Annotated in this window: 103 protein-coding genes, 1 tRNA gene and 1 pseudogene; 46 read left to right on the plus strand and 59 right to left on the minus strand. The window is 71.8% G+C overall.

Features of this window, described 5'->3' with window-relative positions; genetic code table 11:
* Positions 1-1,120 precede the first annotated feature (1,120 nt).
* The 10 genes from ACYVLT_RS06830 (at position 1,121) to ACYVLT_RS06875 (ending at position 9,600) form a co-directional block, all read left to right on the plus strand.
* Positions 1,121-2,512, plus strand: coding sequence for a tetratricopeptide repeat protein (locus ACYVLT_RS06830; RefSeq protein WP_461119259.1), 1,392 nt, complete (start codon positions 1,121-1,123; stop codon positions 2,510-2,512).
* 203 nt (positions 2,513-2,715) lie between these two features.
* On the plus strand, positions 2,716-3,294 hold the full coding sequence (locus ACYVLT_RS06835) for a helix-turn-helix domain-containing protein (RefSeq protein WP_461119260.1): 579 nt from the start codon (positions 2,716-2,718) through the stop codon (positions 3,292-3,294).
* Positions 3,295-3,376: 82 nt separating this feature from the next.
* Positions 3,377-3,649: a hypothetical protein gene (locus ACYVLT_RS06840; protein WP_461119261.1), complete on the plus strand. Its 273-nt coding sequence runs from the start codon at positions 3,377-3,379 to the stop codon at positions 3,647-3,649.
* Positions 3,646-3,990 carry a hypothetical protein gene (locus ACYVLT_RS06845; RefSeq protein WP_461119262.1) on the plus strand — a complete coding sequence of 115 codons (345 nt, stop codon included), beginning with the start codon at positions 3,646-3,648 and terminating at the stop codon, positions 3,988-3,990. The genes ACYVLT_RS06840 and ACYVLT_RS06845 overlap by 4 nt, the downstream gene beginning before the upstream one ends.
* Positions 3,991-4,183: 193 nt before the next feature.
* Positions 4,184-4,330 (plus strand): hypothetical protein, encoded by a 147-nt coding sequence (locus ACYVLT_RS06850; protein WP_461119263.1) that lies wholly within the window; start codon positions 4,184-4,186, stop codon positions 4,328-4,330.
* 248 nt (positions 4,331-4,578) lie between these two features.
* Complete coding sequence (locus ACYVLT_RS06855) at positions 4,579-5,418, plus strand: helix-turn-helix domain-containing protein (RefSeq protein ID WP_461119561.1); 840 nt, start codon at positions 4,579-4,581, stop codon at positions 5,416-5,418.
* An 89-nt stretch (positions 5,419-5,507) separates the two neighbouring features.
* Positions 5,508-6,500 carry a DUF5753 domain-containing protein gene (locus ACYVLT_RS06860; protein WP_461119264.1) on the plus strand — a complete coding sequence of 331 codons (993 nt, stop codon included), beginning with the start codon at positions 5,508-5,510 and terminating at the stop codon, positions 6,498-6,500.
* Entirely contained in the window at positions 6,497-7,306 is an 810-nt protein-coding gene (locus ACYVLT_RS06865) for a tetratricopeptide repeat protein (protein ID WP_461119265.1), read from the plus strand. The genes ACYVLT_RS06860 and ACYVLT_RS06865 overlap by 4 nt, the downstream gene beginning before the upstream one ends.
* A gap of 802 nt (positions 7,307-8,108) precedes the next feature.
* A complete protein-coding gene (locus ACYVLT_RS06870; protein ID WP_461119562.1) occupies positions 8,109-8,597 on the plus strand; it encodes a helix-turn-helix domain-containing protein in 489 nt (162 codons plus the stop codon).
* Between the two features lie 235 nt (positions 8,598-8,832).
* Entirely contained in the window at positions 8,833-9,600 is a 768-nt protein-coding gene (locus ACYVLT_RS06875) for a DUF5677 domain-containing protein (RefSeq protein ID WP_461119266.1), read from the plus strand.
* 115 nt (positions 9,601-9,715) lie between these two features.
* Here the strand turns inward: ACYVLT_RS06875 and ACYVLT_RS06880 are convergent, their stop codons facing one another.
* The 7 genes from ACYVLT_RS06880 to ACYVLT_RS06910 form a co-directional block, all read right to left on the minus strand.
* Positions 9,716-10,789 (minus strand): tyrosine-type recombinase/integrase, encoded by a 1,074-nt coding sequence (locus tag ACYVLT_RS06880; RefSeq protein WP_461119267.1) that lies wholly within the window; start codon positions 10,787-10,789, stop codon positions 9,716-9,718.
* Positions 10,786-11,427 (minus strand): hypothetical protein, encoded by a 642-nt coding sequence (locus tag ACYVLT_RS06885; RefSeq protein WP_461119268.1) that lies wholly within the window; start codon positions 11,425-11,427, stop codon positions 10,786-10,788. The genes ACYVLT_RS06880 and ACYVLT_RS06885 overlap by 4 nt, the downstream gene beginning before the upstream one ends.
* Positions 11,428-11,543: 116 nt before the next feature.
* Positions 11,544-11,626 (minus strand) — tRNA-Leu (locus tag ACYVLT_RS06890).
* Between the two features lie 559 nt (positions 11,627-12,185).
* Positions 12,186-12,941, minus strand: coding sequence for an NPP1 family protein (locus tag ACYVLT_RS06895; protein WP_461119269.1), 756 nt, complete (start codon positions 12,939-12,941; stop codon positions 12,186-12,188).
* 54 nt (positions 12,942-12,995) lie between these two features.
* Positions 12,996-14,225 carry a PQQ-binding-like beta-propeller repeat protein gene (locus ACYVLT_RS06900; protein WP_461119270.1) on the minus strand — a complete coding sequence of 410 codons (1,230 nt, stop codon included), beginning with the start codon at positions 14,223-14,225 and terminating at the stop codon, positions 12,996-12,998.
* A gap of 31 nt (positions 14,226-14,256) precedes the next feature.
* Entirely contained in the window at positions 14,257-14,805 is a 549-nt protein-coding gene (locus ACYVLT_RS06905; RefSeq protein ID WP_461119271.1) for a hypothetical protein, read from the minus strand.
* Positions 14,806-14,866: 61 nt separating this feature from the next.
* On the minus strand, positions 14,867-17,344 hold the full coding sequence (locus ACYVLT_RS06910; RefSeq protein WP_461119272.1) for a hypothetical protein: 2,478 nt from the start codon (positions 17,342-17,344) through the stop codon (positions 14,867-14,869).
* A gap of 164 nt (positions 17,345-17,508) precedes the next feature.
* Here ACYVLT_RS06910 and ACYVLT_RS06915 point away from each other — a divergent pair, with 164 nt between their 5' ends.
* The 7 genes from ACYVLT_RS06915 (at position 17,509) to ACYVLT_RS06945 (ending at position 27,003) form a co-directional block, all read left to right on the plus strand.
* Positions 17,509-18,183 carry a hypothetical protein gene (locus ACYVLT_RS06915; RefSeq protein ID WP_461119273.1) on the plus strand — a complete coding sequence of 225 codons (675 nt, stop codon included), beginning with the start codon at positions 17,509-17,511 and terminating at the stop codon, positions 18,181-18,183.
* Between the two features lie 62 nt (positions 18,184-18,245).
* On the plus strand, positions 18,246-19,880 hold the full coding sequence (locus ACYVLT_RS06920; protein ID WP_461119274.1) for an FHA domain-containing protein: 1,635 nt from the start codon (positions 18,246-18,248) through the stop codon (positions 19,878-19,880).
* Between the two features lie 15 nt (positions 19,881-19,895).
* A complete protein-coding gene (locus tag ACYVLT_RS06925) occupies positions 19,896-22,229 on the plus strand; it encodes a serine/threonine-protein kinase (protein ID WP_461119275.1) in 2,334 nt (777 codons plus the stop codon).
* A gap of 23 nt (positions 22,230-22,252) precedes the next feature.
* A complete protein-coding gene (locus ACYVLT_RS06930; protein ID WP_461119276.1) occupies positions 22,253-23,236 on the plus strand; it encodes an AAA family ATPase in 984 nt (327 codons plus the stop codon).
* The gene (locus ACYVLT_RS06935) at positions 23,233-24,393 is read left to right on the plus strand and encodes a DUF58 domain-containing protein (protein ID WP_461119277.1); all 1,161 of its coding nucleotides are present in this window, start codon (positions 23,233-23,235) and stop codon (positions 24,391-24,393) included. Before ACYVLT_RS06930 ends, ACYVLT_RS06935 begins: the two co-directional genes overlap by 4 nt.
* On the plus strand, positions 24,393-26,474 hold the full coding sequence (locus tag ACYVLT_RS06940; RefSeq protein WP_461119278.1) for a transglutaminase-like domain-containing protein: 2,082 nt from the start codon (positions 24,393-24,395) through the stop codon (positions 26,472-26,474). The genes ACYVLT_RS06935 and ACYVLT_RS06940 overlap by 1 nt, the downstream gene beginning before the upstream one ends.
* A 100-nt stretch (positions 26,475-26,574) precedes the next feature.
* Complete coding sequence (locus tag ACYVLT_RS06945) at positions 26,575-27,003, plus strand: nitroreductase family deazaflavin-dependent oxidoreductase (protein WP_461119279.1); 429 nt, start codon at positions 26,575-26,577, stop codon at positions 27,001-27,003.
* Positions 27,004-27,069: 66 nt separating this feature from the next.
* On the opposite strand, the gene ACYVLT_RS06950 is transcribed toward ACYVLT_RS06945, so the two are convergent.
* The gene (locus tag ACYVLT_RS06950; RefSeq protein ID WP_461119280.1) at positions 27,070-27,783 is read right to left on the minus strand and encodes an SGNH/GDSL hydrolase family protein; all 714 of its coding nucleotides are present in this window, start codon (positions 27,781-27,783) and stop codon (positions 27,070-27,072) included.
* A gap of 257 nt (positions 27,784-28,040) precedes the next feature.
* Here ACYVLT_RS06950 and ACYVLT_RS06955 point away from each other — a divergent pair, with 257 nt between their 5' ends.
* Genes ACYVLT_RS06955 through ACYVLT_RS06965 form a run of 3 tightly spaced genes read left to right on the plus strand, consistent with a single transcriptional unit; the run spans position 28,041 to position 30,029 of the window.
* Positions 28,041-28,475 carry a helix-turn-helix domain-containing protein gene (locus ACYVLT_RS06955; protein WP_461119281.1) on the plus strand — a complete coding sequence of 145 codons (435 nt, stop codon included), beginning with the start codon at positions 28,041-28,043 and terminating at the stop codon, positions 28,473-28,475.
* Positions 28,472-28,957, plus strand: a complete 486-nt coding sequence (locus ACYVLT_RS06960; RefSeq protein WP_461119282.1) for a hypothetical protein — start codon at positions 28,472-28,474, stop codon at positions 28,955-28,957. The genes ACYVLT_RS06955 and ACYVLT_RS06960 overlap by 4 nt, the downstream gene beginning before the upstream one ends.
* Positions 28,950-30,029, plus strand: coding sequence for an MAB_1171c family putative transporter (locus ACYVLT_RS06965; RefSeq protein WP_461119283.1), 1,080 nt, complete (start codon positions 28,950-28,952; stop codon positions 30,027-30,029). The genes ACYVLT_RS06960 and ACYVLT_RS06965 overlap by 8 nt, the downstream gene beginning before the upstream one ends.
* Positions 30,030-30,110: 81 nt before the next feature.
* On the opposite strand, the gene ACYVLT_RS06970 is transcribed toward ACYVLT_RS06965, so the two are convergent.
* Positions 30,111-31,214, minus strand: coding sequence for a pectate lyase family protein (locus tag ACYVLT_RS06970; protein WP_461119284.1), 1,104 nt, complete (start codon positions 31,212-31,214; stop codon positions 30,111-30,113).
* A gap of 418 nt (positions 31,215-31,632) precedes the next feature.
* Here ACYVLT_RS06970 and ACYVLT_RS06975 point away from each other — a divergent pair, with 418 nt between their 5' ends.
* From ACYVLT_RS06975 to ACYVLT_RS06985, 3 genes are read left to right on the plus strand one after another with little or no spacing between them, the layout of a single operon-like run.
* On the plus strand, positions 31,633-32,175 hold the full coding sequence (locus ACYVLT_RS06975) for an EF-hand domain-containing protein (RefSeq protein WP_461119285.1): 543 nt from the start codon (positions 31,633-31,635) through the stop codon (positions 32,173-32,175).
* Complete coding sequence (locus ACYVLT_RS06980) at positions 32,172-32,762, plus strand: DUF6875 domain-containing protein (RefSeq protein ID WP_461119286.1); 591 nt, start codon at positions 32,172-32,174, stop codon at positions 32,760-32,762. The genes ACYVLT_RS06975 and ACYVLT_RS06980 overlap by 4 nt, the downstream gene beginning before the upstream one ends.
* Positions 32,749-34,227 carry a pyridoxal phosphate-dependent decarboxylase family protein gene (locus tag ACYVLT_RS06985; RefSeq protein WP_461119287.1) on the plus strand — a complete coding sequence of 493 codons (1,479 nt, stop codon included), beginning with the start codon at positions 32,749-32,751 and terminating at the stop codon, positions 34,225-34,227. Before ACYVLT_RS06980 ends, ACYVLT_RS06985 begins: the two co-directional genes overlap by 14 nt.
* 30 nt (positions 34,228-34,257) lie before the next feature.
* Here the strand turns inward: ACYVLT_RS06985 and ACYVLT_RS06990 are convergent, their stop codons facing one another.
* From ACYVLT_RS06990 to ACYVLT_RS07005, 4 genes are all read right to left on the minus strand, one after another.
* Entirely contained in the window at positions 34,258-35,283 is a 1,026-nt protein-coding gene (locus ACYVLT_RS06990; RefSeq protein ID WP_461119288.1) for a MerR family transcriptional regulator, read from the minus strand.
* Entirely contained in the window at positions 35,277-36,023 is a 747-nt protein-coding gene (locus tag ACYVLT_RS06995) for a HEAT repeat domain-containing protein (RefSeq protein ID WP_461119563.1), read from the minus strand. The genes ACYVLT_RS06990 and ACYVLT_RS06995 overlap by 7 nt, the downstream gene beginning before the upstream one ends.
* Positions 36,024-36,097: 74 nt before the next feature.
* Complete coding sequence (locus ACYVLT_RS07000) at positions 36,098-37,465, minus strand: permease prefix domain 1-containing protein (RefSeq protein WP_461119289.1); 1,368 nt, start codon at positions 37,463-37,465, stop codon at positions 36,098-36,100.
* The gene (locus tag ACYVLT_RS07005) at positions 37,462-37,836 is read right to left on the minus strand and encodes a PadR family transcriptional regulator (protein WP_461119290.1); all 375 of its coding nucleotides are present in this window, start codon (positions 37,834-37,836) and stop codon (positions 37,462-37,464) included. Before ACYVLT_RS07005 ends, ACYVLT_RS07000 begins: the two co-directional genes overlap by 4 nt.
* Positions 37,837-38,028: 192 nt before the next feature.
* On the opposite strand from ACYVLT_RS07005, the gene ACYVLT_RS07010 reads away from it, so the two are divergent.
* From ACYVLT_RS07010 to narI, 5 genes are read left to right on the plus strand one after another with little or no spacing between them, the layout of a single operon-like run.
* A complete protein-coding gene (locus tag ACYVLT_RS07010; protein ID WP_461119291.1) occupies positions 38,029-39,228 on the plus strand; it encodes an MFS transporter in 1,200 nt (399 codons plus the stop codon).
* Between the two features lie 22 nt (positions 39,229-39,250).
* On the plus strand, positions 39,251-42,913 hold the full coding sequence (locus ACYVLT_RS07015; protein WP_461119292.1) for a nitrate reductase subunit alpha: 3,663 nt from the start codon (positions 39,251-39,253) through the stop codon (positions 42,911-42,913).
* The gene (narH, locus tag ACYVLT_RS07020) at positions 42,913-44,568 is read left to right on the plus strand and encodes a nitrate reductase subunit beta (RefSeq protein ID WP_461119293.1); all 1,656 of its coding nucleotides are present in this window, start codon (positions 42,913-42,915) and stop codon (positions 44,566-44,568) included. Before ACYVLT_RS07015 ends, narH begins: the two co-directional genes overlap by 1 nt.
* On the plus strand, positions 44,568-45,182 hold the full coding sequence (gene narJ / locus ACYVLT_RS07025) for a nitrate reductase molybdenum cofactor assembly chaperone (RefSeq protein ID WP_461119294.1): 615 nt from the start codon (positions 44,568-44,570) through the stop codon (positions 45,180-45,182). Before narH ends, narJ begins: the two co-directional genes overlap by 1 nt.
* The gene (gene narI / locus ACYVLT_RS07030; protein ID WP_461119295.1) at positions 45,179-45,856 is read left to right on the plus strand and encodes a respiratory nitrate reductase subunit gamma; all 678 of its coding nucleotides are present in this window, start codon (positions 45,179-45,181) and stop codon (positions 45,854-45,856) included. Before narJ ends, narI begins: the two co-directional genes overlap by 4 nt.
* A gap of 21 nt (positions 45,857-45,877) precedes the next feature.
* On the opposite strand, the gene ACYVLT_RS07035 is transcribed toward narI, so the two are convergent.
* From ACYVLT_RS07035 to nhaC, 3 genes are read right to left on the minus strand one after another with little or no spacing between them, the layout of a single operon-like run.
* A complete protein-coding gene (locus ACYVLT_RS07035; protein ID WP_461119296.1) occupies positions 45,878-47,128 on the minus strand; it encodes an arginine deiminase in 1,251 nt (416 codons plus the stop codon).
* A 16-nt stretch (positions 47,129-47,144) separates the two neighbouring features.
* Positions 47,145-48,584 carry a basic amino acid/polyamine antiporter gene (locus tag ACYVLT_RS07040; protein ID WP_461119297.1) on the minus strand — a complete coding sequence of 480 codons (1,440 nt, stop codon included), beginning with the start codon at positions 48,582-48,584 and terminating at the stop codon, positions 47,145-47,147.
* Positions 48,585-48,597: 13 nt separating this feature from the next.
* Positions 48,598-50,082 (minus strand): Na+/H+ antiporter NhaC, encoded by a 1,485-nt coding sequence (gene nhaC, locus ACYVLT_RS07045; protein ID WP_461119298.1) that lies wholly within the window; start codon positions 50,080-50,082, stop codon positions 48,598-48,600.
* Between the two features lie 515 nt (positions 50,083-50,597).
* Between nhaC and ACYVLT_RS07050 the strand changes: the two genes are divergently transcribed.
* Positions 50,598-52,313, plus strand: coding sequence for an RICIN domain-containing protein (locus ACYVLT_RS07050; RefSeq protein ID WP_461119299.1), 1,716 nt, complete (start codon positions 50,598-50,600; stop codon positions 52,311-52,313).
* Positions 52,314-52,374: 61 nt separating this feature from the next.
* Here ACYVLT_RS07050 and ACYVLT_RS07055 read toward each other — a convergent pair whose 3' ends face one another.
* From ACYVLT_RS07055 to ACYVLT_RS07065, 3 genes are all read right to left on the minus strand, one after another.
* A complete protein-coding gene (locus ACYVLT_RS07055) occupies positions 52,375-53,562 on the minus strand; it encodes a hypothetical protein (protein ID WP_461119300.1) in 1,188 nt (395 codons plus the stop codon).
* A 78-nt stretch (positions 53,563-53,640) separates the two neighbouring features.
* On the minus strand, positions 53,641-55,086 hold the full coding sequence (locus tag ACYVLT_RS07060) for a class I adenylate-forming enzyme family protein (protein WP_461119301.1): 1,446 nt from the start codon (positions 55,084-55,086) through the stop codon (positions 53,641-53,643).
* Positions 55,087-55,129: 43 nt separating this feature from the next.
* On the minus strand, positions 55,130-56,842 hold the full coding sequence (locus ACYVLT_RS07065; protein WP_461119302.1) for a glycosyltransferase: 1,713 nt from the start codon (positions 56,840-56,842) through the stop codon (positions 55,130-55,132).
* Positions 56,843-57,126: 284 nt separating this feature from the next.
* Here ACYVLT_RS07065 and ACYVLT_RS07070 point away from each other — a divergent pair, with 284 nt between their 5' ends.
* The 4 genes and pseudogenes from ACYVLT_RS07070 to ACYVLT_RS07085 all read left to right on the plus strand — a co-directional run bounded on the left by ACYVLT_RS07070 (position 57,127) and on the right by ACYVLT_RS07085 (position 61,226).
* Positions 57,127-57,981, plus strand: coding sequence for an alpha/beta fold hydrolase (locus ACYVLT_RS07070; RefSeq protein WP_461119303.1), 855 nt, complete (start codon positions 57,127-57,129; stop codon positions 57,979-57,981).
* Positions 57,982-58,872: 891 nt separating this feature from the next.
* Positions 58,873-60,033, plus strand: a pseudogene (locus ACYVLT_RS07075) (AfsR/SARP family transcriptional regulator); the annotation flags it as partial.
* Positions 60,034-60,239: 206 nt separating this feature from the next.
* Positions 60,240-60,563: a tetratricopeptide repeat protein gene (locus tag ACYVLT_RS07080; RefSeq protein ID WP_461119564.1), complete on the plus strand. Its 324-nt coding sequence runs from the start codon at positions 60,240-60,242 to the stop codon at positions 60,561-60,563.
* Between the two features lie 111 nt (positions 60,564-60,674).
* On the plus strand, positions 60,675-61,226 hold the full coding sequence (locus ACYVLT_RS07085) for a sensor histidine kinase (RefSeq protein WP_461119304.1): 552 nt from the start codon (positions 60,675-60,677) through the stop codon (positions 61,224-61,226).
* Here the strand turns inward: ACYVLT_RS07085 and ACYVLT_RS07090 are convergent.
* The 11 genes from ACYVLT_RS07090 to ACYVLT_RS07140 all read right to left on the minus strand — a co-directional run bounded on the left by ACYVLT_RS07090 (position 61,190) and on the right by ACYVLT_RS07140 (position 70,444).
* Positions 61,190-61,669, minus strand: coding sequence for a SitI3 family protein (locus tag ACYVLT_RS07090; RefSeq protein ID WP_461119305.1), 480 nt, complete (start codon positions 61,667-61,669; stop codon positions 61,190-61,192). The two genes, ACYVLT_RS07085 and ACYVLT_RS07090, sit on opposite strands and share 37 nt — an antisense overlap.
* A 21-nt stretch (positions 61,670-61,690) precedes the next feature.
* Entirely contained in the window at positions 61,691-62,938 is a 1,248-nt protein-coding gene (locus tag ACYVLT_RS07095; protein ID WP_461119306.1) for a CdiA C-terminal domain-containing protein, read from the minus strand.
* On the minus strand, positions 62,935-63,246 hold the full coding sequence (locus tag ACYVLT_RS07100; RefSeq protein WP_461119307.1) for a type VII secretion target: 312 nt from the start codon (positions 63,244-63,246) through the stop codon (positions 62,935-62,937). The genes ACYVLT_RS07095 and ACYVLT_RS07100 overlap by 4 nt, the downstream gene beginning before the upstream one ends.
* Before the next feature lie 12 nt (positions 63,247-63,258).
* The gene (locus ACYVLT_RS07105) at positions 63,259-63,759 is read right to left on the minus strand and encodes a YbaB/EbfC family nucleoid-associated protein (RefSeq protein WP_461119308.1); all 501 of its coding nucleotides are present in this window, start codon (positions 63,757-63,759) and stop codon (positions 63,259-63,261) included.
* A gap of 114 nt (positions 63,760-63,873) precedes the next feature.
* Positions 63,874-64,554: a glycoside hydrolase family 11 protein gene (locus ACYVLT_RS07110; RefSeq protein ID WP_461119309.1), complete on the minus strand. Its 681-nt coding sequence runs from the start codon at positions 64,552-64,554 to the stop codon at positions 63,874-63,876.
* Between the two features lie 310 nt (positions 64,555-64,864).
* On the minus strand, positions 64,865-66,739 hold the full coding sequence (locus ACYVLT_RS07115) for a PPC domain-containing protein (protein WP_461119310.1): 1,875 nt from the start codon (positions 66,737-66,739) through the stop codon (positions 64,865-64,867).
* Positions 66,740-66,920: 181 nt separating this feature from the next.
* Positions 66,921-67,304 carry an anti-sigma factor antagonist gene (locus ACYVLT_RS07120; protein WP_461119311.1) on the minus strand — a complete coding sequence of 128 codons (384 nt, stop codon included), beginning with the start codon at positions 67,302-67,304 and terminating at the stop codon, positions 66,921-66,923.
* Positions 67,305-67,391: 87 nt separating this feature from the next.
* A complete protein-coding gene (locus tag ACYVLT_RS07125) occupies positions 67,392-67,796 on the minus strand; it encodes a response regulator (RefSeq protein WP_461119312.1) in 405 nt (134 codons plus the stop codon).
* Complete coding sequence (locus ACYVLT_RS07130) at positions 67,793-69,274, minus strand: PAS domain-containing sensor histidine kinase (protein WP_461119313.1); 1,482 nt, start codon at positions 69,272-69,274, stop codon at positions 67,793-67,795. Before ACYVLT_RS07130 ends, ACYVLT_RS07125 begins: the two co-directional genes overlap by 4 nt.
* Positions 69,275-69,327: 53 nt before the next feature.
* Entirely contained in the window at positions 69,328-69,726 is a 399-nt protein-coding gene (locus ACYVLT_RS07135) for an ATP-binding protein (protein ID WP_461119314.1), read from the minus strand.
* Between the two features lie 70 nt (positions 69,727-69,796).
* Positions 69,797-70,444: a response regulator transcription factor gene (locus ACYVLT_RS07140; RefSeq protein ID WP_461119315.1), complete on the minus strand. Its 648-nt coding sequence runs from the start codon at positions 70,442-70,444 to the stop codon at positions 69,797-69,799.
* 568 nt (positions 70,445-71,012) lie between these two features.
* Here ACYVLT_RS07140 and ACYVLT_RS07145 point away from each other — a divergent pair.
* A complete protein-coding gene (locus tag ACYVLT_RS07145) occupies positions 71,013-71,219 on the plus strand; it encodes a hypothetical protein (RefSeq protein WP_461119316.1) in 207 nt (68 codons plus the stop codon).
* A gap of 75 nt (positions 71,220-71,294) precedes the next feature.
* A complete protein-coding gene (locus ACYVLT_RS07150) occupies positions 71,295-72,374 on the plus strand; it encodes a hypothetical protein (RefSeq protein WP_461119317.1) in 1,080 nt (359 codons plus the stop codon).
* On the opposite strand, the gene ACYVLT_RS07155 is transcribed toward ACYVLT_RS07150, so the two are convergent.
* Entirely contained in the window at positions 72,371-73,279 is a 909-nt protein-coding gene (locus tag ACYVLT_RS07155) for a GDSL-type esterase/lipase family protein (protein ID WP_461119318.1), read from the minus strand. The two genes, ACYVLT_RS07150 and ACYVLT_RS07155, sit on opposite strands and share 4 nt — an antisense overlap.
* Before the next feature lie 116 nt (positions 73,280-73,395).
* On the minus strand, positions 73,396-74,469 hold the full coding sequence (locus ACYVLT_RS07160; protein ID WP_461119319.1) for a toll/interleukin-1 receptor domain-containing protein: 1,074 nt from the start codon (positions 74,467-74,469) through the stop codon (positions 73,396-73,398).
* A 145-nt stretch (positions 74,470-74,614) separates the two neighbouring features.
* Here ACYVLT_RS07160 and ACYVLT_RS07165 point away from each other — a divergent pair, with 145 nt between their 5' ends.
* Positions 74,615-77,839 carry a GH92 family glycosyl hydrolase gene (locus ACYVLT_RS07165; RefSeq protein ID WP_461119320.1) on the plus strand — a complete coding sequence of 1,075 codons (3,225 nt, stop codon included), beginning with the start codon at positions 74,615-74,617 and terminating at the stop codon, positions 77,837-77,839.
* Between the two features lie 346 nt (positions 77,840-78,185).
* Here the strand turns inward: ACYVLT_RS07165 and ACYVLT_RS07170 are convergent, their stop codons facing one another.
* Positions 78,186-79,154, minus strand: coding sequence for a hypothetical protein (locus ACYVLT_RS07170; RefSeq protein WP_461119321.1), 969 nt, complete (start codon positions 79,152-79,154; stop codon positions 78,186-78,188).
* The gene (locus ACYVLT_RS07175; protein ID WP_461119322.1) at positions 79,151-79,678 is read right to left on the minus strand and encodes a SigE family RNA polymerase sigma factor; all 528 of its coding nucleotides are present in this window, start codon (positions 79,676-79,678) and stop codon (positions 79,151-79,153) included. Before ACYVLT_RS07175 ends, ACYVLT_RS07170 begins: the two co-directional genes overlap by 4 nt.
* 272 nt (positions 79,679-79,950) lie before the next feature.
* Here ACYVLT_RS07175 and ACYVLT_RS07180 point away from each other — a divergent pair, with 272 nt between their 5' ends.
* The 3 genes from ACYVLT_RS07180 (at position 79,951) to ACYVLT_RS07190 (ending at position 82,730) form a co-directional block, all read left to right on the plus strand.
* Positions 79,951-80,322, plus strand: coding sequence for an STAS domain-containing protein (locus tag ACYVLT_RS07180; RefSeq protein ID WP_461119323.1), 372 nt, complete (start codon positions 79,951-79,953; stop codon positions 80,320-80,322).
* A gap of 187 nt (positions 80,323-80,509) precedes the next feature.
* Positions 80,510-81,055 (plus strand): hypothetical protein, encoded by a 546-nt coding sequence (locus ACYVLT_RS07185; RefSeq protein WP_461119324.1) that lies wholly within the window; start codon positions 80,510-80,512, stop codon positions 81,053-81,055.
* Between the two features lie 127 nt (positions 81,056-81,182).
* Entirely contained in the window at positions 81,183-82,730 is a 1,548-nt protein-coding gene (locus ACYVLT_RS07190) for a S8 family peptidase (RefSeq protein WP_461119325.1), read from the plus strand.
* 184 nt (positions 82,731-82,914) lie between these two features.
* Here ACYVLT_RS07190 and ACYVLT_RS07195 read toward each other — a convergent pair whose 3' ends face one another.
* Complete coding sequence (locus ACYVLT_RS07195; RefSeq protein ID WP_461119326.1) at positions 82,915-83,895, minus strand: alpha/beta fold hydrolase; 981 nt, start codon at positions 83,893-83,895, stop codon at positions 82,915-82,917.
* Between the two features lie 127 nt (positions 83,896-84,022).
* Between ACYVLT_RS07195 and ACYVLT_RS07200 the strand changes: the two genes are divergently transcribed.
* Positions 84,023-84,973 carry a helix-turn-helix transcriptional regulator gene (locus ACYVLT_RS07200; RefSeq protein ID WP_461119327.1) on the plus strand — a complete coding sequence of 317 codons (951 nt, stop codon included), beginning with the start codon at positions 84,023-84,025 and terminating at the stop codon, positions 84,971-84,973.
* An 86-nt stretch (positions 84,974-85,059) separates the two neighbouring features.
* Here ACYVLT_RS07200 and ACYVLT_RS07205 read toward each other — a convergent pair whose 3' ends face one another.
* Both ACYVLT_RS07205 and ACYVLT_RS07210 read right to left on the minus strand, forming a co-directional pair.
* The gene (locus ACYVLT_RS07205) at positions 85,060-86,919 is read right to left on the minus strand and encodes an ABC transporter ATP-binding protein (RefSeq protein WP_461119328.1); all 1,860 of its coding nucleotides are present in this window, start codon (positions 86,917-86,919) and stop codon (positions 85,060-85,062) included.
* Complete coding sequence (locus ACYVLT_RS07210; RefSeq protein WP_461119329.1) at positions 86,916-88,649, minus strand: ABC transporter ATP-binding protein; 1,734 nt, start codon at positions 88,647-88,649, stop codon at positions 86,916-86,918. The genes ACYVLT_RS07205 and ACYVLT_RS07210 overlap by 4 nt, the downstream gene beginning before the upstream one ends.
* 97 nt (positions 88,650-88,746) lie before the next feature.
* Between ACYVLT_RS07210 and ACYVLT_RS07215 the strand changes: the two genes are divergently transcribed.
* On the plus strand, positions 88,747-89,367 hold the full coding sequence (locus ACYVLT_RS07215) for a TetR/AcrR family transcriptional regulator (protein WP_461119330.1): 621 nt from the start codon (positions 88,747-88,749) through the stop codon (positions 89,365-89,367).
* Between the two features lie 15 nt (positions 89,368-89,382).
* Here ACYVLT_RS07215 and ACYVLT_RS07220 read toward each other — a convergent pair whose 3' ends face one another.
* The 6 genes from ACYVLT_RS07220 to ACYVLT_RS07245 all read right to left on the minus strand — a co-directional run bounded on the left by ACYVLT_RS07220 (position 89,383) and on the right by ACYVLT_RS07245 (position 96,551).
* Positions 89,383-90,267 (minus strand): Vgb family protein, encoded by an 885-nt coding sequence (locus ACYVLT_RS07220; RefSeq protein WP_461119331.1) that lies wholly within the window; start codon positions 90,265-90,267, stop codon positions 89,383-89,385.
* A 219-nt stretch (positions 90,268-90,486) separates the two neighbouring features.
* A complete protein-coding gene (locus ACYVLT_RS07225) occupies positions 90,487-91,890 on the minus strand; it encodes a protein kinase domain-containing protein (protein WP_461119332.1) in 1,404 nt (467 codons plus the stop codon).
* Positions 91,891-92,029: 139 nt separating this feature from the next.
* On the minus strand, positions 92,030-92,866 hold the full coding sequence (locus tag ACYVLT_RS07230; protein ID WP_461119333.1) for a hypothetical protein: 837 nt from the start codon (positions 92,864-92,866) through the stop codon (positions 92,030-92,032).
* 448 nt (positions 92,867-93,314) lie between these two features.
* Complete coding sequence (locus tag ACYVLT_RS07235; RefSeq protein ID WP_461119334.1) at positions 93,315-94,331, minus strand: hypothetical protein; 1,017 nt, start codon at positions 94,329-94,331, stop codon at positions 93,315-93,317.
* A 99-nt stretch (positions 94,332-94,430) separates the two neighbouring features.
* A complete protein-coding gene (locus tag ACYVLT_RS07240) occupies positions 94,431-95,435 on the minus strand; it encodes a hypothetical protein (protein ID WP_461119335.1) in 1,005 nt (334 codons plus the stop codon).
* A gap of 105 nt (positions 95,436-95,540) precedes the next feature.
* Entirely contained in the window at positions 95,541-96,551 is a 1,011-nt protein-coding gene (locus ACYVLT_RS07245) for a hypothetical protein (RefSeq protein WP_461119336.1), read from the minus strand.
* A gap of 94 nt (positions 96,552-96,645) precedes the next feature.
* Between ACYVLT_RS07245 and ACYVLT_RS07250 the strand changes: the two genes are divergently transcribed.
* Positions 96,646-97,809 carry an epoxide hydrolase family protein gene (locus tag ACYVLT_RS07250; RefSeq protein WP_461119337.1) on the plus strand — a complete coding sequence of 388 codons (1,164 nt, stop codon included), beginning with the start codon at positions 96,646-96,648 and terminating at the stop codon, positions 97,807-97,809.
* A gap of 32 nt (positions 97,810-97,841) precedes the next feature.
* Here the strand turns inward: ACYVLT_RS07250 and ACYVLT_RS07255 are convergent, their stop codons facing one another.
* The 5 genes from ACYVLT_RS07255 to ACYVLT_RS07275 form a co-directional block, all read right to left on the minus strand.
* On the minus strand, positions 97,842-98,054 hold the full coding sequence (locus ACYVLT_RS07255) for a hypothetical protein (RefSeq protein WP_461119338.1): 213 nt from the start codon (positions 98,052-98,054) through the stop codon (positions 97,842-97,844).
* A gap of 405 nt (positions 98,055-98,459) precedes the next feature.
* Positions 98,460-99,347 carry a DUF6801 domain-containing protein gene (locus tag ACYVLT_RS07260; protein ID WP_461119339.1) on the minus strand — a complete coding sequence of 296 codons (888 nt, stop codon included), beginning with the start codon at positions 99,345-99,347 and terminating at the stop codon, positions 98,460-98,462.
* A 162-nt stretch (positions 99,348-99,509) separates the two neighbouring features.
* Positions 99,510-99,803 carry a hypothetical protein gene (locus tag ACYVLT_RS07265; RefSeq protein ID WP_461119340.1) on the minus strand — a complete coding sequence of 98 codons (294 nt, stop codon included), beginning with the start codon at positions 99,801-99,803 and terminating at the stop codon, positions 99,510-99,512.
* 31 nt (positions 99,804-99,834) lie between these two features.
* The gene (locus ACYVLT_RS07270; RefSeq protein ID WP_461119341.1) at positions 99,835-100,932 is read right to left on the minus strand and encodes a calcium:cation antiporter; all 1,098 of its coding nucleotides are present in this window, start codon (positions 100,930-100,932) and stop codon (positions 99,835-99,837) included.
* 244 nt (positions 100,933-101,176) lie between these two features.
* A complete protein-coding gene (locus ACYVLT_RS07275) occupies positions 101,177-101,734 on the minus strand; it encodes a TetR/AcrR family transcriptional regulator (RefSeq protein WP_461119342.1) in 558 nt (185 codons plus the stop codon).
* A gap of 49 nt (positions 101,735-101,783) precedes the next feature.
* Here ACYVLT_RS07275 and ACYVLT_RS07280 point away from each other — a divergent pair, with 49 nt between their 5' ends.
* The gene (locus ACYVLT_RS07280) at positions 101,784-102,389 is read left to right on the plus strand and encodes a DUF2231 domain-containing protein (RefSeq protein ID WP_461119343.1); all 606 of its coding nucleotides are present in this window, start codon (positions 101,784-101,786) and stop codon (positions 102,387-102,389) included.
* 86 nt (positions 102,390-102,475) lie between these two features.
* Here ACYVLT_RS07280 and ACYVLT_RS07285 read toward each other — a convergent pair whose 3' ends face one another.
* The 10 genes from ACYVLT_RS07285 to ACYVLT_RS07330 all read right to left on the minus strand — a co-directional run bounded on the left by ACYVLT_RS07285 (position 102,476) and on the right by ACYVLT_RS07330 (position 111,963).
* Entirely contained in the window at positions 102,476-103,000 is a 525-nt protein-coding gene (locus tag ACYVLT_RS07285) for an MOSC domain-containing protein (RefSeq protein WP_461119344.1), read from the minus strand.
* The gene (gene msrA, locus ACYVLT_RS07290; RefSeq protein WP_461119345.1) at positions 102,979-103,482 is read right to left on the minus strand and encodes a peptide-methionine (S)-S-oxide reductase MsrA; all 504 of its coding nucleotides are present in this window, start codon (positions 103,480-103,482) and stop codon (positions 102,979-102,981) included. Before msrA ends, ACYVLT_RS07285 begins: the two co-directional genes overlap by 22 nt.
* 157 nt (positions 103,483-103,639) lie before the next feature.
* A complete protein-coding gene (locus tag ACYVLT_RS07295) occupies positions 103,640-105,316 on the minus strand; it encodes a glucuronyl esterase domain-containing protein (protein WP_461119346.1) in 1,677 nt (558 codons plus the stop codon).
* 158 nt (positions 105,317-105,474) lie between these two features.
* Entirely contained in the window at positions 105,475-107,619 is a 2,145-nt protein-coding gene (locus ACYVLT_RS07300; protein ID WP_461119347.1) for a hypothetical protein, read from the minus strand.
* Positions 107,582-108,370, minus strand: coding sequence for a protein phosphatase 2C domain-containing protein (locus ACYVLT_RS07305; RefSeq protein WP_461119348.1), 789 nt, complete (start codon positions 108,368-108,370; stop codon positions 107,582-107,584). The genes ACYVLT_RS07300 and ACYVLT_RS07305 overlap by 38 nt, the downstream gene beginning before the upstream one ends.
* An 8-nt stretch (positions 108,371-108,378) precedes the next feature.
* Positions 108,379-109,212: a vWA domain-containing protein gene (locus ACYVLT_RS07310; protein ID WP_461119349.1), complete on the minus strand. Its 834-nt coding sequence runs from the start codon at positions 109,210-109,212 to the stop codon at positions 108,379-108,381.
* Positions 109,213-109,277: 65 nt separating this feature from the next.
* Positions 109,278-109,745 carry a PPOX class F420-dependent oxidoreductase gene (locus ACYVLT_RS07315; protein WP_461119350.1) on the minus strand — a complete coding sequence of 156 codons (468 nt, stop codon included), beginning with the start codon at positions 109,743-109,745 and terminating at the stop codon, positions 109,278-109,280.
* A 33-nt stretch (positions 109,746-109,778) separates the two neighbouring features.
* Entirely contained in the window at positions 109,779-110,606 is an 828-nt protein-coding gene (locus ACYVLT_RS07320; protein WP_461119351.1) for a glucose 1-dehydrogenase, read from the minus strand.
* A gap of 25 nt (positions 110,607-110,631) precedes the next feature.
* Complete coding sequence (locus ACYVLT_RS07325) at positions 110,632-111,480, minus strand: helix-turn-helix transcriptional regulator (RefSeq protein ID WP_461119352.1); 849 nt, start codon at positions 111,478-111,480, stop codon at positions 110,632-110,634.
* A 21-nt stretch (positions 111,481-111,501) separates the two neighbouring features.
* Complete coding sequence (locus ACYVLT_RS07330) at positions 111,502-111,963, minus strand: SRPBCC family protein (protein ID WP_461119353.1); 462 nt, start codon at positions 111,961-111,963, stop codon at positions 111,502-111,504.
* A 441-nt stretch (positions 111,964-112,404) separates the two neighbouring features.
* Between ACYVLT_RS07330 and ACYVLT_RS07335 the strand changes: the two genes are divergently transcribed.
* The gene (locus tag ACYVLT_RS07335; RefSeq protein ID WP_461119354.1) at positions 112,405-112,560 is read left to right on the plus strand and encodes a hypothetical protein; all 156 of its coding nucleotides are present in this window, start codon (positions 112,405-112,407) and stop codon (positions 112,558-112,560) included.
* A gap of 160 nt (positions 112,561-112,720) precedes the next feature.
* Here the strand turns inward: ACYVLT_RS07335 and ACYVLT_RS07340 are convergent, their stop codons facing one another.
* A complete protein-coding gene (locus ACYVLT_RS07340; RefSeq protein ID WP_461119355.1) occupies positions 112,721-113,206 on the minus strand; it encodes an NUDIX domain-containing protein in 486 nt (161 codons plus the stop codon).
* Between the two features lie 153 nt (positions 113,207-113,359).
* Here ACYVLT_RS07340 and ACYVLT_RS07345 point away from each other — a divergent pair, with 153 nt between their 5' ends.
* Both ACYVLT_RS07345 and ACYVLT_RS07350 read left to right on the plus strand, forming a co-directional pair.
* On the plus strand, positions 113,360-114,127 hold the full coding sequence (locus ACYVLT_RS07345; protein WP_461119356.1) for an SDR family oxidoreductase: 768 nt from the start codon (positions 113,360-113,362) through the stop codon (positions 114,125-114,127).
* 38 nt (positions 114,128-114,165) lie between these two features.
* Positions 114,166-115,089: an RNA polymerase sigma-70 factor gene (locus ACYVLT_RS07350; RefSeq protein ID WP_461119357.1), complete on the plus strand. Its 924-nt coding sequence runs from the start codon at positions 114,166-114,168 to the stop codon at positions 115,087-115,089.
* Positions 115,090-115,343: the final 254 nt, after the last annotated feature.

The raw sequence follows: 115,343 nt of genomic DNA on the forward strand, positions 1-115,343 counted from the left end.
TGGCCCTCGTGTCGTACCAGTTCGAGACCGACTCGGGACTGGGCCCGATCCGGATGCGACATCTGCTGCCGGAAGGCGCCGTGACGCGTCGACTGTCGAAGTTCGAGGAGGAACCGTTCTGACCCGAGGCCCACCGCGGCGGCCGGGGCAGACCGGTGACGAGCGGGAGCCAGTCGGCCGGTACGTGTCCGACCCGGTCGACCTGTGCCACGACGGCTTGACGTCGGGACGGTCGGCGTGCTCTTGCCGTGGTCCGAGGCCGTAGGTCGCGTGTCGCAGTGGTCCCTCGGATGTGGAGGTAGTTCGGGTGTGGAGGTAGTTTCTGAAGATCGTTCACGACAGCCAACCCCGGTCTGGGCTGCCGTGGTCGCCAGCCGTACGGCCCAGGCCTGACCTGGCCGACCTTTCCTCCGCTCGCGCCCCGCTCGATTCACGGTGACGATGACACCACCGGGCGATTGACAATGGACCGGGGTTACCGATGAGCAAATGGGGCGTACCTGCGGAGGTGATGTCGTAGCGTGCCCTCTGCGGCATGATCGGATGTTCGGCTTGTCTCGAATCGGTGTCCGCATTTGTGCATTGTGGCGGGCGGTGGGTGGGCTGTGGTGGCGGCAGTGGGCCGGGGAACGGGCCTGCCGTTGAGGTTCGGGGGTGGGGGTTGGTCGGTTCTGACGCTGATGGTGTGCCAGGTTCGGTGACGCAGGCCGGGACGGTCTCGGGTGGGTCGAGCCTGTATCAGGCGGGGCGGGATATGACGGTGCAGGGCCCGCGGGTGGAGTCGTTGTCGTCGGTACCGGGTGTGGGTCGTGTTCCGGTGGGTTCGGGTGTGTTCGTGGATCGTTCGGGTGAGTTGGCGAGGTTGGAGGGCCGCGCTGGCGGGGTCGAGTGGCCGGGCGGTGGTGATGGCGGCGGTGCACGGCCTGGGTGGGGGTGGGTAAGTCCACGTTGGCCGCCAGATTCGCGGAGTTGCACGCCGATCGGTTCTCGCCCGTGTGGCGGAGAACTCGGCTGAAGTGGCGTCGAGGAGGTCAGCATGGTCGTCCGAACTCTGCAACGTCGCAAGTGTCGCGTGCGATCAAGCTTGTGGTGAAGTAGCGGAGGACGGAGAATACGGACCGTGGCGCTGAGCGATGACCTGGCGAGTGCGAGTGAAGACCGGAACGTCATTTTCGTGGCGATGCCGGGCGTGATCCGTGGCGAGAACGCCAAGTGGCGGGACGTAGCGCAGATCAAAAGACACCTGTATGAGCGAATCGCTCGTGACGTCAGCAGCGCGATGGGTGTCGACTACAGGGTGCGGGTGGAGGTGGATGAATACCGCCCAGGCAACATTCACCAGTCGATGTTCGGCGCGGCGCTGCACGCGCCCGTGTATATCGCCGACCTGACCGGCCTCAACGCCAACGTCTACCTGGAACTCGGCGTCAGGTGGGCGGTCCGCGACAACGTCACGGTGGTCACCTGCCAGAGTCTGAAGGACGACTTGGCATTCAACGTGCAGCCGAGCAAAGCGGTGGAATACGGTGGGGACCCCGATCTGCTGGAGGCGGCCAGCCAGCGAATCGTGAAGATGGTCGTCGACGGGCTACGCAACCCCGCGTACGTCGACAGCCTGGTTCGCCAGAGTCTGGACCTCGTCACCGAGCATGCTGGCACGGTCGCTCGGCTCCGCGCGGAGAACACCAGACTTATCGAGCAGCGCGGCGATGATCTGGTGGCCGCCGCCCGGCTTGCCGATCACGACAGGCGCGTCGCCCTGCTGCTGCAGGTACTGGAGTTCAACCCGGCGAATGTCGACGCCCATCTCGAGCTGGGCGAGACGGCGCTCGCGTCCGGGGACTATCCCACGGCCATCACTCACCTGGTCGAAGCGACGGCCTTGACCCCCTCGTCCGGCCGAGCTTGGCGTGGGCTTGGCACGGCCTACAGCAGGAACGAACAGCTCGACGCGGCTGCCGTGGCCGTTGAGCGCGCCATTGCGCTCGACCCACAGGACACCGAGGCGCTTTCGGTGCTGGGCGGCATCTTCCGTCGCCAGGCTCGGACGCTACGCGCTACCACCGGGCAATACGACCAGGCGAAGTTGCAACAGGCGCGGGACGCCTACGCGAAGGCAGGCGCGATCGACGACGACGACACCTACCCGCTGATGAACGTCGTTCGGCTGGACCTCGTGCTCGCAGGTGACGACGATGTAAAGGTCCGAGCTGCCGTGGACAACGCCGAAACACTGGAACCCCTAGCCAGATACAAGGCAAGGACGAAGGGCGACGATGATCCGTGGAAGTGGTTCGACCTCGCGGATGCACGCGCCTTCACCGGTGACGTGGACGGAGCCGTCGAAGCCGCAAACCACGGCCTACAACGGCTGAAGGCGCCGTACCGCGGTGAGTCGGGCGCCAAAGCAGCAGAACCGCTCCATGACATCCTCGACCGGACGGCTCTACCGCCGGTAGCCGAGACAGCGGTGAAGGCACTAGTCGAGGTCTACAACTCGAAGACGGTCTGACGCTCCCGGCTGATCCGTAGTTGTCGACTCCGGCCTCACAACTGTCATCCCCTGCGGCCACCACGCGGCGATCGGCACCCTCAGGCCCTTACCGCCCGCTCGTTGGCATGACCGTGTGGTGGGTTCAGCTTGCTAAGGCCATGTAGCGGCGAGGATGTAGCTGGGGTGGCGGTCGAGGTTTTTTGCGGGCGCGGTTGTCGCCCATGTCGACGACAGTCACATCGGCCGCCGCCCTGCGGGAGGTCCGTTCGTGGCGGCGTCTCTCGCTGACCGCTGTCGCCGGGCTGGCCGGGATCACCCCGGCCTATCTCAGCATGATCGAGCGGGGTTTGCGGCCGGTGACGAAACGGTCGGTGCTGGAAGCGCTCGCGAACGCCCTCCAGGTCGCCCCGACCGAGTTGACCGGTTCGCCGTTCGCGCCGACCGATGCGCGCGGGGCGGAGGCGCACGCCGCGATCCGCGAGGTGGAGACCGTGCTGTCGGCCGTCGATCTCGGCGTGGATCCGGGCGTGCGGCCCGCATCGTGGCCGGAGCTGCGCGATCGGGTGATCCACCTGAACACGGTGCTGCGGCCGGGAGCGCGCCACCGTCGACAAGGGCGTCCAGGCGTTGGTCACGGCGGAGTCCATCGCGCCGCAGCGGGTGCGCAACGACGTGTTCGTGCGCGAGGCCGTCGCCGACCTGCTGCGGCGTGCCTAGCGCGACGCGGCCGGCCGGGAGCTGTGCGGCCTCGCGTGGCGCATGGGTGTGGCCCCGACCGGGTGAACCCCGCGCTCGGTTAACAAGCGGTTAATCCCCGCCTGTTGATCACTCCTACCGTTCCGGACCACCAGTACTGGTCGGAGGAACGGTAGGGAGTCGGTCATGGTGTGGGTGCTCGTCGTGGTGGGATCCGTAGCGTTCGGGGTCGTGTGGTGGCTCGCCCTCCACGTCTATCGCGAGGTGCTGCGCCGCCGCCGGGTCGCCCGCGTGCGCGTCGTCCTCGAACCCCGCGCGACGGTCACCGGGCTGTGGAAGCGCTGCGGCGCGGACGAGCTGCCGTGCCCTCCGTCCTCGACTCCGGTCGAGGCGGCCGTTGACCGCGCCCTGACCGTCACTGTCGGCCCACATGCCGGCGTTACGGGGGCGGCGCGGTGAAGCTGATAGTCCCCGGTGCCGCCGAGGCGGCGATCGTCGTGCTGTACCCGCCCCTTCGGTATCTGTTCGATCTGGTGGACGGCGGGTGGCGGTTCCTGCCGGTCGAGTCGGGCCGGGAGCAGATCGACGGGTTTCGCCTGTGGCCGGGTGGGTGGCGCGACGGCGTCCGGTTCCGTGACGTGGGCGACGCGTTGGGGTTGCGCATGGACCGCGACGCCCGTATCACGTGGGAGTGCACGGGTTCGCTCGCCGAGGTTGTGCAGGAGCTGTTGTTGCTTCCGCATCCTGGGTCTCGGCTCGCGCCGAGACTGGCCAAAGGCCACGGTCCGGGACAGCGGTGACGGCCGAGGTGGTGGCGGGGCCGTCCGTCCGTGCGGTGGGGGTGTCCCGCCGTCTCGTGCACCTGGTCGGCGCCAACGCCCGGACCGCAAGACGCCTCCCGGTGGTTGCCGAGGTTGCGGTCCCGGAGCAGCGCGCGTGGACCTTCCCCGCATCGACCTCCCGTGGCCCGCGTGATCGCGCCTCGTCGAGGCCATGGCTCTGTACGAGTCGGTCGGCTCGCCGCACGCCGACCGGATCCGCGAACACCTGGCCGTCACCGCCACCGCCACCGCCACCAACGGCACAGCGGTGCCCGCAGGCCGCCCGGTAGCAGGGGAGCAGGACGCGGAGCGGCGATGAGCATCACGATCAACTGCACGAGCGGACAGGCGACCGGTGGCGTGGTGCGGGCCGGGTCACGCGACGGTCCACCTACCTGCACTCCCTTCACCGCCGCGAGCCGCGGCCCCGCACGGCGGGTGCGCGGCAGGTTTACCGGGTCGTCGACCGCGGCCTGGACGTGAGGTTCGAGTATCGGGAAGGTTTGCACGTTGGAGTCGCACGTCGCCCTGGGCCACCGTTCGGCCGGAACCACCAAGGGCAGGGAGTTGGGGGAGGAGTTGCGTCGCCTCCGTCTGCGGCACGGGGTGACACTCGTGGACGCGGTGGGGCACGTCGGGTGGACGGTGGGAAGACTGTCCAAATTGGAGGGCGGTACGCGCGGTACGGGTGGGTGGGAGTTGGCCGCCTACGCCGGTGCCCTGGGTGCCGACGACGCCACCCTCGACCGTGTTCAACGGTTGCTCGAGGAGCCCGCGACCGGCGGCTACGTCCGTGCGCATCCGGGGTGGGTGCCCGACGACCTGGCCATGCTGGCCAGGCACGAGCACATCGCCGCGACCGTCACCTGCTACGACCCGCTGGTGGTGCCCGCGTTGTTGCAGACCGAGGACTACGCCCGTATCGCCCTGGCCCACACCCGCGACGTCGACCTCGCGGTGCGGACGCGTGTCCTGCGGCAACGCCGCTTCCACGAACGCGGGCCGTGGTGCGGCGGCACGTTCTTCGTCCACGAGTGTGCGCTGCCCGCGCCCGCGGACGAGGTCGGGCACGAGCAGTTGATGGCCTTGGCGATCACGGCAACGACCGGCGAACCCGGGAGTGTGGTCCGGCTCGTTCCCCACGGCGTGGACGACGCCGTGCGGCGCCCGGCGATGCGGCTGCCCTTCACCGTCATGACCTTCACCGACCCGATCCGGCCCCTGGCCTACACCGAGGCCGTCGAGGCCACCGTGTTCACCGAGATCGACCACGGCACCCACCACGCCATGCTGGCGGACCTGGACCGTGTCGCCCTCACCCCGCACGAGAGCGCCGCCGAGCTGTTCCGGCGAGCCGACCCGGTCACCGGCCGACCCCGACAGGGTGACTGGGACCGGACCGGGTGAACACCGGCCACCACACACCGCGACACACGCAGCCGTACCCGCCGGTGGCACGACGGCCCTCCGGCACACGTCGAGCAACGCGGGCCGACATGCGGCCCTCCCCGGACCACAGCCCCCGACATCCACCACGTCCGACAGCCGGGCACGCCCGCACCTGCGGATCGCACAGAGAGGCCACCACGGTGGAACCAGAGACCACCCCGAACCCACGCTCGGCGGGAACCGCCCAGACCCGGGAACTGGGGGAGGAGCTGCGCCGGCTACGCCACCGGCGCCGACTCAGCCTCGACCAGGCGACCCTGCCACTGCAGTGGTCACCGGCCATGCTGGCCAAAATCGAGAACGGCGCACGCACCACCAGCCCATGGAACGTCGCCACCCTGCTCGGTGCCCTCGGCGTCGACCTCGACACCCGCAACCGGATCGAACGGTTGGTGCGGGAACCCGCCACCGGCAGCCACGCCCGACCGCACCCCGGGCGCGCGCCCGACGACCTGCCCATGCTGACCGTGCACGAGACGATGGCGGTCACGGTCACCTCCTACGACCCGCTGGTGGTGCCCGCCTTGCTGCAGACCGAGGACTACGCCCGCGCCGCCCTGGCCCACACCCACGACGTCGACGCCGCCGTACGCACACGTGTAGCGCGGCAACACCGACTCGGCGACCACCACCGAGCACCGTGCCGAGGAACCTTCTACGTCCACGAACGCGCGCTGGCCGGTGCCGCGGGCGACCGGGTCCTGCGTGAACAGTGCCTGCGGCTGGCCACGGTCAACACCACCACCGCGCCCGGCCTCCGCGTCCGGCTCGTCCCCGACAGGGTCGGCGACGCCCTGCGCCACCCGGCGCTAGGCCAACCCTTCACCCTGCTCACCTTCCCCGACCCGATCCGGCCCCTGGCCTACACCGAAATCGTCGACGCCACCGCCTTCACCGACGACGCCCCCGCCCTCTACCAGGCCATGCTCGCCGACCTGGACCGCATCGCACTCACCGTGCACCACACCACCGCCGCCCTCCGACGACGGGCAACCCCCGCCCGCCGCGACGAAACCCGGTCGGTGCGGAGCGCCCGGTGAGCCAAGACCTGCGGCATACGGTCACGCGGTTACGTCAGGACCTCGCGGACGCCGGCCGCGTTCCCGGCCGGGTGTGGTTCGACGCCCACCGCGACGACATCCTGACGACGTTGCGCGGCGCGTCGGACGAGCCGGAGACGGCGGCCGCGCTGTTCGCCGACGTGTGGCCGGTGATCCCCGCCGACGTCGACGAGGCGTGGTCACAGGAGCTGCTCGACCTCGGGGCCGACCTCGCCGTCGCGCTGCCGACCTCCCTGCTGCTGGCCACCGCCTTCCGCCGCGCCGCGACGTCCCTGCGTGAGCAGGGGGCACTGCGGGCGGCGGCGGTCGCGGGCATGCGCGAGCTGGCGATCCACCGGCTGCGCGACGACGACCCGGACACCACCACCGCCGCGCTGCACGACCTGGCCTCGACCTACCGCGCCCAGGGCCGGCTGCACAAAGTGGTCGGCTGCGCCGACGAAGTACTCGAAGTGCACCTACAGGGCAACGATCCGCAACGCGTGGCCCGGGCGCTGGTACACCTCGGCTCGCTGATGATCGAGGCCGGCCGGTTCGACTCCGCCGCCAACTACCTCACCCGCGCCGACACACTGCTCGAGAAACTGCCCCACACCACCAAACCGGCCAAGGCCGAGCGGGCGGGGTGCCTGACCCTGCTGGGCCGGGCACTGTGGCTGTCCGGCCAACGAGCCGCGGCACACCGGCGGTTCAACCGCGCACTTGCGCTGCTCATCGGCACCGACGACCACGCCGCCCAACAGGTACGCGACCTCCGCACCCAACTGGAGACCACGCAGGCCTGAAGTGATGGTGCATGAACTTTCGCGTAGCCCGAATGCGACTCGCTCGAACATCGATCCATGACGTCAGCGGATCTCATCTATCGATGATGCCTGGTCGTGACCGTAGGCGGCTCCCATCGGCTCTCGGTCCGATGGGCCGCTGCCGCGCGAGCATGGTCGCCGATCGAGGCAGCGCTCCGAACGCCGGGATGGCCATCCGCGTGTGGTGCCCGGCCGCGCGGGGATGTCGAGCCGCGCCCGGCTACCCCAGACGCGGTGGTGTACGGCACCACTCCGCGGGTGGTCGTCATCGGTCCAAGGTGCCAGCCCGGCCTACGGGATAGGACGGGATAGGACGTAACGGGCGGCACAGCTGTGTCGGGGGTGCGGTGTCACGGCTGTGCCGCCCCACCCCCGACACAGCCGCGCCACCGGTGACAACCTGCCGGGGGTGGCAACCTGCCGGGGCTGTGGATAACCGATGAGCAAGACCGGGCGTCGCGATCCGTCCCGATGCTGCGGCACCTCGGTCATGGTTCCTCCTATTGAAATAGCAATACGTTTGTCGGGTCGTCACGAATTCCGTTCCTTGAAACCTTTGACTTCCCGCTGCGGTCGATGTGACGATGCACGAGCGAAGCGAACCAGGGGCAGCGGATCGGATGATCAATCAAGGCGACTGCATTCCGCGGCGAAGACGACAGCATGGCCTCCCATGCGCACGAGAATGGAGTCGATGACGATGACGGAGTGCGCGCTGCAGAACGATGGTGGATCCGCTGGCGGCACGCCGTCCCGGTGAGGTCGGATGAGCATCCGCGTGATGACCTGGGTGTGGGAGCACGCCGAGGTCGCGGGCACGGACCTACTGCTGTTGTTGGCCATCGCCGATGCCGCCGACGATCAGGGACGCAACGCCTGGCCATCGGTGGCGGATCTGGCCCGCAAAACCAGGCTGGACGAGCGCACGGTGCAACGTCGACTCAAACGATTGCACGGCCGGGGCGACATCGCTATCGAGCCCGGCGGCGGACGGCGCCGCAATAGATACGCCATCCTCCGGTTTCCGAACACCGGGCAGCAGCGATCAGCACCCCGCAGCACGCCTCCACCACCGGCTACCCGCAGGACAACGACACCCCGACCACTTCAAACGGGGCGACGACACTCTCGGCAACCCTCAGAAGTCGACTGGCCCCAATGGTGCGGCCGCTGTGACGGTCCAGCCCCACACGAGCGCTACGTCGACGACGGCGCCGGTGTGCTCATGCCCTGCCCTCGCTGCCGCCCCATACTCGGCCCGAACACCTAGCAGTGATCATCTATCGGGCCAATGCCTTGACGGTGGCTAACACAAATCTCCACCGGCACTGCCTGTCCAGATTGGCCACGAACACCCCTGGCGTTGTCGCCCGCATCCACCCAGCCCTCTCGTCTCGTCGAGCCGGCCCGAGGCGTCTTCGAGTGAAGGGAGGGTACGGCGGGACGCGCCGACACTCTGTGCATTCCGCCGGCGACTCTGGCCCGCTGCCGCCTACGGTGCTGCGATGAAGGAGTTCACGGCCATGACGCACGAGGAGACACACGACCTCCTGGCCGCCCGGATCAGCGCCTGGCAGGACAGGTCGGACCAGGCTCGCAAGGCCCCCGGAGTCAGCATGGCGCAGTTCGTTACGGTGTTGGCCCTCGCGGCGCACACACACCGGGTCGCCCGCGGCGTCCTCGTCCTGTACGGCGAAGACCTCCGCCTCGAAGCCGTGCCGCTGGTGAGGTCGGCCTACGAACACTCGCTCACGGCGATGTGGCTCGCCCAGTACGACGAGGCGGTGATCGGGTTCGTCAACCGGTATGACCAGCAGCGCAGGCTGGCCGTGGACACCATCGCGAAAGCGGGCTGGTCCGGCGCGAAGGAACTCGCCGACAGGCTGGAGCAGGAGGAGCGGCGGTCATCACGGGCGGACGGTCCGGCCGGCAACTTCGGGCAGTTGTGCAACGAGCTGGAGCCGGGCGGCGACGAAGCCTATGCGATCTACCGCATCCTCTCGTCGTTGTCCCACGCAGGCGCGCTGCTCGCCGACCACTACATGGCGGCCGATCCGCTGGAAGTCAGCCTTGAGCCGCGGCGCGTGGGCGAGGCCACCCACTGGCTCTACCTCACCGCCGTCAGCGTCGTGAAAGCCGCTTGGGCGGTCGACATGCTCGAATTCGACCACCCCCGCCGCGGCGCCCTCCAGGCCGCCGGGGACCGCTTGGGTGTCCAGCCCGAATCCCGCCTCAGCCAGAAGCACCACGCCCGCGTCCAACGCGGCAAGTAGCCCCTTGGCGGAGACGTACGAGACCGCCCGGCGATGTGCCGGGGCGGGTGTGACGACGAACAGTCGGACAGCATGGTCTGGGGCGGCGAAACCGCCGCCCCAGACCACACGAGGGCTATCGGTTGTCGTTGTCGACCAAGCCGGTCGGTCTGTTGAGGGCCAGTGGATGTGGCTCGCCGGTCAGCGCGGCCAGCGCGGTGGCGATCTCCTCCAGGTCGGCTTTCGTGTAGACCGCGATCGCGCCGGGCTTGGCGTCGCCGCCGGGCCGGTGACCGGCATAGGCGCGGGCCATCGCCTCGCCGAAGTTGCGTTCCACCCACTTCAGCGTGGTGTGCCGCAACCAGTGTGTGGAGATGTTCTCGGTCCGTACCGGCTCGACGTGGTCGCGCAGCCGGTCCCACAGTCCGTCGTAGCGCCGGTAGGTCAACGGTCTGCCGTTGTGGTAGCGCAGCACCTTGCTGGTCGGCTCGCGCGCCCCGCGATGGTGGGCGTGGTCCACCAGGTGCGTCATCAGCGTCGGCGACACCGGCTGCCAGCGGCTCTCCTCTCCCTTCTCGTGCAACAGCACCAGACACTGCCCCTGGTCCAGGCCGTCGAGCTCCAGCGCCAGCGCACCGCCGCGGCGGGCGGCGGTCTCGATGTGGAACCGGATCAACAGCGCGTCCAGCGCCGGGTCGTCACCCGTCGTGGAGGCCGCCTCGGTGACCGCCTCCAGCACCGTGTTGTTCAGCCCCCGCCGGGTCGGTATCGCCCGCTTGGGCTTCTTCACCTTCCGCGTCGGATCCTGCCTGGCCGAGATCAACTCGTCGTCGACGGCGAACCTGTACAGGCACCGGGTGGCGCTGAACATGTGCTCGGCCGCGCTGTGCCCACCCCGCCAGTTACGCCGCCGCACCGCGGTCTGCCGGATGTGGCCGAACAACCACGTCAGGTCCGAGGCGGGCAGCTCGTGGAGTCTGCGCTCGGGCCACAGCGCCACCAACCTGTTCCAGTAGGTGCTGTACAGCTTGCGCGTGCCCTCGCCGACCAACCCCGACACCACCGGCACCCACTCGGCGATCGTGGGCACCTCCCGCGGCGGCGCGGCCGGCCGCGAGGCCACCAACGCCTCCGGCGACACCCCCATCAGCGCCAGCACCTGACGCGCCTTCTCCAGTTCCTCCGTATCCGGCTCGGCCCGGGTCGTCACGAAACACCGTCCGTCGCACCGTCGCCGGACTCCCCGTCGTGCTCCTGTGCCGGACCGGGGTCGGACGCGGCGCCCCCGGCGTCGAACGGCCGCGACGCCACCACCACCTGACGCGGATCGGGAAGGGCCTTGTCCAGCACCACCAGACTGTGGATCACCATCGCCGAGCGCTCCGGGACCGCGACCAGCAGGACCGGATCACCGGTCTCGAAGGACCACCACCGCCGCACGGTCGGAGGAATCTGGATCAATCCGCGCCTGCTCAGCGCGAACACACCCCGGGGATTGCGCTGGAGCACCAGCGAGGCCCTGTAGATACGGATGTCCAGGCGCTGCCGCGGTGCCCACCGCAGCAGCGCCAGCAACGGCTGGTTGGCCAACCGGCCGCGGTCGTCGAACCGCGCCAGGGCATAACGCGGACGATCCCGCACACTCAACGGCCCCAGCTCCCGAACCGAAGGCGCGGGCGTGCGCCGCCGGTCCAGAACCCGGCGCCGTGAAACCGGCGGGGAGGATTGCCCGCCCTCGGCCGATTCGGGCGTGCCGTTCGGCACGCCCGATACACCGCCTGGATTCCCGGAACGGTGTCGACGGGAAGGGGTGCCCGGTAGAAGACCGGTGATGATCTTGTCGGTCACGGCCGCCACCGCCTGAAGCGGTGAGAGGCCGTGCGGACCACTTGAACACCCGACCGACAGTTGCGATCGGGTACCTGAACTGGTGTTATTGGACGGGGATCCAACACACGATCTTGTGTCCGAGGGGGGACTTGAACCCCCACCCCCTTTCGGGGACTAGCACCTCAAGCTAGCGCGTCTGCCATTCCGCCACCCGGACTCCTCGGCTTGCGCCGTGGTGTGAGCATAGATTACATGATCGTCTTTCGTGGTCCAAATCGGGGTGGGTGGTTGGGTGGGCGTTGGCGTTTGCGCAGGTCAGAGGTGGGTGGTTATGGGGTGGGGTGGGCTGGTGGTGGGAGGGGTGTGGTGGGTGCGGGGGTAGCGGGTGTCGAGAGCTGCGGGTGAGGCGCTGGATGGGATCATGGAGCAGGTGGGGTCGGTGCGCGGGTTGATCGAGGTGCTGGCTCTTGCGTGTGGTCTTTGGCCTGGGTGCGGGCGGATTGAGGGCCGGGCGGCTAGGGCATTCTGCCGAATGTGTTTGGGAATTGTTGTGTGAAGTGCGCGAATGGTGATGCCTCAGTACATCACCATTGGTGCTCAGCTGAACCTTGGCAGTTGATGGCGCGCGCCCGCCGCACGATCTGGTCCCTGTGGGCACGGTCGTGCGGCGGGCGCGGCGGTGGGTTGATGGGAGCGCACGATGTCCTTGTCACCGCGAGGGCGGGACAACGGCTCGATATGAGTGAGGATCGGCTGCGGTCGGTTTGAGGACGGACTCAGGCGTGGGGGTTGAACGGCACGCCGGCGGGCTTGGCCTTGGTCAGTTCGCCGGCGAAGGTGGTGTCCTTGATCCCGAGGGAGGCGGGGCTGAAGTCGGCGGTGACAAGCTTGCGGCGGATCCCGGGAGGGAAGCCGTTCCAGCCCACCAGGGTGGGGTACTGCCAGGCGCCGTAGTGGTTCTCGGGGCGTTCGCCCGGCTTGGCGAATCGGAAGCTGTGGGTGGCGCCCTTGTGGTAGACGACTCGGGCGTGCGTTCCGGACCACTCGACGGCGGTGGCGGCGCGGGTTGTGTAGTCGCCGTGCGCGGAGACCGAGACGTAGCGGGCCTGGTCGTGCCAGACCCACACGACGACGTGCTCGAAGTCGTGCTTGTGCCCGCCGCCCAGGGGGCTCAGCTGGTCCTTCTCGAAGTACAGGGCGTACACGTAGGCGCACCACCCGTGGTCGCACTTCGAGCGGACGTAGGAGTTGGTGTTGTCGAGGTCGGAGCGGTCGCGGCAGTTGCCGTTGACCGCGCCGGAGGGGTTCAGGCCCGGGGCGACCGTGCCGTCCCGACCCACGGCCGGGGTCGGGTAGCAGCCGTCGCCGTCGTAGTCGAAGGCGGGCTGCCACTTCCTCGCTGCACTGCCCGCGTCGGCGGGGAGCGCACCCGGCGGTGCGGCTTGGGCAACTGCGGACAGGGTCGTCATGAGTGCCGCGGCGCCCAGGATGGAGGCAGCCGCGCGCCGTGTGCGGCCGGGGTGTCGGTTCATCAGTGTTCCTTTCGGGTCGATGAGAAAACCGGGAATCGCGGTGTGCGGAGGTCTTCAGGCGGTGGTGCGGCGTGCCAGCAGGCCGTCGGCCTGGTTCCGCTCGACGCCGTAACCGGGCACGACGGCGTCCGGTGTCCAGTCGAGGTCGGTGACGACGTCCCGGCCGGTGCGGGCGTCGAGGACGACCCCGCTGTTGGCCCGGGCGTAGACCAGGCCGTTGTGGACGGCCGTGACGTCGGGTGCGACGCGGCCCGCGACCTCGTCGGGCAGTGACCACAGTGGTTTGCCGGTGGTGTCCAGGGCGTGGACCCGTTGGTGGCTGAAGCACACCACCACGTCCGGCGTGGCGGCCGCGCACTCGTTGCGGTCGGGCAGGGTCGACCTGACCGCCCCGTCGGAGGTGCCGATCAACAGGGTTCGGGCGTCGAAGAAGGAAGTCGACCCGAACCGGACCACGTCGTCGGTGACCACGGCCGCCCCGACGTCGTCCACGCGCTCGTCACCGGTCCAGCGGACCTGTCCTGATCCCGCGTCGATCCCTTGCGCGACCGTCCCGCTGGACACCGTCTCGCGGATACCGACGACGGTTCCGCCCGCGAGTCCGATCGGCGTGAAGCCCGGTGGCGTGTCGACGACCTTGTTCGCCCGTGCGTCCACCACGGCACCGGTGACAATCCCGCCGGGATACGCGATCGAAAGCACCGCGTGGGCCTCGTTGGCGCCGACGACTCGGACGCTCGCGTCCTCGGGCGCGCCGCTTCCGGTGAACGGTTGCCGCGTCGACCACACCTGCCGACCGGTCGTCGCGTCGACCGCACCGGCGACCAGCTCGAACCGGTCCTGCTGCGTGCCGCTGCCCTCGGTGCGGTGGATGCCCGCCCACACCAGGCGGGCCGGGCCGCTGTCGGCGAGTCGGAAGAAGCCGTTGTCCACCCGCAGGCGCGTCCCGCTCGCGATGGGGGTCGACGCCTGCCAACGCTCCTGGCCGTCGCCGAGCGAGATGGCGTGGATGGTCAACGTCGGGTCACCGCGTCCGATCGAATCCTGCCCCTCGGCCATCGAGGTGTAGGCCAGGCCGTGACCGACGAGCGCGCTCTCGTCCGGTGTGACGCTGACCGGCTCGGCGGAGAACGCTTTCGGCGGGTCGAAGGTGGGTGCGGCGCTGGATGCCGGTGTGCTCGTGGCTGTGGCCGACGCGCGTGACGTGGTGGTGCCGGGCCGGTCGTCGCCACAGGCGGCCAAGAGCGCGAGCAACGACAGGAAGGCAGCGGTGCGGGCTGACATGAGGACTCCGTGTGCCGGTGGGGGAGACGGGTCAGGACGACGGCGGGACCGGAGTCGTCCGAGAGCGTCGGACCAGGCCGATGGCGTTGTACGCGGTCACGGTCACCGCGAGCAGGACGGTGGCCCAGAAGCCGAACCGCGTCTCGACCATCTCCGCCGCGGTGCCGCCCTCGAACTCGTTGCTCTCCGTCGCCGCCGAGACCAACGCGTCCTGTAAGGACACTTGGCCGACGATGAGGAAGAACGCCACGGCGGCACCGACACCGACGGCGAGCCAATGTCCAGCCTTGGACCGCGACAGCAGCACCAGACCGGTGACGGCGACGAGCACCGCGACGATCATCAGCGGTTGCGCGGGGATGGCGCTGCGTTCGGCGATCCGGGGCGCGTCCTTGTCCTGGTCGACGCCCGTGACCGTCGGTTCACCGCCGAAGGTCGCGTCCCACCCGGTGTAGGTGATGTCCACACTCGCCATGGGCGTCTCGCAGGACACCGCCGTGAACGGGAAAGCCAGGCAGAGCAGGATCAGCGCGAGCAGTGACAGGTTGACCGGTCGGCGTTTCGGCGAGCTGTTCGACATGCTTCGAGTGTCGTCAGCTCACGACAACCGCGGTATGGGAAGGGTTTCCCAACCGCGGTCGTCAACCGACGCGCCACACGCAGCCCAAGGGCTCCGGGTAGACGGTGTGCGGGGGTGCTTCCCCGACGTGGTCGACCGTGTACCACTCGCGTGACCCCTCCCGCACCAGGTAGCGGTAGATCATCACCTGTCCGGAGCCGCACTGGCCGCTCACCGGCTTGAGCGTCAAGCCCACCTCCCGCAGCAGGGACCAGTTCGGTTTGTCGGTGATGGTGTTCAGCGTGAAGTAGTGGTTCGGAGCCGCTCCACCACAGGCGGCATCGCTCGCGGTGCACATGAAGTCCCGCACCGTATAGGCCGTAGGGCCGTCCGGTATCGCGCCGACGCGGTACGCGTGCCCGAGGTACTCGCCCTGCGTGTAGCCCGCCTCGACCGTGCCGGCGAAGCGGATCAGGTAGACCTTCCGGCTCCTGTCGTTGCTGTGGAACCGGTGCAGGGGCTCGGATGCGTACTGCGAGTAGTGCACGACCACCACCGAGCCGACGGGGTGCAGCGTGCCCGCCGGCGGTTCCTGCGCGGCGACCACGGCCTGGTGGTGCACCCCGTCCGGTCGCGCGTCGCAGACCCAGCCCTTGGCCCGCACGGCGTCGCACGCGTCTTGCCAGGTCCGGCCGATCAGGGGGTCGACGGTCGGCGGTGGTGCGGCTTGGCGGAACACCGTCAGCACCACGGGCTGCCCGATCCGGACCGGCTGGCCCGGATCGGGCGTCGAGAACTCGACCGTTCCCTTGGGACCGCCGCCCTCGCTGCCCTGCACCACCTGGCACGGCACCTGGTTGGCGGTCTCGGCGATGATGGCGTTGCAGGCGGCGTCACCGGCGTGCGTCCCGCCGCGCAGGTCGGGCATCGGCACGAAGTCCCAGTACCGGACCGAAACCTCGGTGCCGAGGGCGACGTACCCGCCCGCCGCCGGCGACTGCTCCGCGACCAAGCCGAGGGACTGCCAGTTCGGGCCTGCCGCCGTCAACGGCTGCTCGGCGCACGCGTCGGTCCCGGGACGGGCCACGATGGTGTTGACCGAGTCGCACGCCGCGGCCAACCGCCTGCCGACGACATCGGGCACGCGGGCGTTCTCGCCGTAGACGTGGACGACGACGGTGGAGCCTTCGGGCACTCGCGCGCCGCCACGCGGATCGGTGTCGCGCACGGTCCCGGTCGCGCCGCCGGGGCCGACCTCCACCGGCCGGCACACGAGCCCGACCGCGTCCACCGCGTCGCACGCCTGCTGCCGCGCGGTACCGGGTGGGATCGGGGGAACCGTCACCTGAGGCGCCGCCGGGGGAGCCGTGGTCGTCGTCCGGGATGTCGTGGGCGGTGCGGGCGGCGGGGTCGTGATCGGGGTGCTCGGTGTGGTCGACGTGGTCGGCGGTTGCGAGGACGAGGTCGGGTTCGGGTTCTCGGTGTCGGTGTCGACCCCTGACGCCTGGCCCTTGTCGATCACCGACCGCCGCCCGTCCGGGTCCACCGCCACCGTGCGGCGGTCAGCGCGGTCGTTGGCCACCACCCGCCGGTCCTGCACCTCCACGGTGAACTCCGGCGACGTGCCCGGCACCTCGACCGCCGCGGCGGTCGTGCCGGCGCCCAGGTCGAACGAGCGCAGCTCGTGCTGGGCGTAGTCGGGGACGTAGGCCCGACCGTCCAGCACGACGGGCGCGCCCAGGTTGTGGTCGGCGCCCTTGGGCACGTCGAACTCGTGCCGCCGGCCGGTGCGGGGGTCGACCGACACCAGCGTGCCGCGGCGGTCGAGGACGAGCAGGTACCGCCCGGCGCCCTTGGGCGAGGGCACGACGACGGTGCTGCCGTGCGGCACGGGCTCGTGGCTCACGGACTTCAGCGGCGACGCGGCGACGTCCAGCGCCTCGCCCGCCTCGGTGATGCCGATCGGGCGGCCGTCGGCCACGGTCAGGTGCCTGATCGGCGCGGGAGCCCGCACGACGTCCTCGACCGCGCCGCGGACCACGTGCGCCACGGTGCCGTCGTCGGTCAGCACCCACAGCCCGGCCTCGCCGTCGCCGACCGCGGTGGGCGTGGCGCCGGGCACCGCGACGGGTGTCTGCGGTGTGCCGTCCGGGTCGATCAGCTCGACCACGTCGTCACCGGGCCGCACCAGGTAGGCGGCCGAGGCCGCGGCGACGACGACCGGCACCTCGTCGGGGCCCCGGTCCGGGGCGGCGGCCGTGCCGACCGAGGTGTGCTCGGTGCTCATGTCCTCGTTGAGCACGGTGACCTGCTTGGTGGTGCGGTTGACCGAGGCCACGCGGCCGTCGGCGAGGCGCACCAGCTCCAACTCCTGCTTGCCCGTCGCCAGCGCGCGCGCCTCGGCTTCGACCCGTTCGTTCTCGGTGTTGACCACGACCACGCCGTCACCGTGCTGGACGATTGCCTGAGCATTGCTCAGTTCCGTCTCCGTCATGCTGTAACCGGCGCCGACGGAGGCGGCGAACACGACGGCGGGCACGGCGCCGATCAGCACCAGCATTCGCGACCTGCTTTTGCGGCGTGAAGTCGGTTCGTCCACTTGAGTTCTCCAGTACGACGATCGGCGCAACGCGGTCACGGGAATGGTGTCGTGTGCTCGGGCAGCGTACAAAAGTGCTCGCGAGAGGGGAGTGGGGAGTGCTTCCCAATGGGATTGGGGTGCGGGTGAGCGGACAGTTGTCGGTGCGCGTCGGCGATCGGACCTACACCGTGGTCGCGGGTGAGGCGTTCACGTTCGGCCGGTCGCGCGAGTGCACGGTCTGCCTGGGCGGCGACGACGCCGCGGTCTCACGTCGGGCCGGGGTCATCACCTCGGACAACGGCATCTGGTTCGTGGTCAACACCAGCACCCGCAACGGGTTCGACCTGGTCGACGACCAAGGGCTGCGCAACGTGGTGGGACCGGGCAAGCGGCACGTGCTGCAGGGATCGGTGCGCGTCCATGTGCCGGGCAGCGGTGCTCGGCCGCACGTGGTGGAGATCGACGCCGACGAATTCGACCCCGCCGAATTGCGGTCGTCGCCGGTGGGTGAACCGACCGTCAACGGTGACGATGTCGTGCTCACCCACGAGGAGAGGCTGGCGTTGATCGCGTTGTTCGCGGGCTACCTGCGCAAAGGGGAGTTCCACGACCCCTATCCCCGCACTTACGACGCCGCGGCCAAGAGGTTGGACTGGCCCCGCACGACGCTGTTGCGCAAGGTCGAGTACCTGCGCACCAGGTTGACCAAAGCGGGGGTGCCGAACCTGAACGGTCCTCACGCATTGCTCAAACTCGCCGAGTTCGTGCTGTGGAACAAGCTCATCACCGAGAAGGACCTGCGCCTCATCGGGTTGTAGCGGTTGGGAAGTGCTCCCGATTCCGAAGGCCGGACGACGTCCCTAACGTCCCGGCCGAGCGGGTGTCGAGGCGGGAGTCGCGGGCGGTGGAACTGGAGCTGGTGTGCGTCGGGCGTGACGGGGCCCGACGCGCGGTGGTGGTCGACGTCGAACCGGACGAGCCGGTCGCGCACCTGGCGCGGTCGCTCGGCTGCCGCGAGGCCCTCTACCTGGGGGCGGTGGCGCTGCCGGGGTGGTTGCCGGTGCACCGGACCGACGTCGTGCGGGGTTGCGTGCTCGGGATCGACGCGCCGCCGCCCGTGCCCGTCGGATCGGCGGTCGGTGGCGGCTCCCGCGAGGTGGCGGCCGTCGGCGGCCTGGTCGGCGGCTCGCGCACGACGCTCTACCCGGTCGGCGTCATGACCGTCGGGCGCGCCGCCGACGCCGACCTCGTGCTGGCCGACGCCGAGGTGAGCAGGCGGCACGCCCGCCTGGTGGTCTCCGCGGTGGACGACGGCGTGCGGGTGGAGGACGTCGGCTCCCACAACGGCGTCCGGTGGCGGGGACAGGTGGTCGCGGAACCGGTCGACCTCGCGTCGGGTGACGTGGTGGAGCTGGGGGAGACGGTGCTCGGCGTGCGCGGGGTGGTCGCCGCGGACGCGGAGCTGACCAGGGAATTCGGCACGCGCGTGTTCCACCGCCCGCCCGGACGGGCGGCGCCGGCCGCGGACTCCCCGGAGCGTTCGGCGCGCTCGCGCGATCCGGACCCGACCCGGCTGATCGGCGTCGCGTGCGCGCCGTCGTCGCGCCTGTGGGAACGGCGTGTCACCGATCCGGACTTCCTGCGCCTGCGGCTCGGGCTGCACGACCGGCCCACCGAGCCGCGGATGCCGTTCGACGAACCGGCCCCGGTGCTGCGCGCGGTGCCGGTCGTGGTCGACCTGGCCGACATCGGCGTCCTCGGCCTGGCCGGTCCGCGCGGCGCGCTGTTGGCGTTGGCGCGGGCGACCGTCGCGCGGGCCGCCGTGCTGTGCCCACCGGACGAACTGGCGATCGTGCTCGTCACCAGGCCGGAGCACGCCGAGGCGTGGGACTGGGTGAGCTGGTTGCCGCACACCCGCCCGCGGTCCGCGGTGTTCGACTGCGCGCGACTGGTCGCCACGGACGACACCCAGGCGCGGGCCCGGCTGGGTGAACTGCGGGAACTGACGGCGACCCGGCGCGGCCGACCGCCGTCGTGGGTGCTGGTCGTCCTGGACGGGGTGCGTCGCCTGTCCGGGCTGCCCGGCGTGACCGAGGTGTTGACCGGTGGACCGGCCGGCGGGGTCGTGACGCTCTGCCTGGAGGAGGACCCGCACGCGCTGCCGCCCGCGTGCGGCGCGGTGCTGGCCGCGTCGAGTGACACCGGCAGCCGCGCCGTCCTGCGGCGTCGCGACCAGCCGCCGGTGACGGACGTGCTGGTGGACGGCGTGCCGGCCGAGCACGCGACCCGCCTGGCCCTCGCGCTCGCGTCGATCTCCCTGCCGGGCGACGCACCCGTGCACCGGACCACATCTGGACAGCGGGTCGCACCACGCCTGATCACCGAGCTGGGCCGCTCGACCGGCACGACGCGGGTGGAGGTCGACTCGACCGTCCCGGTGGTGACCACCGCCGTGGCGGCGTTCGGCACACCTCAGGGCGGACGTGACGGGCGTTCACCTGTCGAGGCCGGCTGAGGGAGGCGACGACCGATGACTATGTTGGCCCGCGATCCCGTGGCGGCTTGCGCGAAGCCGGACCCGGTCGGCGGCGGAGGTGCGAGCGTGGTCCCCATCGGGCGATTACCCGGCTACCGGGTGACGGGCACACCGGTGCGCTCCGGTCCGTGCGCCGTCGCACCGGCGGTGCGGGAGTCCGACGGCGCGGACGTGGCGGTGCGCGTGGTCGTGGAGCCGCTCGACCGCGCCACGCTGCGCCGCTTCCGCACCGAGGTCTCCGCCACCGCCACCGTGCTGGAAGAGCTGCGCAACCCGTGGATCGTGCCGCTGGTCGACCACGGCCAGACCGCCGACGCGCGCCCGTTCCTGGTCACCGAGGGCATCGGCACGTCGTTCGCCGACGAGCTGGCCCAGCGCGGACCGCTGCCCGTCGACGAGGTGCTGCGGGTGGTCCTGACCACGGCGCCGGCGCTGGTGTCGCTGCACGAGGCCGGCGTGCCGCACCGGGGCCTCGGTCCCGCGGCGCTGATCCGCCAACCCGGCGGGCGCGTGCTGCTGGACGTCCCGGTCGTGCCGGTGCTCGCCGAGATCGCCGCCACCTCCGCCTCCGGCACCGGGCACGAACCGCTCGAAGTGCTCAACGGAGGTGACTGGACGCCCGAGGCGGAGGTGTACGCGTTCGCCTCGACCGTGTGGACGCTGCTGACCGGCAGGCCACCGGTCACCGGGTCGTGGGCCGAACGCCTGCTGCACCTGCTCGACGACACCGCCCCACCGCCCGTCGCGCCACCACAACTGTCCCCGCACCTGGCCGACGTGCTGCGGGAGGCGCTGGAGCGAAGACCCGAGGACCGGCCGCGCTCGCCGGCGTCCCTGGCCGTGCGGCTGCGCGACGGGATGTCCGAATCCCCGGGCGACCCGGCCGCGCACCCGACGACAGCACCGCACCCGACGACAGCACCGCACCCGACGACAGCACCGCAGCGGACCACGGGCACGCGGCGGACCATGGGCACCGACTACGAGCTGTTGTCGCAGCTGGGTTCGGGCAGCACGGGCACGGTCTGGCGCGCGCTGCGCCGCAGTGACGGCCGCGAGGTGGCGGTCAAGGAGCTCACCGCGGAGGCCGACACCGACGGCACGGCCCTCACCCGACTCGTCCGCGAGCACGCCACGTTGCGCGGGCTGGACCACCCGCACCTCGTCAAGGTCGTCGACCTCGTGGTCGACCGCGGCCGGGCGGCGCTGGTCATGGAGTTCGTCCGCGGCGCCGACCTGCGCGAACTGCTCCGGGCCGGGCAGGTCGACCGCAGCGAGGGCGTCCGGTTCCTGGCCGAGGTCGCCTCCGGACTGGCGCACCTGCACGAGCGCCGCATCATCCACCGCGACGTCAAGCCCGCCAACATCCTCGTCCGGACCGCCGGCGACCGCCGCAGGGCGCTGCTCACCGACTTCGGCCTGGCCAAGCCGCTGGGCGCGCCGGACCTCACCAGGGTGGGCCTGCTGCTGGGCACCCCGTCCTACCTGGCGCCCGAACTGATCACCTCGGGGGTGCCGACACCCGAGGCGGACGTGTACGCGCTGGGCGTGACGGCGTACGAGGTGCTGGCCGGGCGACGGCCGTTCCCCGGCGCGACCACCGACGAGGTGCTCCACCAGCACCAGACCCGGCGGCCCGACCGGCCCGCCGGGCTGCCGGACCCGGCGTGGCACTTCCTGCTGGCGTGCCTGGACAAGGATCCCCGCGCACGTCCCGGCGCGGCCGAGGCGGCGGATGTCCTGCACGACCTGGTCCGCGACGTCACCCTCACCCCGGCCCAGCCCGCCGACGCGCCCGCCGGCGCCGAGGAGCCGACGCGCACGAGCCACCGCCACGTCGGGAGCGACGAGGTGCCGGACGCGGACCTCACCCGGACCAGCGCTCGCCGACCGGAACCGGCCCCGCCCGCGGCGGAGACCCGGCCGCGTCGCCGGTACCCGCGAGTGGTCGCGACGGTCGCCGCGGCCGCGGTGGCGGTCGTGGCGTCGGGATACGGCGTCGGGATCCTGGTCGCGAACATCGTCGCCACCGACGAGACCACCCCGTCGAGCCCGCCGACGAGCACCGTCCACCGGGTGCGGGTCGACGCGGTAGTCGACGCGGACGGCGCGGTGACCCTGTCGTGGCCCGCCGAGGCCACGACCCTGCCCGGCCTCGACCGCTTCGTCGTCATGCAGGGCACCAGCCTGCGCGCCGAAGTGGACCCCGCCACCACCACCTACCGCGACCCCGAACCCCGCGAATCCGGCTGCTACTACGTGATCGCGCTGGGTACCACGGCTCCGCCGCCCGACCCGGCTCCCCAACCCGCCTGCCCGACACGCTGACACCACCACGAGGGACCACGACCTTGACCACTCACACCACCGCCGATCCCCGTGACCGGGCGCTGCGGTTCCAGGCGACGCACGACACCCTCCTCGCCGAGGTCGAGCGGGCGATCAAGGGGAAGCCGACGGCGATCCGGCTCGCGCTGGCGTGCGTGTTCGGCGGCGGCCACCTGCTGATCGAGGACGTGCCGGGCACCGGCAAGACATCGCTGGCCAAGGCGTTGGCCACCGGGATCTCCGGTAGCTGGCACCGCATCCAGTTCACCCCGGACCTGCTGCCCGGCGACATCACCGGTGTGTCCATCTGGGACGAACGGGACCGCGACTTCCGCTTCCGCGGCGGGCCCGTGTTCGCCAACGTCGTCCTGGCGGACGAGATCAACCGCGCCGGGCCCAAGACCCAGTCGGCGCTGCTGGAGGTCATGGAGGAGGCGCAGGTGACCGTGGAAGGCGTGGCACACCCGGTGCCCGACCCCTTCCTCGTGGTCGCGACGCAGAACCCGATCGACCTCGACGGCACCTACAAGCTCCCCGAAGCGCAGCTGGACCGCTTCCTCATGCGCATCTCGCTCGGCCACCCGGACCTGGAGGACGAGACCGCGATCCTGATCAACCGCGCCTCCGCCGCGCCACCGGAATCGCGTCCGGTGACCACGTTGGAGGAGGTGGCGTGGATGCGCCGGACCGTCACCGGCATCCACACCGCGCCCGAGCTCGCCCGCTACGTCGCGCTGCTGGCCAGGGCGACCCGAGAGCACCCGCACCTGCGGCTGGGGTTGAGCACGCGGGGCAGCCTCGCCCTGCTGCGGGCCGCCCAGGCGCACGCGCTCGGTCACGGCCGCCACTTCGTCGTGCCCGACGACGTGCGGGCCGTCGCGGGACCGGTCGTGGCGCACCGGCTGGTGCTCACCGCGCAGGCCCAGGTCCGCGGCGCGACAGCCGCCGCCGTCCTGGCTGAGGTGCTGGGCTCGGTGCCCGCCCCCACGCAGGCGGTGCCGGCGTGAGCAGCCGGGGTCCGCTCACCGCGGCGGGCTGGGCGGTGGTGTCGGGCGTGGTCGTGCTGGCGGCGGCCGGGACCCTGCTCGGCTACCCGGTGCTGGTGTCCCTGGCCGGCACGGCGTGCGTGCTGGTGGCCACCGGTGGGGCGATGGTCGTGGTGCGACCGCGGGTGCGGATGACCCGGGAGATCTCGTCGGAACGGGTGTCGGTCGGTCGTCCCGCGATGGCCCGGCTGATCGTGCGCAACCCGGGCCGGCTGCCCGCACCCGAGCTGCTGGTCGTCGACCGGGTGGGCGCCCAGGCGGTGGAGGTGGCGGTGCCCGCCACGGCACCCGGCGGCCTGCGTCCGGTGCCGTACTCGCTGCCCACCGGGCGTCGGGGTCGATTGCCGGTCGGCCCGTTGCTGGTCGGACGTCGTGATCCGCTCGGCCTGTTCCGGCGCGTGCAGCCGCAGGGCGGTGTCGACGTGCTGTGGGTGCACCCGAGGGTGCACCGCGCGCAGCAGATCCCCGTCGGCACCGTGCCGGACTACGAGGGACGTGCGGAGGCGTCGAGAGCCGGCACGGCGAGCTTCTCCTCCCTGCGCGACTACGTGCCGGGCGACGACCCGCGACGCATCCACTGGCGCTCCACCGCGCGCGTCGGCAAGCTCGTGGTGCGCGAGTCCGTGGACACCACGGAACCCACCGCCGCGGTCGTCCTGGACACCCGCGAAGCGGTGCTCGACGCCTCCGCGTTCGAGCACGCGGTCGAGATCACGGCCTCGATCGCGCAGTCCTCCGTGGACGACGGGCGGCCCGTCACCCTGCACGTCGTCGGAGAAGGCGGCGGTTCGCCCGACGCGGTGACGGTGCTGGACCGGTTGGCCGCGGCCGAGCGGGTCGCGGACGCCGACCCGGTGCGGCTGCTGGACGAGGTGGACCGGGCACGGGCCGGGGGAGCGCTGATCGTCGTGACCGGAGCGGGGGAGGACACCGTGGTCACCCTGCTGGCGGACCGACGCAGGAGGTTCGCGCCGATCGTGGTGATCCAGGTGGTGGGGGAGCACCAACCGGACGTCTCGCCGCACCACCGGCAGGGGATGACGGTGTTCAGCGCGCGCACCGCGATCGAGGGTGTCGCCGCGTGGAACCACCTCGCGCTGGGCGGGGTGGTCGGCTGATGCGCGCCGTGCGCGTGCTGTCGGCCGCCGCTCTCGGCGCGCTGGCCGCGTGGTCGTTCCGACCGGCGTTCGACTCCGGTGCGACGCTCGCCGTCACCTGGGCCGTCGTGGTGCCCGCCGCGGTCGTCGTGGTGTGGGAGCTGCTCACCGCGTCACTGCTCAAGCGACTGGCCGAGGGCGTGGGCACGGCCCTGGCACTGCTGTGGGTGGTCGTCGCCGCCGGCGCGGTCACCCGGCCCGGGTCCGCCGCCCTGGAAGGGCCGTTCCGGCTGTTGACCTCGGCGTTGCCCACCGACGCGGCCCCACCCCAGTTGGCCTCTGTGTCGGTGCTGTCGGGCCTGACGGCGTTGGCCGCGGTCCAGGCGGTCGGCAGGAACCCCCTGCTGCCGCTGCTGCCGGCGCTGCCGAGCCTCGGACTGGGACTGTCGCTCAGCGCCGCGGTCGGCCCGCTGCCTGCCTGGTACGTGCCCGTGTTCGTGCTGGTCGGGATCGTGCCCGTGCTGGTCCACGGCGGTCCCGGCACCCGTGTTCGTCTCGTGATGGGTGTGGTGGCGGTCGTGCCCGCGGTCGTCGCGGCCCTGGTCCTCGGGCTGGTCGACCCCGCGGTGTCGCAGCCGCCGGCGAGCGCACAGGCGCTCGTGGACGCGCCGGTGCAACCCAAGCCGCACACCAACCCGATGGCCCAGTACCTGGCGCTGCGGGACGAGAAGCTCGTGCTGCGGATCGACGGCACGGCCTCCGCGCGCGTCGAACGGTTGGGCATGGTCACGTTGACCGAGTTCGACGGCCGGGTGTGGGCACCGGGATCGACCTACCGCCGTGCGGCCCACCAGTTGCCCGCCCCGCCGCAGGGCACGGCGCCGCGCCGTCAGGTCACCCTCGACCTGGGGGTGCTCACCCCCGACAGCATCGGCTGGCTGCCCAAGTCGGGATGGCCGCGGCAGATCAGCGTCACCGACCTCGGCTTCGCACCCGACACCGGGGACCTGGTGGTGCCCGCGGACAAGGACACACCCGCGCGGTACCGGATCGAGTCGGACGAGCCGGTCGTGCCACCCGACCTGCTGCGCACCGACCAACCCGCGCCGCGTGGCGACCGCCCCGACTCCGTGCTGCCACCGGACGTGCTGGCCTTCGTCGACACCGCCACCGCCGGGCGTCACACCGAGCTGGACCGGTTCCTCGGCCTCTACCACAACCTGCGCGCCGAGCCGTTCCACCACGACTCCTCCGACGAGGCTCCGAGCGGGAACGGCGTCTACCAGATCTCCGCGTTGCTCAAGAACCACCGGGGAACCAGCGAGCAGTACGCCTCCGCGTTCGCCGTGCTGTGCCGGGAACTCGGGTGGGACGCCCGTGTCGTGCTGGGCTTCCGGCCCCGCTGGGACGACGACACCCTGGTCGTGGAGGGCCGGGACGTCCACGCCTGGACCGAGGTCCGGTTCGACCGGTTGGGCTGGCTGCCGATCGATCCCAGCCCGACCCGGAACGCGCCCCGTGCGGGGGAGGACCCGGCCGGGCAACCGGACCGACCCGACACCGGCACGGTCCAGCTCCCTCCGGCCCACGACCCCGCACCCCCGGCGGAACCGGACGTGGCCGCGTTTCCCGTCGCCGCACCCCCGCCGCCGTCCACGTCGGTCGTCACGCCGATCGTGGTCGGTGCGGGACTCCTGCTGGTGCTCTTGGTGCCGTTGCTCAACACCGTGCGCGTGCGTCGACGCAGGCGGGGTTCGACCCGGCGGCGGGTTCTGCAGGCGTGGGGGGAGGCCGTGGTCGCTCTGCGCGCCGCCGGGGCCGTCGTGAACGAACACCAGACGACCGGACAGGTCGTCGAGGCGGCGCCGGCCGGTTGCGGACCGGTGCTCCACCCGTTCGCGGACTTGGTGGACCGTGCCGCGTACGGGCCGGACGAGGTGACCGAGGAGATGGCAGTGACCGCCGCAGGGCTGCGTGACGAACTCCGGGAACAGCTGCGTGCCGCGTCACCGTGGGGACGGCGGGCAGTCCGCCTGTTCGACCCCCGGCCGCTGGCGCCGCGCCGTCGTCCGGCCGACTACGGCAGCGCCGGACGTGCATGAGGGGGCGCCACCGGCCCGGTCGCCGGTGGCGCGCCCGGCCACCTTGCCGCGAAGATCGTTATCATCGATCGTCCACGAAATCGGAAAGGCGGGACAACCCGTGATCGACTGGAACGCGAAGATCATCGAGGAGTTCCGGGCGACCGGAGGGCGCCCCGGTGGCCCCGTCGCCGGAGCCCCCGTGGTGCTCGTCCACCACCGCGGCCGCAGGTCCGGGCTCGAACGCCTCACGCCCATGATGTACCTGGCGCACGAGACCGACGAGGACACCATCTACGTCTTCGCCTCCAAGGGAGGCGCACCGGAGAACCCCGACTGGTACTACAACCTCGCCGCGGCGGGCCATGCCACCGTCGAGCGCGGCTCCGAGACCTACCCCGTCCACGTCCGCGAACTCACCGGGGCCGAACGCGACCGGCGATACGGCGAGCAGGCCCGCCGCTTCCCGAGCTTCGCCGACTACGAACGGGTGACCGCCGGGATCCGGACGATCCCCGTCCTGGAGCTCACCCGTGCCGCCACCCGCTGATCGCGTGTACCAGCGACCGCAGGTGGGACGGGTGCGCGTCGCCGGGCAGGACGGTGGTCGCCTGCCTCATCCGGCCTCGACCGCCTGGACGATCAGCTCGTTGCGCGCGTCCTGGCCCAGTGGTTCGGTGGTGTGGACGCCGTCGCTCAGGTAGGCCGTCAGCCGGGTCGGCTTGGCGGCCAGGAACTCGGCCCACCGGACGATGCGCAGGTTCGGGTGCCGGCGTTGCGCGTCCGCCAACTGGAGGTTGACCCAGGCGCTGTTGCGCTGGTCGGCCAGCTGGATGGCTTCGCTGTAGCGCCTGCGCGACACCTGGGTGTTCACCCAGTACACGGTCCTGGTGGGGCCGGCGACGGCTAGTGCCCGGTCGACCTGGGCGGCGAACACCGGCGGCGTGAAGATGTCGTTGGAGCCGGTGGCCATCAGCAGCCGACGCGGCAGGCCGTAGGTCCGCGCCCACTCGGCCAGCGCGTCGACCGCGGGCGCGGTCGGGCGGCCGGACCAGTTGTGCACGGCCAGCAGGTCCCCGGTGCGGTCCCGCAGGCGCAGTGCCAGCGCGTAACCGTCCTGCACGGCGATGCTGTCGCCGAACATGAACAGGCCGTCCGCGTCCCGCACCTGCCTGATGGTGGCGGCGGTGGAGATGGCCTTGGACGAACCTTCCCAAGGGCCGAGCTCACCGGAGCCGTAGTCGTCGGCGAACGCCGGCTCCGCCGTCAGGAACGTGGACCCCACGGCCAGCGCTCCCGCGGTGAGCAGTCGTCGACGTGTGGTGCTCATCGTGTTCCCCCCACTGTTCCCGATCGCGTCGACGCACCATCCCGATGCGGACGTTCGTCGTCTACCAAGCCGAGCGCAGCGTCCTGCGATCGTGCCCCCCGGCGTCCGACCGCGAGACCCCTCACTCGCGGTCGGCCCTTCACCCCAGTTGATGAAGTGGTGGTCACCGTAAGCCGACATGAAATCGCCGTCAACCCGGGCAGGCGGGTGAACCCTTCGGGGTTCACGCCAGTTGCCGCCGGCGTAGGGTGAGGCCCATGCCCGACGAGGCCGGATCCCTCGCCGCCAAGGTGGACCGCCTGTTCCGGACCGTGCGCCCGCGCGACGGCGGCGAGTACTCGTTCGAGGAGGTCGCCGCGGCTATCCGCGCCAAGAACGGGCCGACGATCTCCGCGACCTACCTGTGGCAGCTGCGCAAGGGCATCCGCGACAACCCCACCAAGCGTCACCTGGAAGCGCTGGCCGGGTTCTTCGGCGTGCCGCCCGCGTACTTCTTCGACGACGCCGAGGCCGAGCGCATCGACGCCGAGCTGGTGCTGCTGACCGCGCTGCGGGACGCGCCCGTGCGGCAGATCGCCCTGCGCGCCAACGGCCTGTCCGCGAAGAGCCTGCAGGCCATTGCCGAGATGGTCGACCGCGTCCGTGAGCTGGAAGGGTTGCCCGCGTCCGCTCCGCCGAGCGTCGAGACGTGACCGGGCTCCGAACGCGCAAGCGGCACGCGGCCCTGCTGCGCGACCTGCCCGCACCGGTGCCGTTCGACGTCCGCGCGCTGTGCGAGGGACTCGCCGAGCGCCGCGGCCGGTCGATCCGGCTCATCCCGGTGACCGGGCTCGGGGACCTCTGCGGCATGTGGGTCGCCACCGACGTCGAGGACCTGGTCTTCCACGAGGCCGACACCACCCCGCCGCACCGCGACCACATCATCCTGCACGAGGTGGCGCACCTGCTGTGCGACCACTACCCGGCGTCGATGTCGATGGCCGACCGCGCCGCCGTGCTGCTGCCCGACCTCGACCCGGACATGGTGCGACGGGTGCTCGGGCGGGCCTCCTACTCGACCGCGGAGGAGCGGGAAGCCGAACTGCTGGCGTCGTTGATCCGCCAGCGGGACGTGCCGGACCGGACGTTGACCGGGTCCCTGCGCAGCGCGTTGGACGGTTGGCGGTATGGGTGAGGCGTTGCGCCAGTGGGGGCCAGCGGCGCTGGCGTGGGCGCTGGTCCTCTCCCGAGGCCCCGGTGGCGCCGCGCGGCGGCGCGTGCGGTGGGTGCTGGTGGGTCTGGCGTGCTCGCTGACCGCGCAGATCCCCGCCGTGTCCGCGCTGGTCGGCGAGGTCTCCGGGGTGCGGGACGCGGGACGGTTGGTCAGCCACGCCGGCATGGTCTTCACCGCGTGGGCGGCGCAGGAGTTCGTGGCGTGCATGAACGGGTCGCCGCGCGGCCCCCGGTGGCAGGCGTGGTGGGCGGCGGGCGCGTTCGGGCTGATGTGCGTGCTGTTCGCCGCCCTGCCCGACCTGCGCCCGCAGTCGCCGTGGGTGATGGAGTACTGCCTGGTCTACGCCGTCGCGCAGGTGCCCGCGCTGGTCGCGGTGATCGGCCTCGGGGTGCGCCACGCCCAGGACCGGACGTTGCGGGTGAGCCTGCGGCTGATCGCGGCCGGCACCGTGCTGGGACTGCTGTACCTGGTGGACAAGTCGGTCCTGGCGGTCGCGCCGCGGGCCGGGTTCGAGTTCCCGTTCGGCCGGTCGGTGCTGCCCGCGAAGGTCCTGCCGACCACGGCGTACGTGCTCGTGCTGGTCGGCGCGGCGCTGCCGGCGGCGGTGAGCTGGCTGCGCCACTACCGGCTGCACCGCGGGCTGGGTCCGCTGTGGCGGGCGCTGTACCAGGCCGATCCGAGGTTCGCCCTGGACCCGCCGTCGGTGCCGGACGTCGTGGTGTTGCGGCACCTGAGGTTGCGCGTGTACCGGCGGGTGATCGAGATCCGGGACGGTCTGCTGGCGCTGCGCCCGCACCGCAGTCCCGAGGTCGCCTCGTCCGCACGGGCACGGGCTGTCGCGTCGGGGTTGACCGGTCGGGCCCTGGAAGCCGCCGTGGAGGCCGAGATCGTCGCGGAGGCGCTCGTGCGGTCCCGGCAGGCCGAGACCGCCACGTCCCCGGCGGGCCCGGTCGCCGGCGGGACGGACCTCGCCGACGACACGGCGTTCCTCGCCCAGGTCTCCGCCGCGTTCACGGCCCTGCCCCGGCGGTGATCGTCGCCGGGGCAGGGCCGCGGGGCTTGGTCGGCGCGATGACCGGGGGACCGTGTCACCGCGGTGGTCGCGCAAGCGCTGCTAGCAGGCGCCGGTCGACTCCTTCAGGCCCTTGTCGGCGCCCGCCGTGCGGCCCACGATGTTCGGGACGCAGCCGGTCTGGTCGAGCGTGAAGCCGTAGGGCACGTCGACCGTGGTGGTGGACTTGACGTCGGGGCCGGCGGGGTTGTGCTCGCTGCCGCGGGCGGACCAGGTGACGTTGTCGAAGATGTTGCCGCCGACCTGCCAGTAGCCGGCCTCGTCGGTGTAGAACGTGCCGAGGACGTCACGGGAGTTCTTGAAGTAGTTGTTGTCCACCTTGGCCTTGGCACCGGCTCGGGAGTTGATGCCGGACTCGTTCAGGCTCACGTAGTGGTTGTTGTACATGTGGGCGATGCCGCCCCGCAGCAGGGGTGCGCGGGAGTCGATGTTCTCGTACAGGTTGTGGTGGTAGGTGATGAACCCGTTCGAGCGGTCGCTCTCGCTTGACCCGACCAGCCCGCCGCGGCCGGAGTTGCGCAGGGTGCTGTAGGACAGGGTCACGTACTGGGTGTTGTTCTTCATGTCGAACAGGCCGTCGTAGCCCTCGGACTCCCCGCCCGACGCCAGCAGGTCGACGTGGTCGACCCACACGTTGCGGACGTTGCTCTCCATTCCGATGGCGTCGCCGCCGTTGGAGGTGGGAGAGCCCGACTTCTTGACGTTCCGGACGGTCACGTTGCGGATGACGATGTTGCGCGACTCGCGGATGTGGATGCCCAGCTGGTCGAAGACGGCCCCGCCGCCGACGCCGATGATCGTGACGTTGCTGATCCGCTTGAGCTCGATCACGCCGGCGGCGGTCTCGCAGCTGTTGCCCGAGACCTTGGCGGTGTTGCCGTGGTTGATCGTGCCCTCGACCTCGATGGTGATCGGGGTGCTGCTCGCCGCCCGACCGCACAGGGCCTGGTGGATCTGGGTTCCCGTGGTGGCCCGAACCGTCGCCCCGCCCTGACCGCCGGTGGTCCCGCCGTTCTGGGACGCGTAGCCGGTCGCGGTGCCGGCCGCCGCCGACGCCGGCGACATCGCCAGGACGGCACTGGTCGAGGTCGCGACGGCCAACGCGGCCACGACGGCGGAGATCCGCCGTGCTGCTGATCGTTTCACTTCGTCTCCTGCGTCTTCGAAGGACGGAAATGGCGGGCGGTGGGCTTTTCCGGGCGCTCACCTGCGGACTACGCGGTTCAACAGTGTGAACAATGACGGGGAACGCTCCCGGGGAGCATTGCGCAACATTGTGGAACAGGCAATAAAATTCACGGTCATGAACGATTGTGTGCTGCGGGGATCGCGAAAATAGCGCGCCTGCCGGGGTGTGACAAAAGCACGGTCGGTTCACTCACATGAATGCAAGCGGAACGGCCGCGGGTGTGGCCGGTTCGGCGAGAGCCCGCCACTCGACCGGATGATGTCGTGCCGTCGGGCGAGTGCGGTGCGGTCAGGGCTGGTGGGATCCAGGGTGCCGGGCCGATCCAGGCCTCCCGCGTGCGTTCCCGCCATCCCGACACCAGCGAGGAGTTGTCCCGTGACCGTCGTCCAGGACCCTTACACCGCCAAGATGACCGCCCGGTTCGCCACGCTCGACCGCGACCACGACGGTCGGGTGAGCGTGACGGACTTCGAGGAGATGGCCGTGGCGGTCCTGATCGCCTGCGGCCGGCCGGTGGAGTCGTCCGAGGGGCAGCGGTTGCTGGAGGGCGCGCGGACGTTCTTCGCCGGTTTGGCCCGGGTCGCCGATGTCGACGACGACGCGGAGATCACCGAGGCGGAGTTCGTCACGGCGGCCCAGGACCGGATGCGTGGCGACGTCGAGGGCTTCACCGGGATCGCCCGCCCGTGGGCGGAGGCGGTGGTGGCGGTGGCGGACACCGACGGCGACGGCAGCGTCGGCCTGCACGAGTGGCAGCGGGTGCTGGTGGCCATGGGCGCCACGCCGCAGCGTGCGGCCGAGCAGGCGGCCGCGGTGGACACCGACGGCGACGGCGCGGTCAGCGTGGCGGAGGTGCTGGCCACGGCGGTGGCCTTCTACACCGGGAACGGCGCCGGGCACGAGTTCGACCAGGCGTGAGGACCGCTCCGGCGACGCGGCCGGGGGCGCCGCCGGTCCCCGCGGCGTGGGACGGGCTGGTGCCCGGCGGGGTGCCGGTCGAGTGGGTACGGGACTACCTGTGCCGGCCGCACCCGCAGCTGGGGCGACCGGGACCGGTGTGCCCGTACGTGCCCGCGGCCGTGGCCGCGAGGTCACTGTGGACGGTCGTGGTCACCCGTCGTCCCGACCACGTCGACGACCTGGTCGCGACGATGGGTTGGTACCGGGACTGGTTCACCGCCACCACCGACCCGGGGGACGTCCGGCAGGCGTTGCTGGTCGTGTTCCCCGGCCTGCGCCCGGACCGGGTCGGGTTGATCGAGCAGGCGCAGCGGCGCTGCAAGACCGCCTTCGTCCGCGCCGGGCTGATGATCGGCGAGTTCCACGGCGGCCCGCCCGCGGCCGGAGGCGTCCGCAACCCGGCGTTCCGGCCGCTGCGCAGCCCGGTGCCGCTGCTGGCGGTGCGCCGCATGGTCGCCTCCGACCTGCCGTTCCTGAGCACCGACCCCCGGCACGTGGCCGCCTACCGGGCGGCGTTCCCGGGAGCCGCCGATGCGACACCGTGAACCGCCCGAACCGTTGCCGCACATGGACGTCGAGGAGTTCCGCCGGCAGGGCTACGCGGTGGTGGACTGGCTGGCCCGCCACTGGACCACGCTCGAACACCGACCGGTGACCCCGGACGTGCGGCCCGGTCAGGTCGCGGCCTGGCTGCCGGGCGAAGCGCCCGAGCACGGCGAGCCGTTCGAAGCGCTGCTGGCCGACGTCGAACGGGTGCTCGTGCCCGGGATGGCGCAGTGGCAGCACCCGATGTTCCTGGGCCACTTCCCCATGACCAACTCCGCACCCTCGGTGCTGGGCGAGCTCATGACCGCGGGCCTGAACCCGCAGGCGATGCTGTGGTCGGCCAACCCGGCCCTGGTGGAGCTGGAGGGCGTGGTCTGCGACTGGCTGGCTGCCCTGCTCGGCCTGCCGGCCGCGTTCCGCGGCAACGGGGTGCTGGGCGACACCGCCTCCTCGGGGGTGCTGGTCGCCCTGGCCGCGGCGCTGTGGCGGCGTGGCGGCCACGACTGGCGGCAACGCGGCACGGACTTCCGCGCCACCGTCTACACCTCCGCCGAGGGCAACTGCTCCATCACCAAGGCCGTGCGCGTGGCCGGGGTGGGCGAAGCCGCGCTGCGACTGGTCGAGACCGACCCGGGCACCCTCGCCATGCGCGTGGACCACCTGCGTGAACTGGTCGAGGCGGACCTGGCCGACGGGCGCGTGCCGGTGCTGGTCGCCGCCACGGTCGGCACCACCTCCACCACCGCCGTGGACCCGGTCGCCGAGATCGGTGCGCTGTGCCGGGAGCACGGGATCTGGTCGCACGTCGACGCCGCCTACGCCGGTGTGGCGGCCGTCTGCCCGGAGCTGCGGTGGATCAACCGGGGCGTGGAGTCGGTCGACAGCTACTGCGTCAACCCGCACAAGTGGCTGCTCACCGGCTTGGATTGCAGCGCCATGTGGGTCACCGACCAGACCGCGCTCACCGCCGCGATGACCACCGCACCGCCCTACCTGCGGGGGACCACCGGCGATGCGGGTGCGGTGGACTTCCGCGACCGGCAGCTCCCGCTCGGCCACCGCTCCCGTGCCCTGAAGCTGTGGTTCGTGCTGCGCTGGTACGGCGCCGAAGGACTGCGGGCCCACATCCGCCGCGGCATCGCCCTCGCCGAGCGCTTCGCCGCCCACGTTCGCGCCGACGACCGCTTCGAGATCGCCGCACCGCACCCGTTCGGCCTGGTCTGCTTCCGCCTGCGCGCCGACGACACCACCAACGCCGAACTCCTGCGACGCCTCAACGCCTCCGGTCGGATCCTGCTCAGCCACACCGAGGTGCACGGCCGGCACACCCTGCGCATGGCCACCGGCGGCCCGACCACCACCGCGGGCCACATCGACAGCGCCTGGCGGCTCGTGAGCGCCGCGGCCGACGAGCTGCGGGGTCCTCGACGGCTTCACGACGGTGCGGCCGTCGCGGGGGAGTAGCCGAAGCGCCGGCGGGCTCGTCGCGCGCTTTCAGGAACCCTCGGGGCCTGACCGCCCTTCGAGAATTCCGATGAAGGCGGAGGCGACGAGGGCGACGGCACGGTCGTCGTCGTGGGACAGCCGGCGCAGGACGTCGCGCGCGGCGGTCCCGGACAGCTCGACCAACGCCTGGGTGAGGCGTATCCGCGTCGCGGTGTCCGCGGTGGGCGCGGCGAGTTCCTCGACCAGTGCGGTCGTGATCCGGTGCGCGCACCCCGAGTCCTGGGACAGCGTGCCCAGGACCTCCGCCGCGTCGACGTCGTTGGCGCCCTCGACCACCATGCCGACGAGCGTCGGCACGGCGGCGGTCACGCCACGCCTGCCCAGTGCCAGGGCGGCGTGCCCGCGCACCGTCGTGTCCGGGTCGTCGAGCGCCTCCGCGAGCACCGCGGTCGTACCGGGGGCCTCGGGCATCCCGGCGATCGCCAGCACGGCGCGTCGCCGGACGTCGGCGTCCTCCGAGCGCACGCCCGCGGTCAGCGTCGCCATGCCGTCGTCGTCCGATCGGGCGAGCGCCCAGCGCAGGGCGCCCGCGACGTGGGGGTCGGACTCGGCCAGCACCGCCGCGGCCAGCAGGTCGGCGGGGACCGGCACGCCCTCCGGCGGGGCCAGGACGGCCTGCTGCCTGCGTGCGGCGCTGGCCGAGTGGAGACCCTGCATGAGGTCGACCATGCGCAGGACGTCCTGCCAACCGGTGGGTGACGAGGCATCGACCGCGCGGAGCCGTTCGAGCAGCTCGTGCTCCCGCTCCAGGCGGTCCTCCGTCCACCGGATCAGGTCGCCGACCAGGTCGGACGGCACGAACGCCGGGTCGTCCAGCGCACGTCCGATCTGCTTGAGCGTGAGCCCGAGGGACCGCAGGCCCTCCACGTGGAAGATCCTGCGGACGTCCTCGGCGGAGTACTCGCGGTAGCCGCCGACGGTGCGACCGGTCGGCCGCACCAGCCCGAGGGCGTCGTAGTGCCGCAGCATCCGGGTGCTCACGCCCGAGTGGCGGGCCACGTCGCCGATCAGCACGCCGTGTCCTCCGAGACCTCGGGGGCGCCGACGGACGCGGTGCCGGCGTCTCCCGACCCGGCCAGGGCGGCGGCTCGTTCCGGGCCGAGCGTGACGACCCGCCTCGCCTCCTCGACGGCCGCGTCGAAACCGGTCTCCGGGTCGCGCAGGAGCAGTTCGGTGGCACGGGCGTGCGTGGCCACCGCCGGGTCGGGGTTCGCCGCCGCCTCCGCCAACGCGGGCTCGATCACGTCGCCGAGGTCCACCAGGGCACGGCTCAGGCTCAGCCGCACGTCGCGGTCGCCGCGGCCGAGCTGCACGACCAGTTCGTCCACCAGGTCTTCCTTCCGGTCCTCGGGCACGAGGGCGACCGCGACGCGCCACGCGGTCCGCGCGACCTCGTCGTCGGCGTCACGCAGCAACTCGCGCGTGATCCAGGCCCACGCCCCCCTGTCGCCGATCTTGGAGAGCGTGTGCAACGCCTGGCTGCGGGCCTGAGCGTGCACGGAGTCGAGTTCCCGGCGGATCCGGGGCAGGGTGAGCTCCGGTGGGAGGCGGGTGAGCGCCCAGGACAGCATGTCCCGCACGAAGAAGTCCGGCTCGACCGCGCACCGCTCGACGAGCGGCTCCAGGAGACCGGGGTCGGGGTTCGAGCCGGCCGCCAAGGCCGCCTGGAGCCGGACCGACGAGTCGGGGGCGCTCAGGGGGTTGGTCAAGCGAGTGCTTTGTGGACTCGCGTTCGTCGTAGTGATCGGGACCACCTCCTGCACCCAGTGCACACCTTGTCACGGTGTCAAGGTCAAGCCGTGACCGGCGGAGCAGGAGGTGGCCCTGCTCAGAGGTAGCCGAACAGCGGCGGGAAGAGCAGCACCACGACCCAGGCCCACACCGCGAACACCGGGAGGTAGGCGGTCTGCCAGCGTTCGAGCTTCGCGAACGGCACTCGCCCGCGGGCCAGGCCGAGCAGCAGCCACGCCGACCAGGCGAGGTTGGCCAGCAGGATGACGTTCTCCCCGAGCGCGGCCGCCTTGTTGGGCGTGGTGCCGTACTCGGTGATGCGCCCGGTGATCTCCAGCAGCACCAGCACGTCGATGACCAGCGCGCTGACCACCAGCGCCAGTTGGAGCCGGTCGAACAGGCCGGCAGGCGCGAGCGGGTCGCGGGCCGAGATCGAGTAGAGCAGCAGTGCCAGCACCACGACCAGCAGGAGGTCGAACAGGATCAGCGCCTCCCGCTCGACGTCGATGCCGGAGCTGGTCACGCCGAGGGTGACCAGGAAGGCCAGCAGCACCGCGGTGAACAGCGGGGTGAACAGCCGGGTGAGCACCGGGGCGATGTTCTCCACCACGCTCTGCTTCGCCTCGACCAGCCACCCGGCCACGACCACCGCGGCCGCCGCGCCGCAGGGGACGAGCCACTGCCCGATGAAGACCTCCGGCGAGATGCCGATGGCCTCGAACGTGCCGAACACGAACGCCACCAGCACACCGCCGCCGAGGGCGATGAGCACGTAGTAGACGAACCACTCGCCGGTGAACCGGACGAAGTCCATCCGACGGCGCGGCGAGCGCAGGTCGTCGGACACGTAGGCCAAGCCGACCACGAACCACAGGGCGATGGGGAGGTGGATGGCGGTCAGGACGACCGATTGCGAGTCCTCGGCGAGGGGGTAGGCGTTGGCCGCCACGGCGCCGAGCGCGAACAACGCCAGCAGCACACCGACCAGCCCGGTCGCGGCACGCCGTCGCCAGGCCAGGAACCCCGCCAGCCAGGGCAGCGCGAACAGGCCGGCGTTGGGCCCGTAGAACGCGCCGTCCCGCTCGAAGCTCAAGCCGAACAGCTCCGGTGCCTTGATGGACGCGGCCGCGCCCGCCGCGCACAGCACCATCACGAGCAGCTCACGCCGGGACCGCTTGACCTTCGCCGTGCTGTCGGTCTCCCCGGTCAGCACCAACTGCTTCCACAGCCGCTCGGAGTGCTCGCGGGCGAACTCGCGGGACAGCTCGTCCAGGCTGCCCATGCGCTTGACCGCGACCAGGAACGCCTCGTCGGCGTGCAGGCCGACGCCGACGAGCTTGTCCACCGAACCGCGCAGGTGGTCCTCGAGCTCCTCGACGTCGGTCCCCCGCAGCTCCGGGCGGCGCTGCACGTAGTCGCGCCACTGGGCGAACTGGGCCTCCAGGTCGTGCCCGTCGTCGGTCATGCGTGGCTCCCCACCGGGTTCGCGAACAACGGCCGGGCGTCGCCGCGACCGTGCCAGACCTCCTTGAGCGCGCCCACCACCGTGTCCCACTGGCGGCGTTGCTCGGCGAGCTCGGCCAGCCCGCCCGCGGTGATGCGGTAGTACTTGCGCCGCCGCTCCCCGGCGACCGACCGCCAGCTCGACTCCACGTGCCCGAGGCGTTCGAGCCGGTGCAGCAGCGGGTAGAGCAGCCCCTCGGTCCAGTCCAGCTCACCGCCGGACAGCTCGCTGATCCGCCGGAGGATGGCGTAGCCGTAGCTGTCCGCCTCGGCGAGGATGCCCAGCACCATCGGCGTCGCCGAGGCGGCCACGAGATCCTTGGTGACTTTCACTGACCCTCCACCGTGCCCTAGAAGTGTTAGGCATAGTAGAGCTAGGTATCGAACAGTCGCAATCGGGGGTGGCGCCCACCGCACCTGCCGCCTGGCCCTGCCGGTGGTGGCGTGCGCTTCGCGCTGCGGGATCCGGTTCCTCTGCTTACGTTCGTCGCGCGCAGCCGATCAGGGACGACCGACGGGCCGGTGATGAGCGAAGGACGTGTCGGGACCACGCCGTACCTGATGCTGGGTGTCGCCACCGTCGGGTTCGCGGTGAACTTCTGGGCGTGGGCGCTGCTGAGCCCGCTCGGACCGCTGTTCAAGGAGTCGCTGGGGCTCAGCTCGTTCCAGCAGGCCCTGCTGGTGGCCGTGCCGGTGGTGGTGGGGTCGCTCGGGCGCATCCCGGTGGGCGCGTTGACCGACCGGTACGGCGGGCGGCTGATGTTCCCGCTGATCTCCGCGGCCACGATCGTCCCGGTGCTGTTCCTCGGCCTGGTCGGGCACGGTTCGCTGGCCGGGCTGCTGGTCGGCGGCTTCGTCCTCGGGCTCGGCGGGTCGTCGTTCGCCGTGGGCGTGCCGTTCGTCAACGCCTGGTTCCCGCCGCACCGCCGCGGCACCGCGATCGGGGTGTTCGGCGCGGGCATGGGCGGCACCGCGATCAGCGCGTTGACGACGGTCCAGCTGGTCGACGCCGGGGGTGTGCCGACGCCGTTCGTGGTGACGGCCGCGGTGCTGGCGGTGTACGCCGTGGTGGCGTACCTGGTGCTGCGCGACGCGCCGGGCTGGTCGCCGCCCGCCGAGTCCACCGCGCGGCGGCTGCGCGACACGGTCCGGTTGCCGGTGACGTGGCAGGCCTCGGCGCTGTACGCGGTGGCGTTCGGCGGGTACGTGGCGTTCTCCGTGTACCTGCCCGCCTACCTGCAGACCGCCTACCACCTCGGCCAGACCGACGCGGCGAACCGCACGGCCGGGTTCGTGCTGCTGGCGGTCGTGCTGCGGCCCGTGGGCGGGTGGCTGTCCGACCGGGTGGGCGCGGTGGGCGTGCTGACCTGGGCGTTGGGCGTGACGGCGGTGTGCGCGGTGGTGCAGGCGTTCACGCCGGAACTGATGCCGGTGGGCACGACCGCGTTCCTGGCCATGGCCGCCGCGCTCGGCGCGGGCAGCGGAGCGGTGTTCGCGCTGGTCGCGCAGCTCGCGCCGGCCGACCGGGTCGGGTCGGTGACCGGCGTCGTCGGCGCGTCCGGCGGGCTGGGCGGGTTCGTCCCGCCGCTGTTCATGGGCGCCCTCTACGGGGTGTTCGAGTCGTACGCGCTGGGGCTGGCCGCGCTCGCCGCGGTCGCGACGGCGTCCCTGATCTTCACCACGACCGCGGTGCGGCGGGCCACCGCCCGCCCGGCCGTGGCCTGACCGCCTCTGGAGGAACCGCACCGTGAGCCCCGAGCCCGGTCTCGATTCCGAGCTGACCGACGCGCTGGTCCGGACCCGCCGCTTCTTCACCCGCGCCGAGGTGTCGGACGACCTGCGCACGCTGCACCGGATCGGCGGTCGCGACGCCGACGAGTTCTACCGGGACCGCTGGAGCCACGACAAGGTCGTCCGCTCGACGCACGGCGTGAACTGCACGGGGTCGTGCTCCTGGAAGGTGTACGTCAAGGACGGCATCATCACCTGGGAGACGCAGCAGACCGACTACCCGTCCGTCGGCCCCGACCGCCCGGAGTACGAGCCGCGCGGCTGCCCGCGTGGCGCCGCGTTCTCCTGGTACACCTACTCGCCGACCAGGGTGCGCTACCCGTACGTGCGCGGCGTGCTGCTGGAGATGTACCGCGAGGCCAAGGCGCGCACCGGCGACCCGGTCCTGGCGTGGGCGGCGGTCGTAGAGGACCCGGAACGGGCCCGGGCGTACAAGTCGGCCCGGGGCAAGGGCGGGCTGGTGCGGGCGTCCTGGGACGAGGCTACGGAGATGGTCGCCGCCGCCCACGTGCACACGATCAAGCGGTACGGGCCGGACCGGGTGGCGGGCTTCTCGCCGATCCCGGCCATGTCGATGGTGTCGCACGCGTCCGGCGCGCGGTTCGTCTCCCTGCTCGGCGGCACGATGCTGTCGTTCTACGACTGGTACGCCGACCTGCCGGTGGCGAGCCCGCAGGTGTTCGGCGACCAGACCGACGTGCCGGAGTCCGGCGACTGGTGGGACGCCGGGTACCTGATCATGTGGGGCTCCAACGTCCCGGTCACCCGCACGCCCGACGCGCACTGGATGGCCGAGGCGCGCTACCGGGGCCAGAAGGTGGTCGCGGTCGCCCCGGACTACGCCGACAACGTGAAGTTCGCCGACGAGTGGCTGCCCGCCCGTCCCGGCACCGACGGCGCGCTGGCCACGGCCATGGGGCACGTCGTGCTGCGGGAGTTCTTCGTGGACCGCCGGGTCCCGTACTTCACCGACTACGTCAAGCGGTTCACCGACCTGCCGTTCCTGGTGCGCCTGGAGGAGCGCGGCGGTGTCCACGTGCCGGGCAAGTTCCTCACCGCCGCCGACCTCGACGGGCACGCCGACGTCGAGCACGCCGCGTTCAAGACGGTGTTGCTCGACGCTCGATCGGGTGAACCCGTGGTGCCGGGCGGATCGCTCGGGTTCCGCTACGGCGAGTCCGGCGCCGGGCGGTGGAACCTCGACCTCGGCGATGTCGACCCGCTGCTGTCGGTGGCGGGCGACGAGGCGGTGGAGATCGAGCTGCCGCGGTTCGACGTGACCGGTGCGGTGCGCCGCGGCGTGCCGGTGCGGCGGGTCGGCGGGCACCTGGTGACGACGGTGTTCGACCTGCTGCTGGCGCGGTACGCGGTCGGCCGCCCGGGACTGCCCGGCACGTGGCCGACCGGCTACGACGACGCGCAGGAACCGGGCACGCCCGCGTGGCAGGAGGCGATCACGGGCGTGCCCGCCGCGGCCGCCGCGCGCATCGCCCGCGAGTTCGCCGCGAACGCCGAGGAGACCCGCGGCCGATCCATGATCATCATGGGTGCGGGGGCGAACCACTGGTTCCACTCCGACACGATCTACCGCGCGTTCCTCGCCCTCACCACGCTGACCGGCTGCCAGGGCGTCAACGGCGGCGGCTGGGCGCACTACGTCGGGCAGGAGAAGTGCCGCCCGGTCACGGGGTGGACGCAGCTGGCGTTCGCGCTGGACTGGTCGCGCCCGCCGCGCCAGATGATCCAGACCGCGTTCTGGTACCTGCACACCGACCAGTTCCGCTACGACCCGTTCGGCGCGGACACCCTCTCGGCGACCACGGGCGGCGGCACGTTCGCGGGCCGCACCACCGCGGACGTGATCGCGCTGGCCACGCGCCTGGGGTGGATGCCGTCCTACCCGACGTTCGACCGCAACCCGCTCGACCTGGCCGACGAGGCGGCGGCCTCGGGTTCGGCCCCGGCGGACCACGTGGTGCGCGAACTGCGCGCGCGACGGCTGCGGTTCGCCTGCGAGGACCCGGACGCGCCGGAGAACTTCCCGCGCGTGCTGAGCGTCTGGCGCGCCAACCTGCTGGGGTCCTCCGCCAAGGGCGACGAGTACTTCCTCAAGCACCTGCTCGGCACGGACTCGTCGCTGCGCGCCGAGGAGGCGTCCATCCGGCCGCGCGAGGTCGTCTGGCGGGACGAGGCGCCGGTCGGCAAGCTGGACCTGCTGCTGACCCTGGACTTCCGGATGACCAGCACCACGTTGTGCTCCGACGTCGTGCTGCCGGCCGCGACCTGGTACGAGAAGCACGACCTGAACACCACGGACATGCACCCGTTCGTGCACTCGTTCAACCCGGCCATCGCACCGCCGTGGCAGACCCGCACCGACTGGGACGCCTTCCAGACGATCGCGCGGGCGTTCAGCGCCTTGGCGGAGCGGCACCTGGGCGTGCGCCAGGACGTCGTGGCCACCGCGCTGACCCACGACACACCGGACGAACTGGCCACCCCGCACGGCCGGGTGCGGGACTGGCGGGCGGGGGAGTGCGACCCGGTCCCCGGCGTCACCATGCCCCGGCTGACCGTCGTCGAGCGCGACTACCCGGCCGTCGCGGCGAAGATGGCCGCGCTGGGTCCGTTGGCCGAGGAGCTCGGCGCCACCACCAAGGGCATCACCTACGAGCTCGGCCCCGAGGTCGACCACCTGCGCCGCAAGAACGGCGCCATCCGCGGCGGGCCGGCCGACGGGAGGCCGTCGCTGGTGCGCGACCTGCACGCGTGCGAGGCGATCCTGGCCCTGTCCGGCACCACCAACGGTCGCCTCGCGACGCAGGGCTTCCGCACCCTGGAGCGGCGGACCGGCACCCGGCTGGCGGACCTGGCCGCCGAGCACGAGGGCAAGCGGATCACGTTCGCCGACACGCAGGCCGCGCCGGTGCCGGTGATCACCTCGCCGGAGTGGTCGGGCAGCGAGAGCGGCGGTCGGCGGTACTCGCCGTTCACCATCAACGTCGAGCGCCTCAAACCCTGGCACACCCTGACCGGGCGCCAGCACTTCTACCTCGACCACGACTGGATGGCGGAGCTGGGCGAGCAGCTGCCGGTGTTCCGCCCGCCGCTGGACATGACCGCCCTGTTCGCCGAACCGCGCCTCGGCGAGCTGGGCGAGCACGGCCTGACCGTCCGCTACCTCACGCCGCACTCCAAGTGGTCCATCCACTCCGAGTACCAGGACAACCTGCTCATGCTCAGCCTCTCCCGGGGCGGGCCGGCGATGTGGCTGTCGCAGGAGGACGCGCGCAGGATCGGCGTGGCCGACAACGACTGGATCGAGGCCGTCAACCGCAACGGCGTGGTCGTCGCGCGGGCCGTGGTGTCGCACCGGATGCCCGAGGGCACCGTCTACCTGCACCACGCGCAGGACCGGCTGATCGACGTGCCGATCGCCGAGGCGTCCGGGCGGCGCGGCGGCATCCACAACTCGCTGACCCGGCTGCTGATCAAGCCGTCGCACCTGATCGGCGGCTACGCCCAGCTGACCTTCGCGTTCAACTACCTCGGCCCGACCGGCAACCAGCGCGACGAGGTGACCGTGATCCGGCGGCGCCGCCAGGAGGTGACCTACTGATGCGCGTCATGGCCCAGATGGCGATGGTGATGAACCTCGACAAGTGCATCGGCTGCCACACGTGCTCGGTGACCTGCAAGCAGACGTGGACCAACCGGTCGGGCGTCGAGTACGTGTGGTTCAACAACGTCGAGACCCGCCCGGGGCAGGGGTACCCGCGCACCTACGAGGACCAGGAGCGGTGGCGCGGCGGGTGGGCGCTGGGGCGGCGCGGGCGGTTGAGGCTCAAGGGCGGCGGGCGGTTGCGCAAGCTGCTCACCATCTTCAGCAACCCCAAGCTGCCGGGCATCGACGACTACTACGAGCCGTGGACCTACGACTACGACACCCTCACCACCGCGCCGCGGCAGGAGCACATGCCGGTCGCGCGGCCGCGCTCGTTGCTCAGCGGCGAGCCGACGAAGATCACGTGGTCGGCGAACTGGGACGACAACCTCGGCGGTGCGCCCGACCACGGCGCGCGGGACCCGATGCTCAAGGGCATCGAGGACAAGGTCCGGTTCGAGTTCGAGCGGACGTTCATGTTCTACCTGCCCCGGATCTGCGAGCACTGCCTCAACCCGTCGTGCGCGGCGTCGTGCCCCTCCGGGGCGATCTACAAGCGCAGCGAGGACGGCATCGTGCTGGTCGACCAGGACCGGTGCCGGGGCTGGCGGATGTGTGTGTCGGGCTGCCCGTACAAGAAGGTGTACTTCAACCACCGCACCGGCAAGGCCGAGAAGTGCACGTTCTGCTTCCCGCGCGTGGAGGTCGGCCTCCCGACCGTGTGCGCGGAGACCTGCGTCGGCCGGTTGCGCTACATCGGCCTGGTCCTCTACGACGTCGACCGCGTGCTGGAGGCCGCGTCCACGCCCGACCCCCGGGACCTGTACGAGGCGCAGCGACGGGTGTTCCTCGACCCGCACGACCCCGAGGTGGTCCGGGAGGCCGAACGCGCGGGCATCCCGCGCGACTGGGTGCAGGCCGCGCAGCGGTCGCCGGTGCACGCGCTGATCAACACCTACCGGGTCGCGCTCCCGCTGCACCCGGAGTACCGGACCATGCCGATGGTCTGGTACATCCCACCGCTGTCGCCCGTCGTGGACGTCCTGCGGGACACCGGGCACGACGCCGAGGACCAGGGCAACCTGTTCGCCGCCGTCGACGCGCTGCGGATCCCGGTGGAGTACCTGGCGAACCTGTTCACCGCCGGCGACGTGCGGCCGGTGGACGCGGTGCTGCGCCGACTCGCGGCCATGCGGTCCTACATGCGCGACATCAACCTCGGCCGCGAGCCGCGCGAGGAGATCGCCGCCGGCGTCGGGATGACCGGCGAGCAGGTCTACGACATGTACCGGCTGCTGGCGCTGGCGAAGTACGACGAGCGGTACGTCATCCCGCCGGCGCACGCCGAACAGGCGCACGGCTTGGAAGAGCTGGCCACCGAGTGCAGCCTGGACTACGAGGGCGGGCCGGGGATGGGCGGGTCCGGGCCGTTCGGCGAGAGCTCGGGCGGTGCGTCGCCGATCGCCGTGGAGAACTTCCGGATGCTGCGCGACCGGCAGACCTCCGACACCTCCGCCGCGCCCGCGGACAAGGGCAGTCGCGTCAACCTGCTCAACTGGGACGGCAAGGGCAGGCCCGAAGGGCTGTTCCCGCCGCGCCGGGAGCCGTGATGAACGCCGTCGCCTGGCAGGTCCAGTCGTTGTCGATGGGATACCCGGACCCCGACCTGGTGGCACGGGTCCCGCTGCTGCGCGCCGTCACCCGGACGGTGCCCGAACCGGTCGCCGCGCCGCTGCGGCCGTTCTTCGACCACGTGGAGGCGACGCCGCTCACGGCGCTGGCCGCCGACTACGTGGCGACCTTCGACCACCGCAAGAGGTTCAGCCCGTACCTGACGTACTTCGCCTACGGTGACACGCGCAAGCGCGGCATGGCGTTGCTGCGCTTCAAGCACGCCTACCGCGCCGCCGGACTGGAACCGGACGACGGGGAACTGCCCGACCACCTCGCCGTGGTGCTGGAGTTCGCCGCGACCGCCGACGAGCGGGTCGGCCGCCGGCTGCTGCTGGAGCACCGGGCGGGGGTGGAGCTGATGCGGCTGGGGCTGCGCGAGGCCGGTTCGCCGTGGGCCGGGGTGCTGGAGTCGGTGTCGGCCACCCTGCCGCCGATGGGCGGGCGCGACCACGAGGCCGTGGCCCGCCTCGCCGCCCAGGGGCCGCCCGAGGAGGAGGTCGGCCTGGCGCCGTTCGCCCCGCCCGAGTTCATGCCGGGAGGCCGCCGATGACCGGGCTGGACATCCTGCTGTACGCGGCCGTGCCGTACGCGGCCATCGCGGTGTTCGTGGTCGGGCACGTGTGGCGGTACCGGTACGACAAGTTCGGCTGGACCACGAGGTCGTCCCAGCTCTACGAGAACCGGCTGCTGCGGCTGGGCAGCCCGCTGTTCCACTTCGGCATCCTGCTGGTGGTGCTGGGCCACGTGGGCGGCCTGCTGATCCCCAAGTCGTGGACCGAAGCCGTCGGCGTGAGCGAGACCGCCTACCACGCCGTCGCCGTCGGTCTCGGTGCCCTGGCCGGGTTGTGCACGCTCGTGGGCGCCGCGATCCTGGTCTACCGCCGCCGCACCGTCGGCCCGGTGTTCTCCGCGACGACCCGCAACGACAAGGTCATGTACGTGCTGCTGCTGGCCACGCTGGTGCTGGGCCTGGGCACGACCGTGCTGGGCAACCTCACCGACGACCCGCACGACTACCGCGAGTCCGTCTCACCGTGGTTCCGCTCGATCTTCTCCCTCCAGCCGCGGCCGGAGCTGATGGCGGACGCGCCCCTCGGCTTCCGCCTGCACGCCCTGTCGGCGTGGGCGTTGTTCGCGTTCTGGCCGTTCAGCCGCTTGGTGCACGTGTTCTCGATGCCGTTGGGCTACCTGACCCGCCCCTACATCGTCTACCGCAGCCGGTGACCCCGACGCGGCGGGCGCGGGTCAGTAGTCGACGGGGTCGCGGGCGATGGGGCAGGTCATGCAGTGCCCACCGCCGCGGCCGCGGCCCAGCTCGGCGCCGACGATGGTGATCACCTCGATGCCCGCCTTGCGCAGCAGGGAGTTGGTGTGGGTGTTGCGGTCGTAGGCGACGACCACGCCTGGTGCCAGCGCGACCAGGTTGTTGCCGCTGTCCCACTGGCCGCGTTCGGCGGCGTAGGCGTCGCCACCGGTCTCCACGACGCGCAGCTCCGGCAGGTTCAGCGCGTCCGCCACCACGTCCACGAAGGACTGCTTCTCCTCGGTCACCTCGACCGGGTCGCCGGGGCGCAGGGTGAACGGGTGGATGCCGTCGACGATGTCCGGGAACGTCGTCACGCAGTCGCGGTCGGCGAAGGTGAAGATGGTGTCCAGGTGCATGGCCGCGCGCAGCTTCGGCATCCCGGCGACGATCACGCGGTCGGCGGCGCCCCGCTCGAACAGGGCCGCGGCCAGCTGGGTGATGGCCTGGCGGGACGACCGCTCGCTCATGCCGACCAGCACCACGCCGTTGCCCACCGGCATCACGTCGCCACCCTCCAGCGTGGACAGCCCCCAGTGCCGTTCGGGGTCGCCCCACCAGACGGTCGAGCCGACGAAGTCCGGGTGGAACTCGTAGACGGCCTTCATCAGCAACGTCTCGTCGTGCCGCGCGGGCCAGTACAGGGGGTTCAGCGTCACGCCGCCGTAGAGCCAGCACGTGGTGTCGCGGGTGTAGAGCATGTTGGGCAACGGCGGCATCAGGTACTCGGGCACGCCCGTCGACTCGCGGGCGAGCGCGACGTAGCCGGGCCGGAAGTCCGGCGGCAGGTCCGCGGTGGACAGCCCGCCGATCAGGAACTCCGCCAGCCTGCGGTGCTCCAGCCCCTCCAGGAACGCCCGGGTGTCCTCCACCAGGCCGATCCCGACCTCGTCGGCGACGATCTTGCGGTCGAGCAGCCAGGCCTTCGCCCCCGGCACGTCGAGGGTCTCGGTCAGCACGTTGTGCAGCTCCACCACGTCGACCCCGCGCTCCCGCATCTTCGCCATGAAGTCGAAGTGGTCGCGGCGGGCGTTCTGCACCCACATCACGTCGTCGAACAGCAGGGCGTCGGCGTTGGTCGGGGTCAGCCTGGCGTGGGCCAGGCCGGGCGCGCACACGAGCACCTTGCGCAGCTCGCCGACTTCGGAGTGCACGCCGTACGCCGCGGACGGGCGCTGGGCCGTGTCGGTCATGTCCTTGTCCCTCTCGCTAGATGACGATCAGACCGGTGGCGAGGCCGAGCACGCCGAGCACGGCCAGGACGACCGCGAGCACGAACAGCGCCAGCTCGGCGGCGGAGAACACGCGCCGGTGTTGTTCCCGGCGCGCCATCACGAACAGGATCGTCCCCGGCGCGTAGATGATGAACGACAGCAGCAGGAACTCGATGCCCGCCGCGAAGACCAGGAACGCGGTGTAGAGGACGGCGACGGCCGCGAACGTCACCTCCTTGCCGCGCGCACCGCGGTCGTGCTCGTAGGTCTCGCCGCGGATCCCGATGCGCAACGCGTACCCGGCGGCCAGCAGGTACGGGATGAGCGACAGCGAGCTGCACAGCTTGAGCGTGAAGGTGAAGGCGTCGTCGGAGAACAGGGTCACGACCAGCACCGCCGTGATGAGCGTGCTCGTCATCACCAGCGCCGCCACCGGCACGCCCTGGCGGTTCTCGCGCTTGAGGAAGCGCGGCATGTCGTCGTCCTTCGCGGCGACGAACAGCACCTCGGCGGCCATCAGCGTCCACGCCAGGTAGGCGCCGAGCACGGAGACGATCAGGCCGAGACCGATGAACGCCGAGCCCCACGCGCCCACGACCGACTCCAGCACGCCCATCATCGACGGCTGCCGCAGCCCGGCGAGGTCGTCCTTGCCCAACGAGCCGTACGACAGCAGCGTCACCGACGCGAACAGCGCCAGCACGCTGAGGAAGCCGAGCACCGTCGCCCGGCCGACGTCGGTGCGCTTGCGGGCGTATCGGGAGTAGACGCTCGCGCCCTCGACGCCGAGGAAGACGAACACCGTGACCAGCATCGTCGACCGGACCTGCTCGAACAGCGCGCCCGCCGACGGCTCCGAGCCGCCCCAGACGTTCGCGGCGAACACGTCGGCCTTCAGCGTCACGGCGAGGATCACCACGAACACCAGGATCGGGACGAGCTTGGCGACCGTGACGATCCGGTTGATCGCCGCCGCCTCCTTGATCCCGCGCGTGATCATGTAGTGGAAGGCCCACACGCCCACGGCCGAGATCGCCACCGCGAGCACGGTGTTCCCCTCGCCCAGCCCCGGTACCACCGTGCCGAGCGTCGACTTGATCAGCACCCAGTAGCTCACGTTGCCGACGCACGCGCTGGCCCAGTAGCCGAACGCGGAGAAGAAGCCGGGGAACTCGCCGAACCCGGCCTTGGCGTAGGCGTACACCCCGGCGTCGAGCTCGGGCTTGCGCACCGCGAGGGTCTGGAACACGAAGGCGAGCATGAGCATGCCGACGCCCGCGACGACCCAGGCGACGACCGCGCCCATCACGCCGGTGGCCTGGGCGAAGTTGCGGGGCAGGGAGAACACGCCCGCGCCGACCATCGAGCCGACCACCATCGCGGTCAGCGTCAGCAGCGGCATCTGCTGGGACTTCTTGGCCTCGGTCACCGTCATCGTCGTCACCTGTTCACGCGTCGGCCGGCTCGGCGCCGGCCGGTCGTGCCCTCTCGATCCGGAAGCCGGTGAACCCGTACCCCACGCTCAGCAGCGGGCTGGCGATGTTGAAGAAGCAGAACGGCAGGTACACCAGCGTCGACACGCCCAGCACCGCGCCCATGAAGGCGCCGCACGAGTTCCACGGCACCAACGGCGAGGTGACCGTGCCGCTGTCCGCGGCGAGCCGGGACAGGTTGGTCGGCGCGAGCCCCCGGTTGGCGAACTCCGCCCGGAACACCTTGGACGGCAGCACGAGCGCGATGTACTGGTCGCCCGCCACGACGTTGAGCCCGAACGCGGTGGCGAACACCGCGGCGAACAACCGGCCGGTGCCCTTCGCCGCGCGGATCATCGGCTGGATCAGGCGGTCGATCAGGCCGAACTCCTCGATGATCGTGCCGAACGTGACCGCGCCGATGATCAGCCACAGGGTGAGCAGCATGCTGTCCATGCCGCCGCGCGACAGCAGCCGGTCGACGTCGGCGAGCCCGGAGTCCATGGTGAACCCGGTGGCCAGCGCCTGCCACACGGCCCGCAGGCCGGTCCGCACCGGGTCCAGGCCGGGGTCGCCGACGAACGCGCGCACGACGTCGTGCTGGAGGAACACCCCGACGAGCCCGGCGAACAGCGCCGAGGTCATCAGCGCGAGCGACGCGGGGACCTTGCGGACCGAGAGCACCACGAGCAGCAGCAGCGGGAGCAGGTTGAGCGGGGTGATCCAGTAGAGGTCGCCGAGGGCGTGCAGCTCGGAGGGTGTGTCGCCCGCGTCGGTCGGCGCGGGGCCCCAGAACAACCCGATCAGGCCGAACAGGACGAAGGCGAGGCCGAAGGCGGGCAGCGACGTCCACGCCTGGCGTTTGATGTGCTCGTAGACGTCGACCTTGGCCAGTTGCGCGGTGAGCACGGTCGTCTCCGACAGCGGGGAGAGCTTGTCACCCAGGTAGGCGCCCGAGATCACCGCTCCGGCCGTGATCCCCGGCGACAGGCCGAGCATCAGCGCGATGCCGACCAGGCCGACGCCGATCGTGCCCGCCGTGGTCCACGAGCTGCCGATCGACATCGCGACGACGCCGCAGATCAACGCGGTCGCCGCGTAGTACCAGGTGGGTGCGAGCACCTGGAGCCCGTAGTAGACCAGCGTCGGGATCGTGCCCGACATGTTCCACGTGCCGATCAGCGCGCCGACCGCCAGCAGGATGAACAGCGCGCTGGTGATGGAGGTGAGCGCCCGCTGGCCGGCGGCCTGGACCTCCTCCCAGCGGTGGCCGTTCTTGAGCACGATGAGAGCGGCGACCATCGCGCAGAGCACCAGGGCTACCTGGATGGGGCCGTCGAGCGCGGCCAGTCCGAACAGGGCCAGCGAACCACCGATCAGGACCACCAAGGCGACCAGCGGCACGATCGCGTCCACCAGGGACGGAGCGCGGACGTGCCGGTGGCTGCCGGAGCGGGTCATGGGTGCTCCGGCACGGGGATCCCCGGTCGCGGCACCCGCGGCCGGTGGTCGTCCAGCACAGAATCCGGCATGGCCCAATCACGGTAGGTCCGGCCCGGTACCCGCGCAAAAGGCCCTCGCCTGGGCCGACGCCGACTCCCCCCGATCGAGTGACCCCGTCACCACGCGTGCCACGGCCGGATCGGGAAGGCCTTCTCCTTCCCGCTGCGGCCGGAGTGGCCGGCGGTCGGGATATCGGGCGGTGGAATAAAGGGGTGCGGTTCACAAGTGTGTACTCGGTGTTGTTCACGAGTATGACCGACCGCATTGGTCCCGCTATTCTTCGTTGATCAATTCGATTGCGTCGACCTGGGTGTTCGACGGTCATTCGACGTTCGCCCGTCGAATCCGCGCGGCTGTCGTCGTTGACCGCGCGGTTCGCGTCCGCTTAACATCCGCCGCGCCGCCGATTTTCCGCCGCCGCCGAACCGCATTCCCCGCCCCGATTTAGGTGGCCAGGTGAATTGGAGCTTGTCATGAGCACACAGGAACGCCCGCCGGCCGAGCGGCCACGCGGTGCGCGGTGGCGGCTGAGCCTGCTGGCCGGCGCGGGTGCGGTGGCGCTGGCCGTCGGCCTCGCCGCCTGGCCGGCGGCCACGCCCGCGAACGCCGCCGTCGGCGCGGGCACGTACACGGTGAAGAACGCGGGCAGCGGGCTGTGCCTCGCGGTACCCGCCTCCGGCACGATCGCCGGCGCGCAGGTGCGGCAGGCGACCTGCGCGGGCGACGGCGGTCAGCAGTGGACGCTGACCGCGGTCGGCGGCGGGTTCCGGATCACCTCGGTCGCCAACGGCCTGTGCCTGGGCGTCCAGGACGCGTCGACCTCGGCGGGCAAGGCCGTCCAGCAGCAGGCGTGCACCGGTGCCACCAGCCAGACCTGGGCGTTGACCGCGAGCGGCGGCAACTACCGGGTGGTCAACGCCAACGGCGGCAAGTGCATGAACACCAAGGACAACTCCACCGCGGCCGGTGCGCTGGTGCAGACGAACTCGTGCGACGGCGTCGCCACCAAGCAGTGGACGTTCACCCCGAGCGACGGCGGCCCGACGTCGACCACCACGACGTCCACCAGCACCACGACGTCCACCACGACCACGAACCCGCCCACGGGCACGCTGTACGTGGCGCCCCACGGCCGGGACACCGCGTCCGGCACGCAGGCCGACCCGACGACGCTCACCTCGGCCATCGGCCGCATCACCGCGGGCGGCACGATCTACCTGCGTGGCGGGACGTACGCGTTCTCGCAGACCGTCACCATCCCCCAGGGCAACAACGGCACTTCCGGCGCCCGCAAGAAGCTCAGCGCCCACCCCGGTGAGACCCCGGTGCTGAACTTCTCCGCACAGGCCGAGGACCCCGCCAACCGCGGCCTCGCGGTCAACGGCGACTACTGGCACGTCCACGGCGTCGTGGTCGAGCGGGCGGGCGACAACGGCATCTTCGTCGGCGGCAGCAACAACATCTTCGAGCGCACCGTGACGCGGTTCAACCGCGACACCGGGTTGCAGCTGTCGCGGATGCTGTCCACCACACCCAGGGAGCAGTGGCCCGCGAACAACCTGATCCTCAGCGCCGAGTCGCACGACAACGCCGACTCCGACGGCGAGGACGCCGACGGGTTCGCCGCCAAGCTCACCTCCGGACCCGGCAACGTCTTCCGCTACGCCGTGGCGCACAACAACATCGACGACGGCTGGGACCTCTACACCAAGACCGACACCGGCCCCATCGGCGTGGTGACCATCGAGGACTCCCTGGCCTACGGGAACGGCACCCTGAGCAACGGCGGCCAGGCCGGCAACGGCGACCGCAACGGCTACAAGCTCGGCGGCGAGGACATCGGCGTCAACCACGTCATCCGCCGCAACATCGCCCACGACAACGGCAAGCACGGCTTCACCTACAACCGCAACCTCGGCACCATGACCGTTTCGGACAACATCAGCACCGACAACACCGAGCGCAACTTCTCGTTCGACGGCGGGTCGTCGGTGTTCCGCAACAACACGTCGTGCCGCAGCGGCAGCGGCACCAACGACAAGACCGTCGGCAACGTCGACGGCACCAACCAGTTCTGGACCGGCACGAACGGCTCCCGCTGCGCTTCCTACAGCGGCGCCCTCACGTGGTCCTACGCCTCGGACGGCCGCCTGCTCGTCGCCTTCGGCGGCAGGCCCGTCGTCCGGTAGCGGCTCGCCGGCGTCACGGGCGGTTGGGGCTCGTGACGCCGGCGCACCGCGCGGGGGAGGCTCAGAGGCGGCCGGTCGGGCGACACCCGTCGGCGAGGGCCGCCACCTGGTCGGGCGTGAACGGCGGGTCGAGCAGGTCGCCGCGGTGGCCGTGGCAGCGGAACATGTCGGCGATGTAGTGCATCCGGTCGGGCAGGTCGGACCAGTCCCGTGCGGCGGTGTCGAGCAGGCTGTCCGCGGTGGGGTCGACGGTCCGGAGCAGGGCGAGCAGTTCGGGGTGGGACAGCCGGGCGAGCAGCGGCGGGAACTCGGCGGGCAGGTCCCGGCTCAGGTCGAGCACCTCACCGCCGGGCAGCGCCAACGTCATCAGGTGCTCGGTGACCGCCCGACGGGCCAGGGCACGGGCGTGGTCGGCCAGCCGCTCGGCGGCCCGGCGCACGGGGGTGCGCCGGCCGAGCACGGTCAGCAGCACCAGCCGCAGCCACCTGACCACGCGGTTGCCCGGCAGGAGCAGCTCGAAGAGGCGGCGTTCGAGGTCGCGGGGGTCGACGACGGGCGTCTCCAGGGCGGCGGTGATCTCCGGTTGGAGGCGGGTCTGCTCGTGCAGGCCGATCTCGACGTTGGCCAGGAGCAGGAGTTCGGCGCGGTCCTTCGGGTCGTCGGTGGACGCGGCCTGGTGGTAGTGGGTGAACGCCTGGCGCAGGTAGCGCTGCCCCTCGGGCGGCTCGCCGGGGCGCAGCGCGTCGCGGAACCCCTCGATCCCCCGGTCCGGCGCGAGCTCGGCCAGGAAGCGGGCGAACTCGCGGGCGATCTCCTCGAAGACCTTGAGGTTGCCCCGCGCCGACGCGTCGGCGGCCACGTCGAGCCGCGCGGCCGTCATCACGGTCCGGCGCACCGACCGTTCGACGTGGTCGAGGGCTTGGCCGGGGACGGCCCGCCGCAGCGCGCCCACCAGCAGGTCGACCGCGGCGGCGGTCTCGGGGGAGGACTCGACCATCCGCTCCAGCAGCCGGGCCGGGTCCTCCTGCCGGATGGTCTGACCGACCTGCTTGGACGCCCACACCGCGAACGTGCACCAGTTCGCCGACCCGCCGGTGCGGTCGGCCACCGCGCGGGACAGCTCGTGGTAGCAGTGGGTGATCATGAGGTTGCGGACGACCGGGTCGGCGTGGGCGGCGATCCGGTCGACGTCGGCGACCGTGGGCGGGATGCCGCTCAGCTCGTGCACGTCGCCACTGGTTCGGGTCATGGGCCGCCGACCTCTCTGTTCCGGGTGTACACGTGATTGGTCGTCACGAGGGCGACGAACGTGACACCGGGACCGGGGTCAGGGCCGCCAGGTCCGCACCACGTGGCGGCGCAGCTTGCCGGAGCCGGTGCGCGGCAGGGACGGCACGAACACGACCGTGCGCGGCACCTTGTAGGCCGTCAGGTGACGCCTGGCCAGGGCGATCAGGTCCGCGGCCAGGTCGTGGTCCTCGAGCGGACCGTCGGCACGCACCACGTACGCCCGCAGCTGGACCGGACCGTCGTCGTCGGCGACCGCGCAGACCGCGGCCTCGCGCACCAGGGTGTGACCGGCCAGGAGGTGTTCGACCTCCAGCGGGTGGACCTTGATGCCGCCGACGTTCTCGATGTCGTCCAGCCGACCGGTGACGCGCACGTAGCCGTCGGCGTCCACCGAGGCGAGGTCCCCGGTGCCGTACCAGTCGTCGGTGCGCTTGGCCGTGCCGTCGTCGGACACGCCGAGCGTGATCGTCGGGCCGCGCACCTCCAGTCGGCCGGTCACGTCCGGTCCGACGACGGCGCCGTCATCGGCCACCACGCGCACCTCGTACGGCGGCAGCGCGCGACCGACGGTGCCGAAACGGCGTGCGGTCCGGGTGTTGTGGGTGAACGCCTGGCCGACCTCGGTGCTGCCGATGCCGTTGAGCAGGCGGTCGCCGAGGACCCGTGTCAGCCGTTCCTCCAGCGCGGGGGAGAGGACCTCGCCCCCGGTGGCGGCGATGCGCAGGGTGGCCAGCCGGTCGCTGCCAGGGTGGGCTATGAGCCTGCCGTAGAAGGTCGGCACGGCGAACAGCGCGGTGACGGTGTACTTGTCCACGATGGCCAGCACGTCGTCCACCAGCGGCGCGTCCGGGTTCAGCACCACGCGGCTGCCACTCATCAGCGGGAAGAACAGGGAGTTGCTCAGCCCGTAGGCGAAGTACATCTTGGACACCGAGTGGACGACGTCGTCGGGGCCGAGTTCGAGCGCGGGCACGGCGAACGAGCGGTGGTGGACGACCGGGTCGCCGTGCAGCTGCGGGACCAGCCGGGGCACGCCGGTGGTGCCCGAGGTGAACGTCGCGTACACCTGGTCGGTGACGGCGCGTGGCGTGACGGGGATCGGTTGTGCGCCTTCGAGTTCGGCGAAGGTGGTCGTGCGGGAGTCGGCGGGCCCGTCGCCGGTGCGGCGCACGACCAGCACGGGCCGGGCGGCGCGCAGCACCTGGCGCAGTTCGTCGGCGTGCAGCCGGGGGTTGACCGGGACGGCCACCCCGCCCGCGTGCGCGGCGCCCAGGAACGTCAGGACGAAGTCCGGCCCGTCGTCGAGCACGAGCGCGACCCGGTCGCCGGGCCGCACGCCCGCGGCGACCAGCGCCCCGGCCACGCGGGCCGCCCCGTCGTACACGTCGGCGTGCGTCAGCATGGCGCCGTCGACCTCGTAGGCCGGGCGGTCCAGCCACCCTCCGGCGTCGGCTCCGGCACGCAGCACGTCGACCAGGTTCATCCCAGGGCTCTTCCTGCTCGGGCCCGCCAGGGGGCGGGGCGCGTCACGGGCTCACCAGCCCGGCCACTTCCGCGCGCCACTCCAGCACCACGTCGAACAGGCCGGCGACGGCGTCGAGGTCCGTCAACGGCGTCGGCCCGCCGCGCAGCGCGCCGACGAAGTCCGCGTACGCGCCGCTCACCGGTGGCGCGACGAGGTCCGCGGCCAGGGCGGCGCCGGTGACCGCGAAGTGGAACCGGGGTTCGCCCCAGCCCAGCTCGATCGTCCCGGTGATGCCGCCCGCCACCGCCGCGGCCCGCACCCGGGAGCGGGTCGCCGCCACCGTCCGCACGTCGGTCACGGGCACCCCGAGCACCCGTTCGACCGCGTCCAGCGCGTCCGGGCCGAGTTCGGCGACGACGTCGTGGCCCTCGGGCTGGTCCAGGCGCACGGTGAAGCCCTCGGCGCGGCCCTCGGTGACGGTCTTGGCCGCCTCGACCAGCTCCGGGTGGTGCGCCCAGGGCAGGTCGACCGAACACCGGCCGGGCGCCAGCCGGGCGGCCTCGACCAGGCGGGCCAGGTCGTCCACGGCCCGCTTGCCCAGCAGCACGTGCAGCCCCTGGCGCAACGCGGTCAGCGTGGCCGCGATGTCCGGCGCCTGCACCACGACGCCCTCGGCGGGCACCGTCTCCACCAGGCGCGTGCCGTCCCGGAGCGCCCAGGGCGCGCCGTGGGCGCGTGCGGCGGGCAGCACGGCGCGCACGTCGGGATCGGCCACGCCGACCACCCGCACGCCGCGCACCACCGGCACGGGGTCCGCGCCGACGACCACGACCCGCACGTCGGCCGGCTCGGCGGTGGCCAGCACGCGGTCGCTGGCGAAGAAGCTCAGGTCGGCCGAGGCCGGGTCGGGCTCGGCGGGCACCGAGACCCGCGGCCGGTCCAGGTCGGCGTAGTCCTTGGCCACCGGCACCCACTCCAGGTCCGCGGCCGGGTGCGTGGGCCCGGCGACGAAGACGTCCGCCCAACGGCGGCGGATCACGCGCATGTGGCGCTTCCAGACGGGCAGCTTGTCGTGGCCGACGTGGTTGAACGTGGTGCCCTCGAAGTGACGCATCGCCACCGACCCGATGTGGCGCAGCCGTTCGCCGTCGGCACGCAGGCGGCAGCACAGGTCGACGTCCTCGCACAGCGAGACCGGGTCGAACGACTCGTCGAACCCGCCGACCCGGCGGAACGAGCTGTGCCGCACCATCAGCGCGGCGGTGGGCGCCCACGACTGCTCGCGGTGTTCGCGGTGCCGCGCGTCGAGCCGCCGGCCGCGTCCCACGGGACCGATCCGGCCGTCGGCGGTCGACGCGCCGCCCGCGCACTGCACCACGGCGTCGTCGCCGGGGTAGAGCAGCAACGGCGACACCGCGCCCAGCGCCCGGTCGGCGATCAGTTCGGCGGCGAGCACCTCCACGACGTCGGTGTCGTCCACGAGCACGTCGTTGTCGAGGAAGAACAGGAACTCGCCGCGTGCCACCGCCGCGCCGACGTTGCGCCGTTCGCTGCCGCCGCGGTCGTCCTCGTGGCGCAGGACCGTCAGGGGGCGCGGGTGGTCGAGCGCGGCCAGGTACTGGGTGGTGCCGTCGTCGGAGCCGTTGTCCACCACGACGACCTCGAAGTCGCCGGACGCGCGGGCCAGGGACGCGAGTGCCCGGCGCGTGTACGCCAGGCGGTTGCGGACCAACATCACGACCGAGACCAGGCCCGGTACCGGGGTCGGGTTCACACTGCGCCCTTCACCGAAGGGGATCGTCCGCGAGTCGGCACGTCGCCGCGCCGGTCGAGCACGACATGGGGTGGGGTGGTGCCCGCGCGCAGCGGTGGCGTCGCCGCCGACCGCCTCATCGGTCGTCCAATCCACTACGGTGGGGATCGACCGCGGTGCACCCGTGGGTTCGGAAAACCGGTGCCGCCAACCCGCCTCCCGGCGAACTGGATCGTTACCGGCGCTGATCGTAGAGGTTGTCCGCCGGGGGCGCCAGACCGGAATCGGACTTCCGAAGGGAAATCGTGGACGACGTCGCCGATGTCACCGGATTTCACTACGGGCGGTACTCCCCGGAAGATCGGGAACAACCGGACGAGTCCATTCGGACGGCATTGTTCTGCCATGCGGCGGGCTTTACCGGCCTGCTTTGGCGTTCTTGTGTGAATAACCTGCGGACGCCCTTGCGCGCGGTCGCGCCCGATTTCCGCGGCCACGGCTGCGCGCCGCCCCTGGCCGAGGACGCCGACTGGGGCGTGTTCGCCGACGACGTCCTCGACGCGGCCCGTGCGCTCGGCCCCGGGCCCCTGATCGGCGTGGGCCACTCGTTGGGCGGGACGTCGCTGCTGCTGGCCGAGGCACGGGCGCCGGGCACGTTCGACCTGCTGGTCTGCTTCGAACCGATCCTGGCGACCCGCCACGACCCGGCCTTCGCCGAGGCGGCGGCCCGGCGCCGGGCGGTGTTCCCGTCACGCGCCGACGCGCTCGCCCGGTGGTCGGCCCGGCCGCCGCTGGCGGACCTCGCGCCGGAGGTCCTCGCCGACTACGTCGAGTCCGGCCTGGCCGAGCAACCGGACGGCCGGGTGCGGCTGCGGTGCTCGCCGGACGTGGAGGCCCAGCTGTTCCGGACGGCGATCTCCTGCCCGTGGCGGGACGCGCTGCCGCTGGTGCGGTGCCCGACGGTGTTCCTGCGCGGCGGCGAATCCGCCGTGGTGACCCGGGAATCGCTCGCGGCGGCGTGTGCCGCACTGCCCGCCGGGCGGCTGCGGGACGTGCCGGGGCTGGACCACCTGGGCCCGCTGGTCCGGCCCGGGGTGTTCGCGGCAGTCCTCGACGGGCTGTTCGCGGACTTCGGGGTGACCGCCCGTGATCGTTCGTGACCGTCGTGAGTTCCGCCGAGCGGGGGCACGTTCCGCGCCGTGGAAGTCGGCCTGGCCGGGCAGGTCGGCGGGTGGCAGGGGGACCTTGCCGCCGGTGACCAGGTCGGTGAACGCCGGGCTGAGCAGTCGGCCGCCGTGAGCGCGCGGGCGAAGGCGAGCAGGTCGGCGGAAGTACCCGTCGTTGCTGTAGGCGTGCCGGGTGCCGGGGACGAACCTCTGACGCGTTTCTGCGGAGTGCGGCTCGGGCGTCTGGGTGAATTCGCGTGCCGCCTGACGGGTGCGGAGCGGGGTCGGGTGGACGCTGGATCGGCTGGTGCTGAGCACGATCGGTGGAGGTCCCTGGTGGCGACGCCCGAGCCGGAGCGGCTGGACGAGACCGAGCCTGTTGAAGATGACGCCGGCGGGTTGCAGGTGCGCAACGAGGTGTCCGCCGCTGTGTCGGGCGGGGTGGTACAGGCCGGTGTGGTGCACGGCGACTTGCACTTTCACCCGGCGCCCGCTCCTGTCGTGCCACGCCAACTTCCCGCGGCGTCGGATCTGTTCGCCGGGCGGGTGGCGGAGCTGGCCGAGTTGGACCGGACTCTGGACCCGGCCTCCATCTCCGAGGAGTCGTCCGGAGCTGGGACGACGGTGGTGATCTCAGCGATCGGCGGAGCGGGTGGGATCGGCAAGACCTGGCTGGCGCTGACGTGGGCGAATCGCCACGTCCAGCGGTTCCCGGACGGGCAACTGTTCGCGGACCTGCGTGGTTTCAGCCCGGTCGGCGGGCCGATGGCACCGGAGGTGGCGGTGCGCGGGTTCCTCGACGCCCTCGGCGTCGACCCCGGCCGGATCCCGATCGAGTTGGACGACCAGGCGGCGCTGTACCGCAGCCTGGTCGCGGACAAGCGGATGCTGATCGTGCTGGACAACGCCGCCACGGTCGAACAGGTCACGCCGCTGTTGCCAGGCACTGGGTCGTGCACGGTGGTGGTGACCAGTCGCAACCGGCTGGCAGTCCTCATTACCCGGCACGGCGCCCGTCCGCTACGCCTGGACACCCTCACCGACGCCGAGGCTCATGCCCTGCTGGTACGGCGGCTGGGTGCGGACCGCGTGGCCGCCGAGGGGCAGGCGGTGGACGAACTGGTCCGGTTGTGCGGCGGATTCCCGCTGGCGTTGGGGCTGGTCGCCGGACGTGCTCACAGCCGGCCACACATCCCGCTCTCCGAGTTCGCCGCCGAGCTCAGCGAGGCCGGCCTGGACGCGCTCGACGACACCGAGGCTGCTGCCGGCTTGCCTGCCGTGCTGTCCTGGTCACTGCGCAGCCTGAACGCCGAACATCGCACCGTGTTCGGGCTGCTGGGTATCGCTCCTGGTCCCGACATCGGGCTCACTGCCGCCGCCAGCCTCGCCGGCCTCTCTGTGCCTCGGGCAAGCAGGGCGCTGCGCGTCCTGGAGGAGGTCTCCCTGCTGGACCGGCAGGCACACGGCCGCTATTCCATGCACGACCTCATCCGCGGCTACGCCGCCGCTACCGCCGACCGCGACTTGACTGAAGGCGTGCGGGAGGCGGCGCTGCGGCGCGTGCTGGATTTCTACGTCCATACCGCCCACACCGGCGACCGTCTCCTACTACCCCATCGCCAGCCCGTCCAGCTCGCCGTGCCCATGCCCGGCACTCATTCACACCCGTTGTCCGACGACCCGGCGGCGATGGCTTGGTTCGACGTCGAACACGCCAATCTGCTGGCCGCCCAGCGCATTGCCGCCGGCTACCGTTTGCATGAGGTCGTGTGGCAGCTGGCGTGGACCCTGGCCACGTTCCACGACCGGCGGGGGAACCTCCACGACCAGCTGGCTGTCTGGCGGGCTGCGGTGGACGCCAGTGCGCACCTGCCCGACCTCACCACTCGCACCCGTGCGCACCTGCATCTCGGACGCGTCTACGCCGATCTAGGGCGCCATGAGGAGGCGACCGAGTATCTGCACTTGGCCCTTGCCCTGGCCGACTACCACCATGACCCGACCCAACAGGCACACGCACACCAATCGCTTGCATGGGCGTGGGATCGGCGGGGGGACTACCGGCGGGCCTTGGATCACGCCGGCCGAGCCTTGAACCTCTACCGCGACCTTGACCAACAGGGATGGGAAGCCGAGGCACTCAACCAGGTGGGTTGGTATGCCGCCCGCGTCGGCGAGTACGACACCGCGCGCGCCCACTGCCAGGCGCCCTCACCCTGCATCAGCGCCACCACGACATCGCCGGCGAGGCCATGGCGCTGGGCAATCTGGGCTACATCGCCCATCACTCCGGTCAGTATGGTCACGCCTTTGGTTACTATCAGCGATCGCTTGCCCTCCTACGAGAGGCAGGAGACGTCTACAACGAGGCTCTGGCTCTGGATTGGATCGGCCAGACACACACCACCATCGGGCAGCATGACCAGGCTCGGGTGGAATGGCGCGAAGCGGTGCGGCTGTACCGGCAACAAGGCCGCGACGAAGACGCCGAGCGCATTCAAGGACAGCTTGATGCACTCGACCACTCCGACATACCCGAACAAGGCGGCCATCAGCCTCGTGCGTCGCCGCCCTGATCGCGCGCCGGCAGGGCGTGAACTTCGCGCTTCTGTCGATGTGCGGCCCACCAGCGGGAACGGCGGTTCGGCGCTCGACGGGCGCGAGGCGCAACCACAACCACCGCGATCGTGCACAGCCAACGCACCCTGGACGGCCTGCTCACCCTGGCCCGCTGCCACACCGGTCCCACCAGGCACGCCACGATCGACCTGGCGGACGTGGTGACCGGGATCGTCCGGGTGCGCGCCGAGCCGCACGGCGTCGAGCTGCGCACCGACCTGCGCCCGGCCCCGGTCACCGGCGACCCGGTGCTGCTCGACCGCATGGTCGGCAACCTGGTCGACAACGCCCTGCGCTACAACCGGACCGGCGGGCACGTCACCCTGACCACCGGCACGGCCGCCGGCCAGGCGCGGCTGCGCGTGGTCAACACCGGCCCGTGCGTCGCACCGGACGAGGTGGAGGAGCTGTTCGAACCGTTCGTCAGGGGAGCGGCGACGCGCAGCCGGACCGACGGCGCGGGCCTCGGCCTGTCCATCGTGCGGGCGGTCGTGCACGCGCACGGCGGCCGGCTGCTCAACGCCGCGCGTCCGACGGGCGGCTTGGGCATCACGGGCCTGTTCCCGACCGCCGAGGACGCGGTTCAGTCCTCCGGGAACGACTGGGTCTCGCGCCGGTAGGGCTGGTGGAGCAGGGCGAGGCGGTGGGACGGCCAGAGGTCGTCGCGCTCGTTGAGCAGCAGCGCGCCGGCGCGTCGCACCAGCCAGACGACCTCGTAGTCGTGGTGCAGCACCGCGTCGTCCGGGACCTTCGCCAGCACACCGGCCACCAGCCGCACGACGTCGTCCTGCTGGTCGCCGATGTCGGTCTTGGCCAGGCCGAAGACCACCAGCACGGTGGGCGTGGCGCCCAGGACGTCCGGCAGCGGGTTCCACGGCTCCGGCTCGTCCGCCACGACGCGCAGCCACGTGCCGCGGGTCGTGGCCGCGTTCTCGCCGAGCAGCCGGGCGGCGTCGGTCGCCGGGTCGAGCAGCCCGGCGGCCACACCGACCTCGCGCAGCGCGTCGGCGACCTCCGCCGCCGGAAGCGGTGTGGCGAGCGCGAGACTGTACGAAATGGACACTGGCATTCCTTGATCGCGGGGCTACGGGTACAAGTGAAGCACGTTGCCGCTCTTGTCGATGACGATGACTTCCTTGAGACCCGGGATCGGCCAGTCGTGCAGCTGCTTGCGCAACGCGGCCGCGTCGACCGGGCTGTCGACGAGGTTGACCACGAACCGGTCGGCCTGGCCGAGGTCGATCTTGTTCTTGATCCGGCTCGCGATGCTGCGCGGGAGGGGGGTGATGGGCGCGATGGCGTCGAAGATCCGACCCTCGATCCGGTAGTCCGGGTTCTTGCCACCGGGGACGGTCGGGTTCTGCTCGATGTCGTACCCGGCCCTGGCGAGGGTGGTCGCCGACTCGTTCTCCCGTTGCAGGGAGCGCTTGGTGTCCGCGTCGTTCTTCGGATTGATCTTGGTGCGCTCGCCGCTCGGCTGGGCGTTCGGGTCCGGGTCGCGGGAGGGGCCGGTGGATCCGTCCCCGTTCGGCTTCGGCTTCTTGCCGGTGTCGTCGGGCGGCTTCTTGTCGCCGCCGCCGCGCGACCGCAGGTCGTCCATCTTCTTGCGGATCCGGCGGAACAACTCGCCCAGGCGGCGCAGCAGGGGCGCCAACTTCTGCATGGTGCCGACCAGCCGCTTGACCAGCTGGGCGATCCGGGCCGCCCACTTGGCCGCGGCGGCCGAGGCCTGGGTGGCCGCGGCGGGCAGGCCGATGATGGTCAGCGCCTCCAGGGCCCACACCGTGAGGCGTCCCACGAATTCGGCGATCAGGTCCCGGACCGTCTCGCGGACCGCGCCGACGACCACGCCCGCCATCTCGACCGCGCTGCCCAGGCCGGACGCGGCCTCCGCCGCCGCGCCGATCACGGCCGCGACGTCGGCGGCGCGGGCGCGGTAGGCGTCGGCCGCCTTGCCGGTCCACCCGGCGGTGTCCGCGGTGTGCTCGGTGGCGTAGGCGGTGTGCACCTTGCCGACCGCGGTCGCGACGTTGTGCCACGTCCGGGACTGCGCGGACACCGCCGCGGCGTTGCCGGCGAGCTTGTCGAGCGACTCCCGCAACGGGCCGACGTGCTCCATGACGAACGCGACGACGCTGGACGCGATCGACCCGAACGGGTCCACCACGATGCTCAGCGCCTCCAGCCCTGTGGACGCGGCGCCGAGCCCGGTGTCGACCCAGCTCCCACCCCGGATGCCCTCCACCAGGTCGCCGACCGCCTCGGCGATGCCGATGCCCGTGTACGCCTTGGTGGAGTCCTGCACCGGCGCGACCAAGGGGTTTCCGGTCATCGCATGCCACCTTCGATGCGGGCGAAGCCGTGCACGGCGGCCAGGTCCTCGGAGTCGTAGTCGTCGGCCGTGTCGAGCAGGTTCCGCGCCACCGCCTCCAGCCCGCCGCGCGCGGCTTGGAGCGCCTCCTGCGCGGCCTTCTCGACGTCGTTGAACAACGGTGGCAGGAACTGGCAGATGTAGCCGTACGCACCGTCGGGCGTCACCTGGCCGGCGGCGTCGGCCGCGGTGCCCAGGCTCGCCGCGTGGGCGTCGACCTTGCCCGCGTGGGCACGCAGGTCGCCGCCGGTCACCTCGAAGCCGGCCATGATCCCCCTCGCTCAGCGGTCGTCGAAGACGGAGACGTCATCGGAGTCGTCTTGCACGGGTGGCGCGGGCCGCCGTGTGGTGGCGGCGGTGGTGGCGGTGGTGGTGCGCGTCGTCGACGGGTCGGGTTCCCCGGGATCCGCGAACTTCTGCGCGTAGTACCCGGCGATCCGCTCGGCGCCGTCCTCGCCGAGGGTGTCGCCGGCGACCTCGCGGACGCGTGCGGTGATCTGCGCCTTGGCCTGGTTGATCGCGGCCATCAACTGCCGGCCGACCTCGTCCGGCGCGCTGCGGGCGACCTGGTCGGTGAACCTCGCGTCGACCAACGACCCGTCGGCGTCCACGGTGACCGTGACGACGCCGTTCGGACTGGTCGCGGTGATCCGCACACCCTCGACCCGCTGCTGCAACTCCTGGTACCGCTCGGCCTTGCGCTCGAACCCGGCGACCCACTCGTCCAAGCCGCGTTCGACGGCGGCCGGGTCGCCGCCGAATAAGTCACCGGGCACGGTCATGCCGACGACCATACCGACGGATCACGTTCACCGGGGCCGAAATCGGCGACTGACAGCGGTGTGGCGCGGCGGCTTCGTCGCCGCCGCGCCACTGGGCGCTGTGATCGGGTCCGGTCAGCCGCTCACGGAGATGTTCGAGTTGCCACTGCTCTGGTAGCCCTCGGTCGCCATGATCATGTAGTAGCTGAAGTTGCCCAGCCGCATGTTGGCGCGCGACCACGCGTCGAAGTGGTTGCCGGTGGTGATGGTGCCGCCGACCTTCTTCTGCTGCCGGACGCTCCAGAACTGGGGGAACGTCTTGTTGCCCTCGACGGACGGCGCGTTGTACCGCATCGTGTGGTAGATGTCGTACGTGCCGCCGTCGCTGGTGACCGTGCCCCGGTGCTGGCCGGTGGGCCGGTAGTTGCCCCAGCTGTCCACGATGTAGTACTCGACGAGCGGGTTCGAGGTCCAACCGTAGAGGCACAGGTACCCGTTGCCGGACGGGTTGAAGCTGCCCGAGTAGCGCACGGTCCGGCGGCCGCCGTTGCCCCATCCCTTGCCACACACGAAGTTGCCGGTGTTGCGCCACGAGGTGCTGTACTGCCCGCCCGATCCCATGGTCATGGAGACCGTGTTCTGGGCATCGGTCCAGAACGAGAAGTAGTAACCGTTGTGGTAGCCGGTCTGGTTCGTGGTGACGGTCTGGGCGTGCGCGGTGCCGGGCACGATCAGCCCGGAGCCGAGCGCCAAGGCTCCGGCGCCGCCGATGAACATCCTGCGGCTGATCGGGTGCGCAGGGGCGTTGTCGTCCATATGTGTGCTTCCTCCTCGTTGAGGCCAGCGAGGGGCCACCCGGGTGTTCCGGTGCGTACACTGGGTGACCCGACCGACAGTGGTTCAGGGTCCGTCGATGCAGACAGTGTTCGGCTGATTCCGGCGCGCTGTCAACGATTCTCGTAATGTTGCGAAAACCTTCTCGGAATACTTGCGAAATTCCGTTCGGCGATCACGCGTCTCATTGGCTCCGGTCCTGGTGGCGGCGATGTCGGCGGATCGGTCGCCCGGGTGGCGGTGAAAGGTTTCGGACGCGGGCCGAACCGCGGCCGCCGGCGTGGCGCGCCGGTCAACCGGTGCCGCGGACGAACGCCCACGCGGTGCGGGTGACGGTGTCCTCGACGCCGGTGAAGCCCTCCGCCGGGCTGAGTTCGTCGACGGTGAGGTCGAGGTCCGGGTCGTCGGCCGTGCCGCCCGCGCCGTCCGGGCCGACCGCGAACATCACGGCCGGGTCGCCGCCGGGGTCCATGATGCCGTGCACGTCGTTGCGCAGGTCGGTGTGCCAACTGCCGGACATGTGCCCGACCTCGTGGCTGGTGATGTTGCCGACCGCGCGGCCGATGAACGCGATCCTGTCGCTCTCCGGCCGGACGTGGCTGTTCAACGACCACGCCGGCCCGGCGGGTGCGCTGAGCTCGTCGAGCAGCACCAGCGCGGTCTCCTCCTTGCCGAAGTTGCCCGCGTCGATGGACTGGGCGATGCCGACGGTCGAGATCCCGGTCTCGGCGACGGTGCCGCCGACCACGACCCGGCTGACGTTCGGCCGACCCCACGGGTCGGCGTGGTCGCGGCTGGTGAGGACGCGCAGCGCGAACCGCGGGTTGACGCCCCGGGCGAGCAGGTCCCGTTCCAGGTTCTCCCGCACGGTCTCGGTGATCGCGGTGATCAGGGCCCGTTCGTCGGCCGCGGTGAGGCCCCACCCCGGCAGGAACCGGGACAGCGGGGAGAGGTCGCGCAGGCCCCCGCCGGTGCCGTAGATCGAGGTGTTCACCCTGGCGCCGTCGAAGTCCAGGAAGACCGTGTGCACGGAGCCGCGCGCGGCGGTCTCCGTGCCGGGGCGGAACGCTTCGAGCTTGACGTCGTACGGACCTCCGCCCGCCTCGATCCCGAGCGAGTAGCGGCCGTCGGCCGGGGCGACGAAGTCCACCACGGCGTTGCCGCCGCCGGGCATCGGCGAGTCGACGGCGAAGTAGTTGGTCAGGTCCTGCGAGGAGCCGAACACCTCGCGGCCGGCCGGGTCGTACACCGCGAGCCGGGTACCGCCGCCCGCGACGGCCGCGCCGAGCACGTCGCCGGCGCGCAGGTCGAAGGAGTAGTAGTCGAGGTCGCCGCCCTTCTTGCCGCTGCTGATGCCCAGCTCGTACGGACCCTCCGTGGCGACGCCCGGGCCGGTGCCCGGTGTCTTCGGGTCGAGCGGCAACCCGAACGGGTCCGAGCCCACCATCAGGTAGAGGTCCCGGTTCGGCGGGATCGTGAGCGTGATGGCCGAGTCGGTCGAACCACCCGAGTCGCCGCTGACCGCCCACAGGCCGCCGTCGGCGTCCCACAGCGCGAGGACCGTGTCGAGGTCGCCGGTCGGGGTCGAGGTCCGCGCCGTGATCGTGGTGCCGCCGACACCGCCGCCGAGCCGGTAGAAGTCGACGTCGCCGGTGCCGTCGCCGGCACTGCCGTGCGGGCCGTCGCCGATGGTGCCGCCGGTGCGCACCGACCGGCGGGCGGCGGAGAGGTCGAGTTCGCCGGCGAGACCGATCGCGTCGTTGGTCTCGGCGAACGGCGGCAGCGTCGGGACGGTGTCGTCGGGCTTGACGTCGCCGGTCAGCGCGACCTTCGGGTGGGCCGTGCGGCGGGTGCCGAAACCGGCGATGTGCTCGGCCGTCGCCGGGCTGTCGTTGTCGCCGCTCACGCCGGGCGCTTCCTCCTCCCGGTACGGCAGGGCCGCCTGGGCGCCTGCGCGCGGCCGTGCCGACCGCGTCCGCGCCTTCGCCTCGCGGTCGCGGGCCACCGCGACCAGGTCGGTGGTCGACCGGTCCGCCGGGAACATCAGCAGCGGGTCCGGCTGGATCATCGGGACGGCCCGCGGCTGCGCGGTCGCGGCGGGTTGACCGCCCAGCACCAGCGCGACGGCCACCCCGACCGCGAGCACGCCGGATGAACGCTTCTCCATGGTTTCCCCCTGGTGTGCGGACGTCCAGGAAACCGTCCGGGTGGGCCAGGGGGAGCGGTTCGGCGGAGGTTGGCCCGTTCATGCCAACCGGCGGCGCGGATCGGAGGCCCGGGATGCGGCGTTCGGGCGGTTGCCCTACCGGCCGTCGGCGACCGCGCCCGCGGCCGTCACCACCGCGTGGTCAGTCCGTCTGGTGGGCGTGCTGCGCCGAGGAGATCGACGCCAGCGCGTCGTCGACCGAGGGGTGCACGTCAAGCAGGGACGACACGGCGGTCAGCTGGATCGGCCTCAACACCGCGCGCCGGGTCGCCACGAGCGCGAAGACGTCGACGCGGCGGCGGAGCTCCAGGAGCAGCGACAGGCCCGCGGAGCTGAAGAACACCACGTCGGACAGGTCGAGGACCAGCGTCGGCGCGCTCTCCGGCAGGTGTGACGCGAGCATGGCGCGGACCTCGGGAACGGTGTCGACGTCCAGCTCGCCCACCACGCCGACGACCAGGACGTCGCCCCTTCGGGTGACACGGATGTCGAGGATCGGTGAGGGTTGCCCCATCGGCTCGGCCACGACGTCTCCCCGCTGCGATGCGTTGTCGAACCACAGTTGTACCAGGCCGACGCTACGGCCTGGAGGACTCGGGCGCACCACCCCGGTTCACCCGCGCCCGGTGCCTCCCAACCGGCGGACGGCCGCGATGATGTCGTTGTTCGACACGCCCTTGACGAGGTGTTCGCCGACCCCCGCCGACCGGATCTCGTGGAACGCCTCGTGGTCGGTGGAGGCCGACAGCGCCAGGATGCAGGTCCCGGGCGAGCGGAGCCTGATCTCGCGGGCGGCCCGACCGCCGCCGCCACCGGGCATGCGGACGTCGAGCACGACGACGGCGGGCGTGTGGCGTTCGACCAGCGCGATCGCCTCGTCCGCGTCCCGGGCCACCGCGACGACCTCGAAGTCCGGCTCGGCGTCGAGCACCTCGCGCAGCGCGTCGCGGATCATCGGGTCGTCGTCCGAGATCACCACCCTGAGCTTGGGGTTCGTCCCGGGCTCGGCGTTCGTCACGGGTCGACCCCGTTCGACGTCGGGATCCAGAACCGCACCACCGCGCCACCGCCGGGGCCTTCGTTCACCGACCACCAGCCGCCCGCGGTCTCCGCGCGCTCGCGCATCTCGACCATGCCGAAGTGGTCGAACGCCGCGCGGTCGGACGGGGTGGCGACACCGAGGCCGGTGCCGACACCGACACCGACGCCGTCGTCGGCGACCTCCACCAGCGTGCCGCCGTCGACCGAGGTCAGGGACAGCTCGACCGAGGACGCCTGCGCGTGCTTGCCGATGTTGGCCAGCGCCTCCTGGCAGATGCGGAAGATCGTGACCGCGGACTCGGCCTGCGGCTCGGGGTCCAGCGAGTGCCGCAGCCGGTAGGTGATGCCCCACGAACCGGTGACGTCGGCGAGGTAGTGGTTCAGGGCCTCGACCAGGCTGTGCCGGTCGAGCTCCGGCGGGCGCAACCGGTACACCAGGTCGCGCAGCCGCCCGATGGACGCCCGCACCGCCTCGTCGAGCCGGCGCACGACGGCGGCCTCCTGCTCCGGCAGCCGGTTGGCCAGCAGCTGCAACCGCATGCCGACGGCGACCATGGACTGGATCGAGTCGTCGTGCACGTCCCAGGCGAGGCGGCGGCGCTCCAGTTCCTGCGCCTCCACGAGGTGCCCGACGAGCCTGCGCTGTTCGGTCAACGTCTGCTCGACCCGTCGGCGTTCGGTCATGTCGCGGGTGACCTTGGCGAAGCCGCGCAGGCGGCCGGTGTCGTCGAACAGGGCGGTGATGACGACGTTGGCCCAGAACCGGGTGCCGTCCTTGCGCAGCCGCCAGCCCTCGTCCTCGAACCGGCCCACGTCGATGGCCACTTCGAGCTCGCGCCACGGCTTGCGCGCCACCAGGTCCTCGGGCGGGTAGAACTTGGAGAAGTGCTCGCCGAGGATGTCGGCGGCCGAGTAGCCCTTGATCCGCTCGGCGCCCGCGTTCCAGCTGATCACGCGCCCGTTCGGGTCCAGCATGAAGATCGCGTAGTCCAGCACGCCCTGCACGAGCAGCCGGAACCGCTCCTCGCTCGACCTGAGCGCATCCTCGACCCGCCGGCGTTCGGTCATGTCGCGGGTGACCTTGGCGAAGCCGCGCAAGCCGCCGGTGTCGTCGAACAGGGCGGTGATGACGACGTTGGCCCAGAACCGGGTGCCGTCCTTGCGCAGCCGCCAACCCTCGTCCTCGAACCGACCCACCCGTGCGGCGACCTCCAACTCGTGCCACGGCTTGCGCGCGGCCAGGTCGTCGGGCGGGTAGAACTCGGAGAAGTGCCGGCCGAGGATGTCGGCGGCCGAGTAGCCCTTGATCCGCTCCGCGCCCGCGTTCCAGCTGATCACCCGGCCGCTCGGGTCCAGCAGGAAGATCGCGTAGTCGACCACGCTCGTCACGAGCAGTCGGTACGCGTCCTCGGTCGGCGGTTCGACGTCCGGGACGGCGGGGTGATCGTCGGCCATGGCGTCACTGTGCACGACGCCCTGCCGGGGTGCCACGGGCAGGCGTCGGGGTGTCAGGGCAGGCCCGCGCCGTCGGCGGCCATCTCGCACCACACGACCTTGCCGCCGTGCTGGGGACGCGCACCCCACGCCGTGCTCAACCGCTGGACGAGTTGCAGGCCCCACCCGCCGACGGCCGCCGACAGCCGCGCGCGGGGCAGGACCGGGCTGCCGTCCTCGACCTCGATCCGGAGCTTGTGCACGGTGCCGGCCAGCCGGATCACCGGGATGGTGGTCGTGTGCCGCAGGGCGTTGGTCACGAGTTCGGAGACGACGAGCACGGCGTCGCTGTGGTCGCCGAGGTACCCCAGGTCGGCCAGGGTCTTGCGGACGAAGACGCGGGCCAGCCCCGCCGCGCCCCGGTCGATCGGCGCGCTGAACTCCGCGACCGGGCCGGACACGGAGAGATCCACGTTCGTACTCTGCGGCATCGGGCGGTCGGTGCCCAGACGCAGCGTCACCGCTGCGACTGGTGCATCCGCACTAGTCGAGCAGGCCGGCGCGGCGGGCGATCGCCACCGCCTCCAGCTTCGACCTGGCGCCCAGCTTCTCCAGCACCCGCTGCACGTGGTTGCGCACGGTGTTGCGCGTCACGCCCATGCGCACGCCGATCTCCTCCGTGCTCGTGCCCTCGGCCATGAGGAGCAACGCCTCGCGTTCGCGGATCGTGAGCGCCACGCCGTCTTTGTTCCGCCCGGTGAGCTTGTCCAGCACGCCCGCGAGCAACCCGCCGTCGAACACGACCTCACCGGCCGCGACCCGCAGCACGGCGTCGGTCAGCTCCTCCAACCGGGCCGACTTGTGCACCAGTCCCGCCGCGCCGGACTCGGCCGCCCGCGCGGCGACGGACACGTTCGCCTCGCCGGTCAGCACCAGCACCCGCGCGCCGCACGCCTCGAAGCCGGCGATCGCGTCCAGGCCGTCCCCGTCGGGCAGTCGGCGGTCCAGCAGCACCACGTCGGGTCGGTGGAGCCGGACCTCGGCCAGCGCGGCGGCCACCGAGCCGACCGTGGCCACGACCTCGACGTCGCCCGAGTCCTCCCAGGCCAGCCTGATCGCCTCGGCGACCAGGTGGTGGTCCTCCACCAGGATCGCGCGGACCGGTCGGGACGGCTGGGGTGGGTGCGCCATGCTGTGCCGATCCTCGTCACTGGTCCGACCACCCACCCTAGTCGCTCCGCTCAGCCGGGTCCGATCGCCCGGCGGCTGTCCTGCCCGCGGCCCTGCCGCCGGTCCTGGTGGCCGGCCCGGCGCGGTCTTCCGTGGGTGATCGGCAGGGGTGATCGGCCGGGTTCGGCGGCGACCTCGCGTGCGGCTGTCCACTGTGGTCAGGATCGGCGACCGCAGCCCGTTGACGGGCCCGCCGCACGCTCGCACGTCCTGACGTCGTGGAACGCGCCGTGGTGCGGTCGCGTCGCAGTGGTGTGTTGCGGTACGTGGTCCTCGCGGGTGCCGGGCGCGCCTCGGTGTCGTTGTTCGTGCCGCGTGAGCGCGAACGCGTGGCGCACGTGCGGATGCGCGGCGACGGACTGCCCGCGGACGCCCTCACGGACGTGCTGCTGGACGTCGCGACGGGACGCCCGACCGCCGCCCCGGCGCGCCCGGGTACGGGGTCGACACCGCCACCGGGCGGGCCGTCCCGCTCGACACGGCGAGCTGTCCGCTGGACCGCGCGGCCGTCACCACCCGCACCCGCCTCGTGCGTTTGTGCGCGACCGCGTCCGGCGAGCTGGTCGTGTCCGCGCAAGGGCTCGACGGCGGCCCGCCGGTCACCGCCGCAGTCGCGCCGATCGACGGGCTCCCCGGCGGTTTCGACGCGCACCTGGTGCCCGCGCCGGGTGCGTTGGTGATCGGCCCGCCGAGAGGCCGCGACCGGCCGGGACCGGTCGTCGGCTTCGCGGCTTGACGCGTGGCCCACCGGTGACGACTCCCGGTGTTCTGATGAGGTGGTGGTTGATGCTGAACGGGGGGGAATGTCGTGGTGGAGGAGCCGCAGCCGCCGCGCTGGGCGGTGTGGGTCGCGCGTGTCGTGGCCCTGGTGGTCGTGCTGCCGGTGCGGGTGGCGTGGGAGTGGGTCAAGGTCGCCGGACGGGCCGTGCGGCGGTTCGTGCTGCGCCCCCTGGCGGTGGTGCTGAGGCGGGTCGGGATCGCCGTTCGCGCGGTGTGGCGGTGGGTGCTCGCGCCGGTCTGGGCGGGTGTGAGGTGGGTGGCCGAGGCGGTCGGAGCCGGGCTGCGCTGGTGCGGCGCGGTGGTGGTGCGGTACCTGTTCAGGCCGGTCGGCGTGGGCGTGCGGTGGGTGGCGGGTGCGGTTGGCTCGGGGTTGCGTCGGTGTGGCCGGGTGGTGCTGCGGTACGTGCTCAGGCCTGTCGGGGTGGGGCTGCGGGCGTCGGCCCGGCTGGTCGGTCGCGGGGTCGGTGCGGTCGCCGACGTGGTGCGTCGCGGGTTCGGGGCGGTGGCGCGGTTCGTGATGCGGCCGGCGGGGCGGGGGCTGCGTCGCGTGCTCGTGCCGGTCGGGCGGTGGTTGCGCGGGGCGGGTGGGGCGGTCGGGGGTGTGCTGCGTCGGGTGGTGGCGGCGGTGGGACGTGGGTTGCGCGTGGTGGTAGTCGAGCCCCTGGGGTGGGTCTGGCGCAACCTCGTCGTGCGTCCGTTGCGGTGGCTGTGGCGGGACGTGGTCGTGCGGGGTGTGCGTGCGGTCGGCCTGGGGTTCCGGTGGGTGGCGCGGCTCTTCGGCGCGGCCCTGCTGTGGGCGTTCCGGCTGGTGGGGCGGGCGCTGGCGGTGCTGGGCCGGGTGGTGCGGGACGCGGTGGTGTGGGCTTGGCGGCGGGTGGCGGTGCCGTTGTGGCGGTTGGTCGTGCGCGTGGTCCGCACGCTGGTCGTCACCCCGGTCAGGTGGGTCCACCGCGTGGTGCTCGCGCCGGCCGGTCGGCTGATCGGGCGGGTGTGGCGGGCGGCGGTGGTGGCTCCGGCCCGCTGGGTGCGCGTCTCGGTGGTCGAACCGGTGCGGTTGGCCGGGCGGCGGGTCCGCGGCCAGCTGCGCGGTGCGTTCGGACGTCGTGACTAACGGCCGGCGGCGCTGAGGACGGCGGACGCGATGGCCTCGTGACCGGCGGGCGTCGGGTGCACGTCGGTGTGCTCGCAGAAGTAGGTCAGGGCGCACACCTTCGCCACCGGCGTCGGGATCGGGCCGTAGGCCGGGTCCTGGGTCAGCTCCGTCAGCGACCCGTAGCCGCCGGTCGTGGCGGTGACGTCGGCGAACTTCGCCCCGACCTTCTCGTACTCGGCCTTGAGGGCGGCGTTGAAGAAGTCGCGGAACAGCGAGACCGACAGGCGGGCGAGGTCCTGGCCGTTCGGGAACGCGGGGGACACCCACGCGCCGAGGAACACGTCCGGGTAGGTCAAGCCCACGATCGGGGCATCGCCCGCGGCCTCGCGCAGGGCGGGCAGGGTGGTGGCCAGGTTCGCCCGGACCGCGGCCACGGCCTGGGAGGCGCAGGTCAACGGGTCACCCGCGCGGGCGCACGGCGCCAGGTCGTTGCCGCCGATCACGACGGTCACCAAACCGACCCGTCCCCGGTGTTCGCGCAGCACCTGCACGGCCGCGTCGAGCTGGGTGCGTCCCGCCAAGTCTGGCGCGTCGGGACCGCGGTTGCCGGGCGCGCAACCCGGCTCGGCCCGCAGCTGCGCGGACGTGGCGCCGCTGCACGCGAGGTTGATCAACCGCAGCTCCGACCGCTCGGCGACGAGGTAGGCGAAGCCGGCCCGGTCGGCACCGGCGGGTGCGCCCGCGTCGGCGGGCCGGTAGCCGGTCGCGTAGGAGTCGCCCAACGAGACGTACACGCGTTCGCCGGCCGGCGCGCCGCCGGTCGTGGACGTGGGATCCGGGGTGGTCGGGCCGGGGCCGCCGGTGCACGCGCCGAGTGCCACCAGCAGCGCACCGACCAGTGCCGATCGCCGAAGTCCCGACACGCCGACCCCTTCCCTCCAGTACGTGATCATTCCGGGTTCCCGGCCCGCCGTCCGGCAAACACGTCCACTGTGGACCGTCCGGTCGGGACGACGAGGTCCGCGGGACGGCGGGCGGATCAGTCCAGGGCGATGTCGTCGTCCGGCGTCCCGAGGTGCTGGACGCGGTAGGTGATGGCCGACAGCGGCACGTTGCGCACGAAGAAGACCCGGGACGGCGTCTCGGCCGACGTCGTGATGCCGCTGCCGTCGAAGCAGAGCCAGTCGATGCCCAGCAATCGGGTCATGAAGTGCTCCGTGCCCTGCCCGGCGTGCCGGTGGACGCTGGTGGTGCACCTCTCGTACCACAGGTCCTGGTCTGGGGAGCAGTAGTCGCGCGGCCGTCGGCCGAGGTCGGCGAGTTCCTGCTTCGTCGCGGTGAAGCACGCGGCGCGCTTCGGGTCCGACATGATCCGGAACGCGGCTTTCCAGGTCGCCGGCAGCAGGTCCAGCTTCCGCCGGTTGAGGTCGCCGAGCTCGAACGTGAGGGCCGTCCACGGGACGTTGGAGTTCTCGACCCGTTCGAAGGCGTCGCCGATCCAGAGGTTGGCCAGGACCTGCCGCAGCGTGCGGTGCCGTTGTTCGTCGTGGTCGCCGACGAACACGTACGCGCGATCGGGCGATCCGAGCGAGCCGCGGTGGTCGAGGCTCGTGCTCGGCACCAGGCGGACGGCTCGCCGGACCGGCGCGCGGCCGGCGTGACGCGACCGGATCTCCGCGGCGGACATGGCCATCCGGGAGCGCAGCGTGTGTTTGAGGCGATCGGCGACGCCCGGGAGACCGCCCGCGTCGGTGACCGAGACGCCGTGCTTGAGCCGCAGGCCGTACGGCAGGTCGACCGCGCGGCCCGGCTCGTCCAGCAGGATCGGTACGACCCGGTGCGGGTCGTGCTCCCGGCGGGCGAGGTCGAGTGCCCTGGCGATCTCCTCGCGCTGGTAGTGCGCGGCGTCGGTGCGCGGCGAGATCAGCACCAGCGTGACGGTGGCCCGCTCCTGTGCGGCGGAGAGCCGGTGACCCCAGTCGTCGCCCGGCAGCAGGCTCCGGCGGTCGAGGAAGACCCGGAACAGCGGGCTGAGCAGGTCGTGCAGGGCTGCCGCGGCTTCCCGGTCCGGACCGGCGTAAGCGATGAAGAAGTCCCACCGGTCCTCGGCCACCGGACCAACCTACCGCCGCGAGGTCTGACCGGTCAGGGTGACGGTCGGGGCTGGACGAGCGGGGGAGTCGTGCGCGAGAGTCGAGGCGGTGATCGGGCACGCGGATCACCTGACAACGTTGTCACCCAGAGAGGGTCCCTTGCCGATGCCGCTCAGACGAGGCAACACGCTCCTGTTGGCCGCCGCACTGGTCATCGTGGGGACGCCGGCGGTCGCCGCGCCCGAGGCGCCCCAGGCGGTGGACCCGACCACCCTGGTGAACCCGTTCGTCGGCACGCAGAACTTCGGCAACACGTTCCCCGGCGCGAGCATGCCGTTCGGCATGGTGCAGGTCAGCCCGGACACCGGCGGCCAGGGCGGCTACGACTACCAGCAACAGGAGATCCACGGCTTCAGCCAGACGCACCTGTCCGGCGTCGGCTGCGGCGTCGCGGGCGAACTGCCGATCATGCCGACGACCGGCCCGGTGGACAACGTTGACACGGCCGGGTACCGGTCGAGGTACTCGCACGCCGACGAGGAGGCGCGGCCGGGCTACTACCGCGTCGGCCTGTCCCGCTACGGCGTGGACGCCGAGCTGACCGCCACTCCGCGCACCGGCTGGCAACGCCACTCGTTCCCGGCGGGCGCGCAGGCGAACGTGCTGTTCAACACCGGCAAGGCGAACCAGCAGGTGCTGGACTCCGAGGTGCACGTCGTCGGCGACCGGACCGTCGAGGGCCGGGTCCGCGCCGGGCGGTTCTGCGCCGGGCGCGACGAGCACACCGTGTACTTCACCGCGACCTTCGACCGCCCGTTCGCGAGCTTCGGCACGTGGCGCGGCACGACCCGTTCGCCGGGTGTGCCGGACGCGGCGGGCGAGGGCGGCAACGGCGCGTGGGTGAGCTTCGACGCGACGGCCGACCGGGACGTGGTGCTCAAGGTCGGCCTGTCCTACACCGGGCTGGAGGGCGCGCGGAAGAACCTCGCCGCCGAGACCGCCGACTCCTACGACTTCGACGCCACCAGGGCGCGGGCGCACCGGGCGTGGGTGGAGCGGCTGGACTCGATCCGGATCGACGGTGGCACGCCGGAACGGCGGACCGCGTTCTACACCGCGCTCTACCACTCGCTGCTGCACCCGAACCTCGCCGGCGACGTGGACGGCCGCTACATGGGCTTCGACGGGCAGCCGCATGTCGCCCAGGGCTTCACGCCGTACCAGAACCTGTCGCTGTGGGACACCTACCGGCCGCAGAACCAGCTGCTGGAGCTGCTCGAACCCGAGGTGGCCCGCGACGTCGCGCTGTCGGTCGTGGCGAGCGGCCGGGATGGCGGGTGGCTGCCGCGCTGGGCGCTGGCCAACAGCGAGACCAACATCATGACCGGTGACCCGGTGACCCCGTTCCTGGTCGAGGCGTGGTCGAAGGGCCTGCTCGCCGGGCACGAGGAGGAGGCGTACGAGCTGCTCAAGCGCAACGCCACCACCGTGCCGCCCGCCGACTCGCCGTACAACGGCCGTTCCGGCGTCGGTTTCTACCTCGACCGCGGGTACGTCCCGTCCGGCTTGGAGCTCGGCGTGGACTGCGCGCACAAGGGCGGTGACAACGACTGCGTGCACCCGGCGTCGGCCACGTTGGAGTACGCGGCGGCGGACGCGGCGCTCGCGGTCATGGCCCGCGGCCTGGGCCGGCACGACGACGCACGGGTGTTCGCCGACCGGGGGCAGTGGTACCGCAACCTGTGGGACGCCTCGACCGGCCACTTCCGCCCCCGCACGGTCGAGGGCACGTGGGTGACGCCGTACGACCCGGTCGACGCGGGCCACCAGTTCCACGAGGGCGGCGCCTTCCAGTACCAGTGGCTGGTGCCGCAGGACCCGAACGGGCTGGTGCGGCTCATGGGCGGTCGACAGGCGACCGAGCAGCGGCTGGACGCGTTCTTCGCCTACGACAAGCTGCTCGCCGACCCGGCCCGGACCGTGCGCGAGGACTGGATCACCCAGCCCTACGACTACTACGGCAAGCCCACGTACAACCCGAACAACGAGCCCGACCTGCTCGCGCCGTACTTCTACCTGTCGACCAGCACGCCCGCGAAGACCGCGACCGTGGTGCGCGCGGCGATGACGTTGTTCACCACCGGTCCGGACGGCATGACCGGCAACGACGACCTGGGCACCATGTCGGCCTGGTACGTGTTCTCGTCGCTGGGCCTGTACCCGACGATGAGCGGCGGCGACTTCCTGGCGTTGTCGAGCCCGCAGTTCCCGGGCGCGACGGTCCGCACCGGCTCCGGCACGCTCACCATCACCGCGCCGGGCGCGAGCGACACCAACCGGTACGTGCAGCGGGTCGCGTTCGACGGCCGTGACGTGCGCCGGACGTGGCTGGACTGGGACACCGTCGCGGGCGGCGGCACGTTGGCGCACCAGCTCGGTGACGCGCCGTCGTCCTGGGGCACCGAGCCCGGCGCCGAGCCGCCGTCGATCAACCGCGCGCAGGCCGACGGGCGGCGGCACGTCGACGCGTCCCTGCGGCAGTCGTCGGCGGTCGTGCCGACGGCGGACGCGCCGCAGACCGTGACGCTGGCCCTGGACGTGCTCGTCCAGGCGCCGGGCGCGGTGCCCGTCGCGCTGTCGGCGACCGCGCCGGCCGGCTGGTCGGTCACGACGACGCGGCAGCTGGTGGTCCAGTCCGGTCGGCTGCCGACCCAGCGGACGGTCCAGGTGGTGGTGACGGTGCCCGCGGGCACGCCGATCGGCCGCTACCCGGTGCGGGTGACCGCGGCCGGGCCGAACACCGTCGTGCGCGAGGCCGTGGTCGAGGTGCGGCGGGCAGCGACGTGCGCGGTGGCGGGGGAGCAGTGCGCGGTGGACCTCACCGGCGAGCTGAACCACGACGGCACGGCGACGGTCGCGGCGTCCGGCGAGGGCGACTTCGACGGCCAGGGTTGGAGCTACGACGCCGCGTTGCTGCCCGCCGCGGGCCTGGTGGCGTGGGGCGGCGTGACCTACCAGGCCCCGGACGCGACCGGGACGGCGGCGAACTTCGTGGAGGCGCGCGGGCAGGCGATGTTGCTGCCCGCCGGGAAGCACGGCGCGCTGCGGCTGGTGGCGGCCTCGCACAACGGCCCGGTGACCGCGGCCGTGACCGTCCGGTACGCCGACGGCAGCACCGCCGAGGTGCCGATGACGGTCGGCGACTGGGCGGGCTCCGGTGGCGCGGTGGTGCTGGAGATGTCGCACCGGATCAAGGCCCGGCAGGGCCTGGACGGCCCGCCGGTGCGCCTGTTCGGCCTGTCCCTGCCGCTCGACCCGGCCAAGGCCGTGCACTCCGTGACGCTGCCCGACGACCGGCGGGTGGAGGTGTACGCGATCACGCTGGTCTGAGCGCGGTGGTCGGCGGTGGCCCCAAGGGGCCGCCGCGACCGCCGTGGCGGCGGTTCGGGCAATCATGCTGGTCCGGTCACAACCGGCCCCGTACAGAACCCGGGCCTGTTCGGGACCGACGACGTGCGGTTCCGTCTGGTCCGGTAGCGACCCCACTCGCTGTCACGAATCGCAGTGGTGTCAGCCGAAGTGGAGCTGTGGGACGTCGTAGAGGTCTGGATTGCGGCGGCGTTTCGGTGCGTGATCCCTGGGCGTTTGGGCCGGGTCGGTCGGGTGGTCGAACAGCAGCGGGTAGGACGGTCGGGCCAGTGCGGCGGCGCGGTGACCGCGCCGCCGCGACTCGCGCTCAGTTGTTGGTGATGCCCTCGGTGAACCGGACCAGGTCCTCCTGGGTGAGGCCCACGGCGTCGGGTACGGAGACGCTGAGGTTGCCGTGGCCGGGCAGCGGCACCCACAGGGTCGTGACGCTGTTCATGGTGCTGAGCAGGCCGGTGCGATCGCCTACCCGGATCGGTGTGCCGACCTTGCCGACCTCGTTGCCCGTGCGGCTGATGGTGATGGTCTTGGTTCCGTCGTCGGAGGTCGGGGCGAACACCACCGTCTCGTCCGTGGCTCCGTCGGAGGTGACGACGACCGACATGCCTGCCGGCAGCCAGGCGAAGTTCAACGGCATGGGGATCGGCTGTGGTTCCGGCCGCAGGTCTTGGGCGTAGCGGAGGACTTCGGCCTCCGCCAAGGTGGGTGACTCCACCACGACCCACTGGCCGGGCTGTTCCTGCCAGACGACCTTCACCTTCGACGCCATCCGGATCACCTCGGCGGGCATGCCGCGGACGGTGGTGGTGGTCTTGTCGATCACCGGGCCGTCGGTGGGCATGGTGGGGTCGGCGGTGACGTGGACGTCGGGTCCGGAGGGGACGTGGGCGGCGTTGCTGGTGGAGTGCAGCTTGCTGCCGAACCCTTGGACCCCGAGGGTGTAGTTGTGCGGCCGTCCAGGCGTGAACGGAAACGTGCCGGGGGACGAGGTCGGTCCGGGTACCAGCCGTGCCGTGGTCGCCGGCGGGACCGTGCCCGTGGTGATCGTGATCGAGGAACTGGCCGCGGCCTGCTGCTGAGGCACTGCCGGATCCGACCGCAGGAGGTACGGCGCACCCAGACCCAGTGCGACCACGGCTGCTGTTCCCACCGCTATCCGTCCGGTGCGGCGCCTGCGTCGTACCGCGGTGAGCACGTCGTCGGCCAGGTCGGGTGACGGAGCGAGCGCGGCCGGCGTGGGCAGGTCGTGCAGCCGGTCACGGAGTTCGTCGGTGTTCACGAGCGCGCCTCCTGCGGGATGTGTGCTGCGGTGAGGGAGGGTTCGAGCGCCCGGAGCTTGGCCAGCGCTTTGGACGCCTGGCTGCGGACCGTGCCCAACGAGACGCGCAGCAGTGCGGCGACCTCGGCCTCGGAGCGGTCTTCGTAGTACCGGAGCACCACCACGGCCCGCTGCCGGGGCGGCAGCCGGCGCAGGGCTCCCATGAGCCCGTCCCGGTCGGCGATCTGCTGGGCGTGGTCGTCGGCGGCGGCCTGGTGGGGCGGGTCGGCCATCGGCGACTCGGGCCGTGCGGCCCGCAGCCGCCACCACCGGGCCTGCTGGTTGTACATCGCGCGCCGCACGTACGCGTCGGGTTGGTCGCGGCGGTGGATCCTGGACCACCGCCTGGCGGTTCCCAGCAGCGCGGATTGCAGCAGGTCCTGGGCGTGGTGCACGTCGCCGGTCAGCAGGTACGCCGTGCGCAACAACGACGGCGACCGGCTGATCACGAACTCGCGGAACTCCCGCTCGTGCTCTGGGGTCATCTGTCCTCCCTGTTCACCCCCTTAGATACCGACGGCCCCGATCACATTGCCCGAACGTGCGAGATCGTCCAGCGCCGGTCAACACGCGCGCCACTCGTCACCGTCGTCACGGACAGGTGAGAATCGCCGTCCCCTTCCCGATGCCGCAGGCCAGAGGGGTGGTGGGAGCGGTCCGATCACGAAGGTTTGCCGAGCGACGAATCAGGGAACCGGTACGAGGCCGGCGACCGTCGGTGATCCGATCTGCGGGTGGACTGCCGTGAGGGGGCGGAATGAGTCTGCACATTGCCGGTGACGACGTGGCCGTGTCGTTGAAGCGGCTGGGGCCGGTCTCGGTGCTGGTAGTGCGGGGCTGTGTCGATGCCGGGACGGTCCGGGTGCTGCGGGACCACCTGGACTCGGTGTCGGGCGGCCCGGGTGGTGTGGTGGTGGACCTCGGCGAGGTGTCGTTCTTCTCGTCGGCGGGGGCGGCGGTGCTGTCGTCGGCGGGGCGTCGGGTCCGGCTGCACGTGGTCGTGACGCCGTTGGTCCGTCAGGTCCTGCACGCGGCGGGGGTGGCCGACTCCCTCGACCTGCACGACTTCCCGGCGGCGGCCGAGGAGGCGGCGACGTCCTCGCCGGCCCCGCTGCTGCTGGTCGGCTGACCGATCACGTCCGGCCGTGCCACGCGGTGCGGCCGGACGGGTTTCGCCCTCACGTCGACTCTGACGGACGGTGATCAAATGGGACCGTATGAGTGACGGAGGGTAACGCCCTGTCGGGCCTTATCCGAACGGCAACCGGCTGGATAGGTTGAGCGAGTTCGTTGCCGCACAACGGAAAGGCCCCTCCGTGACCATTCCCGGAAGTCGCTACCTGCCGTCGATCGGACTGGAGATCCCGTGTAGTTGCCACGCGGCCGACACGCCGTTGCGCGTGGACGGTTTCGGCCTGGTCACCCTGGATTTCAAGGGTGGTATCAGGGTCAGGGTCGAGGGGAACATCGGTGCCGGGCTCGGTGGTGTCCGGCTGAAGGTGATCGGCCACGAGGTGAGTGCCGACTCCCCGGTCTTCGGCAGGGTCACGATCTCCCAGGCCGACGTCGACGTGACCCCGCTGAGCCTGTTGGAGACCATCGGGAGCAACCCGCCGGTGTACCGGCAGACGATGTTCCTCGACTTCACGATCACCGTGGAGAAGCCGCCGGTCGGGGACGGGCCGCTGGTGCTGTCGAACACCAAGACCGCGGCGCTGGTGAGCCCGAGGTTGACCAATTTCCCACCGCAGGGCGATGTGTACCAACTGCAGGAGCCGGTCGACCTGGCGCCGGTGGGCTCGCCCGACCAGGTCCTCGCGCAGTTGCAGCAGTTCCCGGTCACCGTCTCGCACAACCCGTAGGCGACGGACTCGGCCTCGGGACGCGCTCCCCGCACCTCCGGCCTTCGGGCTGCCGCACCGGTCTGGCCCGCCACCGCGACCGACGTGTCACTCTCGGTGGTCGGATCTCAACCCTGCGGAGGTTTCGATGAAGCGCAAGAGTGTTGTGGTGAACGGGGTGTTGGGCGCGCTGGCGCTCACCACCGGCCTCCTGGTCGGTGCGCCACCGGCGGGTGCGGCGGACGGCGACATCAAGCTCGCCGCCGCCGGCACCGCCGTGCCGGGTCACTACGTGGTGGTGCTGAAGGACGATGTGACCGCCCAGGCGACCGAACTCACCGCCAAGCACGGCGGCACGGTCACGACGACGTGGCGGCACGCGTTACGCGGCTTCGCCGTCAGCGCCAGTGAACGGGAGGCGAGAAGGCTGGCCGCGGACCCCGCGGTGCGGTCCGTCAGCGAGGACGGCCTGGTCCAGGCGGTCGACACGCAGCCGAACCCGCCGTCGTGGGGCTTGGACCGCATCGACCAGCGCGACCTGCCGCTGAACTCGTCCTACAGCTACGACACGACCGCGTCGAACGTGCGCGCGTACATCCTCGACACCGGCATCCGGACCACCCACTCGACGTTCGGTGGTCGGGCGTCGTGGGGCTACGACGCCGTGGACGGCACCAACACCGACTGCAACGGCCACGGCACGCACGTGGCGGGCACCGTCGGCGGCAGCCACTACGGCGTGGCCAAGGGCGTGCAGCTGGTCGCCGTCCGGGTGCTCAACTGCGCGGGTTCCGGCACGTTCGCCCAGGTGATCAGCGGCGTCGAGTGGGTGACCGCGAACGCCGTCAAGCCCGCGGTCGCGAACATGAGCCTCGGCGCCTCGGCCTCGGCGGCCACCGCGCCGCTGGAGACGGCCGTGCGCGGCTCCATCGCCTCCGGCGTCACGTACGCCTTGGCGTCCGGCAACTCCAACTCCGACGCGTGCGGGTTCAGCCCGGCGCTGGTGCGCGAGGCGATCACGGTCAACGCCTCGACCAACACCGACGCGCGGGCGTCGTTCTCCAACTTCGGCACGTGCAGCGACATCTTCGCGCCCGGTCAGAACATCACGTCGTCGTGGCACACCGGCGACGCCGCCACCAACACCATCAGCGGCACCTCCATGGCCGCGCCGCACGTGGCCGGCGCGGCGGCGCTGTACCTGGCCACGCACGCCGGTGACGCGCCCGCGACCGTGCAGGCCGCGCTGGTCAACGCCTCGACCCCGAACAAGATCACCAACCCGGGCGCGGGTTCGCCGAACCGGTTGCTCTACACCGGTGCCACGAACGGTGGCCCGTCGACCGTCACGGCGGTCCGCTACTACGGCCGGGGCGACCACCTCACGTCGGTCACCGGCGCCCCGTCCGGCTACGTGCTCGAAAGCGGCCTGGGCCGGCTGCTGACCGCCCAGGCACCGGGCACGCACCCGCTGTACCGCTGCGTGATCGGCTGGGACAACTTCACCTCCTACGACTCGAACTGCGAGGGCCAGTCCCGCGTCGGCCTGCTCGGCTACGCCCACGACGGCGCGGTCGCGGGCAGCCACCCGATCTACCGCTGCCTGGTGCGGGGCAGCGGTGACCACATGGAGTCCTACGACTCGAACTGCGAGGGCCAGATCACCGAGGGCAGCCTGGGCTACTTCCTCGACTGACCCCGGGGAAACCAACGTGTAGCACGACCAGTCGGTGCAACGCCGCCCTCGGCGGCGGCCCGTTCGGGCCGCCGCCGAGGCAGGCAGGTCGGACCGCCGCGGCGAACCGGGCCGCGTAGGGCCGGTGGTACGCGATGGCGGGATGCGGCCGTCGACTGTCGAATGTAGACGTTCGGGGGAGCGGTCAACGAATGGCTTCGACCCCCTTACCCGACACGCCCTGGTCGGCGGCCCGTTGGTCCAGCCACGTCAGGATCGCCTGGTTCGTCTCGTCCGGCTTCTCCTGCTGGATCCAGTGACCGCAGTCCAGGCCGACCACGTCCACGTTGGGGACGAACTCCGTCAGTCGTTCCGACCTCAGGATCGCGTCACGGTCGCCGTAGATCATGAGTGCGGGTTGCCGGATGACCGGGTCCACGTCGGCCAGCAGGCGCCAGTTGCGGTCGAGGTTGCGGTACCAGTTGATGCTGCTCGTGAAACCCGTCGACGTGAAGGCGGAGATGAAGACGGCCAGTTCGCCGTCGCTCATGACGGGTTCGCCGAGGGGTGTCTCCGCCCTGGCCAGATCGATCATCGCCATACCCGGCTGTGGCGGTTTCGGGGGCTGGTTCTTCCGGAACAGGTTGCGCAGGAACCGGGCCGGGTGCTCGTCGAGCACGGCGTCCGCGACGCCCGGCTGCCGGTTGAAGTGGACGAAGTAGAAGTCGGGGCCGAGCACGGCCTCCATGGACTCGATCCAGGGCGCCTCTCCGCGCTCTTGGTAGGGCAGGCTCAGCGCCACCACGCCGTTCACCCGGTTCGGGTGCAGCAGGGTCAGGGCCCAGACGACGAACGCGCCCCAGTCGTGGCCGACGAAGGTGGCGTCCTCGTAGCCGTAGTGGTCGAGGAGTGCGACGAGGTCACCCGACAGGTGCTCGATGTCGTAGTCCGTCACCTCGGTCGGCCGGGACGAGTTGCCGTAGCCCCGCTGGTTCGGGACGATGACGTGGTAGCCCGCCGCGGCCAGGGCCGGCACTTGGTAGCGCCAGGAGAAGGCGTGCTCCGGCCAGCCGTGACAGAGCACGATGGGCCTTCCGGCATTCTCCCGACCCGCTTCGAAGACCTCCAGTTCCACTCCGTTGACGGAGACGAGGGCGGGTTCGGGGAAGTCGGTCGGATTGAACATCGCACGTCCTGTCGGTCGTTTTGGGGCGTCGGCGTCGGCGCAGCTGACGGCCGATGCGGTAACGCCGCCATCGTGCCGACCGAAACAGGTCATCCCGTGACCGGTTTGCTGTGGGAGTGTTCGCGGTGTGCGAGCCGACCGGCTGATGGCCATCCTCCTGCTGCTGCAACAGCGCGAGCAGCTCACCGCGGCGGACGTCGCCCGGGAGCTGGAGGTGTCCGAGCGCACCGCCCGCCGTGACTTCGACGCCCTGGCCATGGCCGGCGTGCCCGTCTACTCCATCCAGGGCCGGGGCGGCGGCTGGCGTCTCGTGGGCGGCGCCCGCACCGACCTGTCCGGGCTGACCGCGGGCGAGGCGCGCGCCCTGTTCCTGGTCGCCGGCCCGGCCTCGGCCGCGACACCGGCTGTGAAGGCAGCGCTGCGCAAGCTCGTCCGTGCCCTCCCGGAGCCTTTCCGGGGGCAGGCCGAGGCGGCGGCGGCGTCGTTGGTCATGGACCCGCAGCGGTGGGGGACGGGCCGGGTCGTGCACCGGCCGCCGCCTCGCTTCCTCGACGAACTCCAGGACGCCGTGATCCGCGGTGTCCAGGTGCGGCTCGGCTACGTCGACAGCAGCGGCGCCGAAACCGAGAGAACCGTCCACCCGCTGGGCATCGTCGCCAAAGGCCAGTGGTGGTACCTCGTCGGCAACACCGACGCGGGCCGGCGGACCTTCCGGATCGACCGCGTGTCGTCCGCCGACCCGACCGGCGATCCCGTGCACCGACCCGACGGGTTCGACCTGGCCGAGAGCTGGCGCGAGATCGCCGACGAGATCGACCGCAGGCGGATGCCCCTCGAAGTCCAGGCGACCTGCGCACCCGACGGGATGGCCCGGCTCCGGATGGTGCTCGGCGACCGGCTGGAGGTCGGGGGCGCCACGACCGACGGCCGCGTCGAGGTCGTGATCCGCGGCTACAACGAGTACGCGCTCGCCGGCGAGCTCGCCTGGCTGGTCGAATGGCTTGAGGTGACCGGCCCCGCGGGTGTGCGGGACCACCTGGCCTCGATCGGCAACGCACTCGTCCAGCGGTACGGCTGAGACCCGCCCGTCGCCGGTGGCACGACCGGTCGGTGCGACGCCTGCCTCGGCGGCGACCCGTCCGGGCCGCCGCCGGGGCAGGCAGGTCAGACCGCCGCGGCGAACTGGGCGGCGTAGAGCCGGTGGTACGCGCCCTCGGCGGCCATCAGCTCGTCGTGGCTGCCCTGTTCGACGATCCGACCGGACTCCATCACCAGGATCACGTCGGCGTCGCGGATGGTCGACAGCCGGTGCGCGATGACGAAGCTCGTCCGCGACGACCGCAGGGCCGCCATGGCGTGCTGCACCAACGACTCCGTGCGGGTGTCCACCGAGCTGGTCGCCTCGTCCAGGATCAGCAGCGAGGGGTTGGCCAGGAACGCCCGCGCGATGGTCAGCAACTGCTTCTCACCGGCGCTGACGTTCGTCGCCTCCTCGTTGATGACGGTGTCGTACCCGTCCGGCAGCGTCCGCACGAACCGGTCCACGTAGGTGGCCCGGGCAGCGGCGATGATCTCCTCCTCGGACGCCGAGGAGTTGCCGTAGGCGATGTTGTCCCGGATCGTCCCGCCGAACAGCCAGGTGTCCTGGAGCACCATGCCGGTCTGCGCGCGCAGGTCCTCCCGCTTCAGCGCGGTGATGTCCACGCCGTCCAACGTGATGCGGCCCGCGTCCAGCTCGTAGAACCGCATGATCAGGTTCACCAGCGTGGTCTTGCCCGCGCCGGTCGGACCGACGATCGCGACCGTCTGCCCCGGCTCGGCCACCAGCGACAGGTCCTCGATCAGCGGCTGCTCGGGCCGGTAGGAGAAGCTCACGTGCTCGAACTCCACCCGACCGCGGCGCTCGGCGGGCAACGACGCCTCCGCCGGGTCCGGCTCCTGCTCCTCGGCGTCGAGCAGTTCGAACACCCGCTCGGCCGAGGCGACACCGGACTGCATGAGGTTCGCCATCGACGCCACCTGGGTCAGCGGCTGGGTGAACTGGCGCGAGTAGTGGATGAACGCCTGCACCTCGCCCAGGGTCATCGACCCCGACGTGATGCGCAGGCCGCCCACCACCGCGACCGCGACGTAGCTGACGTTCGACAGGAACATCATCATCGGCATGATCAGCCCGGACACGAACTGCGCGCCCATCGCGGAGCCGAGCAGCTCGTCGTTGCGGCGCTCGAACTCCTGCTCCGACTCACGCCGGCGGCCGAAGACCTTCACCAGCTGGTGGCCGGTGAACGCCTCCTCGATGTGCGCGTTCAACGCGCCGGTGTGCTTCCACTGCGCCACGAACAACGCCTGCGACCGCTTGCGGATCCGCCCGGTCGCCACCACCGAGATCGGGATCAGCAGCAACGCGATCAGCGTGAGCAACGGCGAGATGGTCAGCATCATCACCAGCACGCCGATGACGGTCAGCAACGAGGTGAGCAGCTGGCTCAGCGTCTGCTGCAACGTGGTCGACACGTTGTCGATGTCGTTGGTGACGCGGGACAGCAGCTCACCGCGCGGCTGGCCGTCGAAGTAGCGCAGCGGCAGCCGGTGGATCTTGTCCTCGACGTCGGAGCGCAGCCGGAACACGAAGCGCTGCACCACGTTGTTCAGCACGCGGCCCTGCCACCAGGCGAACAGCGACGAGATGAGGTACAGGCCCATCACCCACATCAGCACCGCGGCGAGCGCGGCGAAGTCGATGCCCGCGCCGGGCGTGCCGCGCATCCGGCCCAGGACGCCCTCGAAGATGATGTCGGTGGCGTAGCCCAGGATCTTCGGGCCGGCCACCGCGAACGCCACGCTGATGACGCCGAGCGCGACCACGACCAGCAGCGCGAGCCGTTCGGTCCGCATCCGCTGGACGAGTCGCCGGGCGGACGGGCCGAAGTTCTCCGCCTTGCCCATCGGCATCCCCATGCCGGGCAGGCCGCCGCCCATCCGAGGGGGTGGGGCGGACCGGGTGGTGGTGGGTGCGCTCATGCCGCCTGCTCCGAGGTCAGCTGCGACTCCACGATCTCCACGTAGGTGGGGCAGGAGTCCAGCAGTTCGTGGTGGGTGCCGATGCCGACGACGGTGCCGTCGTCCAGCACCACGATCCGGTCGGCGTCCAGGATCGTGGACACGCGCTGCGCGACGATCACGACGACGGCGTCGCGCGTGTGCGGTCGCAGTGCCGCGCGCAGCCGGGCGTCCGTGGACAAGTCGAGCGCCGAGAACGCGTCGTCGAACAGGTAGATGTCCGGTTTGCGCACCAACGCCCGGGCGATGGACAGCCGTTGCCGCTGGCCGCCGGAGACGTTCGTGCCGCCCTGGGCGATCTCCGCGTCGAGCCCGCCCGGCATGTCGGCCACGAAGTCGCGCGCCTGCGCGATCTCCAACGCCTCCCACAACTCCTCGTCGGTGGCGTCGGGCTTGCCGTAGCGCAGGTTGGACGCGACCGTGCCGGTGAACAGGTACGGCCGCTGCGGCACCAGCCCGATCCGCGTGCACAGGGCGTCGATGTCGATCTCGCGGACGTCGGTGCCGTTGACCAGGACACCGCCGCCGGTCACGTCGATCAGCCGCGGCACGAGGTTGAGCAGGGTCGTCTTGCCGGTGCCCGTGCTGCCGATGATCGCGGTGCGCTGACCGGCCTCGGCCCGGAAGGCGATGTCGCGCAGCACCGGTTCGTCCGCGCCGGGGTAGCGGAACTCGGCGCCGCGGAACTCGATCGAGGCCTGCCGGGGCAGGTCGAGCAGCGGCGCGGTCGGCGGCTGCACCGAGGACTCGGTCTCCAGCACCTCGTTGATCCGCTCGGCGCTCACCGAGGCGCGCGGGATCATCATCGAGATGAACGTGGCGAACATGACCGCCATCAGGATCTGCATCAGGTAGCTCAGGAACGCGGTCAGCGCGCCGATCTGCATCTCGCCGGTGTCCACCCGGTACGCGCCGAACCACAGGACGGCCACGCTGGAGGCGTTGAGCAGCAGCATCACCACCGGGAAGATCAACGCCTGGAGCCGGCCGACCCGCAGCGCCGTGTCCGTGAGCGCGTCGTTGACGTCGGCGAAGCGCCGGGTCTCCGCGCGTTCCCGGACGAACGCCCGCACCACGCGGATGCCGGACAGCTGCTCGCGCAGCACGCGGTTGACCTCGTCGATGCGCTCCTGCATCAGCCGGAACTGCGGGACCATGCGGACGACGATGAGGCCGATCGAGATCGCCAGCGCGGGTATGCAGACCACGAGCAGCCACGACAGGCCGACGTCCTCCCGCAGCGCCATCACGACGCCCGCCACGCACATGATCGGCGCGTTGACCAGCATCGTGCAGCCCATCACGACCAGCAGTTGGACCTGCTGCACGTCGTTGGTGGTGCGGGTGATCAGCGACGACGGCCCGAGCGTGGCGACCTCGCGCGCGGAGAACGCGCCGACGCGGTGGAACACGGCCGCGCGGACGTCGCGGCCGAAGCTCATCGCGACGCGGGCGCTGTAGTAGACCGCACCGACCGACGACAGGATCTGGACGACCGACACGACGACCATCCAGCCGCCGGTGGACAGGATGTAACCGGTGTCGCCCGCGGCGATGCCGAAGTCGATGATGTCGGCGTTGAGGCTCGGCAGGTACAGCGAGGCGATGGTGCCGATCAGCTGGAGCACGAGCACGGCCGTCAGCTCACGTCTGTACGGCCGCAGGTGGGTGATCAGCAAGCGGCTCAGCAACGATGCTCCCCCAGAAGAAACGGATCGTGTCTACCATGCAAGGTAGACCCGCAGGATAAGAAACGCAAAGTATCTAAAGGCTGGGTAAAGGGGCAGGGTGACCGGGACCAAGTCACGCCGGCGAGGCGCGGAGCTGGAGCACGCCATCCTCGACGCGGCCTGGGACGAGCTGCGCGACGTCGGCTACGCCCGGCTCACCATAGAGGCTGTGGCCGCGCGGGCGGGAACGAGTAAACCCGTCATCTACCGCCGCTGGGCCGGTCGGGCGGAGCTGGTGCTGGCTGCGTGGTTCCGCAACATCCCGGTGGAACCGGACGTGCCCGACACCGGCTCGCTGGACGGCGACCTGCGCGTCCTGTTCTCCCGGATCGCCCGCCGGGCCGACTCGATGATGAACGAGATGGTCGCCGGCGTCATGGGGGAGGCCTTCCGCCACCCCGAGGTCGCGGCCCTGCTCACCGAACGCCTGGCGCACCCGGCGCCGCTGACCGACGCGGTGGAGGCGATCGTCGGCAAGGCCGCGGCCCGCGCCGAGCTGCCCCCGGTCGAGCTGCCCGACCGGGTGAAGCGCCTGCCGCTGGACCTGGTCCGCAGCGAGTCCATGACCTTCTGCGGCGGCCCGTTGACCGACGAGACCGTGGCGTCGCTGGTGGACGACGTCTACCTGCCGCTGCTGCACGGCCTGGCCGCCCTCCAGCAGGACACGGGCCCGGCCTGAGCGGCGCCCGCGCCCTCAGCCGCGGGTGATCCTGGCCAGGGCGCCGGTCTCCAGCGCGACCCACAGCGCGCCGTCCGGTCCGACGGCGATGCCGTGGGGTTCCGCGTGCGACGCGGGCAGCGGGTGCGACTCGACGGAGCCGTCCGCGGTGACCACCCCGATCCGGTTGGCGCCCCACTCGGTGAACCAGTGGTCGCCGCGGTCGTCGGCGACGATCGCGTGCGGCCGGGCGGCGCGGTCGGCGAGCGGGAACTCGGTGACCTTCCCGTCGGCGGTCATCCGGCCGACCTGGCCCGCCGCGATCTCGACGAACCAGACGGCGTCGTCCGCGCCGGCGCAGATGCCGACCGGTCCGGCCGCCTCCGCGGGCAGCCGGTGGACGGTGACCGTGCCGTCGGGGTCGATCCGGCCGATCGCGCCGGCCTGGTTCAGGGTGAACCACATCGCGCCGTCCGGGCCGGCGGTGATCGCCGACGGGAACGCGCCGGCCGAGGGCAGCGGGAACTCGGTGATCTCGCCGCTCGTGGTGATCCGGCCGATGCGGTCGGCGTTGATCTCGGTGAACCACAACGCGCCGTCGTGCCCCACGGCCAGCCCGTACGGACCGCACTCGGGCGTGGGTGGCGTGAACTCGGTGACCTCGCCGTCGGTGGTGATCCGGCCGATGCGGTGCGCCTGGAACTCGGTGAACCAGAGCGCGCCGTCCGTGCCCGCGACGATGACGGTGGGCCCGCAGCCGGGCGTGAGTCGATGGCTCGTCGGCTGCCCGCCGGGTACCAGCCGTCCGATCCGGGCGGCGCCGACCAGGGTGTACCACAGCGCGCCGTCCGGGCCGGTGGTGATCCCGTACGGGCCGCTCGTGCGATCGGCGACGACGTGGGTCTCGATGGTCAGTCGCATGGTGGAGGTGTTCGGCTCCCGGTGCGCGGCGATTCCGATCAGTGGAATCCGTTGCTGTGAACGTCGTGCTCGTGATCTTACGTGTGCCCGTGAGCCGTCCGGGGTAGCCCAGGCTGGCCGTGTGCACGCGTTCCAACACGGTAGGCCGGCTCCGGTCGGCCGGGTCGGACTGGCGCGGAAGGTTGAGCAAACCAGCCTCCGTGCCGGTCCGACCTCCTTTCAGCCGCCCGACGTGCAGTCGAGGTCCGGGTCCGGCACGGACGGGCCGTTGGCGGTGAAGCCGAACGTGGTGGAGCCGTCCGCGGGCAGCTTGGCGTTGTGCGCGGCGTTGGTGACGGTCATCGAGTCCTCGTCCACGGTGAGGGTGCCGTTCCACAGGTTGCTGATCGCGTGGCCGTCCGGTCGGGGCCAGGTCACGGTCCACCCGGTGAGCGGTTGCCCGGTCGCGTTGCGCACGGTCACGTGGGCCTGGTAACCGCCGGGCCAGGAGTTGGTGATCTCGAACCGGGCAGTGCAGCCGGACGTCGGCCTGGCCGTCGCGGTGGTCGTGGTGGCGGGTGTCGTCGTACTGGTCGAGGTGCCTGTGGTCACGGCGGTGGTGGTCACGGCGGTGGTGGCCGAGGTCGTGGTCGCGGTGGTCGAGGTCGCGGCGGGCTGGGCGTTGCCGGTCGAGTCGTGGCGGGCCAGCGAGTTGCCGATCACGATGCCGCCCGCGACCAGCACCACGGCGCCGGTGACGAGGGCGATCCGCCGCCACGGCACGCGGTGCGGTGCGGTCAGCGGTCGCGTGTCACCGGACCGCACCGCGCCCGGCACCGACCGGCCCTCCACGACCGCGCCCAGCAGGGCGTGCGTCTCGGCCATCGTCGGCCGTTGCGCCGGGTCGCGGCGCAACACCCGTTCCAGCACGTCACCCAGCGGGCCGGGGAACCGCAGCGGTTGCACCTCGCCCTCGGCGACGCGGCGCAGCAGCGCGTACGGGTTGTCGGTCGTCCCGAACGGCGGGTGGCCCTCCAGCGCCGCGTACAGCGTCGCGCCCAGGGAGTAGACGTCGGAGGCGAACACCGCGTCCTGCCCCGCGGCCACCTCGGGGGCGAGGAACGCGGGCGTGCCGACGACGACCCGGGCGTCGGTCACGGTGTTCTCGCCGATCGCCCGCGCGATGCCGAAGTCGGCGATCTTCGCGGTGCCGTCCTCGGCCAGCAGGATGTTGAAGGTGGAGACGTCCCGGTGCACGATCCCGGCCGCGTGCGCGGCGGCCAGCGCCGACGCCACCTGCCACCCGACGCCCGCCACCAGCTCCTCGGGCAGCGGTCCGCGCTCGTCGACCAGCTCGGCCAACGTCCGCGACGGCAGGTACTCCATGACCAGGCACGGCTTGCCGTCGTGCTCCACGACGTCGTGCACGGTGACCGCGTGCGGGTGCCGCAACCGGGCCGCGACCCTCCCTTCCCGCACCATCCGCTCCACCGCGACGGGCGAGCCACCCGCCCCGAGGAGCTTGACCGCGACGGCTCGCCCCAGCCGCTCGTCGCGCGCCCGCCAGACCACCCCGGCGGCGCCACGCCCGACCAACTCCACCAGCCGATACCGCCCGGCGATGACCTCGTCCCGTTCCGACACAGCCAGAAGCTACTTGCCCGCCCGTCCGCCGGGCCAGCTCCGCTGATCGGGACAGGGGGTGCCGGGGCGCTCGACTCCCCGGCCGACTGCTCGTCCGCAGGTTGGGGGAGCACACGCTGGGACGTGCGCGGTCGATCGGTCAGCTGAGGTGGTTCTGCGGCCCACTGGCGTGCGCGGCCCCGACGGCGGCGGAGGTGAGCCAGGGTTGCAGGCCGCCGTACTTGGAGAAGTCGGTGCGGTGGGCGACCGCCGCGATGACGTAGCGGTGGTGGATGCGGTTGTACTGGTGGCGGTAGCCGTGGTCCCGGCCGGGGATCCACGGTGTGCTGCCGGGGCCGCTCGGGGTGCACCAGGTGGTGAGGTTCCAGCGCGCGGGGCCGTTGAGGTAGTCGTACACGGCCCTGGCCGCGACTTGGTTCGCGAGGGCGAAGATGGTGACCGAGACCAGGATGGGGATGTCGGCGGTGGTCTCGGGGCCGGGTTGCTCCAGGTACACCCCCGCCACCACGCGCGTGCAGCCGCGGCTGGTGAGCTCGGTGACCACGTCGTTGGCGACCAGCGGGCCGTCGCCGGATGCCGCCTGGTCACAGGGGCGAACGCCGCCGACCACCAGTGCGAACTCGATCCCCTTGTCGGTGGTGAAACGCCGAGCCAGCAGCGCGTCCTCGGTGAACGGGGTCTCGTCGGTGCCGCTGTCGCCCCAGGACTCCGGTGAGATCGCGCGGGTGGTGCCGCCAGTCGTCGACGCGGTGTCGTCGGTCGGTCGCTGCGCCCACCACCCCAGCAGGCCCGCGCCGGCCACCGCCGCCGTCGCCCCGACCACCCACCACAGCGGCCGCGCCTCGACCGCAGGCAACCACGGACTGCTGCTGCCGGTCGCCACGTTCACCGCGACTGACACCACCGTCGCGGCCACCGCGGCGACGGCGAACGCCACGACCAGCAACCCGATCCGCCACCACCGACGCCCCCGCACCCGGCTCCTCCCGGCCGACGAACTCCCATCCAACCAGTCGGCGGCTGGCCACGTGCCGACTGCGGGGTGTCGGTGGCGACGGACGTCGTCCGGCCGGGTCGGCGTGGTGGGCGCCGCCGTCGCTGCCCATCACGGCGGCATGCAGGTCCGAGCCGACCTGCGCGATCTCCACCCTGGTCGCCGTCGCGCCGGACGGCGGGGCGAACGGGACGTCGGGGGTCCGCGCCCACGTGCCGTCCGCGTGCCGGATGTAGGCCGGATGTAAGAGGACAGGGCCGCGCCGCCGATGATGTTGTCGACCACCATGCGCAGGTCCTCCCCGACGCCCGCGACGGCGACGTTTCTCCGCGCACGCCCGTGCGGCGCGCGCCACTGCGTGAAACGGTCGGCGAGAGGCGGTGCGGCGATCGGCGCGATCGGTCCGATCGCCGCACCGCGGATCAGCGGATCAGCTGCCGGCGATGCTGATCCGGCCCGGGTCGCCCTGCCACCCCGTGGCCTGCTCGACGTCGCCGTACCGCAGCCAGCGGCCGTCGCCGAAGCGGATCGTGTGCAGCAGTCGCTGTTCGTCGGTCGCGATCGCCAGGTGCAGCGCGCCGTTCGCGGCGGTGATGGTCGCCTGGCGCACCGCGCTGCCCGGATCACCGGTCTGCGACGCGACGTCGTGGAAGGTGGTCCAGGTGCCGTTCGACCGTTGCACGGCGTGGTAGAGCCGGCCGTCGCCGCCGGTCACCACGGCGTGCAGCTCCGTGCCGACCTGGGCGATCACGACGGTGACGGCCCTCGTGCCGCTGGGCGGGGTGAACGGCACGTCGGGCAGTTGCTCCCACCCGCCGTCGGCGTGCCGGACGAAGGACGAGAAGGCCGTGTTCAGCCCGACGTTGTTGACCAGCAGGTGCAGGTTGCCGCCGGAGCCCGCGATGGTGAACTCGTCGTCGGAGGTGGACTGGACCGGCACGGCCGACAGGCTCGACCACGTGCCGTCGGAGCGCCGCAGCGCGTGTTGCAGGGACCCGTCACCGGTGCGGTCCCGTCCCACCCGGTGCAGCTCGCCCCCCACCGCGGCCAGGGCGAACGTGGCGGTCGTGCCGCCACCGGGAGGTGAGACCTGCGTGGCCCACGAGCCGCTGGCGCGGCGGATGACGTACCACGTCGAGGTCTGTGGACCGATCCCGTGGCTGTAGTAGGTCATCACGTGCTCTTCGCTGCCGACGATGGCCGAGGCCACCGTAAGCGGACTGTGACCGACCGGTGCGTTCGGCACGAAGTTGAACGGGTACCAGTTGCCATCACGGCGGCGGACGGTGTGCAGCACCTCGGCCCCGTCCGCCGTCATGGCGAAGTGCACTTCCCCCGGCACGTGCAGGACGTCCGGTTCGACGGCCTGGGCGGGTGCGGTGGCCGTGAGCGATGTCATGGTCAGTGCGGCGATGATCGGTATTTGGAGCGCGGTTCTCCTCAACATTGCGTTCCCCCTCTTTGCACGCAGCCCTGTGTGGGCGCGAGTCATTGCACTGACCGGCGGTGCGGCGACCGGGCACGACCCCGGTCGCCGCGGGCCGGGTCAGCTGCCGGCGATGGCCACCCCACGCTGACCGAACGTCGGTGATCCGGTCACCTGCTGCACGTCGCCGAACGGCAGCCAGCGCCCGTTGCCGAGCCGGATCGTGTGGAGCAGCCGGCCCTCGCTCGTGGTTGCCGTCAGGTGCAGCGTGTCGCCGGAACCGGTGATCGCGGTGCTGGTCACCGTGCCACCCGGGGCGCCGGTCTGGGACGCGACGTCGTGGAAGGTGGTCCAGGCGCCGTTCGACCGCTGCACGGCGTGGTAGAGGCGGCCGTCGTTGCCGACCGCGGCGGCGTGCAGGTCCGGTCCGACCCCGGCGGTGTCGAGCCCGGTGGCCGTCGCGCCGGATGGTGGGGCGAACGGCACGTCGGACGTCCGCGCCCACGTGCCGTCGGCGTGCCGGACGTAGGTCGGCAGGGTCGCGCCACCCCTCACCACCAGGTGCAGGGCCCCACCGACACCCGCGATGCTGATGCTGGTGGTCGACGAGCTCGGCACCGGGACGTCGACCGTGCTCGACCACGTGCCGTCGGCGTGCCGCACGTTGTGCCGGTAGACGCCGTCTGCACCGTTGCGCCCGATCCGGTGCAGCTCACCCGCGACGTCCGCCGCGACGAGCTCCGCGGTCGACCCGATGTTGTCGGCGGGACCGTCCACGTTCGTCCACGCACCGTCGGCCTGGCGGACCAAGTGGTGCAGGGCAGGTCGGTTGGGCAACCCGGAGTAGTCGACGAACATCAGGTGCTCCTGGCCGCCGGCGACGGTCAGGACCAGCTGTTGGGGCGAGTGGTTCGTGCCCAGGTAGTCGAACCCGGACCAGGTGCCGTCGGCGTGGCGGGTCACGTGCACCACGCCCATCGCCCCGGCGAACCCGAGTGCGGCGAGGTGCACCTCTCCCGGCACGTGCAGGACGTCCGGTTCGGCCTGGGCGGGTGCGGTGGCCGTGAGTGACGCCATGGCCAGTGCGGCGATGATCGGTATTTGGAGCGTGGTTCTCCTCAACATTGTGTTTCCCCCTTTTTTTCACGCAGCCCTGTGTGGGCGCGCGTCAATACGTGGACCAGCGGTGCGGCGACCGGGCACGATTCCGGCCGGTCGGGGCGGGCCGGGTCAGCTGCCCGCGATGGTGAGGCCGTTCGGCGTGAGGCTCGGCGATCCGGTGGCCTCCAGCACGTCGCCGAACGGTCGCCAGCGGCCGTCGGCGGAGCGGATCGTGTGGAGGATCCGGCCTTCGCTGGTGTTGACGGCCACGTGCAGCGCGCCGCGTGCGGCGGTGATCGCGGCGCTGGTGACCGTGCCGCGCGGTGCGCCCGTCTGCGACGCGATGTCGTGGAAGGCGGTCCAGGCGCCGTTCGACCGCTGCAGGGCGTGGTACAGGCGGCCGTCGCTGCCGGTGACCGCGGCGTGCAGCTCCGCGCCGACCTGCGCGACCTCGACGTTGACGGCTGTCACCCCGGCCACCGGCGGGGCGAACGGCACGTCGGGCGTCTGCTCCCACGTGCCGTCGGCGTGCCGGACGTAGGACACGATGACCGTGTCGCTGCCGATGCCGTCTACCAGCAGGCGCAGTTCCGCGCCGACGCCCGCGATCGCGACGTTGCTGGTCGGCGAGCTCAGGGCCGGGACCTCGACCGTCTCCGACCACGTGCCGTCGGCGTGGCGCACGTTGTGCCGCAGGGTGTCGTCGCCGCTGTTGCGCCGCACCCGGTGCAGCTCGCCCGCGACGGCCGCCACGGCCAGGTCGGTGGTGGACCCGGGGGTGTCGGGAGCGCCGGCCACCTCCGACCACGAACCGTCGGCGTGGCGGATCCGGTGGTGCAGCCACGGCCGGTAGGGCAGGCCGGAGTAGTCCTCGTAGAGCAGGTGCTCCTCGCCGTCGACGATGGCCGACACCAGTTGGCGCTGCGAGTGGGACGTGCCCAGGTAGCCGAAACGGTGCCAGTTGCCGTCGCCGCGGCGGACCGTGTGCGCCACCCCTGTCGCACCCGGGCTGCCGAAGGTGGCCAGGTGGACCTCGCCCGGCACGTGCAGGACCTCCGGCTCGGCGTGGGCGGTCGCGGTCAGCGTCCCCATCGCCAACGCCGCCACCACGGGTATTCCGAGCATGGTTCTGCTCAACATCGTTCCCCCCTGTCATGCACGCCGGTGTGGTGTGCATCACCACATGCCTACCAGTTTTGGTGAGAAGTCACGTGCCGATTGGGAAAATCGTCAGATGATCACGAAGAGGGAGGATCGACCGGTGATCCCGTTCCACATCGCCGTACCGGACCACGAGCTGGCCGACCTGCGGCAGCGGCTGCTGCGCACGCGTTGGCCGGACGAGGAGGCGGTCGCCGACTGGTCGCAGGGCGTGCCGCTCGCGTACCTGCGCGAGCTGTGCCATTACTGGGCCACCGAGTACGACTGGCGTGCCACCGAACGGCGCCTGAACGCACTTCCCCAGTACCGCACGGAGGTCGACGGGACCGGCATCCACTTCCTGCACGTCCGCTCGCCGCACGAGCAGGCGTTGCCGCTGGTCCTCACCCACGGCTGGCCCGGCTCGGTGCTGGAGTTCGAGAAGGCCGTCCCGCTGCTGACCGAGCCCGCCGACCCGGCCGACGCCTTCCACCTGGTGATCCCGTCACTGCCCGGCTACGGCTTCAGCGACCGGCCCGCCGGACCCGGCTGGGGCGTGCGGCGCATCGCCGCGGCCTGGCGGGAGCTGATGGCCCGGCTCGGCTACCGGCGCTACGGCGCGCAGGGCAGCGACTGGGGCACCAGCATCACCACCAGCATGGGCCAGCAGGACACCGGCCAACTCGCCGGCATCCACGTGATGCCCCCGATCGCCGCACCCGACCCGGCCACGTTCGACGACCTCACCGCGGCGGAGCGGACGGCACTCGCCGACCTGCGCCACGCGCAGGCCCACGAATCCGGCTACGCCGAGCAGATGACCACGAAGCCCCAGACGGTCGGCTACGCCCTCACCGATTCCCCCGCCGGCCTGTGCGCCTGGATCGTCGAGAAGTTCGCCTCCTGGACCGACAGCGGTGGCGACCCGGAGACCGTGCTCACCCGCGACGAGATGCTCGACGACATCGCCCTGTACTGGTTCACCCGCACCGCGGCCTCGTCGGCCCGGCTGTACTGGGAGAGCTTCCGCCAGGTCGGCGAGTGGTTCAGCACCGCGACCGACGACACCGTCACCGTTCCCACCGGCTGCACCGTCTTCCCCGGGGAGATGCCACGCCCGTCCCGCCGCTGGGCCGCCCACCGCTACACCGACATCCGCCACTGGGGTGAACCGGCCCGCGGCGGCCACTTCGCCGCGTGGGAGCAGCCCGCCCTGTTCGCCGAGGAACTGCGCACCTTCTTCCGGATGGTGCGCTGACCGGTGACGGCGGCGTGACTGTCCCGGTGCGCTCAGGCGATCGGGGTTGCCGGGCCGAGCCGGAGCAGGCCGTCGTCGAGCGGGACGCAGTGCTTCCCGCCGCGGCCGCGCAGCGCCCGGAACGCTCCCGGGGCGATCACCGCGTTCATCCACGCGCACGGGTTCGCGGGGCGGTGGGTCTCGAACCGCACCGGGCCGTCGCCGGAGTCCAGGCTGAACACGTCGTGCCGGGCGAGCCGGTCCACGTCGAACCCGCGCGACGAATCGCACCTGCAACGTCGTGTTGCGTGGCCCCGGCGGACGCGGTTTCGCATTGCTCACCGGCCGCCGGCGCGTGCTGCGGCACCCCGGTCGGAACGGGGCGGGCGCGGGGAGGCGATCGACATGTTTCGGGCTGACGATGCATTCCACCGGAGGCCGTGAGTTTCTTCACGGCCTCCGGTGATCCATGCACTGTCTCCCATGCCTGCGCGTGACACACGACCGGTCCTACTCGACGCTGCGAGTGCGAGGAGGACGACATCGGTGTGCGGCGAGACCTGGAAACGCTCGGCGGCCCGGCACAGAGGCCATCCCGGTCGACGACAGTTTCCATCCGATCGTGTGTCACCACGGTGTGCCGCGTCGCCGAGAGGGGCCGTGTCGTGCGATCAGCCGAGTGCCGGTGGGGTGGCGAACACGAGGCCCTGGCTCGGCGGTGAGGAGAAGCTGCGCATGTCCCGCGTCACGATCTTGACGCGGTGCTGGCTGTCGGGCGCCAGGCCGGTGATCGTCGCCTGCTTGTCGGTGACGAACGAGACCAGCGCGCCGTCGAGGTAGACCTCGTAACCCCAGGTCTCGAACCACCACGGGACCGCGTGCCACGCCAGCGAGGCGCTGGTGGGCGTCAGTGAGGTCACCCGCAGCTGGGACGGCCGCACCGGGTGCTCGATGATGCTCGACTCGGACGTCAGCGTGCCGACCGGGGCTTGACCGGGGTCGGGCGTGCACGTGGCGGTGATCGTCCCCAGCGGCGTGCCGTCCGCCCGCTCGGGGCGCAGCGACAGCTTCAGCTCGCCCAGGTGGATGGCGTAGTCACCGGCACGCTGGAAGTGCAGTAGGGGGAACCCACCGGCCGCGGTCAGCGGCAGCGCGCCGCCGGACGCGGTGATCCACGTCGGCGCGAACGTCAACGTGGCCGCGCTGTCCAGGGTGACGGGACCGGCGAAGCTCGCCGCGAGCGTCGCGGTGCTGTCGCCGTCCAGGCGCATCCCGCCGCGTGCCGCCAATCCCGCCCGGTCACCGCCGAGCGCCAGGTCGACGTCGATGAACGCGGGCTCGGAGTAGGGGACGTCGCCGCCCCCCATCCCCTCGTCCGGCAGCACGAGCGTGACGTCGGCGTCGACCACCGACTCGGGCCCGGACGGGACCGCGCACGTGTAGTGCAGTTCCGCCACGACCGGTGTCGCCGAGGCGGTCCCGGTCACCAGCCCGGTGCACAACAACGCCGCGGTAGCCGTCCCGATCAAGGCGCGGCGGGAGTTCCTCGCTCGTCGCATGGCAATTCCCCTCCTACGCGGTGGAACGCGGGTCGCCTCCACCGCACGGTGTGCGGTACCGCGTCGATCCTCGTGCCGCGCCCGGTCCCGCCGGGCTTGCCCGGAACTGCCGCTCGGTCGCTGGACGCGGTGTCGGGAAGCGCGGATTCCTCAGGTAAACGCTTACCATGCCGGCACCATTACACGTTCGTCCGCTTCGACCACGCGGGTGTGGTTCCGGCACAGTGGTGGACGGCGCATCAGCCCGGTCCGGTTCCACCCCGCGTGCGCGTGGCGGGTCAGGTGGACGCCGCAGGTCGCCCCGTTGGGGGTGAACGAGGTGGGTTCAGCGGTGTTGCCGGTGTTGCCGGTGTGGGCGGCCTGGAAGCCGATGCTGACCGACGCACCAGGGGCGATGTCGCGTTGTACGAGACGTTCCTCGCCGTCACCTGACCCGACGCCGGCGAGAGTCGGCATGACCGGCAAGTTGGAGTCGGGAGCTCGGGCATCACGGGTTGATGGCGAGGAACAGGAATGCGGCGAGCAGCGCCAGGTGCACGCCGCCCTGGAGCCGGGTGGCCCGCCCTGGCACGACGGTCAGCACGCTCACCACGACGGTGAGCACCAGCAGCACCGTCTGCGTCGCCCCGAGGCCGAGCACCAGCGGGCCGTCCAGCCAGATGGTGGCGAGCGCGATCGTGGGGATGGTGAGGCCGATGCTCGCCATCGCGGAGCCGTAGCCGAGGTTGAGGCTGGTCTGGACGCGTTCGCGCAGCGCGGCGCGTGCGGCGGCGATGGTCTCCGGCAGCAGCACCAACAGCGCGATGACGACACCGACGAACGACGGCGGGAACCCGGCGGCCCGCACGCCCGCCTCGATCGCCGGTGACTCGACCTTCGCCAGGCCCACCACGGCCACCAGCGCGACGAGGAGCAGCGCGAGACTCACCAGCGTCGCGCGACCGCTCGGCACCGTGGCGTGTTCTTCGGACTCCACCACGCCGTCGGGGGTCACGGGGAGGAAGAAGTCGCGGTGCCGGACGGTCTGGGTGAACACGAAGAGCCCGTACAGAGCAAGCGATGCGAGTGCGGCGAACGCGAGCTGCGGGGCTGAGAACTCCGGCCCTGGCCGGCTCGTGGTGAACGTCGGCAGCACGAGGCTCAGCGTCGCGAGCGTGGCCACGGTGGCGAGCGCGGCACCGCTGCCCTCGGGGTTGAACAGCGCGACGCCGTAGCGCAAAGCACCGAGCAGCAACGAGATGCCGACGATGCCGTTGGTCGTGATCATGACCGCCGCGAACACGGTGTCGCGGGCCAGCGACGCGGCCTCGGGCCCGCCGGACGCCATCAGCGTGACGATGAGCGCCACCTCGATCACGGTCACCGCGACCGCGAGCACCAGCGAGCCGAACGGCTCACCCACGCGCAGTGCCACGATCTCCGCGTGGTGCACCGCGGCGAGCACCGTGGTGGCGAGTACGACGGCCACGAGTGCCACGAGGAGGCCGCCGGGGGCACGGCCCCACGTCACGGCGAGCACCATGACGGCGAGCAGCGGCGCGATCGTCGTCCAGGACAGCAGCGGCGAACGAGCGGCGGCGACCATGATCCCCACCTTCGCACATCGCGCGTGACGTCGCCCATCAGCGGAAACGCATCTCAAAGCGAGAGCCGGGAATGCCTTTCGGGCACCTCCCTCCCCATGGTCGGACACGGGCCGGTGTGCGCGGCACGAACAGGGCGGGCACCCCGGTCGTCGCGGTGTCGATGCCTGCCGACCTGCGCCGGAGACGGCGGGTAGCCGTGAGCGACGCGGCGGCGGGATCACTCGAACGGAGAGGTCGAGGGCGTCACCGGTCTGCCCGATCTCGCAACGCGGTCTTCACGACCAGGTCGAACGTGGGGCGGGGATCGGTGTGGTCGTGGCGGGCGATGCGGTGCAGGACGTGGCCCTCGAAGCAGGCGGCCAGCGCGGTGGCGGTGGCTTGGGGGTCGGGTGCGCCGAGCCGGGCCAGTGCGACGACGCCGACCGCTTCCATGGCCTCGCGGCCGCGTGCCAGTGCTGGTCGCAGCTCCGGTGTGTGGCTCGCTTCCATGAACAGGATCAGCCGGGCCGCGGTCGCCGTGCGGCCCGCGCCCGTCATGTGCTCGAACGTCCGGCACAGCGCGTCCACCAGCTCGTCGGCCGTGGTGGGGATGAAGGCGTCCTCGACCTGCGCCAGGTCGATCTCGGCGAGCCGGCCGACCACGCCGGCGAGCAGCGCCCGGCGGGTGCGGAAGTAGTTCGACGTCGAACCCCTGGCCAGGCCGGCGTGGTCGTCGACGCGGGCGTGGGTGAGCGCGCGCAGGCCCTGGGTCCCGACGAGTTCGATGCCGGCGTCCAGGGCTCGCTGTCTGGTGGGCGTCACTCGATCACTATATCCATAGTGACTTGACACTATGAACGTAGTACCGTGGGTGGACGCACTCCGAAAGGGCGTGAGCATCGTGGAGGAGACCCGAAAGACCCACGCATACCTGCGATTGTTGGAGCGGGTGGAGAGCTCGGAGGCGCTGGACGGCGTGATCGGGGCGGCGGACCCGCTGGCCCGGCGGCTGGTGGCCCGCGAACCGCTGCGCCGCTTCCTGCACGGCGAGGCGACCGGCGTCCCGCTGCACGTGATCGCCAAGGACACGCCGTTCGCCGCCTGGTTCATGGCCCAGTTCCTGGACTGGTTCCCGGACGAGGGGTCACGGCGCGCGGCCACCCGCCTGGTGGCCCTCGGGCTGCTCGGCGCGGCGCCCGCGATGGTCACGGGGCTTGCCGACTGGGCGGCAACCGGCCGGGGCGCGCGGCGCGTGGGCATCGTGCACGCCGCCGCCAACGGCGTGGCCACGGTCGTCTTCGCCGCCTCGTTGGCCGCCCGCGTGACCGGCAGGCACCGGGTGGGCGTCGGCCTGGCCAGGGCCGGTGGCGTGGTGCTCGCGGCCGGCGGCTTCTTGGGCGGTTACCTGGGCCGCCGTCGCCGGGCCGTCGGTCGGCGGGCCGCACGAGGGGTGAGCACGGTCGTGCCGACGGGGTGACCGTCGGCGCCCGAGGGGGCAAGGGGGAGGAAGACCGGCATGAGTGCCGGTCCGGTCGGCAGGCGCCGCGCGCGCCTGCCGACACCTCACGTGGTCAGGGTCGCCGGGCCGAGCCGGAGCAGGCCGTCGTCGAGCGGGACGCAGCGCTTCCCGCTGCGGCCGCGCAGCGCCCGGAACGCTCCCGGGGCGATCACCGCGTTCATCCACGCGCACGGGTTCGCGGGGCGGTGGGTCTCGAACCGCACCGGGCCGTCGCCGGAATCCAGGCTGAACACGTCGTGCCGGGCGAGCCGGTCCACGTCGAACCCGCGCAGCACGATGTTGCGCCGCACGACCAGCGGGCTCGGCGCGGTGGTCAGGCCGAGCCCGTCGGTGACGTCCTCCAGCGCCTCGACGGCGAAGACGGTGACGGCGGCCGTGCGGTGCGCGGGTCGGTTGAAGTAGCGGTCGCCGACCAGGCCCAGGCCCGCCCGGACCACGACGTGATCGCGCGAGACCGGCTCGGGATCGGGTCGTGGTCCGTCGCCGGGACGTCCCTCGTAGGCGTGCACGGGTGACACGTGCAGCGCCACCACCTCGACGGTGGTGCTCAGCGCTCGCCGAGCTGCCATTCCGGCCGCACGTAGTGGCAGGTGTAGCCGTTGGGGAAGCGCTCCAGGTAGTCCTGGTGCTCCGGCTCGGCCTCCCAGAAGTCACCCGCCTGGGTGACCTCGGTGACGACCTTGGCCGGCCACTTGCCGGACGCGTCGACGTCGGCGATCGTCGCCTCCGCCACCTGCTTCTGCCCGTCGTCGGTGTAGAAGATCGCCGAGCGGTAGCTGGTGCCGATGTCGTTGCCCTGGCGGTCGCGCGTCGTCGGGTCGTGGATCTGGAAGAAGAACTCCAGGATCTGCCGGTAGCTCAGCTGCGCCGGGTCGAAGACGATCTCGATCGCCTCGGCGTGGCCGGCGTGGTTGTAGTAGGTCGCGTTCGCCACGTCGCCGCCGGTGTAGCCGACGCGCGTGGAGACGACGCCCGGGTGGCGGCGGAACAGATCCTGCATGCCCCAGAAACAGCCGCCCGCGAGGACGGCCTTCTCGGTCACGGTTGCCATGTGGTCGCTCCGCTCCTCGGTCCGATCGGTGTGCACCAGGGTGAACGCTCCCACGCCCCGCTGTCATCCCCGGCCCCGCTGTGATCCACGGCTCCGAGCCCCGGCGTGGAGGCCCCAAGCCTCCACGCCGGGTCCCCGCCCACACAGGTCGGTACGACTAGCCGGCCGCGCAGGTGGGTGTCATCCCCGCGCCGGTGCCGGTCGCCTGGTAGCCGAACTCGGTCGACTGGCCGGCCGCGAGGTTGCCGTTGAAGCCGACGTTGCGGAAGTCGACCGTGCCGGTGTTGCCGCTGCGGGTGGTGTTCCACGCGTTGGTCACGGTGGCGCCCGACGGCAGGGTCATGGTGACGGTCCAGCCGTTGAGCGGCGTGGAGCCGGCGGTGACCTTCACCGTGGCCACGAAGCCGCCCGTCCACTGGTTGAGCGACACCGTCGCCGTGCAGCCGCCGGGCTGCTGCGAGGTGGTGGTGGTGGTCGTCGTCGTGGTCGTGGAGGTCGTGGTCGACGTAGAGGTGGACGTGGAAGTCGATGTGGTCGTGGAGGTGGAGGTGGTCGTGCTGGTGGGGCCGTCGGTCAGGGTCGGGGTGGTCCAGTCGCGCCACTGGGACAGGTTGCCGGTGGCCTTGCTGTGCATCTGCACGCCGCCGGTGAAGCTGCCGGTGTTGCGCAGGAACTTGCCGATGGCCTGCGTCAGCGGGGTGCGCCACTCGGACCGGTTGGCGCAGTGGTTGCCGTCGGTGACGTTGGAGTGGTACAGCAGGTTGCTGCCCGCGCCGAGGGCTTTGTAGACCTCGGCGCCGCCCAGCGCGGCCACGCTCGCGGAACGGGGGCCGAGGTTGGCGATGTGGGGGTTGTCCATGACGAACAGGCCGCGTGGCGCGACCATGGCCACCAGGGAGTGGGTGTCGATGGGCGCGGCGTTGGGGTTGCCGGTGTAGGAGCTGAAGGCGTCGCCGAACCACGGCTGCTCGCCGTAGGCGCTGGACAGGGTCTGGCCGCCTTCGGCGTTGACGCCGCGGTAGATGGGCAGGCCGGCGGTGCCGGACTCGATCGGCATGGTCAGGGCGACGCGCTGGTCGAACACGCCGGCGGCGAAGGCGCCCTTGCCGAAGCGCGAGCAGCCGGTGACGCCGATGTCGGCGCGCAGGACGTTCCCGCCGGAATGCTCCACGACGTCGATGATGCGGGACACGCCCCAGGCCCACGCCATGAGCAGGCCGGTGGGGCTGGTGTTGCCGTAGACGCTGTAGAACGCGCCCTGCTTGTTGTTGCGCGGCGTGCCCTCGCGGCCGACCGAGTAGGGGTCGAAGCTGATGGTCGCGGCGCCGGCGGCCCGGATGGTGGCGGTGTCGCCGCCGAACCCGCCGTAGACGATCACCGCCGGGAACGGACCCGTGCCCGACGGCAGCTGCACGCTCGCCGAGAAGCTGGAGCTGCGGCCGTTGTGGGAGACGTTGACCGTGATGCTGCTGCTGGAGACGGTGCCGGTGACGCTGGCAGGCTTGGCCGGCTTGTCGCCGTAGACGTGGCGCTCGGCCAGCTCCCGGATCTCGGCCCGTCGGCACCGCCAGTCGGACTTGGACGTGATCCGCTGGCCGTTGAGCTTCGTGAACGGGTCGGGCAGCCGGGAGTTGGCCGGGAACGACCCCGGCGGCGACACCGCGCAGTCGGCGCCCTCGTCCTCGACCCCCGCCGGCGCCACGACACCACCGGCCGCGGCGGTCGCGGTGGTCGACCTCGCCACCGCCGTCAGTGTGCCGGCCAGCGCGAGCGCGGCTATCGCGAACATGACGGCCGCCGAGCGGATCCGCGGGCGGCCCGAACTCTTGATCACCAGGGCTCTCCTTTGAGACAGGGTGGTGGAGCGGCGACGAAGCGGAAGATCACCGGTCGATGACCTAAAGTTTCGATCAGGAGGTCGAAACGTGTCAATGAATACCGGCGCGTCGGTTCAGCTCGCGGTCTCAGTTGGAGCCTGACGGGTGAAGGGGCTCAGTTCCGGCCCGTCAGGAGGAATCGGAGGTACCGGCGGTAGCTGATCGGCCGGAACGCGTCGGCCCGCGTGATGCCCTCGGCTGCGGCTTGTCGTGCGCGTTCGAGGCGCACGGCGGCTTCGGCGACCGTGCGGTCGTGGTCGACCCGGGCGCGTGCGGTGGCCGTGTTGGCGCTCTTCATCTCGTCGGCGAGGGCGACCTGGTCGGCACGCAGCTCCGCCCGCAGCTCCACGACCTTCGCCTCGGCCTCGGCCAGCACCCGCTGGTGCTCGGCGTCCAGCGCGGCCCGCTCAACGGCGGACCGAATCTTTAGCGCCTGGTGCTCCACGGGCGTCAACGACGTCGGCCGGTCGGCCGAGACCTCGGCGGTGAGGCGTGCGCGCCACCGGTCGACGAGCCCCGCCGCGACCTCGCCGACACCGGCCGCGCTCACACCGCGGCCGTCGACCAGGACGAAGACCGCCACCCGGTCGGGACCGTCGACCTCGTAGCGGACGCCGACGAAGTCACCGGCGGTGCGGACGCCGACCGCTTCCAGGTTGGCGGTCAGCGCGGGCCCGACGCCCTCGATGCCCGCGGTCGCGAGGCGGAAACCCGCCAGCCCCGCGCGCAGGTGCGCCTTCTGCCGCCGGACCAGCAGCCGCTGCTCCTCCAGGTGCATCCGGGCCGCCGACGCCTGCCGGTCGCGGTCGATCCGGTCGAGGTGCTGCTTGACGGTCCGCTGGTGAGCGCGCAGGCGCTCGTCGTGCCGGTGCCGCAGCATCCGGCGCCGCTGGTCCTGCTCCGCCCTGGACCTCTCGGTCGCCTCGGCGATCCGCCGGGTCTCCTGGTCGACCCGGGCGGTCCGGGCGGCGGCGGCCGACCGGTCGTCGACCAGCCGTTTGCGCTCGGCACGTGCGGCACGGGCCCGTGCGTGCTCGGGTTGGCGGCGGTAGCCGGCGGCCGTGAACGCCGCCCACGCCAGCAGCGCCGCCACGTCCGCGACCGCCACCGCCTCGTCCACGACGATCGCCGCCGGCACGCCGAACGGCAGCAGCACCACCAGCAGCCAGGTCAGCACGGCCAGGGCCGGGGCACGCCGGCTGAACCGCACCAAGGGCGGTGGGGCGGGCATGCGCGGCTGGAGGCGTTCGGCCACCCACGACGGCAGGGCGGTGGCGGCCGCGAGCGGGGTGTCGGGCGCGGCCGGGTCGCCGACCGGCTCCACGCCGGCGACGGGTTCGAGCGGTGGGGGAGCGGCGCGGTGGTGCAGCAGGATGTCGTGGAAGCGCTCGGCGAGCCCGCGCAGGCGCGGGTCGGGGTGACCGGTCAGGGTGGCGAGCCGGAACGAGCCCGCCGGGTCGGTGAAGTCGGACTCGGCCAGGAGCAGGTGCTCGGCGTCCTCGTCGCGCAGCTGCCGCCACAGCGCGGGATCGGTCGCCACCGCCACCAGCGACAGGTAGACGACCCAGGACGAGAACCGGTCGACCTCCGGGCCGAAGTCCGCCGGGGTGCGGTCGGGCGACTGGTAGTTGCGGTGGCCGGTCTCGGCGGCGGGCAGGCCGGCGAGCGCGGGCACGTACATGGCGTCGTAGTCGACCAGCCTCACCGAGCCGTCGTCGGTGACCAGGAGGTTGCCGTGCTGGAGGTCGCCGTGCCCGACGCGGGCCGCGGCGAGGTCGGCGACCAGGCGCGCGAACCGGTCGGCGACCCGCCACAGCGCCGCCGGGTCGTCGACGTGCCGGTCGACCCAGCGCAGGAGGTTGACCGCCTCCACCCACTCCATCCGCAGCGCGGGGTACCAGGCGCCCTCCACGAGGATGCCCTGGTCGAGGTAGTCGAAGCCGACGGTCCAGCCGTCGTCCAGGCCTGCCAGGTGCTCGCCGATGGCGCGGTAGCGAGTCGCCTGCTCCGGCGCCTCGCGGGTGAAGCACTTGATCGCGTACCGGGTGCCGTCGGCGACGGTCACCGAGAAGACGCCGGCGAAGTTGCCCGAGATCGCGCGGGGTCGGCCCAACGCGTCGACGCGCACCTCGGCCCCGGCCAGGTCGGTGCCGCGGAAGCACAGCGCGGTGTCCTGGAGCGCCTCGACGTAGGTCGCGCCGGACGGGAACGCGCGGGTGGGCTCACCCGAGGGTGAGGTGAACGACGGTGACGTCGTCATTGCGCATCAACCCTTCCGCGCGGGTCGTGGTCAACCACGCCGTGAACCCGTCGAGATCACCCGACCGCGTGAACTCGTCCAGCACGTGCCACGGTCGGTCACCGCGTTCGGCCGCACCCAGGAACCACGCGGCGAGCGCGTCGGTGCAGAGGAAGAACCGGTCGCCCGGCTCCGCGACGCCCGACGCCGTCCGCACGTGCCGTGCCAGCAGCGCGCCGTCCCGGTCGAACGCGTTGACCAGCCCCGGCGAGTTGTCGAACGCCGCCGCCGACTCCAGCGGGAACGCGCGCAGGAGCCGGTCGTCGCGGGTGTGGAACAGGCAGCTGTCACCCAGGGCGGCGACCTCCCACCGGGTCGCCGACGGCCCGGTGTCGAACCGCGCCGCGAGCACCGTGGCGTGCGGCCCGCGGTCCAGCTTGGGCTGCTCGTACCAGGCGATCGGGCGGCCCGCGGCCTCGCGTTCGGCCACGTAGTCGGCGAGCCACCCGAGCCACGCCTGCCCGGCGCCCATGAGGGCCGCCGCGAAGCGGTCCACGTCCCGCAGCACGCGGTCGTCGTCGCGCACGGCGTCGGTGACGGTCCTGGTCAACAGGTCGGCCCACGGGCCCGCGAGCAGGCTCTCCGACGCTCCGTCGGCGACGGCCGCGGCGAGCCACGTCCCCTCGCCGGCGGCGGGCAGGACGTGGGCGGCGTCCTCGCACTCACGCGGCGTGTGGCCGTGCTTGGGCACGCGGAGGGAAGAGGTGAACACGCCGCTGCTCAGCGCAGGTCCGTGGCACGCGTTCCGATGTCCAGGAACTGCACGAGCGAGGTGATGTCGGCGTTGTAGACGAACCCGCGCGTCTGGTCACCCGCCGCCACGCCCTGCTGCATCGCGTAGAAGCGCATGTGCGGCGGCAGCGGGCTGGACATGCCGAACAGCGTGCGCGCGTAGGCGTCGGGCAGCGCGGTGTCGGTGTCGGGGAACGCCACCGGCACCGCGTCGGTGGCCGAGACGTGCAGGTTGAACAGCAACGCCGCGCCGTCGGCGGTCACGTGCGTCTGCACCGCCCACGCGGCGCCGGCCGGGTCGCCGTCGGTGGACTCGCCGTCGGTCAGGTTGAGCACGATCGGCGGGAAGCCGTCCGGGTGCCGGACCACCCAGTCCGACACCAGCGACTCGGCCAGGGACAGCGCCCGGCACATCGGTGTCGCGCCGTGGGCGACCGGGTCGACCCAGACCGGGAACCGGGTGGTCGTCTCCACCAGCCCGCCCGCGCCGTCGGGCACCTCCTTGACCCGCTTCTCCACCCGCGCCGGCTTCTCGGCGACCTGGCTGAGCGGCACCAGCTCCCGGCCCGCGAGCGGCCCGGTGAACGCCGAGCCGACCCCGTGCCCGTAGCCGATGACGGCGACGTGGAAGTAGTCGCGGACGCCCTCCTCCTTCGCGCACTTCACGCTCAGCTCGGCGAGCAGCCGGTTGAGGGCGTCGGCGACCACCTCCGACTTGCGCTGCCGGCCGCCGCCGATCGGGTTCTCCATCGACGCCGACTGGTCGACCAGGAACACGAAGCACGACGGGTTGGCGCGACTGATCTCGGCTGCGTAGGTCACGAAGGGTGTCCACCTCTCCCACGAGACGGCGTGTGGATCACCCGAAAGGTTAACGGAGAGCCCGGTCAGCTCCCCGGCAGCACGCCCGGCCGGAACGGCTCGACGCCGACGACGTGGCGGACGCGGGTCGGCTCGACCAGCACCATCACCCGCCGTTCACCGGGGACCAGCCACTCGTAGCGGTCGGTCCCGACGTACTTCTTCGCCAGCCGGTCCATGCCGCGCTCCGCCTCGTCACCCTCGATGAAGCGGACCGCGCGACCCCTGATCTCCACCCGGTCGTACGGGTTGTCCGGGTCCACGCACGACAGGGACAGCCTCGGGTCGCGGCGCAGGTTCTCCTCCTTGACGCGACCGAGCGAGGTGTTGAACACGACGTGGTCGCCCGCCACGTCCACCCACATCGGCGTGACCTGCGGTGAGCCGTCCGGGTTCACCGTGGCCAGGTGCCAGAAGTTCGGCGCGGCCAGCCGTGCCCGGATGTGCGCGTCCAGCTCCACCACGTCGCCTCCCGCGTAGGACCCCGCGACCACCGCCGCCGATTGTCGCGCGGAGTGGCGGCCCTGTCACCCGACGCCCGCGACCGCGACGAGGCCGCCGTCGATCACCAGGTCCTGCCCGTTGACGTAGGACGCCTCGCCGGAGGCGAGGAAGGCGACCGCGTCCGCGACGTCGTCGGCGGTGCCCAAGCGACCCGCGGGCACCGCGGCGACGACGGCGCCTTGCGCCTCGGTGGGCACGTTGTCGTGGAACATCGGCGTCTCGATGTAGCCGGGGCTGACGGAGTTGACCCGGATACCCCTGGTCGCCAGCTCGGCGGCGAGGGTGCGCGCCAGGTTGTGCACGGCCGCCTTGGTCGCCGCGTACAGGGAGCCGCCGGGCAGGCCGCGGTGCAGCGTCCACGACGCGTTGATCACGATCGCCGCGTGGTCGGACAGCAGCGGGAGGGTCTTCTGGACGGTGAAGAACACGCCTTTGAAGTTGATGTCCACGACCCGGTCGAACTCGGCCTCGGTGACCTCGCCGTTCGGCTGGAACGACGCGACGCCCGCGTTGGCGAACACCACGTCCAGCCTGCCGTGCCGGTCGCGGATCGCGTCCACCACGGCGTCGAGGTCGGCGGGGTTCGCCACGTCGCCGCGCACCGCGAGGACGCGGTCGCCGCCGCCCAGGGCTTCGGCGGCGACGTCCAACCGGGTCTTGTCGCGCCCGGTGATGACGACGTGCGCGCCCTCGGCGAGCAGCCTGCGCGCGGTGGCCAGTCCCATGCCGCTGGTGCCGCCGGTGACGAGTGCGATCCGGCCGTCGAAACGGCTGTGTGAAAGGGGGGAAGTGCGGTGCTCCATGCGGTCCAGCGTGCCGATCGGCGCGTGCCGCGACCAGGGCGCGGTCAACCTGGGAGTGGCACCACCACCCTGGTCAGGCCGGTGCGGCGAGCCGGACGGGCAGCAGCGCCGCCACCCGTTCCCCGGTCCCGGGCCGCGGGTTGTACAGCTCCACGTGCCAGTCCGGGTGGTCGGTCACGGTCAGCGTCGTCATGTCGAAGACCAGCTCACCGGCCTCCGGGTGGCGCACCGCCTTCACCGCCTGGCCGGGCACGGCCACCTCGTGGCGCGCCCACAGCTCGGCGAACTCGGGGCTCACGGCGCCGAGGCGGTCGACGACGCGGGCGAACCCCGGGTCGTCGGGGCGGTGCGCGATGGCGGCGCGGAAGGCGGCGACCACGGTCGACGCGACCGACTCCCAGTGCACGTGCACGCTGCGGTACCGGGCGTTGGTGAAGAAGGAGACCAGGCAGTTGTGGTCGGTGTCGTCGTAGCCGAACACCGCGCGCGTCGCGTCGTTGACCGCCAGCAGGTTCCAGTACCGGTCGCGGAGGATCGCGGGCCGCGGGTTCCACGCGTCCAGCAGCTGCCGCAGCTCCGGGGTGACCGCGCCACCGTCCACACCGGCCGGTCGGGGCGGGTTGAGACCGGCCAGCAGGTACAGGTGCGTGCGCTCGGGTTCGGTCAGCCGCAACGCCCGGCCGATCGCGTCCAGCACCTCGGTGGAGACGTTGATGTCACGGCCCTGTTCGAGCCAGGTGTACCAGGACACGCCGACCCCGGCCAGCGCGGCGACCTCCTCGCGCCGCAGACCGGGCGTCCGCCGCCTGCCGGTCGCCACCACGCCGACGTCGTCGGGCGTGAGGCGGGCCCGGCAGGCGCGCAGGAAGTCGCGGAGCTGCTCGCGACGCCGTCGTGCCACTGCGGGGGATTCGCTGGTCATGCCCCACGGTAACAACGGCCGTCAGGCCGCGAAGTGGGCCTTGACGCTCGCGATCTCCTGCGCGAAGAGGGCTTCGAGGTCGGCCACGGAACCGTCCGGTACGCCGGGGACGACGCGGAACTCGCGCTGCCAGTCGATGAAGCTGCGGCCGGGCTCGTCCGTCACCGGCCGGACCCGGTAGGTCGCCACGTAGTCGACGATGAACAGCACCTGCGCCACCGAGCGGTAGGTCAGCGAGCGGTCGGTCTCCGAGCGCCCCACGACCTCCTCCCGCGCCAGGTCGTGGTTCGGCAGGAGGGTGAACTCGAAGGAGGAGGGCACCTTCTTGACCGAGCCGCCGTGTGTCCAGTGGGCGTTCTCGACGCCGTCGCCGAACACGATGTCCAGCAACACCATCATGTCCCGCACCTGCCCCCACACCTCGTCGGCGTCGGCGTCGAGGACGGCGGAGTGGTAGACCGAGTACTTCGGTAACAGGGCCATGGCGCATGGTTCCACCCGATCACCGCCGGTGACAACCGGCAGTCGCGTCCTGAGGGGCCGTCTGGCGAGGCGAGGACGTCCACAGTGTTGCGACGGCGCAGGACAGGATGACTCGCGAACACAGAAACTACGGCCTGTGTGACCGGTTGTAGCGACTGCATACCCTTGTCGCCTGGTCGACGAGGCACGTCATCGAGGGCGACCAGTGGCAACAGGCGCCCGGGCAATGCTCGTCTCTAGCTGTCTGCCTGAACATTTCGGGTCAACCCAATTCACGTGAATCGTACGACTGGATACATTCCCGGGAGTGCGGCACTACGTGAAGTGGGCCGACTGAAAGAAGATCAACAGGGTTGACGGCGCCTTCGCGGGCTTACCGGCGTCACGTGAGCCGGGCAAGCCGGCTCACCTCGTCGTGAGGTGATCACATGGAGGTGCGAGTTGGAAGGAAACGATCAAGCGGAGGATGACGATCCCGAGCATGGCGAGGAACGCCGGTCCGGCCAGAGGTACCGCTCTGACCAGGCCATCGTCCTTCTCGGTGTCCTGGTTCAGGTCGTCGCGTTGATTGCTGAAATCAGCGACCTGATCAGGTGATCTGTTGGGTGGTGTACCGGAAGGTGCGCCACCCAACCTCACGGCACGGTGTCTCAGAGAGAACGTCCCGCCGTGAGACACTATCAACCTACAACCTCTGGTTGGATAGAGCTTGGTTGATGTCGATCGGCAAACAGGTCTGTACATTCTCGCCTGATGGTCAGCTGACGGCGTAGCCCGACTCGCAGAGGGCCAGCCGGCCCGTCGCGACGGCGTTGAGGGCGGCGTCGATCCGGCGCGCCAGGGTTGGTTTCACCAGATCGCGGACGTCGTCCAAGGTGAAGAGGCTGACCGAGCGGATTTCGGGATCCGTGAGTTCGATCGCGTTCACGTCGTCCTCGGTGATCACTCCGCCGTCGAAGACGAACGCCAAGCCCTCGGGCATCGGTTCGTCGGTGGGGATGTGGTCGATCAGCAGCAGTCGCCCCAGAGGGCGGTCGATGCCGATTTCCTCCGCGACCTCTCGAACGGCGGTTCGCCAGGGTGCCTCCCCGGCGTCCACGGACCCTCCGGGGATCTCCCACGTCTTCTTGTAGGAGGTCTCCACCAGGAGCACACGGCCCGCCTCGTCCCGGAAGAGGACGCCTGCGGCGGCGCGCTTGCGGCTCAGCGAGGCCGCGTACTCGTCGAACGGCAGAAGGTCCACGGCGCACGACGCTACCGCCGGCGGTGGGGCTGACCCCCAGCCTGGTACGGGTCGTCGGCGTGGTGGCATGTCACAACGACCAGGGCTGTCTCGTCTCGGGGAACGACAAGGGTCCGGGAATCGACCCGCGACCCCGAGTGAGGAGACTCGATCATGGGCGAGCACGACACGCGGCGGAGGGTTGCGTTGGTTACCGGGGCGAACAAGGGGATCGGGCGGGCGGTGGCTGAGCGGTTGGCCGAGCTGGGGACGACGGTCCTGGTCGGTGCCAGGGACGTGCGGCGCGGGGAGGAAGTGGCGGCGGTGCTGCGGGAGTCCGGTGGTGACGCGCACGCGGTCACCCTGGATGTCACCGACGCCACCACCGCGCGGGCGGTCGCGCGGCAGGTCGAGGAGCGTTTCGGCCGCCTCGACGTGCTGGTCAACAACGCGGGCATCACCGGCTCGGGGCAGGTCTCGCCCCAGGACGCGGTCGACCAGGTGCCCAGCTCGGTCGACCCGGAGATGGTCCGCGCGGTGTTCGAGACCAACGTCTTCGGGGTGATCGCGGTCACCAACGCGGTGCTCCCGCTGCTGCGGCGGTCGCCGGCGCCCCGCATCGTCAACGTCAGCAGCCACGCCGCGTCGCTGACGTTGACCGGCGACCCGGACGGCCCGTTCGCGAGCCTGCTGCCGTCGGCCGCGTACACGCCCTCCAAGGCCGCGCTGAACTCGTTGACCGTGCAGTACGCCAACGAGCTGCGCAAGGACGGCATCCTGGTCAACGCCGTCGCGCCCGGCTTCGTCGACACCGACAGCAACAACCACACCGGCCACCTCACCCCGGCGCAGGGCGCCGAGGTCGTGGTGCGCCTGGCCACGCTCGGCGCGGACGGGCCGACCGGCGGGTTCTTCGACGCGGACGGCCCGGTGCCCTGGTGATGGCGGTTCACCCGGCGGGTGGCAACGGAGGAGCAGGCGTGACGCGCACCGAGGAGTTCGAAGAGCTGCGGCCACTGCTGTTCTCGATCGCCTACCGGATCCTCGGCAGCGTGGGTGAGGCCGAGGACGCGGTCCAGGAGACCTGGCTGCGCCACGCGGCCTCCCCGACCCGGCCCACGTCGACCAAGTCGTACCTCTCGGCCGTGGTGACCCGCATCGCGATCGACGTGCTGCGCTCGGCCCGCGTCCGGCGGGAGTCCTACGTCGGGCCGTGGTTCCCCGAGCCGCTGCTCACCGACCCGTACCAGGACCCGGAGCGCTCGGCGGAGCTGGCAGACTCGCTGTCGATGGCGGCCCTGGTGCTGCTGGAACGGCTCACGCCGCTGGAGCGCGCGGTCTTCGTGCTGCGGGAGGTGTTCGGGTTCGGCTTCCCCGAGGTCGCATCGGCCGTGGGTCGCTCGGAGGCGGCGTGCCGCCAGCTCGCGGTGCGGGCGCGCCGGCACGTGGACGCGGGTCGGCCCCGGTTCGAGGCCGACCGGCGCGAGCGCGCGGAACTCGCCGAGCGGTTCTTCGGCGCCTTCCGGGAAGGGGACCTCGACGGGCTGCGGGAGCTCCTCGCCGCCGACGTGCAGTTGGTCGGTGACGGCGGCGGCAAGGCGCCCCAGTGGGCCACCCGCTTCGTCGGCGCCGAGAACGTGGCCCGGGTGCTGGCGACGCTCGTGCCGCCGTTCGTGCGGATCGGCGGCGTGGTGGAGCCGCGGGCGGTGAACGGCGAGCCGGGCGCGGTGTTCCGCGACCGCGACGGCAAGGTCGTCGGCACCTGGGCGCTGGAGGTCCTCGACGGGCAGGTCCGGACGATCCGCACGGTGCTCAACCCCGACAAGCTCCGGCACGTGGGCCCGGTGGCGGACGCGTGGGCGGTCCTCCACGAGACGAACCAGGCCCGCCGGGCCATGGAGTGACCTGCCGCCCGGATCTTCACCCGGAACGTTGAATCGGACGGCACCCGGCTAACCGGGTCCACGGCGGGTGCGACTTCTCCGGTGTACGGGGTGTCGCCTCGCACCGTCCATTCACGACTGAGCCGGCCGTGCGGCCCGCGGGCCGACCGCGGCGGTGAGACCCGGCTCGTGATCGACGACGCGTTCCGTGCACGATCGACTACCCCCTGCTCTCGACGGCCGTACGGATTAGCGCTAACGGGTGACAATTCGTA

It is taken from the genome of Saccharothrix stipae (assembly GCF_054781895.1).

Bases quoted from the DNA above. Each gene is read 5' to 3' on its own strand.
- ACYVLT_RS06835 (WP_461119260.1), top strand. From the start codon at position 2,716: ATGTCGACGACAGTCACATCGGCCGCCGCCCTGCGGGAGGTCCGTTCG.
- ACYVLT_RS06840 (WP_461119261.1), top strand. From the start codon at position 3,377: ATGGTGTGGGTGCTCGTCGTGGTGGGATCCGTAGCGTTCGGGGTCGTG.
- ACYVLT_RS06850 (WP_461119263.1), top strand. From the start codon at position 4,184: ATGGCTCTGTACGAGTCGGTCGGCTCGCCGCACGCCGACCGGATCCGC.
- ACYVLT_RS06860 (WP_461119264.1), top strand. From the start codon at position 5,508: ATGCGGCCCTCCCCGGACCACAGCCCCCGACATCCACCACGTCCGACA.
- ACYVLT_RS06870 (WP_461119562.1), top strand. From the start codon at position 8,109: ATGACCTGGGTGTGGGAGCACGCCGAGGTCGCGGGCACGGACCTACTG.
- ACYVLT_RS06875 (WP_461119266.1), top strand. From the start codon at position 8,833: ATGAAGGAGTTCACGGCCATGACGCACGAGGAGACACACGACCTCCTG.
- ACYVLT_RS06895 (WP_461119269.1), bottom strand. From the start codon at position 12,941: ATGAACCGACACCCCGGCCGCACACGGCGCGCGGCTGCCTCCATCCTG.
- ACYVLT_RS06900 (WP_461119270.1), bottom strand. From the start codon at position 14,225: ATGTCAGCCCGCACCGCTGCCTTCCTGTCGTTGCTCGCGCTCTTGGCC.
- ACYVLT_RS06905 (WP_461119271.1), bottom strand. From the start codon at position 14,805: ATGTCGAACAGCTCGCCGAAACGCCGACCGGTCAACCTGTCACTGCTC.
- ACYVLT_RS06910 (WP_461119272.1), bottom strand. From the start codon at position 17,344: ATGCTGGTGCTGATCGGCGCCGTGCCCGCCGTCGTGTTCGCCGCCTCC.
- ACYVLT_RS06925 (WP_461119275.1), top strand. From the start codon at position 19,896: ATGACTATGTTGGCCCGCGATCCCGTGGCGGCTTGCGCGAAGCCGGAC.
- ACYVLT_RS06940 (WP_461119278.1), top strand. From the start codon at position 24,393: ATGCGCGCCGTGCGCGTGCTGTCGGCCGCCGCTCTCGGCGCGCTGGCC.
- ACYVLT_RS06950 (WP_461119280.1), bottom strand. From the start codon at position 27,783: ATGAGCACCACACGTCGACGACTGCTCACCGCGGGAGCGCTGGCCGTG.
- ACYVLT_RS06955 (WP_461119281.1), top strand. From the start codon at position 28,041: ATGCCCGACGAGGCCGGATCCCTCGCCGCCAAGGTGGACCGCCTGTTC.
- ACYVLT_RS06965 (WP_461119283.1), top strand. From the start codon at position 28,950: ATGGGTGAGGCGTTGCGCCAGTGGGGGCCAGCGGCGCTGGCGTGGGCG.
- ACYVLT_RS06985 (WP_461119287.1), top strand. From the start codon at position 32,749: ATGCGACACCGTGAACCGCCCGAACCGTTGCCGCACATGGACGTCGAG.
- ACYVLT_RS07000 (WP_461119289.1), bottom strand. From the start codon at position 37,465: ATGACCGACGACGGGCACGACCTGGAGGCCCAGTTCGCCCAGTGGCGC.
- ACYVLT_RS07010 (WP_461119291.1), top strand. From the start codon at position 38,029: ATGAGCGAAGGACGTGTCGGGACCACGCCGTACCTGATGCTGGGTGTC.
- narH (WP_461119293.1), top strand. From the start codon at position 42,913: ATGCGCGTCATGGCCCAGATGGCGATGGTGATGAACCTCGACAAGTGC.
- narJ (WP_461119294.1), top strand. From the start codon at position 44,568: ATGAACGCCGTCGCCTGGCAGGTCCAGTCGTTGTCGATGGGATACCCG.
- narI (WP_461119295.1), top strand. From the start codon at position 45,179: ATGACCGGGCTGGACATCCTGCTGTACGCGGCCGTGCCGTACGCGGCC.
- ACYVLT_RS07035 (WP_461119296.1), bottom strand. From the start codon at position 47,128: ATGACCGACACGGCCCAGCGCCCGTCCGCGGCGTACGGCGTGCACTCC.
- ACYVLT_RS07040 (WP_461119297.1), bottom strand. From the start codon at position 48,584: ATGACGGTGACCGAGGCCAAGAAGTCCCAGCAGATGCCGCTGCTGACG.
- nhaC (WP_461119298.1), bottom strand. From the start codon at position 50,082: ATGACCCGCTCCGGCAGCCACCGGCACGTCCGCGCTCCGTCCCTGGTG.
- ACYVLT_RS07050 (WP_461119299.1), top strand. From the start codon at position 50,598: ATGAGCACACAGGAACGCCCGCCGGCCGAGCGGCCACGCGGTGCGCGG.
- ACYVLT_RS07055 (WP_461119300.1), bottom strand. From the start codon at position 53,562: ATGACCCGAACCAGTGGCGACGTGCACGAGCTGAGCGGCATCCCGCCC.
- ACYVLT_RS07060 (WP_461119301.1), bottom strand. From the start codon at position 55,086: ATGAACCTGGTCGACGTGCTGCGTGCCGGAGCCGACGCCGGAGGGTGG.
- ACYVLT_RS07080 (WP_461119564.1), top strand. From the start codon at position 60,240: ATGGCGCTGGGCAATCTGGGCTACATCGCCCATCACTCCGGTCAGTAT.
- ACYVLT_RS07095 (WP_461119306.1), bottom strand. From the start codon at position 62,938: ATGACCGGAAACCCCTTGGTCGCGCCGGTGCAGGACTCCACCAAGGCG.
- ACYVLT_RS07100 (WP_461119307.1), bottom strand. From the start codon at position 63,246: ATGGCCGGCTTCGAGGTGACCGGCGGCGACCTGCGTGCCCACGCGGGC.
- ACYVLT_RS07105 (WP_461119308.1), bottom strand. From the start codon at position 63,759: ATGACCGTGCCCGGTGACTTATTCGGCGGCGACCCGGCCGCCGTCGAA.
- ACYVLT_RS07110 (WP_461119309.1), bottom strand. From the start codon at position 64,554: ATGGACGACAACGCCCCTGCGCACCCGATCAGCCGCAGGATGTTCATC.
- ACYVLT_RS07115 (WP_461119310.1), bottom strand. From the start codon at position 66,739: ATGGAGAAGCGTTCATCCGGCGTGCTCGCGGTCGGGGTGGCCGTCGCG.
- ACYVLT_RS07130 (WP_461119313.1), bottom strand. From the start codon at position 69,274: ATGGCCGACGATCACCCCGCCGTCCCGGACGTCGAACCGCCGACCGAG.
- ACYVLT_RS07140 (WP_461119315.1), bottom strand. From the start codon at position 70,444: ATGGCGCACCCACCCCAGCCGTCCCGACCGGTCCGCGCGATCCTGGTG.
- ACYVLT_RS07165 (WP_461119320.1), top strand. From the start codon at position 74,615: ATGCCGCTCAGACGAGGCAACACGCTCCTGTTGGCCGCCGCACTGGTC.
- ACYVLT_RS07175 (WP_461119322.1), bottom strand. From the start codon at position 79,678: ATGACCCCAGAGCACGAGCGGGAGTTCCGCGAGTTCGTGATCAGCCGG.
- ACYVLT_RS07180 (WP_461119323.1), top strand. From the start codon at position 79,951: ATGAGTCTGCACATTGCCGGTGACGACGTGGCCGTGTCGTTGAAGCGG.
- ACYVLT_RS07190 (WP_461119325.1), top strand. From the start codon at position 81,183: ATGAAGCGCAAGAGTGTTGTGGTGAACGGGGTGTTGGGCGCGCTGGCG.
- ACYVLT_RS07195 (WP_461119326.1), bottom strand. From the start codon at position 83,895: ATGTTCAATCCGACCGACTTCCCCGAACCCGCCCTCGTCTCCGTCAAC.
- ACYVLT_RS07205 (WP_461119328.1), bottom strand. From the start codon at position 86,919: ATGAGCGCACCCACCACCACCCGGTCCGCCCCACCCCCTCGGATGGGC.
- ACYVLT_RS07220 (WP_461119331.1), bottom strand. From the start codon at position 90,267: ATGCGACTGACCATCGAGACCCACGTCGTCGCCGATCGCACGAGCGGC.
- ACYVLT_RS07235 (WP_461119334.1), bottom strand. From the start codon at position 94,331: ATGTTGAGGAGAACCGCGCTCCAAATACCGATCATCGCCGCACTGACC.
- ACYVLT_RS07240 (WP_461119335.1), bottom strand. From the start codon at position 95,435: ATGTTGAGGAGAACCACGCTCCAAATACCGATCATCGCCGCACTGGCC.
- ACYVLT_RS07245 (WP_461119336.1), bottom strand. From the start codon at position 96,551: ATGTTGAGCAGAACCATGCTCGGAATACCCGTGGTGGCGGCGTTGGCG.
- ACYVLT_RS07250 (WP_461119337.1), top strand. From the start codon at position 96,646: ATGATCACGAAGAGGGAGGATCGACCGGTGATCCCGTTCCACATCGCC.
- ACYVLT_RS07260 (WP_461119339.1), bottom strand. From the start codon at position 99,347: ATGCGACGAGCGAGGAACTCCCGCCGCGCCTTGATCGGGACGGCTACC.
- ACYVLT_RS07265 (WP_461119340.1), bottom strand. From the start codon at position 99,803: ATGCCGACTCTCGCCGGCGTCGGGTCAGGTGACGGCGAGGAACGTCTC.
- ACYVLT_RS07270 (WP_461119341.1), bottom strand. From the start codon at position 100,932: ATGGTCGCCGCCGCTCGTTCGCCGCTGCTGTCCTGGACGACGATCGCG.
- ACYVLT_RS07285 (WP_461119344.1), bottom strand. From the start codon at position 103,000: ATGGCAGCTCGGCGAGCGCTGAGCACCACCGTCGAGGTGGTGGCGCTG.
- msrA (WP_461119345.1), bottom strand. From the start codon at position 103,482: ATGGCAACCGTGACCGAGAAGGCCGTCCTCGCGGGCGGCTGTTTCTGG.
- ACYVLT_RS07300 (WP_461119347.1), bottom strand. From the start codon at position 107,619: ATGACGACGTCACCGTCGTTCACCTCACCCTCGGGTGAGCCCACCCGC.
- ACYVLT_RS07325 (WP_461119352.1), bottom strand. From the start codon at position 111,480: ATGACCAGCGAATCCCCCGCAGTGGCACGACGGCGTCGCGAGCAGCTC.
- ACYVLT_RS07330 (WP_461119353.1), bottom strand. From the start codon at position 111,963: ATGGCCCTGTTACCGAAGTACTCGGTCTACCACTCCGCCGTCCTCGAC.
- ACYVLT_RS07345 (WP_461119356.1), top strand. From the start codon at position 113,360: ATGGGCGAGCACGACACGCGGCGGAGGGTTGCGTTGGTTACCGGGGCG.